This window comes from Streptomyces capitiformicae (assembly GCF_002214185.1).
GTDB classification, from domain to species: domain Bacteria; phylum Actinomycetota; class Actinomycetes; order Streptomycetales; family Streptomycetaceae; genus Streptomyces; species Streptomyces capitiformicae.
The window spans coordinates 10,075,491-10,190,833 of the sequence record NZ_CP022161.1 but is presented as its reverse complement, the minus strand read 5'-3'; the positions used below and the strand labels follow the sequence as shown (position 1 = coordinate 10,190,833).

The following is a 115,343-nucleotide window of genomic DNA, read 5'->3' as shown; positions in this document are numbered from 1 at the left end:
CGGCGCGAGGACGGCCAGTACGAGCGCCGGCACCGCGACGCGTCCGATACCGCCACTGCCCCGGCGGGCGCGCAGACGGGCACGTATACCGGCGCTCATGACACAACTCCCCTGGTGATCACGACGGAAGGAGAACGGACGGACGGAGAACAGGAGGTGGCGTGAGCGGTCAGGCACCGGTGGCGCCCACGGTGTCGGAGATCTGCTGCTGGCCGGACATGGCCCCGGCCCAGATCCGCACATCGGTGATCCTGCCGGCGAGGTAGTGCGCCCAGGCGGAGTTCACGAAGCCCTTGCCGACCGCGAAGTCGGCGGAGCCCGCCACGGCGGTGTAGGCGAGGTCGGAGCCGTTCTGGTTGATGCCGATGTACAGGCTGATGGTGTCGGTGTACGCGTCGAACACACCGGTCAGCTGCGTCACGCTGTTGGCGGAGACGATCGCGGCCTCGTCGGAGACCACCGCCGTCCAGCTGCCGTCGGCGTTCAGTCGGCCGAAGTACCACTTGCCGACGGGAAGCTCCGTCTCGGTCTCCGGGTCGAACTCGGTGCCGGTCTTCTCGAACCACAGGCCCCACGAGGCGCCGTCGGTGCCGCGCTGGCCGACGACCTGGGCGACGTAGCCGTCGGCCTTGGCGGCCATGGCTGAGCCCAGCTCCACCGCGGCGGTCGCCGTGAACGAGCCGGACTCGTCGATCACCGGCCCGGCCGCGGTGGCCGCGTCGTCCGTGCCATGGAGCACGATCGCCTCGCCGTCCAGCGTGGCCCCGCCGGTGAGCGTGAGGGTCCGCCCGTAGCCGGAGACGCTGTCGGCCACGCTGGTGCCGCTCGCTCCGGCCGGGTCCCAGGCGGCCATCAGCTCGACTTCCGCGTTGCCGTCCGTGTCCAGCAACCGGGCTTCGGTGGCGACCTCGTCGTCGGTCAGCAGCCGCTGCCAGACCGCCACTTCATCGACCCGGCCGCGCCAGTAGTTCTGGTAGGTGCCCGCGCTGTAAGCGACCCGGCCGACCTGCAGCGCTCCGTCCACGACCGTCGCGTCCGAGGTGGCGGGCAGGCTCACCGGCGAGCCCTGGAGCCGTCCGTTGACGTAGAGGCGGATGGTCCGGTTCTCGGCGTCGTACGAACCCGCCACGTGGGTCCACGCCTTGAGCGGCACGCCGGCGGCGTCCGCATCGGCGCCCTGGTACTTGCGTACGCCGTTCTCGTACCAGCTCCACAGGAACACCCAGCGCTGCGCACCGGACGAGTAGTAGAGGGAGAAGCTGGAGCTGTCGCTGCCGGTCTGCGACAGGACAGTGCGGTAGGCGGATGAGTCCGTGAGGTACGCCCACGCCCCGACGGTGAACGAGGACTGGGTGTTGACGACCGACTCGGTGGTGGCCGCGTACCCGGCCTGGCGCGTGGTGTCGGAGGTGTCGTTCAACCAGAGCGAACGGTCGCCATCGCCCCGGCGAGCCAGCGAGGACCAGCCCGCACCGGTGGTGTACAGCGTCGCCGGGTGCCGGGCGCCCTCGGTGGCGGTGTCGGCCGCCGTCGTCACGCCCGAACCCGCTGCGGCGTCGTCGAAGTGCCAGCGGCCGACCGCCGTCTGTCCCTCGGCGACCTTGAACTCCACGATCGCCTTGCCGCCCCAGCCGTTGACGTCCTTCGCCCGGACTTGGAGCTGCTGCAGGCCCGACAGCCGTGGCGTGATCCACGGCTTGACCGTCTCGCCGGCGATCGCCGCCGACCAGGCCTTGTCGGTGGAAAGCTTGTACTGGTAATGCGTGTTAGTGGTGTCACCGGTCGCCGGGGAGAACGTGAACTGCGCCTTGGTGCCGGGTCCGCCGGCCGCCGTGCAGGCGTCGTCGGTGCACTCGCTGTACGGGGTACCGAAGGTGATCTTCGGGGCCTTGGGGGCGGTGGTGTCGACCTTGAAGTAGCACCAGCCCTTCGTCGTCACCGTGCTGTACGACTCCAGGTAGCTCGCATCGTTGTTGTAAAGCGACCGCGTGTGCACCCTCAGCCGGTACAACGGCCCTTCGGAGAGGGTGATCGGCGACGGATAGGTCACCGCGACGTTGTCACCGACCGAGCCGCTGAGGGGACGCACCGGCTCAGTCGCCACGTCCCAACTGCCGTCGCTCTGCTTCTTCTGGATGACGAAGTGCGCCCGCAGATGTGCGCCGCTCTCACCGCCCGCCGCGGTCTGCGGCCGCGCGGTTCAACATCGGCGTCGGGTCCGCGATGATGTCCGGATCTCCGGAGTCAGTCTCGCAGCTGATGCCGCTGCTCTGCACGAGGCCGGCGCTGGTCGGCACAGCGGGCAGCCCGACGTACTTCACGGACAGCACGGCGTCGTCGTCGAACCGCTTCCAGCCGTTGGGGTCGGACTCGTCGTCCGCCTTCAGCATCAGCGTGAGCCGCGAGAAGTCACCGGCGGCAAACTTCTTGACCGTCGCGGTCAGGTTCTCGTAGCTCTGAGCCGGGTCGTCGTTGAACTCGATCGGTGCGTCCGGCTGGTCCGGGTCACACAGCGAGCCCCGCCCCGCGGCCACGGTGCGGTCACCCATGACGTCCCAGTTCGCCGTCGGGCCCGGCCAGCGGGTCGCGGAAGAGATGTTGCCGGTGCGGACCAGCTCCACGACCGTCTTCTCGCAGGACATCGACCAGCGCTCGGTCACCCGGAACGTGGCGTCCAGCACGCGCTTGCCCGCCAGCTTGGTCGGCGCGAACTCGAAGTACATGCGTTGCTTGTATCCGGAGCCGCAGTAGTAGGCGTAACCGCCGGTAACATACGTGCCGCAGTAGCCGACGCCTTCGCCGTCGTCACCGCCGGAAAAGTTGTAGAAGGCGTCGCCGTCCGAGGACAGCACGGTGCGCTCGGACTCCTCCAACGCCACATCGGGGTCGATATATAGCGGATAAACCGTGTTCTCGCCGGCCAGCAGCTCCGGGTCGGGCACGACCGCCACCGATTCCTCGGTCAGTTGCACGGGCAGCACGGCGGAGGCGTCACCCGCGCCCGGCCCGTCGGCGGGATGGTCGGGAGAGGCTTCGCCGTCGCCGTCCTGGACGGGCTCGTCGTCACTGGCGGAGGCGAGTGACATGGTGGTCGATCCGCCGGTGCCGGCGTCACCGGCCGAGTCCCACATCCGCGCGGCCGGTGAGCGGAACACCGTGTTGCCGTCCTCGTCCACGGCGGCCAGCCCACCGCCCGTACGGCTGCTCACCGCCAGGCCCTCGGTCTCCAGCGAGAACTCGATCCTCTCGAGATCCGGGTTGGCCGCGGCCTCGGCGGACTTGACGATCAACACCTGCTTCACGCCCTCCACCGTGGCCGTCAGCCGCAGGTCGACTCCCGGAAGCACCTCGGCGTAGGTGGCGGCAGCGCCATCCAGCGTGGGCCTCGGCAGGGTGCCGGGCCAGCCCAAACTCAAGGACTTGCCGTCCTCGGCGAGAGTCACCAAGCCGTCGCCGTCACCACCGGCGGAGAAGGAGATATCGGCCACCGCCGCCTTCGGCCCGATCGAGCCGTCAGCCCGGCGCTCCAGAGTGGCGTCCGGCGCGGTCCACGATCCGTCCTTGGTCGCCACCCGCACGGGGACGACGGACTGCTCCAGGGTGAACGAATATCCGTCCGGGTTGGCGTACGTCGTGGAATACTCCGCGCGCTCGCCGACAACCTCGACCTCCTCCCCCGAAGCCGCCGCCCGCTCCAGCGCCACCGAAGCCTCAGACGCCGAGGAGGACTCCTGCGTGTCCGCCGACGCGGTCGGCGCGGTGACGACAAGTGCGGGCAGGACAGCCAGCAACACCACCGCAGCAGTCGCCGCGGAGAGGAAACGCTCCAGACAACCCGAGCGACCGTTCTCCAGGCAGCGCGAGCGATCCCCGCCCATACCCCCACCCCCGCTCACACGATCTTTACAAGCGAGGGTGCAGCCTTGAACGAACCCGGTCAAATGAAATCCAGATGAACTAACCACGCACCTCAGGCAACTGACGCCACGTCAGCAACGAGGAGTCCGCCGTCCGAATTGGTCCGGATTCAAGACCGCGCCGAACCTTCAAGAACGCCGACCGCCATACCCTCCGGTCAAAGCTCACTTCGACTCACCCTCACACCTCCACGTCGGAGCGGCGCGAGGTTGGCGCTTCTCGACAAGAACAGAAGACCCCTGCGTTCGTGTTTTCCCTGTTCGCCCAGCCCGCTTTGGGCGCTCCCACAACCGCCCCGGCCGCACCATCACTGCACCGATGGCCTCCCCTCGGCCTCCCCTCTTCCCGAATCCCGGTCCGAAGCAGGCGATGATCCGCACAAACATGCAGGTCAACGGCCTACACGTCGCCAGAGTCACTGAGCGTGGAAACCCCACAACCTACGCACGGAATGCGTAGGTCACCAGGCGTTCCAAATCGACGTTCCCATGGTCAAGGAAAAGAAAAAACCGCAGGTCATAGGCTTGACCTGCGGTTCACCATGGAGCCGCCTTCGGGATTCGAACCCGAGACCTACGCATTACGAGACCATGAGGGTTCGTGTTGCCTGGTACCTCGTCGTGCCGCGTGGTGACGTTTTTCCTGATCAGAACACGTGCGACAGGTTGACCCGTGCCACCCCGTGATGCACCGTCCAAAGGCGTCTGTCCACCGGCTGTCCACCAGTGAGGCTCTCGCCGACCCGCCCATGAGACTACTGCTGCGCTGCCGACGAGACGTCGAGCGGCACCGAACAGACGAGTGGAGGTCACTATAGGAACTCCACAAGTCATCCATTGGTGGGTTGCTCAACAGAGGCCTTTCCGGTAGCGCTCATCCTGGCCGCCACCTGCCACGCCCTGAGACCAAGGGAAGAGCGAAAAGGAAGAACATCATGCGCTCCCTCGAGTAATTCGTCGCAGAATTCACCCGGTGAATCCAGTTCAATACCTCGGCACCGAGTCCACCGCAGGCATCAATCCATTCCACCCGTAAGCAACGAAGATCTATTCCCTCACCCGCAGGAAGATGCTTTCATGTAATCCACGCCTGGTCACGACCGACCTGCCACACAGACGTGACCAGAGCCCGGCACAGCCACGAGTACCCCCCCTGGCATACGAGAAGGGTGAAATGAACCTAATCAACCTGTCCGACAGCAGCAACAGCGTCCGGCTGCATCTTCTGGGCCGCCAAACACCCGGAATCCTACCGACGCACGATCTAATGGTAGCCGAAGTAATCGTCGGCACCAATTTTATCAGCGGCAGTTGCCGCGTCTACTTCTTCCTCTCCAATCTGGAGCAGTGGTCCTCGGCTCTGAACTCACTCGAAAACGGCCAGGACGCCGAATGGCTGGACACGGGAAACGGACCCACAATAAGAATCGAATGCGCGAGAAGCAACGATGACGACTCAATTATTGCCATCGAAGACACCTCGGACTCGAGTGCGAAAGCGTTTATTCCCATGGCCGTGCATCCCGGATGGGTTCAGGAGCAGCGAAGACTCCTCGAGAAAGTGGTGAGAACGTGGCCCATAGAGGTCATGGAGACGTCACCTGGATCTTACAAGTGGAAGAACCGAGATAATCAGGTGGAGGTGGGCAGACACGGCGGCCCCTCCCCACAACGTTCATCGGTTCGTTGTCACTGCTTGAATCCCAGGGGTCAAGTCACATGACCCAAGATTCAGCACCCGGGGCCTGCAAACGGGAGAGATAATGCACCCAAATGTCTACTACTCGGCGACCCCGCCGGAATCAATTTCCGACGGGGCCCCAGAGATACCTTCAGAATTCACCCTTCGACAGCCCCCGACGGGCCATCATTCCGCCTGCTGATTTCGCCGACCAAACGCTCTTCGAAATCTGCCTCATGACTCTCGTCCCAGTACTTGACCGGACGCCACCGCTCTTGGTCGTACTCATCATGCCACTGCCACGAAGAGGACAACGTCCACAATGCGTTCCATGACAGTCTGATTTTCCAGCGCACGATTTCCTGCGTACCACTGCCCACATGCGGAAACGAAAGAGAATGCTGAAGCGTCACGACCAGATGCAACTGGGCAGCCCTGATCGAGCGCGCCATCTGACGTTCTTCAGATCCGCGTTCTGCGCGCGCAGGACCTGCAGTGCGCTCCGTCAGGAACGAGTTCAAGCGTTCGACATCGTCTATAACAATGTCTCGGCCATAGCGCAGTATTGGTCTTTTAGGCCGCGATTCCTGCACTCCACGCCTCCCCGCTACCTCTGCCAGATCGGCTCATCGTAGTCGAAGTCAATCTCACCCCACTCATCTTTCTTCCAAACTCTAGTTACATACTCCCACGGGATTCCACCCTCAAATACCACTTCCGCCTCATGTGAATTCGGGTTCACTCCTGGACCAAGAGCCTTGTTCACATCAATCCCACCAGGCGCCCCCTGAATCTCATAGACGTATCCACGCAAGCGCTCAACCCCATTGGGAAATGTCTGAGCGGTGTCGGCAAGTTTGGACGTCCCGACAAAATTACTGGGAGTGTTATTGACGGCATAGTCGTAAAGACCCGTGCTCGCACCCGGAGCCTTGGGCATGAAACCTCCGGCAGCCATGATCTCGGCAGGATCTCGCGTGTCACCACGATAGACCGTGCCACAGTTGTGGACGAGGACAGAGATATCTCCGGCCAGCACATAGTACGTATGGGCGTCATCGACCGTCAGGTTGTGGACGGTGGCCGACCTGCTGGTCCGGTGTTCCACCGCTGTGATCTGAACCAGGGTGCCCGCGCTCGTGCGCAGCCACTGGCCCTTCTTCAGGTCAGTGGCGTCGACCCAGGCGTCGAGTTCGGGAACCCAGAAGGGATGCCCGTCGGTCGCGGTGATCGTGTCCGTCGCAGTGCCCTCGAAGCCGTCCGTGTCGACCGTGAGCTCAACCAGGTGCTTGAGGCCCTCGCCCTTGATCTCGGCGGTGACCCTCTCCGCAGTCGTCTCACCCGTCTCGGGGTCCGTGGCGAGGACCTTGTCGCCGGTCTCGATGTCCTCGATCGGCTTGGTGGAGCCGTCGGCCATCAGGACGAGCGTGCCGGGGACGAAGCTGTTGCTCGTCTTGCAGGAGCCGCCCGCAGCGGGTGCGTCGGTGTCCTTGCCGCCCCCTCCGGTGTCGGACTTCTTCTCCGCCCCGTCGCCCTTCTTGCCTCCGGAGTCGCCCTTCTTGGCCTCGGGTGCCTCCTTGGCCTTGGCCGGAGGTGCCGGGGCGGGCTTCTCCTTCGGCTTCGGGGTGACCGGCGGGGTGACCTTGTCGGCGGCGTCGACCGCGTCCTCGGTCTTCTTGGTCGCCTTGGTGGCGTCCGTCGCCGTGTCGACGGCGTCCACTGCCTTGTTGACGTAGCGCGCGCCCTTCGCCGCGCTCGCCGCGTATCCCGCGATCGGGATGGCCGAGGCGTAGGCCAGGCCCGCGTCGATGTAGTTGCCCTCGGCTGTGTACCAGAGGCCGTTGAGCAGGTCGGCGGGCTCGCCGAAGCCGGGGACCAGGCCCACGACATCGAGGGCACCGTGGCCGATCGGGCTGATCCAGGACTCGCCCCAGTACAGGCCCGTCGGGTCCGGGAAGGCCAACGGGTTGTTGCGACCGTAGGCATACGCGTTGAGGTGTTGCGGGTCCGCGACGTTCAGCACGGGGTCGACGGAGACGAAGCGGCCTGCCGCCGCGTCGTACGCGCGGGCGCCGAGCTGGATCAGCCCCGTCGTCGCGTCCGCCGTGCCGCCCACGAACGACTTGTCGCCCGGCCACGCGCCCGCCGCCGGTTTGGCGCCGCGCACCTCACCGAACGGCAACGTCCGACGCTGTGTGATTGCCGAGTCCGCGGCCTTGATCGCGATCTCAGCCGTGCCGTTCTGGCCACCCACCAGCCAGGTCACCCCGGCCGACGTCCGCACCGCGATCTTCCGACCGCCGTGGGAGTAGTAACGCGTACCGGACAGGGAGTTCTTGGCCGTGTCGAGGCGGATCTCCTGGCTGCCCAGGTACAGCGTGACCGCGCCCTTCTCCTTGCGGAGCAGGCGGCCGCCCGAGGCGTCGTACACGTACGAGGTCTTGTTCGCCTCGTCCAGGGTGTCGCCGGACAGGTACGGGGTCACCGCGCTCAGGCGACCCTGCTCGTCCCAGTCCAGCTTCTGGTCGACCGCCGGGGAGAGGTCCGTCGCCGCCTTGGTGCGGCGGACGGTGTTCCCTGTCTCGTCGTACTGGAAGCTCTGGGCCGCGGTCACTTCCTTGGCCGCCGTCGCGGTGCGCACCTCGGCCGACTTCAGGGCATGCGGGTGCGTGCCGCCCTTGGTGTCCGTGGCCTTCGGCACGTACGTCGTTGTCTGCGTGATCGCCGCGTCCCCGGTCGTGCCGGTCGCGTGGCGGACCTCGCTCGTGCGGTTGCCCGCCGCGTCGTAGGTGTAGGAGTGCCGGTACGGGGCCGGGCCACCGATGGTCGCCTCACCGGCGCTCGGCGCGCAGGCGGTGGCCGTCTGGGTCCACGCCTCGGTCAGGCGGCGCAGGTAGTCGTACGTGAAGCACTGGACGTCTGCCTGCTTGCCCTCGGGTGCGTCGGCGATTCCCAGGATGTTCCCTGCGGCGTCGTAGCCGTAGGTGATGTCGGAGTCGGGTGTCTTGACGATCTCCCGGTCGATGCGGGCGCGCTCCAGGCGTCGGGTGCCCTCCTCGTAGGTGTTGGTGAGCCAGGTGTACTTGTCGGCGCTGGCGGTGCCCAGGGTCAGCTGGAGCATTTCGCCGTAGTTGGAGTAGCGGGTCTCGCGGGCGTAGTCGGTCGTGTCGCCCAGGGTGAAGGACGGCAGGCCGGTCGCCGTGTAGCCCGTGGTGATCTTCTCCGCGGGAAGACCGCCGGCGGCTGGGAGACCGACGTCGTCGATCGAGCCGTCCGGCTTGTACGACGCCGTCGAGGTGTAGGTGCCGGCCAGCTTGCCCTCGGACGCGGGGATCGTCACCGACGTCTTCGTCGGGCGGCCCGCCACGTCGTACGCGTCGACCGACGAGGTGTAACCGTTGTCACCCACCCACTTGGTGGCCGAGGTCAGGCGCCCCTTGCCGTTCGGCACGGTCGCGCTGTCGTACTCCCAGGTCGTCAGCTTCTTGTCACCGTTGAAGAGAGAGCGCTGACGGCCCAGCTTGTCGTAGGTGAAGGTGAGGGTGGTCTCACGGTCGTTGCGGACCGTCTTGACCTGGTCGAGGTCGTTGTACGTCATCCACGTCGTGCCCGCGTCGGGGTCGACCGACTTGGTCTGCCGGCCGCGTACGTCGTACTCGGACGACCAGACGTTGCCCGACGTGTCCTTGACCTCGGTGAGGCGCCCCGCCGCGTCGTAGTCGTACGACGTCGTGTCCGCCGCGCCCGTGGGTGACGAGGCCTTGAACTCCAGGGCCTTGGTCGTCTGCCCCTGTGCGTTGGTGTACGTCGCGGTTGGTGTAGCACCGGCCGGTGGGTCGACCGTCGTGTGGTCGCCGTGGTACGTGGTCTTGGTGCGCCACTTCTCGGTGCCGGCCACGCGGAAGATCGAGTCGGTTGCCCGGCCTGCCGCGTCGTAGACCGTCTCCGTCTCCCGGGGCGTGCCCTCGGAGGCGTCCTTCACGTTCACGAAGGTCGTGCCGACGGCCGCCTTGTTGTAGAAGGGGCCGATCTCCTTCACGGCGAGACCGCGGGTGTCGTACTCGGTGGTGGTGATGACCCGTCCCGAGTTCGCGGCCGGGGTCTGCGTCTGGCGGGGTCTCAGCAGGCCGTCGGAGAGCTGGTGGCTGGTGGCCACCGAGCCGTTGGGCAGCAGGGACTTGGTGGTGGTGACCACCGGCGCGTTGTTGCGGATCAGGTAGGCGTACTCCAGGCTTGGGGTGTCCGTCGCCTTGGCGCGGCCCGGGAGCCAGACCTTCAGCAGGCGGCCGAGGGCGTCGTACTCCAGGTCGGTGCGCTGCTTGTTGGCGTCGACCGTGGCGGTGACCAGGCCCCAGCGGCGGTCGACCGTGGAGGTGGTCGTGTTGCCGAGCGGGTCCTCGACCTTCATGCCGGTCACCGGGCCGCCCGTGCTCGGCGTGTACGTGGTCTTCGTCGCGTTGCCCGCCTGGTCGGCGGACTCCACGACACGGCCGTGCACGTCGTACTTGGCCGTCGACGTCGTCACGTACTGCGGGGTGCCGTCGGCCGTGTAGCCCTTGACCTTCTCGCTGCGCACCACGTCGCCCTTGGTGGGCGTGGCGCCGTAGGTGTCGCGGTCGTCGTACCAGGTGCGGACGTCGGAGATCGCCTCGCCCTTGAAGGACGTGGGCGCTCCGTCGTCGCAGTTGACCGGGACCACCGTGACCCGCTTCAGCAGCGTCAGCAGGTTCGCGTCGGTGTTGCGGTTGTACTCGTTCGTGGTGCAGGTGTCGTCGTCCTTGACCGCCAGGTCACCGGAGTCGGAGGAGCGCACGAGCATGCCGTAGGAGTCGTAGAAGTGCTCGATGGCGGCGCGGCGGACCTTGCCGTCGTCCAACGCCGTACGGGTCTTCGTGGTCTTGACGGCCGCGTACGACGCCTCGTCCTTGCCTTCCGTCGCGGTGGGCTCGGACTTCCACGGGGTGCTGACGGACCCGGTGATCTCCGTGTCGCCGTTGAAGCTGCGCTGTTCGACGACGAAGCCCTGGTGGCGGGCGTCGTCGCGGATCTTGGTGCCGTCGGTGGCGGTGACGGTGACGGACTTGGTGCCGCCGGACTCCTTCTCCCGGTCGCCGTCCATGCCCTGGAGGTAGGTGGTCTCGGTGCGCAGCTGCTTGCTGCCCGCCTCACCCGTCTTCATGGTGACGGTGCGGTAGCCGCGCCACTGGTTCCAGGTCTTCTTCTTGGTCTTGACCAGCTCGCTGTCGTCGAAGGCCCAGGCCGCGCCCGAGTAGTCGTAGGAGGTGACCTTGTTGGGGCCGGTGATCGTGACCTCGTCCTCGATCACCGTGTCGACGACGAACTTGTGGAACCAGTCCTCCTTCTCCCCGATCGTGCCCTCCTTCGACCAGAAGGACGGCATACAGCGCTTGGTGTTCGTCTCGGGGGTGGGGAGGTTGGACGGGGTGCACTCGGTCGGCTTGTAGTTGACCGAGATCGTGCCGCCCGTCTCCGACTGGATGGCCCGGATACGCCACTTGTACATCGGCAGACGGTCGTGGGAGTCGGAGTGGACCCGGTTGGCGTCCTGGCGCTCGTAGAAGGTGACCTTCGGGAGCTTGTTGGCGCCGTCCTTGCCGGAGTGGGTGACCGACTCCAGCCACATGGCCGGGGCGTGGGTGGTGTCGGCGCTCTGGTACTTGTGCGCCAGGTCCCACTCGTCGACGTCCGCGTACGTCTTGCCGTCGGCGCCCAGGACCTGCGTGGTGACCTTCGCCAGCCGCTTGCGGGAGAAGAAGGTCGGGGACCACTGGTCCTTGCACTCGGTGTCGGAGGTGCAGATCTGCTCGAACGGCACGTCCGGCCAGCGCTTGGCGGTCGACTCCTTCAGATCGCCCGGCTGACAGTCCGCGGCGGCACCCGTGCAGCGCTCGGCGACGTCGAAGACGACCTGCGCGGGCGCGGCGGTGGTGTTCTCCTTGCCCTCGCGCTCGCCGTACTCGATCCGCTTGAGATAGCCGCCGCGGTCGTAGGAGACGACCTTGTCGCCGCGCACGCTGTCGTACTTGTTGGTCTCGGTGCCGTAGTAGTACGTCATCACGAGTCGGGACGACAGGATTTGAACCTGCGACCCCTTGACCCCCAGTCAAGTGCGCTACCAAGCTGCGCCACGTCCCGTTGCCCGTCTGACCTGGGGTTTCCCCTGGCTGAACACGCACGGAAACAATACCGCACTTGAGCCGGTGGTCGCGCACCCGTTTATCGGGGGCCGCCGGACTCACGCTTGACCTGAAGTTTGGTTGAGGTTGCACGATCGTCGGCATGACGACGACAGCGGAACGAAGCACGGAACGTACGTACGACTTCGCGGACCTGCCCTGGCTGATGGGACTGATGACGGGCGACGAGAAGCACGGGCCCGCCGCCACCTCCACCCTGGACGTGCTGTGGGTGCTCTACGACCGAGTGCTGCGGGTGGAGCCGGGGCAGATGGAGGACCCGACGCGTGATCGGTTCCTGTTGTCCAAGGGGCACGGGCCGATGGCGTACTACGCGGTGCTCGCGGCCAAGGGCTTCGTGCCGGTCGACTGGCTGCCGGGCTTCGGCTTGTACGACTCTCCGCTCGGTCATCACCCGGACCGGGTGCTGGTGCCGGGCGCCGAGATCGGCAGCGGGTCGCTCGGGCACGGGCTGCCGATCGCGGTCGGGACGGCGCTCGGCCTGCGGGCCCAGGGGCGGGTCGACCCGGCGGTGTGGGTGCTGATCGGGGACGCGGAGCTGGACGAGGGCAGCAATCACGAGGCGATCGCGTACGCCGGACCGGCCGGCCTCGACCGGCTGCACACCGTCGTGATCGACAACTCCTCCGCCAGCCATGCCCTGCCCGGCGGGATCGCCGCGCGGTTCGAGGCGGCGGGCTGGTCCGCCGAGACCGCCGACGGCCGGGACCACGAGGCGCTGTACGCCGCCTTCACTGCCCCGCACCCGGGCCGGCCCCGAGTCGTGGTGGCCCGAGTCGCGCCGAAGAACGCCTGAGCACTCCGTCTCCCCCTCCACTCCCTGAAAGGAAAGCGGACCCATGGACACCATGCGTGACCGTTTCGCCCCTGTCCTCACCCGGCTGCTCGACGAGGATCCCCGGGTCGCGGTGGTCCTCGCCGAGATCGGCAGGGACGGCTTCACCGAAGCGATGCTCAGGCACCCGGAACGGGTGATCAACGTCGGTATCCGTGAGCAGCTGCTGGTCGGCGCGGGTGCGGGGCTCGCGCTGACCGGGATGCGCCCCGTGGTGCACACGTTCGCCAGCTTCCTGGTCGAGCGGCCCTTCGAGCAGGTCAAGCTGGATCTCGGGCACCAGGACGTGGGCGCGGTGCTGGTGAGTGCCGCCGCCTCGTTCGACTGGCCCGCAGGCGGCTACACCCACATGGCACCCGGCGACGTGGCCCTGCTCGACACGCTCGACGGCTGGACCGTGCATGTGCCGGGTCATCCCGACGAGGCCGAGACCCTGCTCCGGCACGCGGTCGGCGCAGGTGAGAGCAAGGACGACAAGGTGTACGTACGGCTGTCCGTGCAGTCCAACGAGCGGGCGCTCGCGGTGGACGGGAAGCGGTTCCTCACGGTGCGTGAGGGGCGTCGTGGGGTCGTCGTCGCGGTCGGGCCGATGCTCGACGCCGTCGTCGCGGCCACGGAGGGGCTCGATGTGACCGTGCTGTACGCGACCACCGTCCGCCCCTTCGACTCGGCGGCGCTGCGCCGGGCGACCGAGGGGATGACGGGGAGCGACGGGGCGGGTGCGGACGTCGTGCTCGTCGAGCCCTGTCTGGCGGGCACCTCGACGGCTGCCGCGAACGACGCGCTCGTCGACGTACCGCACCGGGTCCTGGGGCTCGGGGTCGGCCGTCGGGAGCTGCGGCGGTACGGGCAGGTCGAGGAACACGTGGCCGCGCACGGACTGGACGCGGCCTCGCTGCGGGAGCGGATCGGTGGGTTCCTGGGGGCCGGGGCCGGCGCGTGAGGGAACCTGGCCCGGGTCATCGACGGTCAGGTCAGTCGGCGGCCGGAAGCCCCAACTCCGGGTAGGACTCCAGGAGTCGGGTCGGGGCCGCCTGGCGCCACGAGTCGGCGAGGATGTCGCGCAGCTCGGGCTCGTCCTCCAGGGCGGACAGCCGCACCCGTACCCAGGCGAAACCCGCCTCGTGGTCGGCGATCCAGAACTTGTCGGGCTCGGCCAGAACCAGTTCGTCCCGCTCCTCCTTGGGGCAGCGCACCGCCATGGACGTCTCGTCCTCGGGCAGAGTGGCGAACATCTTCCCCGCGACCCGGAACGTGGGCATGCTCCAGGCGACCTTCTCGGTGGTGTCGGGCAGGGAGAGGGCGACTCGTCGTACGTCTTCGGCATCCGGCATGAGACGCACCGTAGCGGTACCCACTGACAATCGCCTTGCGGCAGCCACAGCCCCCACCTGCTTACCCGGTGGCGCACGGTCCCGCCTGCTCCCAGCCGAAGATCCAGGAACCGATACACCACGCAACAAAGAACAGAATGCCGCTGGCAACAGCTCCCACGCCCCTGTCTCACCCCCTGCGCTACCGCCGACAACCGCTCCAAGACCGGCTGTGAGGGGCACGATCCAGAAGAACAAGGAGCGTCTCTCTTCCCGCGCGGGACCGGTCCCACGGGCCGGGGGCTAGGTTGCGCCTGTGATGGCTGATGACCCGTATTGTCGTGAGTACCGTTATTCGGGCGGCAGTTGGCTTTGGCTCGGCTTGGCCGCTCCCTTCCTGGCAGGCATCGGGCTGATCGCGGAGATGGCTCTGGACGACGAGGTGCCCGTCATCGTCCCCGCCGCCGTCGGCACGGCGCTCGCCGCCCTGCTCCTCTTCCTGCTGCGCCTGGTCAAGGTCACGGCGACGATCAGCGACACGACCCGTCTGACGGTCCGAGGACCGTTCCGCAGCCGCGCCACGGCCTGGCCGGACGTGCAGGGCATCGAGATCGAGGTGAACCCCGGGGCGCAGGCGCAGGGGGCGCCGAGCCGGATCGTCGTGCTGTACGACGCCTCGGGCCGGCGGCTCATCCTGCCGCATCTCAACGATCGCAACACCCCCGATCTGGCGCGCGAGGTGGCGGCCCTGTGTGAGGTGTGGATGCTGCGCAGGGGTGAGGACTGGGCGCCCGTTCCCAAGGCGGCGGACAAGATCGCGCGCATGCGCAGGCATCCGACACCGCTGGTGCACATCGCGGTCAAGACAATGTTCGGTGCATTCCTGCTGGGAGGGATCCTCTTCTTCATCGCGCTGGCCACGGGCATGTACGACGGCTCCGACCCCAGCGCATTCGCGGACACCGTGTTCCACCCCTTGGCGCTGTTCATGGTGCTTCCCCTCGGGCTGTACTTCGGCGCCTTCGTGGTCGGAGCGGTCCTCCGCCGCCGCTGAGGGCGGTCCGGAGCAGGGTCATGTTCCGCCAAATCCCCGAGGACCAGCCTTGTTCGGCCCGCAGCTCTGCCAGGCGGGCGGCCAGGCGGACGGCCAGGCGGGCGGCCAGGCGGGCGGCCAGGCGGGCGGCCAGGCGGACGTCGACGGATCCAGTACTTCCTCGCCTCACCAGCCGCCTTCCCCGCCTCACCCGGCTGCCTCCCCCGCCTCTCCGAGCGCCTCCAGCACCGGGCGGATCAGTGGGTGCCCCTCCGCGCCACGGCGCACGGCGGCGAAGACGCGGCGGGTGGGAGCCACGCCGTCGACGGGGCGTACGACGACTCCCGTCAGGTCCATGCCGCGCAGGGCGGAGCGGGGCACGAGGGCGACGCCCGCGTCGGCGGAGGCAAGGGCGACGACCGCGCGGAAGTCGTCCGAGGAGTGCTCGAGACAGGGCCGGAAACCGGCGTGCTCGCAGGCCAGGACCACCACGTCATGACAGGGGTTGCCGGGGTAGGGTCCGATCCACGCGTCCTTGGCCAGTTCGGCGAGCGGGACCTCGTCGGCGTCGGCCAGCCGGTGGGTGACGGGGACGACGGCGTCGAAGGGCTCGGCGTACAGCGGAACGTGGGTAAGGCGCGGATCGTCGGCTGCGGGGGCACCCCGGTACTCGACGGCGACGGCGATGTCGACCTGCCGGTCCAGCACCATCGGGAGGCTGGCGTCACCCTCGGCGTCCTGGACGCGGAGGCGGATGCCGGGTGCCGAAGCGGCGAGGCGGGCCAGGGCGGGCGCGACGACCAGAGCGATGCCGGTCGCGAAGGAGGCGACGGTGACCGTACCGGCGGCGCCCGAGCTGTACGCGGCCAACTCCGCCTCCGCCCGCTCCAGTTGGGCGAGGACCGCGTTGGTGTGGCCGAGCAGGATCTCGCCGGCCGGGGTCAGCCGTACGCCCTTCGCACCGCGCTCGACCAGACGGTGGCCCGTCTCCTGTTCCAGGGCGGTCAGCTGCTGGGAGACGGCGGACGGTGTGAGGTACAGCGCGGCGGCAGCCGCCGTCAGGGTGCGGTGGTCGGCCACCGCACGGAGGATGTGGAGCCGCCGCGCCTCGATCATGGGATCGATTCTCTCAAATGCCCGCTTTTCCCTGACCTGGCCAGGTCCCGGCTCAGGCCGTCAGCTCGGCCCGGGCCGCCACGAACGCGTCGACCGCCCGGTTCACGTCGTCGGTCGAGTGCGCGGCGGACAGCTGGACGCGGATACGGGCCTGGCCCTGCGGAACGACGGGGTAGGAGAAGCCGATCACGTACACGCCCCGCTCCAGGAGCAGCTCGGCGAGGCGGCCCGCCTTCGCCGCGTCACCGATCATCACCGGCGCGATGGGGTGGTCGCCGGGGAGGATGTCGAAGCCCTCCTCCGTCATACGGCTGCGGAACAGTGCGGTGTTCTCCGCGAGCCGGACCCGCAGGTCGTCGGCCGACTCCAACAGATCGAGAACCTTGAGCGAGGCCGCCGCGATCACGGGGGCGAGCGTGTTCGAGAAGAGGTACGGGCGGGAGCGCTGGCGCAGCAGGGCGACGATCTCGGCGCGGGCCGCGACGTAACCGCCGGAGGCGCCGCCGAGGGCCTTGCCGAGGGTGCCGGTGATGATGTCGACGCGGTCCATGACGCCGTGCAGCTCGGGTGTGCCGCGGCCGCCCGGACCGGTGAAGCCGACGGCGTGCGAGTCGTCGACCATGACCATGGCGTCGTACCGGTCGGCGAGGTCGCAGATGTCACCCAAGGGCGCCACATAGCCGTCCATGGAGAAGACACCGTCCGTGACGATCAGCTTCCGACGCGCGCCACCCTCGGTGGCCTCCTTCAACTGCCGTTCCAGGTCGGCCAGATCGCGGTTGGCGTACCGGAAGCGGCGGGCCTTCGAAAGGCGGATGCCGTCGATGATCGAGGCGTGGTTCAGGGCGTCGGAGATCACCGCGTCCTCGGGGCCGAGGAGGGTCTCGAAGACTCCGCCGTTGGCGTCGAAGCAGGAGGAGTACAGGATCGTGTCCTCCTGGCCGAGGAACGCCGACAGCCGGGCCTCCAGTTCCTTGTGCACCTCCTGTGTACCGCAGATGAAGCGGACCGAGGCCATGCCGTAGCCCCAGCGGTCGAGCGCCTCGTGGGCGGCGGCGATCACCTCGGGGTGGTCGGCGAGGCCGAGGTAGTTGTTCGCGCAGAAGTTGAGGACCTCGCCGGGGCGGCCGCCCGCGGTGACGTTCACCGCCCTGGACTGCGGGGTGCCGATGACCCGCTCGGGCTTGTGCAGGCCGGCGGCGCGGATCTCGTCGAGGGTGGCGCGCAGGTCGTCGCGCACGGAGTCGAACATGAGGGAACTCCTAAGAGATGCAGGGGACTTACGCGCCCCTGGGACATGCAGGTGCCTTACGCGGTCCAGTCGAGGATGACCTTGCCGCCGCGGCCGCTCGCCGCGTCGGCGAACGCCGCCTCGAAGTCGCGGTAGCCGTAGCGGCCGGTGATCACGGGGGCGAGGTCGAGGCCGCCCTCCAGGAGCACCGACATCGCGTACCAGGTCTCGAACATCTCGCGGCCGTAGATGCCCTTGATGGTGATCATGGAGGTGACGATCCGGGCCCAGTCGACCGGGAACTCCTGGGACGGCAGGCCGAGCATGGCGATACGGCCGCCGTGGGTCATGTTGGCGATCATGTCGCGCAGCGCCTCGGGGCGGCCGGACATCTCCAGGCCGATGTCGAAGCCCTCGCGCAGGCCCAACTTCCGCTGCTCGTCAGCGATTTCGGTGTCCGAGACGTTCAGCGCCAGGCTCACGCCGACCTTGCGGGCCAGTTCCAGCCGCTCCTCGCTGACATCGGTGATCACGACGTTGCGCGCACCCGCGTGCCGGGCGACAGCGGCGGCCATGAGGCCGATCGGGCCGGCACCGGTGATCAGGACGTCTTCGCCGACGAGCGGAAAGGACAGCGCGGTGTGCACGGCGTTGCCGAACGGGTCGAAGATCGCGGCGATGTCGAGGTCGACCGGAACGCGGTGCACCCAGACATTGGCGGCGGGCAGGGCCACGTACTCCGCGAAGGCGCCGTCGCGCCCGACCCCGAGGCCGACGGTGGCGCGGCACAGATGGCGCCGCCCGGCGAGGCAGTTGCGGCACTTGCCGCACACCAGGTGGCCCTCGCCGCTGACCCGGTCGCCGACCTTGATGTCGGCGACGTCACGTCCGGTCTCGACGACCTGGCCCACGAACTCGTGGCCGACCACCAGCGGCGTACGGATGGCCTGTCGGGCCCAGCCGTCCCAGGACCGGATGTGCAGGTCGGTCCCGCAGATGCCGGTCCGCAGGACCTTGATCAGTACGTCGCCGGGGCCGATCGCGGGCTCCGGGACGTCCACGAGCCACAGCCCGGGCTCCGCCTTCTCCTTGACCAGCGCCTTCAACGCTACGGCTCCTGTGGGTGAGGTCCCCGAGCAGGGCATGACGAACGGGCCCGTACCGGGGAGAGGGGTGGGAACGCAGAGAAATCTGCCGTACCCCGGTGCCCCGGGTCCATCGAGGTTTTCTTAACCTCCGCCGCAGCTTTCCTTCACGCCTTTCGGACGCACGCACCCCGGCTTACGGGAACGCCTCCCGCCCCTCGATCTGCCCGGACAGCTCCGTCGCCATCGCCTTGATGGTCTCCAGGCCCGTCCTGCCCCACGGCCTCGGCCGTACGTCGATGACACAGACGGTGCCGAGGGCGATGCCCGTGCGGTCGATCAGCGGGGCGCCCAGGTAGGAGCGGACGCCGTGGTCGTGGACGACGGGATTCCCGGCGAACTTCGGGTACTCGCGCACGTCGTCGAGGACCAGCGCCTTGCGGCGGACCACCACATAGGGGCAGAAGCCGTGGTCACGGGCCAGGTGACGATCGGCCCCGAGTACGGCGTCCGCGTCGCCCGTCGGGTCCCGGGGCGCGTGCAGACCCGCGAAGAACTGCCGCTTCCCGTCGATGAAGTTGACCATCGCGTACGGCACGGAGGCGACCTCGGCGAGCCGGTCCGCGAACGCGTCGAAGGCCGGTTCGGCGTACTCCCCGAGCCCGAGCAGCCGCAGCCGCCGTACACGCTCGGGGGCGTCGTGGTCCTCCGGGGTCAGCAGCAGGCGGCCGACCGGGCGCGGCTCGTAACTCATCGCCGGGCTCCGCGGATCGGGTCAGGGGTCATCGATGGGCTCCGCGGCTCGTGTCGTACGTCATGTGTGGGCCCCGTGGCTGGGCAGCTGCGCGGGGGTGTGGGCGAGGAGGTGGCGTACGAGGGTGAGCAGGGTCTGTACGCCCGAGCTGGAGATACGGGCGTCGCAGCAGACGACGGGGATCTCCGGGTCGAGGTCGAGGGCGGCGCGCACCTCGTCGGCCTCGTAGCGGAAGGAGCCGTCGAACTCGTTGACGGCGACGATGAAGCCGAGGCCGCGCTGTTCGAAGAAGTCGACGGCGGCGAAACAGTCCTCCAGGCGGCGGGTGTCGGCGAGGATGACCGCGCCGAGGGCGCCTTCGGAGAGCTCGTCCCACATGAACCAGAAACGCTGCTGCCCGGGCGTGCCGAACAGATAGAGCACATGCTGCGGGTCGAGGGTGATGCGGCCGAAGTCCATGGCCACGGTCGTCTCGACCTTGTTCTCGACGCCGTCGAGGCTGTCCGTCGCGACGCTCACGGTGGTGAGCAGTTCCTCCGTGCTCAGCGGCGCGATCTCGCTCACCGCGCCCACGAAGGTCGTCTTGCCTACCCCGAACCCTCCCGCCACCAAGATCTTCAGTGCGGTGGGGAAGGGGTCAGAGCTGTCGTCGTAGTCCATCGAGCACTGCCTCCAGAAGAGACCGGTCTGTCGGGTTGTGGTGGAAGGCCGGGGGCTTGGTGGTGAGTGCCCCGCAGTCGACCAGGTCGGACAGCAGCACCTTGGTGACCGCCGCCGGCAGCTTGAGGTGGGCGGCGACCTCGGCGACCGAGACAGGTGCCCGGCACAGGTCGAGTGCGGTCGTGTGCTCGGGGCCGAGATAGCCGAGGGGGGTCGCCCCGGTGGCCATCACCTGTGAGAGGAGATCGAGCGCGGTGGTCGGCCGGGTCCGGCCGTTGATGACGGTGTACGGGCGCACCAGCCGACCGGCGTCGTCGTCGTACAGGGGTCCGTCGCCGGACATGGCCACGCTCAAGGCCTCATCGCCGGGGGTTGGACGGCCTGGCGGGGCTGGGTGACCAGATACGGGCGGACGCTCTTGACCAGCATCGCCATCTCGTAGCCGAGGACCGCGGCGTCGGCCTCGCGGCCGGCGAGCACGGCGAGGCAGGTTCCGGCGCCCGCGGTGGAGACGAACAGCAGGTTCGAGTCGAGTTCGACGACGACCTGGCGTACGTCGCCGCCGTCGCCGAAACGGACACCCGCGCTGCGGCCAAGGGAGTACAGGCCGGACGCCAACGCGGCCATGTGGTCGGCGCTGTCCGGGTCGAGGCCGTGGACCGACTTCACGAGCCCGTCACAGGACAGCAGCACCGCGCTCGTCGTGTGCGGTACGCGCTGCACGAGACCGCTCATCAGCCAGTCGAGATCGGATACATGGCCGGTCGGCGCATCGCTCGCCATGGTGGATCGACTCCTTGGGGTACGAAGGTCGGGGGGAGCGGAGGAGGTGGGGACGGCGCTGGGGGTGGAGAGGGGGCTGATCATCCGGCTGGTGTGCTCCCGTCTTGCCGGGGGGGCGTGAGGTCGTGCGCGGCGTCGAGGTTGGACGGCGGTACGGCTATGGGGGTGGCGCCCCTGGTGGGTCCGCCCAGGGGTTGTGCCGCGTCCTTGTGCGGGGCGTCCATATGGGCCAGCTCCATGTGGACGGCGTCGGTGTGGAGGGCGTCCGCACGGCCCGTGTTGCCCAGGTCGATACGGGACGGCGTGTCCAGGTGGCCCAGGTCGATGCGGGACGAGGCGTCCGGGGGTGCCAGGTCGACGGGGGTCGTGTCGAGCGTGGCGGTGTCCCAGTCGGAGGTGTCCCAGTCGGAGGTCTCCGTCTGGCGGGCCTCGGCGAGTCCGATGCCGCGCTGGAACGCCGCCATGAGCCCGGGGTCGTGGCCGACGTAGTGGTCGGGGTCCTGGCGGGGCGTGGGCGGGGGGCCGCCGCGGAGCTGGGGCACGATGTGCTGCTGGGCGCGGCGGCGGGGCAGCTGGGGCTTGCCCATCGTGCCGCGTACCGTGCCGCCGACACGCTGGGTCGGCGGCGTCGCGGTATTGTCCGCGACGGTTCGCCGCTCGTCGGGGCGAATGCCGGGCACGGCCTCGGCCGGGTTGGGCCGCTCCTCACGGGCGCCGCGCACGGGCAGCGGGTCGAGGCCGCTGGTGCCCCGGCCCTGACCGTGTTTTCCGTTTCCTCTGTCGGGGCCCTGCTGCCGGGGCACGGAGGCGCGGATCGGGCTCGCGGCGGACGAACCGGTGTCTGGGCGCCCGTGACGTGCGGACCGCGCGGAGGTCGGCCGGGCGGCCTGCGCCGGGGCGGACCGGAACGGCTGCGCGGACGCCGGTCGCTCCGCGGGCCCGGGGGCGGATGTCCGCTGGGCGGTGGAGGGTTGCGCGTGGCGGGGGCCGGCGGACGGGTGCCGGGCGGCGGTGTTCTGCGGGGTCTGGGGCTGGGTCTGCGTCAGGTCGCCGGGGGCGACGCCCTGGTCGTCGCTGCCCAGCAGCCCCTGCGGGACGACGAAGGCGGCCTGGACGCCGCCGTAGATGTTGGTCTGGAGGCGGACCTGGATGCCGTGGCGGCGGGCGAGCTGGGATACCACGAAGAGGCCGATGCGGCCGTCCTGGAGCAGGCTGGCGACGCTGACCTGGTCGGGGTCGGCGAGCAGGGCGTTCATCTTGTTCTGCTCGGTGACGGGCATGCCGAGGCCTCGGTCCTCGACCTCGACGGCGAGGCCGGAGGTGACGATGTTGGCGCGGAGCAGGACCTGGGTGTGCGGGGCGGAGAACACCGTGGCGTTCTCGACGAGTTCGGCCAGCAGGTGGATGACGTCGGCGACGGCGTGCCCGCGCAGGGTGCCGTCGACCGGCGGCACCAGCTTGACCCGGGAGTACTGCTCGACCTCGGCGATCGCGGAGCGCAGCACCTCCGTCATGGAGACGGGGTTGCTCCACTGACGCCGGGAGACGGCGCCGCCGAGGACGGCGAGGTTCTCGGCGTGGCGGCGGATGCGGGTGGCGAGGTGGTCGACGTGGAAGAGCCCCTTGAGGAGATCGGGGTCCTCGATCTCGTTCTCCAGGTCGTCGAGGATGGAGATCTCGCGCTGCACCAGGGACTGCAGGCGGCGCGCCAGGTTCACGAAGACTTCGAGCTTCTGTTCGCTGCCCGCGTGGCTGGAGAGTTGCGAGGCCTGGACGACGGCGGTGACGGCGCTGTCGTGGGCGCGTGCCAGGTCGGCGGTGAGCAGCTCGAAGTCGTCGGCGTCGGCGGCGGACTTGGTGCGCGGGCCGCGCGCGGGCGGCTGGTCGCCGCGCCGGAGCGCGTCGACCAGCGCGCGCAGGTCGTCCTCGCCCTTGGTGCTGATCTGGCGCAGGGCGCCCAGGCGTTCGCGTACGGACTTGGCGGTGCGCCCGGCGGCGACAGCGGCGATCGCGATGCCGGCGAGGGCCACCGCGGCGGCTCCGGCGAGCACCGCCCACACGGTGGGGCTCGGGCGGGCGCCGCCGGCGCGGACGGTGAAGAGCACGGCGGCGCAGGCGCTGAGGGCCACGGCGGTGGGGGGCAGGACCGCCAGACGCAGCAACTGCGGCCGTATGTGGATCTCGGGCAGCGAGGGGACGGCGCGGGTGGCCGGTCGCCCGTGCCGCCCGCCCTCACGGCGGTCTGCGCGTGCGGCCGGTGCGCGAAGGTGAGACATCAGCGTCCTCGTACTGGTCCGTCTGGGGCGTGGGGGTGCCGCGTCTGGGCGACTTGGGCATGCGCCATCGCGTGCCGATCGGGAGAGCCGAAGAATTCAGCCCTGCGTCGTCCGACGGAAACTCACAGTAGTCACCAACGGGCCATGTGCGGTGCGCAGTTGACAAATGCCTCCGCAAAGCATCTCGCTCTGGTATGAGGCCTCATGGGAAAGACCGGCAATTATTCGGACGCGCGTTCTTGCCGCTTTCCTTTTACGACCGGAATCCGATCAGAGCCGGTCGGAACGGGTCGACAACAGGTCAACAACAGAGGGCGAGGGCCGGAGAAAAATTCACTCTCCGGCCCTCGCCGTCAATCCAAAAATCACCCCATCGGGAGAATTCTCGACGCGGATGTCAGCTCTCCGCCACCAGATCCAACCGCTCCCCCACCGGCGGCCACGCGTGCCAGCCGCCGACCGGCTGCTGGGCCACCGCCCGCCACCACGGATCCACCGGCGGTGTGCTCTCCGGCTCGAAAGGCTCACCCGGCCGCGCTGAGGCCAGCGTCATCCCCGCCCCGTGCGCGGCCCACATCGTGCGCTCCCCCGGCTCCGCCCAGGCGTGCGGCGCCAGATTGAACGTCGCCCAGTGGATCGGCAACAGCACACCACTCGACTGCCCGCCCTGAAGGTCGAGATGGGTCTGCAACCCCTCCTCGGGCGTCATGTGGATGTGGGGCCGGAACTGATCACCCACTCCATACCTATGCCGGGAGGGGCGAGCTGTCGGAGTTCTCCTCGCCCGTACGGGCCCGTGTCCCTGGTATCTGCTGAACGACGGATGATTCCGGGGGCTCTCACCCCGTGACTCGCGTCGGGTCACTGGTACGTGTAGAAGCCCCGCCCCGTTTTCCGGCCCAGCAGGCCGCCTTCCACCATCCTGCTCAGGAGCGGCGGGGGCGCGAACAGTGGTTCCTTGTACTCCTCGTACAGCGCGTCCGCGACGGACGCGACGATGTCGAGGCCGATCAGGTCTGCCAGCCGAAGTGGGCCCAGCGGGTGGGCGCAGCCCGCGACCATGCCGAGGTCGATCGCCTCGGCGGATGCGAACCCGGATTCGAGCATGCGGACGGCGCTCACGAGGTAGGGGATCAGCAGGGAGTTCACCACGAAACCGGTGCGGTCCGGGGAGACGATCGTCGACTTGCCGAGGACGTCCGCGGTGAACGCCCGGACTCGCGTCATGGTGCGCTCCTCCGTCAGGAGGGAGCCGACCAGTTCGACGAGCGGCAGGTCGGGCGCCGGGTTGAAGAAGTGCATGCCGATGACGTGACCGGCCCGGTCGGTGGTACGGGCCAGTCGCATGATGGGCAGGGAAGAGGTGTTCGAGGCGAGAATCGCCTCCGGGTCCTCGACGATCTTGTCGAGTTCGGCGAACAGGGACAGCTTCGCCGGTTCGTCCTCCACGATGCACTCGACCACCAGTTGACGGTCCGCCAGTTCGGTCCGGTCCGTGGTGAACTCCACGCATCCCAGGATCTGTTCACGCTGCCGCTCGGTGATCCGTTCCTTGCGGAGGGCGCGGTCGAGCGACGCGGTCAGCCGGCCCCGGGCCCGGGCGGCGGAGGCGGCGCCGGAGACGGCGACGCGTACGTCGAGCTCCGCCCTCGCACACACCTCGGCGACGCCGACACCCATGGTGCCGCCGCCCACCACTCCGACCCTGCTGATGTCGTTGTCTCCGTGCGGGGTCATCGCGCCCCTCCCCAACGCAGCAGTCCGGCGCCGATGGACATACCGCCGCCGAAGCCGGCCAGCAGGACCAGGTCGCCCTCGCCCAGTCGGCCGCGCAGGTTGGCGTCGTGCAGGGTGTACGCGACCGAGGCGCTGCCCATGTTGCCGTACTGCTCCACGGTGCGGTGGTTCTGGGCCTTCTCCAGGCCGGTGTGCTCGACCAGTTCGTCCAGCATCACGCCGTTGGGCTGGTGCGGCACGAAGTGCTGGACGTCTCCCAGGGTCAGGCCGTGTGCGTCGGTCAGCGTACGGACGGCCGGCGGAAGGTTCTCGTTCACGAAGTTCCGTACGTCGCGGCCCTCCATCCTGAGGAAGTGGCCGCCGTCCGCGACGGTTTCGGCGGACGGCGGGATACGGCTGCCGCCCGCCTCGACCCGGATCAGCCCGTGCGCGTCACCGCGCCCGACGAGTTCGAACCCCAGGAAGCCACGCCCCTCGGGCACCTGCCCCACGACGGCCGCGCCCGCCCCGTCACCCATGAGTACGGCTGTGCGGCGGTCGGTGAAGTCGACGAACCGCGAGTAGACCTCGGCGGCGACGACCAGGGCGTGGCTGCCCGGTCGCTGGGCCACCAGGCCCTGGGCCAGGGCCAGGGCGTACACGAAGCCGCTGCACACCACGTTGATGTCGAGGCAGGCCGCGCGGTACGCCTGGATCTCCTTCTGGACGAGGTGCGCGGTCGGCGGCTGCGGCGAGTCACCGGTCGACGTCGACACGATCAGGTAGTCCAGGTCGGTGGCGGCGAGCCCGGACCGCTCCAGTGCCTGCTCCGCCGCCCTCGCCGCCAGGTCCGACGTGGCCTCGCCCGGCGCCGCGTACCGGCGGGAGACGATCCGGGTCTTGCGGGTGATCCACTCGTCCGTCAGCCAGGAGTCGGTGACGGCCACCTTCTTCGCCACCTCCTCGCTGGAGATCGCGGCCTCCGGCACGTATCCGCCGGTTTCCAGTATTCCAATCGATGTTTCCGCCACCACAGCCCGCACCTCTCATGAATGACCCGGGTCGTCCACCAAAAAGACAGCCGGAACCTCAGACCAGCTTCAGCCGGTCCTCACCGATTTTCTCCCGCATTGCGGGATCCGTGACACCGAGCCCCTTTTCCGGAGCCATGCACAGGACACCGACTTTTCCGATGTGTTCGTTCTTCTGCACCAGCCGCGCCGCTTCCGCGACATTTTCCAGGGAATACGTCGTCGAGAGCATCGGGGCCAGATACCCGAGTTCGAAGAGCCGGTTGCACTCGGCCTTCTCCTGGAGATTGGCGATGTGACTGCCGACGATCCGCTTGAGGTTCATCCACAGATATCGGTTGTCGAACTGGTGCTGATATCCGGTGCTGGAACCGCAGGTGACCACCGTGCCGCCGCGGCGGACGACGAAGACGGATACGCCGAAGGTGGCGCGGCCGATGTAGTCGAACGCGACATGCGGATCCTCGCCGACCTCCTTGCGGATGCGGCGGCCGAGCCGTTTGCCGATCTCGATCGTCTCCTCGGGAGAGGCCGGCTCACCGCCGCCCATCCCGATCTCGTTGCGGTCGATGATCACCTCGCAGCCGAGTCTGCGCAGCACCTCGGCCTTCTCCGGGGAGCTGACGACGCCGACCGGGATACCACCGGCCCTGCGCACCAGCTGTACGGCGTATCCGCCGAGCCCGCCGGTCGCCCCCCAGATCAGCACGACGTCACCCACCTTGATGCGGGCGCCGCGCTCGCTGATGAGCATGCGGTACGCCGTACCGGCGCACAGCGTGTTGGACGCGGCCTCCTCCCAGGTGAGATGCGCCGGCTTGGGCAGCAACTGGCTGGCCCGTACCACGGTGTAGTGGGCCAGCCCGCCGAAGTTGGTCTCGAAGCCCCAGGCGAGCTGGTTGGAGCCCATCATGCCGTCGCCGTGGGTCGCGGGTTCCTGGTCGTCGACGTACGCCGGGCTGACCACCACGTGGTCGCCGGGCCGCCAGTGCCGCACCCCGCTGCCTGCCTGTACGACCACGCCGGCGCCGTCGGAACCGACGACGTGGTAGGGCAGGTCGTGGCGGGCCGCGTAGCCGCCCTGGCGGCCGAAGCGGCGCAGGAAGCCGAAAGTGGGAATCGGCTCGAACATCGCCGACCACACGGTGTTGTAGTTGATCGAACTCGCCATGACGGCGACCAGCACCTCGTCCGGCGCGAGTTCAGGCATGGGCACCCGGCCGACGTGCAGGGATTTCCGGACGTCCTTGTCCTGTACCCCGGCGAACATTTCGGTGTCCTCGGCCCGCAGATAAGCGGCGAGATATTCACTGGGCGGACTCAGCCGCGCCATTTCTTCGGAAGAGGCGCCATTGACGACCGCCTCGTACACATCATCCATTCACCACACCACCCAGGGAAAGGTACGTCCTAGAATTCATCATGTACGGCCGTCCGGCCCACAGAATTCACTAACACAGCGGCCCTAGCAGGTCTTCTAATCTTCGCCATCCGCCGGACCGGCGCCGAGCCGCGCGTCGAGCCAGTCGTTGACCGCCCGGGCCGTGGAATCTGCGTGTCCCTCCATCATCGTGAAATGGTCACCTGAGACATCCACGACCGTCCGCGCCCACTGCCAGGAGGTCCGCCAGAAGTCGACGCCCCGGTCCGGGGCGATCCCTGGCAGCGGGTCGGAGGCGCGGACCAGGAGCGTCGGCGCGGCGACCTCCTGCTGCTCCAGATCGAGCAGCAGGTCGCCGTACCAGGAGGACGCGCTCAGCCGGAGCCCGTCCATGGACACGTATCCCTGGTTCCGCTCCTCGTAGATGCCGGACATCAGGGAGTCTGTGATGTTCTGCAGCGCGGCGTCGTCCGGCGCATACGGGTCGATGAGTACGACGGCCGCCGGCGCGTCGCCCGTGGCCTCCATGTGCCGGGCCAGGGCATGGGCCAGATAACCGCCCGAGGACATGCCGAGCAGCACGAAGGGGGCACCCTCCGTCTGCCGCCGGATGCGCTCCGCCTGGGCTTCCAGCAGGATCTCGGCGCTCTCCGGAAGTGTCTGGCCGACCCGGTAGCCGGGCAGCCCCAGGGCGGTGACGTCCCGAACCCCCCGGAACGACGCCGCGAACCGCGCGAACTGGTGCGGTCCGGCCACCGGGACATGGGAGGGCAGGCAGAACAGTTGGGCCGTCGCCGCGCCCGTGGCCAGTCGGACCGGTTCCGTGTGGTCGGCGAGCAGGGCCGGTTCCGGGGACTTCGGGAGCAGCCGGGCCGCCTGCCGCAGCAGGTCGAACGCCTCCTCCGATCGGCCCTGTGCGTAACTGCTGGCGAAGATGGAGACGAGCAGATCCGGTGCCGCCGCCTCTTCGGCCGCCTGCGGCGACGGCTCCTGCGGCGCCGACAGCAACGCGAGTTCCGCGCCGAGGAAGTCGGCGAGCTTGGCGGGGGTCGCGTGGTCGAACACCAGCGAGGTGGGGAGTTTCAGTCCGCTGGCCGTGCCGAGCGCGTTACGCAACTGGATCGCGGTCAGTGAGTCGAAGCCCAACTCCAGGAACGGCCGGTCCGGTTCGACCGCCTCCGGCCCGGTGTGGCCGAGCACGGTGGCGACTTCGGCGCGTACGGCATCCAGTACGGCGTCGGCGCGGGCCTCCGCGGCCAGCCCTGCCAGCCTGGCCGACAGCGACTGCCCGGAGGTCGGCGCCGTCGGCTCGTCGCCTGCCAACGCCTTGCGGGCTTCGGGCAGTTCGTCCAGCAGTCGGGTGGCACGGGCCACCGCGAACGACGGGGCGAACCGCGTCCAGTTCATGTCGGAGACAGTGACGCAGGTGTCCCCGGCGGTCAGCGAGTCGCGCATCGCCGCGATGGCGAGGTGCGGCGGCATGGCGTGGATACCGCGCAGGCCGAGCTGTTCCGCCACGCCTTCCGTGGTCGCCATGCCCACCTCCGCCCAGGCTCCCCAGGCGACCGAGGTCGCGGCGAGCCCAGCGGCCCTGCGGTACTCCATCAGCGCGTCCACCTCCGCGTTGGCGGCGGCGTAGGCGCTCTGTCCGCCACTGCCCCAGACCGCGGAGATAGTGGAGAAGGTCACGAAGGCGTCCAGCGAGTCGCCCAGCAGCTCGTGCAGGTTGCGCGCACCCACCGTCTTGGCCCGGTAGACCTCGGCGAACTCCGCCATACCGATGTCCGTCAGGGCGGTGAGGTGGCTGATGCCCGCGGTGTGCACGACCCCACGCACCGGAGTGCCCTCGTCCGCCAACTCAGTGATCAGACGCGCCAGTTCGTCGCGGTCGGCCACATCGCATGCCACCACGCCGACTCGGCTTCCCAACTCCTCCAGTTCGCTGCGGAGTTCGGCCACTCCGTCGGCGTCGGGGCCGCGCCGGCTGATCAGCACCAGTCGCTCGGCGCCTGCCCCGGCCAGCCAACGCGCGGTCTCCCGGCCCAGTCCGCCGGTGCCACCGGTGACCAGCACGGTGCCGGACGACGGCTGCCAGCGTTCCCTCGCACTCTCCACCGCGGGAGCGTGGACCAGCCGGCGGGCGAAGATCCCGGCGGGTCGGATCGCGACCTGGTCCTCGGTCCGCCCCGCGGCTCCGGCCAGCAGACCCACCAGACGGGGGGCCACCGCGGCGTCGACCGCTTCGGGCAGGTCGACCAGACCGCCCCAGCGTCCCGGGTGCTCCAGGGCCACCACACGGCCGAGGCCCCACACGCCCGCCTGGGCCGTGTCCGTCACCTCGTCGGAGCCGCCCACGGAGACCGCGCCTCGGGTCACGCACCACAACGGGGCCTGTACGTCGGCATCGCCGAGGGCCTGCACCAGGGCCACGTTCGCGGCCACACCGGCCGGGACCGGGGCGGACAGTCCGGAGGTGTCCGGGTCCCCGCCGCTCAGCAGCGCGGCGAAGGACACCACCCCGTTGACGACGGCCGCCGTGCCTTCGGAAAGTTCGGAGAGTTCGGCGATGGCTCGGCCGAGGCTCTCCCGCGTGGCGTCGGCCGGTACGTCGATCCGTACGGCCTCCGCGCCGGCCCCGGTCAGGGCCTGGGTCACGGCGTTCACCCACTCGTCCGCGGCCCTCCCGGCCGGTACGGCGAGGAGCCAACGCCCCGTGAGCGCCGCCCCCGCCCCGAACTGCACCGGGCGCCAGGCCACGTGGTAGCGCCAGCCGTCCACCGTGGACCGTTCCCGCTGCTCGCGCCGCCAAGAGGCGAGCCTGGGCAGCGCCTCGCCCAGCGAGGTCTCGCCGGGCAGCTCCAACACCCGGGCCAGCGCGGCGAGATCTTCCTGCTCCACGGCCTCCCAGAACCCGTTCTCCGCGGAACCGTCCACCTCTGCCACGGCGTTGGCCTCCTGTGCCGGGCGCCGCCGTGGCCAGTAGTGACGGTGCTCAAAGGCGTAGGTGGGCAGGGGGATTTGGTGTGCCGTGTCGGCGGGGTAGGTGGTGGTCCAGTCGACGGGCAGGCCGTTGACGTGGGCGTGGGCGAGTGCGGTGGCGAGGCGGAAGGCGTCTCCGCTGTCGCGCCGCAGCGTCTCCAGCACCACACCCCCGCCCGGAGTGTCGTCCAGCGTGTCCTGCAACCCCGGTACCAGCACCGGATGCGGACTCACCTCGACGAACGCGCGATGCCCGTCGGCCAGCAGACCACGCACCGCGTCCTCGAACCGGACTGTGGCCCGCAGGTTGCGATACCAGTACCCGGCATCCATCTCGGACATGTCCAGCCAGTCGCCGGTCACCGTCGAATACAGCGGCACACGCCCCGCCACCGGCCGGATGCCCTCCAGCTCGGCCACCAGCTCCGCCTCCAGCACCTCCACCTGCGCCGAATGCGACGCGTAGTCCACCGGAACCATCCGCGCAATCACCACCGCGGACACACCGCTCTGAAAGGCCAACCACCCGCCAGCCGCGTCCCCAACCTCTCAGGGCAATACACCTAGGCGCGCGAGACGCCCAGGCGGCCCTCCAGTTGGATGAGCAACTCCTCCAGGAGGACGGCGAGTTCGCGGCGGTTGTCGGCTTCGACGCCGGAGAGGACGGCTGTCTCGTAGGACAGTTGTTCCGGCAGAACGCTGTCCACGAGGTCGCGGCCGGTGTCGGTGAGGCGGACGTGGGCGACGCGGCGGTCGCGGGTGTCGCCGCGTCGCTCGACCAGTCCGCGCTCGGTGAGCGCCTTGAGGCGTTTGGTGACGGCGGCCCCGGAGGCGAACGTCTCGCGGACGATCTCACTGGGGGTCAGCTCGTGGCCGGTGCGGCGCAGGGTGGCGAGGACGTCGAACTCGGGGCGGGTGAGCCCGGCGCGGCGCAGCGGGGCGTCCTCGGCCTGTTGGAGGAGGGCGGCGCAGCGGTTGACGCGGCCGATGATCTCCATCGGCGCGGTGTCGAGACCGGGGTGCACCGTCTGCCACTGCCGCACCACCTTGGCGACCGTGTCCCCGAGAGCCGCGCCGCTCCCCGTCGCCGTCCACCCGTTGCCTGCCGTCATGCCCGTGCGCCCTCCGAAGCCTGGAACCCGTGCCGTCGTACCGTCGCCGTGAGCGTACGGTGTCCGGCCTGCTCGGCGTGTGTCACCCGCTCCGAGGGCCACGCGCGTTGCCACCATTCACCGGCCGCGGCACCGGTGGTGGCTCGCAGTTCGAGGAGGGAGGCGGACAGGTGGCGGCGCGCGGCCGACAGTGCGGCGGGCGCGGCGTCGGGGGCGGCGAGCGCGGCCTCGGCGTGGGCCACGAGCCGGGCGAGGGCACGCCGGGCCTCGGTCCGGGTGCCGGAGGAGAGCAGGGTCTGCCACGCGGTGTGCACTGCCGTGGCGGCGGCCGTACGGGTACGCGTCCGGTCGGCACCCGGGGCCCCGATGTGCGCGGCCACCAGGTTCAGGACGTGGGCGGTGGCACGGCGTTCCGGCCCGTGTGGACGTACGAGCGCGGGGGCCATGCACACGAGTGCCCGTGAGGGCGGCCGCCGTGCGCACAGCGCCCCGGCCATCGTGTACAGCGCCAGGTCGAGGCGGCCGAGCGCCGGCAGTGTGAGGTTCGGCGGGTCGGAGGCGGCGGCGACGCTCAGCGCCGGCTCAACGTTGGCAAGTGTTTTACGTATGAAACATCCAGTGCACCCCGCGCGCTCCCCCGCGTACCCCTTTGCGCTCGTATGCGCGCCATCGCCCACGGGCATGCCCTGACCGACCGAGCGTGGAGGTGCGCGATGCACGGACCGGCTTCGTTCGGCTGGCTGCTGGTGGCGCTGTGCGCGCTGACCGGGGGCTACTGCCTGCTGCGGATGCGCAGCGCCGTCGAGGAGCAGCGCCGGTCCGCCGGCGACGAGGCGCTGATGGGCTTCGGCATGGCCGTGATGGCCGTCCCCGCCGCGGCCGTGGCGCCGCCGCGCTGGGCCTGGCTCGCGTACACCCTCGTGTTCGGTGTGGCCGCGGTGCGCGCGCTGTGGACGGCCCGCACGAGTCCGCGTCATCTGCATCACCTGGTGGGCGCGCTGGCGATGGTCTACATGGCCGCGGTGATGGTGGCCTCGCCCGGCGGCGGACATGGCGGCACGGGACCGCCCCTGCTCACGGGGGTTCTGCTGCTGTACTTCGCCGGCTATGTGCTGTGGGCGGGTGCCCGTCTCATCCCCGTGCCGGTCACGGCCGGCGTCCAGGTCCCGGCACCGCGGATCCTCGGCTGGGGTGACCGCCCCGAGCTGGCGCGGGCCTGTCGACTGTCCATGGGCATCGGGATGTTCGCGATGCTGCTCACGGTCTGACCGCCGCACGAAACCCTGGCCCGTGACGCTGTACGCGTCCGTGGTCTGCGTCACTTCGGCGTCGCGGCCCGTGTCGCCGTGCCCCGCCCCGCTCATAGGCTTGGCCCATGATGGTCCCCGCGGCGTTGTTGCTGCTCGGCGCCCTGACCGCCGTCGTCGCCCCGCGGCTGTTGGCCCGTGCCGACTGGGCGGACCGCGAACCGGTGGTCGCGCTGTGGGTGTGGCAGTGCTTCGTGGCGGCCGTACTGCTGTGTTGTGTGCTGTCGATGGCCCTGAGCGCCGCCGCGGCCTGGACGGAGGTACGCGTGCCGTTGTTCGCGCCCGCGCCGAGTGGGGTCGTGGAGGCGTACGCGCTGGGCACGGGCGGTTCGTGGGCCGCGAGCACAGCGGTGGCGCTGGCGTGCGGGGGGCTGTGGACGGGGACGATGCTGGTCCGTGAGATCGTCCGGGCCCGGCGGCGCCGCCATCGGCGCCGGGCCGAACTTCGGCTCCGCGCCCCGCTGTTGCCCGGCGAGGAGCAGGGGACCGACCAGCTCGTGGTGGTGGAGGGAGAGCGGCCGGACGCCTGGTGGCTGGCGGGGGCGGAGCCCCGACTGGTCATCACCACGGCCGCGTTGCGCCGACTGAAAGGACGGCAGGTGGACGCGGTGGTCGCGCATGAACAGGGGCACGCGCGGGCGCGGCACGACTGGCTGCTGCACTGCTCGGCGGCGCTGGCGGGCGGCTTTCCCCGGGTGCCGGTGTTCGCCGCGTTCCGCGACGATATGCACCGCCTGGTCGAACTCGCCGCCGACGACATGGCCTCGCGCCGCCACGGCCGCCTCACCACCGCCCTCGCGCTCGTCGGGCTCAACGAGGACCGCGGGGTGTTCGGGCCCTGCTCGACCCCGGAGGACCATGTGCCGCAGCGCGTCCACCGGCTGCTCGCTCCCCCGGAACGTCTCACTCCGGCGCAGCGGCTGCGGCTGACCGCGTGCGCCGCGCTTGTACCGGTGGCGCCCGTGTTGGTGGCTTTCGTACCGGGGTTGCGGGCACTCGCCATGGCGTGACACGGCAAAGAACGAACAAAGAACAGCCCAAGAACAACGTGCGGGACTCGGTCTTTGCTCCGGTCGCGGCGCGTGACAGTGATCTCACGCCCCGGCGTTGGCATGACACCCCAGGAGTCGGCCAGGATCGCAGTATGCACACCCCCACCGTCGACTCGCCGCCCCACCGCCCGTCGGCCGACCGCACCACGCGCGCCGCCGCGGCGTTCGCGGCGCCCTCCGTTCTGCTGCTCGTCCTGGTCGCCCTCTCCTGGGGGCCACTGATGTGGCTGGACAAGAGCATCGCGGACACCGCACACAGATGGGCCGTCGAAGAAACGGGGATCACGCACACGTTCCGCATCCTGACCGACTGGGTCTGGGACCCCGTGACGATGCGTCTCCTCTGCGCGGCCGTCGCGATCTGGCTGGTGTGGCGGCACAGAGAATGGTGGCTCGCCATCTGGTTGGCGGTCACCTGCGCGATGGGCACGGCGGTCCAGCAGGGACTGAAGGCCGCCGTCGGCCGGGAGCGGCCCGCGTGGCCCGATCCCGTCGACTCCGCCCACTACGCCGCGTTCCCCTCGGGCCACGCCATGACGACCACGGTGGTCTGCGGTCTGCTGCTCTATCTCCTCCACCTGTACGGCGCCGGACAGACCCTCGTGCGTACGGTGCTGACGGTGTCCGCGATCTCCGCCGTGGGCGTCGGCCTGACCCGGATCTGGCTGGGCGTGCACTGGGCGTCCGACGTGGTCGGCGGCTGGCTGCTGGGCCTGCTGACGGTCGCGCTCGCGGTGCTCGCATGCGAGAAGTGGCGCAGCCCGGCGCGTGCTTGACCGGGGGAGGCCGGGCGCGAAGGATCGCCGTCATGACGATCAAAGGCGTGCTGTTCGACTTCTCCGGAACCCTCTTCCGCGTCGAGTCCACCGAGTCCTGGCTGCGCGCGGTGCTCACGGACGCCCGTCTCGCCCTGCCCGAGCCGGAGCTGCTCCGGACCGCCGAGGCCCTGGAGCGGGCGGGCGCGCTTCCCGGCGGGGCGTTCCCGGTGGAGCCGCCGACCGGCGAGCCGGGTGAGCTGTGGGCGGTCCGGGACCGGAGCGCCGAGCACCACCGGGCCGCGTACACGGGCCTCTCGCGCCGGGTGACTCTTCCCGACCCGGCGCTCCACGACGCGCTGTACGACCGCCATATGACGCCGCCCGCGTGGAGCCCCTACCCGGACGCCGCCGAAGTCCTCGCCGCCCTGCGGGAACGCGGGGTGGCCATCGGCGTGGTGAGCAACATCGGCTGGGACCTGCGCCCGATCTTCCGCGCCCATGGCCTCGACCCGTACGTGGGCGCGTACGTCCTGTCGTACGAGCACGGCATCCAGAAGCCGGACCCCCGGCTGTTCGCCATCGCCTGCGAGGCGCTCGGCGTCGACGCGCGGGACACACTGATGGTCGGCGACGACCGGCGCGCCGACGGCGGCGCGGCGGCCCTGGGGTGCGGGGTGCACTTCGTGGACCATCTGCCGGCGGCGGAGCGGCCGGACGGGCTGCGGCCGGTGCTGGACCTGATCGGCTGAGGCACCGTCACCGCCGGCCGAGGTGCTGTCATCCACCGCTGGACGTCCGTCCCGGACCGTCCCCCGTGCGGCCCGGGACGGACAGCGGCCCGGGAGGGGCACGCTGAGTGGCCGCCCGGGAGCGCTGAGTATAGTTGGCTGGCAGCCAGTCAACGCAGGAGTTACAGGATGTCCCCGCGCAGCGCCTCGGTCAATGAAGAGTTGCGTCGCCGTTCCCGGGAGCGACTGCTGCAGGCCGCCGTCGAGTTGGTGGACGAGCGGGGCTACGAGGCCACGACGCTCGCGGACATCGCGGACCGCGCCGGATCCGCACGCGGGCTGGTGTCGTACTACTTCCCCGGCAAGCGCCAGCTCGTCCAGTCGGCGGTGCACCGGCTGATGCACCGGACGCTGGAGGAGGCGCTGGAGCGCGAGCCGCGCAGCGAGGACGGGCGGGAGCGGATGGCGCGGGCCGTCGACGCGATCCTGGAACTGGCCCGGGACCGGCCGGTGCTGATGCGCCAGCACATGGCGGGGATGCTGCAGAACCCGGCGGGGCTCGTGCGGTGCCCGGAGCAACAGCGGCTGGGCGCCCTGCTGCGGGACACGGTGAGCCGGCACGGCTCCATGGACCCGGAGGCCGACTACCCGCTGCTGCGCGCCCTGTTGATGGGCGCGGTGTACGCGATGGTGCTGCCGAACTCACCGCTGCCTGTCACCACGCTGCGGGGCGAGTTGTTCCGGCGCTACGGACTGGACTGGGAGTCGGGCGTCCCGCCGGCCCCCGAAGGGCCCGGCGGGACGTGCGACAGGGATCTGTCGCGGTTCTTCGCTACCTGACTCGCTGTCCCGGCCGCCTACCAGCCGAAGCCGAAGTAGTCGGGCTGAGTCTGCACGTTGAGCTCACGCATGTGGACCCACTTGGCCGGGTCCGTGCGCCGGTCACTGAGCTTCAGGACGTCGAAGCCCTTCGCCATGTCGTTCGAGTAGATGTAGCCGTTGTAGTAGTACGCCGACCAGGCACCGCCACCGACGAGGGTGTCGGTGGAGATCGGACCGCGCTCGAAGTAGGCGATCTCCTGGGGCTTCGAGGAGTTGGTGAAGTCCCAGACCGAGACACCGCCCTGGTACCAGGCCTGGACCATGATGTCCTTGCCCAGGACCGGGATCAGCGAGCCGTTGTGGGCGACGCAGTTCTCGGTGTTCGCCTGGTGGCGGGGGATCTTGAAGTAGCTCTTGAAGACGAGCTTGCGGTGGTCGCCCTTGCCGACGATCTCGTAGATGCCGTCGGCGCCGCGGTTCGGCCCGATCTCCGCGTTGCAGGTGGCCGCGCCGCCGCCGCCCAACTCGTCGGTGAAGACGACCTTGTTCGCCTTCTGGTTGAAGGTCGCGGAGTGCCAGAACGCGAAGTTCACGTTGTCCTGGACCTGGTCGATGATCTTCGGGTTCTCCGGGTCCTTGATGGAGAACAGGATGCCGTCACCCATGCAGGCACCGGCCGCCAGGTCCTTCGACGGCAGCACCGTGATGTCGTGGCAGCCCGTCGTCTTGGAGACACCGGGGTTGGTGGGCGAACCCGGGTTGCCGCCGCCGTCCGCACCCTCACCGGGGAAGAGGACGGGGAAGCCCACCACGGCCGCCTTCTCGGGGGACTTGCGCGGCACCTTGATGACCGAGATGCCGTCGTGCGGCGGCTGGCAGTCGGGGAACGAGGCGCTCGGCGAGTACGAGGAGACGTACACGTAGACGTTCTTGCGCTCGGGCACCAGCGTGTGGGTGTGCGAGCCGCAGGCGGTCTCGACGGCGGCGACGTACTTCGGGTTCCGCTTGTCGCTGATGTCGAAGATCTTCATGCCCTCCCACGACGACTTCTCGCTCGCGGGCTGCGTGGTGCTGTTGCAGGAGCTGTCGCTGCGCGAGGAGTCGGTGGACAGGAAGAGCAGATCACCGGAGACGGAGATGTCGTTCTGCGAGCCCGGGCACAGCACCTGGGCGACCGTCTTCGGGGCCTTGGGGTTGCTGATGTCGAAGATGCGGAAGCCGTCGTAGTTGCCGGCGAAGGCGTACCTGCCCTGGAAGGCGAGGTCCGAGTTGGTGCCGGGCAGCGCGTCCTTGGGGATGTTCGTGACGTGCTGGATGTTGTCGGAGTGGACGATCTCGTCCTGGCCGGGTATGTCGCCGGCGGCTATCGCCGCCCGCGTCTTGGCGGCGTCGCTCTTGGAGACCTCCTCCTGCGCGGCGGGCGAGTCCCCGGGGTCGGGGGTCGCGGCCGCCGGTGCGGCAGTGAGCAGGGCGGCCAGCAGTCCGGCCGCCGTCGCGGCGACTCCTAAACGTCTGCGTCGCGTCCGAAGGTTGTTCAACAGGGTCACTGTGTCCTCCCGTGTAGCCGTTCGCAGTTGAACGGTTCAGCCACCTCCGAAGTATCGTCTTCATCATGCACAGAACAACAGACGGCAATGCATTTGTAACGTACAAATTTGATCACGGACGTCTGAAAGCGTGTTAGGAACTTTCGTCAACACTCATGAGGTGTACGCCCGTTCCTGTATCTCAGGAGGTCACTGTGCTCGTCCGCCGCACGTTCCGCACACCGCTGGTCACGGCCTCGCTGGCGACCGCGCTTGTCCTGCTCACGGGGTGCGATTCGGAATCGGGATCGGACCCCGACGGCGATTCCACAAAAGCCGGCGGACCCGCGGTGATAGCCCCCGGGAAGCCCGGTGAGGCGGCCCGGACCCTCTCCCCCTCGGAGGCCGAGAAACAGCGCGCCGAGGACGATTCACCGAACTCGGCGGACTTCACTTACGCCCGCATGATGATCGAGCACCACACCCAGGCCCTGGACATGACCGAACTCGCCCCCGAACGGGCGGCGTCGACCGGGGTGAAGCGGATCGCCGAGCGGATCTCGGCCGCCCAGGAGCCCGAGATCAAGGCCATGGAGGGCTGGCTGAAGAACAACGACGGGGGGAAACAGGGCACTTCGCACGACCACGCGGAGATGCCCGGCATGGCGAGCGAGGCTCAGATGAAGGAACTCGGCACCCTCGAAGGGGAGTCTTTCGACCAGCTCTTCCTGAAGCTGATGATCACCCATCACGAGGGGGCGATCACCATGGCCACGGATGTGAAGGCACAGGGCAACAACATCCTGATCGAAGAGATGGCCGACGACGTGATCGCCCAGCAGACGACGGAGATCAGCCGGATGCGCGACCTCGTGGAGTAACCGCCGCCCCGTGTCCGCGCCCGGCCGTGGGGGCGTGGGCTCAGCGCCGGGCGTGGCGGGGCGTCAGCAGGCCCGCGTCCCGCGCCCCGGCGATCAGCCTGAGCGACCGGCGGCGGCTGTGCCCGGTCGCCCACATCACCGCGAGCACCGGGTCGCAGCCGGACCGCTGCGCCGCCAGATACTCCTCGGCCACCAGCCGCCGCCCCTCCACGCCGTGCGGCCACACGGGCCTGGCCCGGCGCGCGGGCCGGGCCCTCGACGGGTGTTCGTACGGCGACGCGTCGGCCGGCTCGGGCGCCGCGCCGCACGCCTCGAAGAGCGGACCCTCGATCCAGTCGGCGAGCTCCGCGAGGTCGTCGAGGGACAGCGGCGGCTGGGCCCGTACGTCCTCCAGGGACAGACGCCCCTCGGACACCACGGCGAGCATCTCGACCCTGGCCCCGTCCGGGAAGCTCAGCCGGGCGGTGAACCATGCCGTGGCACCGCCCGCTTCCCGCACCTTCCACGCGGGCCGCACGGACACCGCGCCATCCCGACAGTGGCGATCAGAAAGATTAAGAAAGAAAGCTTCCATCACATACGCAACGTAAGCGAATGATCACATTCGCTCCGCCCAGCCACGCGCCGAGGGCGCGCCCGGCACCCCGACGGCGCAGCGCCCCCCTCCGCGCCTGAAGCTCCCCTCCCCTCGCGCGCCTCGCGGTGCGATCCTTGAGACATCAGCGATCTCCTCGCGTAGGGAGTTCCGCCGTGCTGCGTGTCGCCGTCATCGGTTCGGGCCCGAGCGGGTGCTACACCGCCCAGACCCTCGTCCAGCAGGATCCCGACGTGCGCGTCGACGTCCTGGACCGGCTGCCGTGCCCCTACGGCCTGGTGCGTTACGGCGTGGCGCCGGACCACGAGAAGATCAAGTCGCTGCAGAACAATCTGCGCACCGTGCTGGAGCACGAACGCGTCCGCTTCCTCGGCGGCGTCCCGGTGGGCCCCGATGGCGTGCCGGTGGCGCGGCTGCGGGAGCTGTACCACGCGGTCGTGTACTGCGTGGGCGCCGCAACCGACCGCCGGCTGGGCATCCCGGGCGAGGAGCTGCGCGGCAGCTGGTCGGCGACCGAGTTCGTCTCCTGGTACAGCGCGCACCCGGACGCCGTGGGCTGTGCCTTCGAGGGGTCCGCCCTCAGCGCCCGGTCCGCGGTCGTGATCGGCGTCGGCAACGTCGCGGTGGACGTGACCCGCATGCTGGCGCGCGGCGCGCCCGAGCTGAGCCCCACCGACATGCCCCAGGCCGCCCTCACCTCGCTCGCCGCCAGCGAGGTCACCCACATCCACATGGTGGGCCGCCGCGGCCCCTCCCAGGCCCGCTTCACCACCAAGGAGCTCCGCGAGCTGAGCACCCTCCCGGACACCCGGGTCACCGTCAACCCGGCGGAGCTGGAGCTGGACCCGGCGTATGGGGACCCCTCCGCGCTCCCCGCCCCACAACGCCGCAACGTGGAGGTCCTGCGCGGCTGGGCCACCGCCCCGCCCGCCGAGGGCCGCCACCGCATCCGCCTGCGCTTCTTCCTCCGCCCCGTCGAACTCCTCGCCGACGGCGACCGCGTCTGCGGAGTCCGCCTGGAACGCACCGCACCGGACGGCCACGGCGGCGTCACCGGCACCGGCCGCTACGAGGAGATCGAGGCCCAGCTCGTCCTCCGCTCGGTCGGCTACCGCGGCGTACCACTCGAAGGCCTCCCCTTCGACAACGACCACGGCACGGTGCCGCACCTCGCCGGGCGTGTACTGCGCGACGGCACGGCAGCACCGGGCGAGTACGTGGCCGGCTGGATCAAGCGGGGCCCGACGGGAGTCATCGGCACCAACCGCCCGTGCGCGAAGGAAACGGTGACGTCACTGCTGGAGGACGCCTCCGAGCTCGTACGACGAGAGGTGCCGGACGATCCGCTGGCGGCGCTGAGTGCGGAGGGCTGCACACCGGTCGAGTGGTCGGGATGGCAGGCGATCGAGAGGGCAGAGGCAGCGCTGGGCGCGTCGCTGGGCAGGGGCGTGGTGAAACTCCCGGACTGGGAGTCACTGATGACCGCCGCCCGCGACTCCTAGCAACACCCCAGAAATCAACAGACTGTTCAATCCCCCTATGGTCTCGCCCGTGGAATCACCCACCCACCCCGTCGACGAAGTACCCCCCGTACGCCAACTGGCCGCCTTCGGTCTCCAACACGTCCTGGCCATGTACGCCGGCGCGGTCGCCGTCCCCCTGATCGTCGGCGGCGCGATGCGACTCCCACCCGCCGACCTCGCCTATCTGATCACCGCCGATCTCCTGATCTGCGGCATCGCGACGCTCATCCAGTGCGTCGGCGTATGGCGATTCGGCGTCCGGCTCCCGATCATGCAGGGCTGCACCTTCGCGGCCGTATCCCCGATGGTGCTGATCGGCACGGAGGGCGGCGGCCTCCCCGCGATCTACGGATCGGTGATCGTGGCCGGACTGGCGATCATGCTGCTGGCGCCGGTCTTCGGCAGACTGCTCCGCTTCTTCCCGCCCCTCGTCACCGGCACCGTCATCCTGATCATCGGCCTCTCCCTGCTGCCGGTGGCCGGAAACTGGGCGGCCGGCGGCGTGGGCGCCGAGGACTTCGGTGAGCCGAGGAATCTGGCACTCGCGGCCTTCGTCCTCCTGGTGGTGCTCGGAGTGCAGCGCTTCGCCCCGGTCTTCCTCAGCCGTATCGCGGTGCTGATCGGCATCGTCGTGGGGCTCGCGGTCGCGGTGCCGTTCGGTTTCACGGACTTCGGCGGGGTGAAGGAGGCCGACTGGCTGGGCATCAGCACGCCGTTCCACTTCGGGGCGCCCACGTTCGAGGTCTCGGCGATCGTGTCCATGCTCGTGGTAGCCCTGGTCACCATGACGGAGACGACCGGTGACCTGATCGCCGTCGGCGAGATGACCGACCGCGAGGTGAAGCCGCGCTCCCTCGCCGACGGGCTGCGCGCCGACGGGTTCTCCACGGTCCTCGGCGGTGTCTTCAACACCTTCCCGTACACGGCGTACGCGCAGAACGTGGGCCTGGTCGGCATGACCCGCGTCCGCAGCCGCTGGGTCGTCGCGGCGGCCGGCGGGATCCTCGTCCTGCTCGGGCTGCTGCCCAAGCTGGGCGCGGTGGTCGCGGCGATCCCGGCACCGGTGCTCGGCGGAGCAGGGCTGGTGATGTTCGGTACGGTCGCCGCGAGCGGACTGCGCACGCTGGCGCGGGTGGACTTCCAGGGCAACGGCAATCTGACGATCGTGGCCGTCTCGGTGGCCGTCGGCATGCTGCCGGTCGGGGTGCCGACGGCGTACGAGAAGTTCCCGGACTGGTTCCAGACGGTGATGAACAGCGGCATCAGCGCGGGCTGTCTGACGGCGATCGTGCTGAACCTGCTCTTCAACCACCTTCCGGCGAAGGCAGGTTCACTTCCGGCGCTCACGTCCGCCGAAGCAGGCGCAGGGGAACCGACTCGGCCAGCACCCGATAGCCCTCGGGGTTGAGGTGCAGCCAGTCGCCGTCGTGGAGGGCCGGAAGGAGGCGGCTCGGGTGGTCGGGGTCGCGGACCGCGCGGTCGAAGTCGATGACGGCGTCGAAGCGGCCGCTGGTGCGGATCCACGTGTTGACCGCCTGCCGTGCCGCCTCGCGATGCCCGGCCGTGTCGTCGTAGAGGGTGTTGCCGTCGAACGGCAGCAGGGTCGCGCCGTAGACGTCGATGCCCTGGGCGTGCGCGCGGACGACGATCTGCTCGTAGGCGGCGATGAGGTCGGCGGTGACGCGCTCTTGGGCGGCGGGGGTGGCCTCGGCCGTGCCGATGTCGTTGATGCCCTCGAAGACGATCAGTTGTTCGACGGCGCTGTGGGCGAGGATGTCGCGGTCCAGTCGGGCGAGGGCGTTCGGGCCCAGGCCGTCGTTGAGGACGCGGTTGCCGCCGGCCGCCTGGTTCACCACCGCGATGTTCCTGGTGCCGGGTTTCTCCTGGAGACGGCCGAAGAGCTGGTCGGGCCAGCGGTTGTTGCCGTTGGTGGTGGAGCCCCGGCCATCGGTGAGCGAGTCGCCGAGGACGGCGACCGCGGTCGTGGCGGGCCGGGAGAGCACCTCGACATCGCTGAGCAGATACCAGTGGTTGGTGGGGGTCGCGCCGGGGAGGTCCTCGGCCCGGGTGTGGTCGCCGTGCCGGAGGTAGGAGGTGGTGCGGGAGCCCGGGTGCGAGGTGAGGGCGAGGGAGGCCTGGCCCTCGGCGAGGTACGCCGTCACGGTCAGGGTGGAGCCTGGTGCCAGGGTGAAGTCCAGGGGGTCCGAGACCACTTGGGCGCCGACGGGCACAGTCGTGGACTGCCGCCCGCTGAACGTCACCGTCCGGGTGGTGCCGGGCTCGATCGCCCCGACCCCGGCCTGCCCGCCCAGCGGGAGCGCCACGGTCACCGCGGTCAGCGGCAGCGCGGTGCCGCCGAAGGCGTTGGAGAAGCGCAGCCGGACGCGGTCGCCACCGGTGGTGACATGCACGGTCTGCCGCAGCGTGGTGTCGACGAGTACGGCCCGGTCACCGGTGAACGGCGCGGGCGGCATGTTCCCGGGCTCGGTGAGCTGGGGCATCGCGGACCAGGTGTTCACCCAGTGCCGGGCGGCCGCCGCCGCGTCACCGGCCCCGGCGTCGCGCTGCGGGCTCCCGACGAGGGCCACCACCGCGGACGAGGCCACCACAAGGCTCAGAGCGAGGATACAGACGGCGATCAGGTGGGGGAGGGATGCCCTTCTCGACGCCTCGGACGGCTGGGGGCTACTGGACAACTCCACGGGCGAGAGCCTTTCTCGGTGCGTACGGAACATGAACGTGAGCCGGGGTCGCGGAACACGGACGGAGCCGGGCGCACGCCGGGTGGCGCGCGCCCGGAGGGACGGTCAGGACGCGTCAGGACGCGTCAAGCGGTCGTACAGGCGGTGCCGTTGAGGGCGTACGCCGTCGGTATGGCGCTGTTGCCGGTGTGGCTCGCCTGGTAGCCGACGCCGACGCTCGCGCCGGGAGCGATCGCGGCGTTGTACGAGACGTTGGTCGCGGTCACAGCGCCGCTGGTCGGGCTGTACGTTGCGCCCCAGCCGTTGGTGATGGTCTGTCCGGCGGGCAGGGTGAACGCCAACCGCCACCCGTTGATCGCCGTCGTACCGGTGTTCGTGATGGTCACCGAGGCGGTGAGGCCCGTGTTCCAGGCGCTGGGGGTGACGGTCACCTTGCAGGGGCCCGCCGGGGGTTGGGGCGCGGGACCGGAGCTGTTGAGGCCGAAGAAGGTGAGGACGCGCTCACCCATGCCCCAGGCGTACACGTTGTGTCCGGTGCCCTGGAGGCTGATGGCCTCGACGGGGGCGCGGTCACCGGTGCCGCCGTAGCGGGTACGGGTCCAGTTGGACTGGGGCGAGTCGGTGACGGCCGGTGTCTGGCTCAGACCGTGCACGTTGGTCCACTGCTTGATCTCTTCGCCGAAGTTGGGGTAGCGCAGGACGTCGTCCGCGGTGCCGTGCCACAGCTGCATGCGCGGCCGGGCTCCGGTGTAGCCGGGGTAGGCGCCCCGGACGAGGTCGCCCCAGGCCTGCGGGGTGCGGGTGATCGTGCCGTTCGCGCAGTCGCTGTTCCACTCGGAGCCGTTGGTGGTGGCGAAGCAGGCGAAGGGCACACCCGCGAACGCGGCGCCGGCGGCGAACACGTCGGGGTAGTCGCCGAGCAGGACGTTGGTCATCATCGCGCCGGAGGAGATACCGGTGACGAAGATCCGGTCGGTGTCGGCGGCGTAGGTGCGGACCGTCCAGTCGACCATGGACTTGATGCCCACCGGGTCGCTGCCGCCGCTGCGGCGCAGCGCCTGCGGAGAGGCGACGTCGAAGCACTTGCTGCTACGGGTGACGGAGGGGTACACGACGATGTAGCCGTACTTGTCGGCGAGTTGGGCGTACTCGGTGCCGTTGTACATGGCGGGCCCGGAGCCGGTGCAGTAGTGCACGGCCACGAGGATCGCCGGGTTCGCGGTGACGCTGTCCGGTACGTACAGGTACATCTGCAGATTGCTGGGGTTCTCGCCGAAGCCGGTGATCTGGGTGAGCGCCGCCCGGGGTGCGGCCTCGGCCCTCGCGGCGGGCGTGGCCCACGCGTCCGGCGCCGCCGCGGCCGTGGGCGCGGTGAGGAACGTGGCCACGAGGAGCGGCACCAGCGCTCCGAGGAGTGCGGCGAGTACGGTACGCAGCGGTCTCCGCGTGGTGGTGTGGGGGGTGACGGACACGTCGTCGTACCTTCCTGTGAGGGGTCAGCAGGAGGAACTGGTCTGGGTGAGCAGGCCCAGCCGGCACGGGTTGATCTTCTGGGTCTGGTCGACGCCGTCGCGGATCAGGTCACCGTGGCTGAAGTCCACGGTCCAGGCGGGTTGTCCGGCCTCGAAGGTCGCCTGGGTGAAGCGGATGAAGGGGTTGCCGGCTACTCGCCGAGGAGCGTGAACGAGGACGGTTTCATTCGACCGTGTGATCCGGGACGCCGGGTACGGCGCCGGCATGCGAGGCCCCCGCTCCACCGGAGTGATGGTTCGGGGCCTCCCCGTCGCCTCTGCCCTTAACCACATGGCCAGGTCGTAAGGGGGCAGCGTTCATCAGCGGCCTCCGGCCGCGGGGTGGGCCTCCCGGGCCCGGACCACGGACAGGATCCGTATCGCCGCCCCGGGGTCGAGTACGCCGGGGAGCAGTACGCCCAAGACCGTTCGGGGCGTGCGGCTGAGCGAGCTCACTTCTGCCCAGTCCACAGGAACGGTTGGCCTCGGTCTCCGCCAACGGCGTCCAGGAACCGCCGATGCCGTCGGCCGTCGCGCCCTCGGTGCCGGCTTGAGGAAGATCAGCGGGCCGGTCGAGGACCATCTGAACGAACCGGGCAGCGGGCCCGCGCCGCCGCTACGGGAGACGTCGGCGACCGCCCGGCCGGGGGCCGGCGCGGTCAGGCCGACGGTCGGTAACGCCAGGACCAGTCCGCTGATGAACGTACGCATACGTGGAGTCGCCATCGACTCACCCTCTCGGCAGGGAAGCGTCCGGCGAGCATCGTGGCATGCACATGGCCGCCCTGGAAGCGCTCCCACACGTCGAAAGAATTCGCTCACGCCGCCCATCGGGGGCGGCCGTCCTGACCCACCAGGGCTGACCACCCTCCCCACCGGTGGTACCTGAATGCATTTTGCGCAAAGCGTTGACTAGAAAGCGCTTGCCCTCTACGTTCCGTTCAGCAGTGTGAACCAGTTGCGCACCACTCCGCGTGTGGGCCGACACGCGACAGCACCCCATCCTCCTGGGGCTGCCCACCTTCTGGGACACCGAGGACCCCACCTCGGCGACTCCCGCCGCTTGCACAAATCAATATGGCGAACACTGTTCATGTACATGGCCCATCAGCCCTCCCCGAAGGGACGCACCCGCATGCGTACCGTTCCCCCCACGTACACAGGCGCAAAGATCAGTCAGGGTGGCCGCCGCGGCCGCCCTGGCGACGGCCGCCGTCCTCGCCCTGCCGCAGTCCGCGGGGGCCGCGGAGACCGCGCCGATCGGCTACGGCGCCGGGACGACCGGTGGCGGCAGCGCCACCCCGGTCACGGTCTCGACACTCGCCGCCTTCAAGACCGCCGTCACCGGTGACGCGGCCAAGGTCGTCCGCGTCAGCGGACTGATCTCGCTGAGCGGTCAGGTCGACATCGGTTCCAACACGACGGTGCTGGGCGTGGGTTCGTCATCCGGTTCACCGGCGGCGGCCTGCGGATCAAGGAGGAGACCAACCCCGTCCTCCGCAACCTGAACATCAGCAAGCCGGTCGCGCCCGCCGACGGCGTCACCGTCCAGGAGTCCACGAGGGTCTGGATCGACCACAACTCCTTCTCGGCGGACCGTGATCACGACAAGGACTCCTACGACGGGCTGCTGGACATCAACCACGGCTCCGACCACGTGACGGTGTCCTGGAACACCTTCAAGGACCACTTCAAGGGATCGCTCGTCGGCCACAGCGACAACAACGCCTCCGAGGACACCGGTCACCTGAAGGTGACGTACCACCACAGCCACTTCGGCAACGTGTACTCGCGGATCCCCAGTCTGCGCTTCGGCACAGGGCACTTCTTCAACAACTACGCGGACGGCGCCGACACCGCTTGCCACTCGCGCAGGGGCGCCCAGACGCTCGTGGAGAACAACGTCTTCCGCAACACGAAGATCGCGGTCACCACGAACCGCAGCAGTGACGTGGACGGCTACGCCAATCTGCGCGGCAACGACCTCGGCGGGGCCGCCACCGAGGTCTCCCAGGTGGGGTCGTTTCACCACCCCGCCGTACGGCTACACCGCGGAGTCCGCCTCTTCCGTCGTCGCCTCGGTGACGTCGGGCGCGGGCGCCGGGAAGCTCTGAGAACCCTCCCCCCATCCGCTCGGACAACAGAAGGAATCGGGACATGACTTCTGCAGCACGTCCACGCGCGCGTGCACGCGCGATGACCGGGACGGTGGCCACCTTCGGCCTCTCGTTTGGCATGATCATGACCACCGGCGCCACTCCGGCGAACGCCGCCACCTGGCCGACGCCCACCAACAGCCAGCCGGTGAGCTCCACCATCTCGGTGTCCGGCACCAGGGACGGCGGCATGGTGCGCTACTACGGCAGCGGCAATCTGGCCGGTGACGGCCAGGAGGAGGGCCAGGACCCGATCTTCAAGCTCGCGGCCGGCGCGACCCTGAAGAACGTCATCATCGGCGCGCCCGGCGCCGACGGCATCCACTGTGAGGGCAACTGCACCCTGCAGAACGTGTGGTGGGAGGACGTCGGCGAGGACGCGGCGACCTTCCGCGGCGGCTCCACCTACACGGTGACCGGCGGCGGCGCGAAGAAGGCGGCGGACAAGGTCTTCCAGCACAACGGGCCGGGCACCCTGAACATCTCCAACTTCGCCGTCAGCGAGTTCAAGACGCTGTACCGCTCGTGCGGCGACTGCTCCACGCAGTACACGCGCAAGGTGAACCTCAACAACATCGAGGTGACGGGGACCGGCTCCACCGCACGGCTCGTCGGCATCAACGTCAACCGGGGCGACGTGGCGACGCTGCGCAGGATCACGATCCTCAACGACAGCGGCCGCAAGGTCATCCCGTGCCAGAAGTACAACAACAACACGGCGGTCGGCACGGGCCCCGACAGCACCAACTGCCTGTACTCCACGTCGGACATCACCTACAGGTGAGACCGCTCATCACTCACTGGTGAGTCCACTGCGGCGGCCGGACGGAGCCTTCCCCCACGGGCCTCGTCCGGCCGTCGGACGTCAGCCGGTGCCGTGACCGACGGTCCTGCCGGTGGGCCGTTCACCAGGTCTTGCGCGCCCACAGCGGGCCGATCAGGGCCCACTCCTCGTCCCACTGGTCCATCCGCCGCCGCTCCAGGCGGCCGCGTACGAGTCTGCCGCCCACGTAGGGCACGGCCGCGACGCACATGCCCGCCAGACCGCCGACGAGCCCTGCGCGCAGCCGGGCCTGGGACTCACTGGCGGGCTTGGTGACCAGGCGGCCCTCGGTGTCCGTCCAGACGGTGACCTGGGTGCCCATCAGAGTGGCGGGCTCGACCCGGGCCTGGCCCTGGCGCTCGGAGCCGTCCGGTGCCGTCCAGCGCACCTTCGCCCACACCTTCTCGGCCCCCGGTCCGCTGGTGGCGGACGGCTCGGGCGCGTCCTGGGTGAGGAGCGCGGCGGTGGGGTGCCACTCCGCACGCTGCCGGGCGAGACCGGACTCGACGGACTCCGCCGACAGCAGTCCGGCGATCACCCCTCCGCACACGGTCAGCGCCCAGGCGGCCAGCACCACCCAGGACTCCAGCCGGTCGCTGCGCCGTTTGAGCGGGTTGCGCCGCCATCGCCACAACCACACCTTCGGACCACGGAATGCCACCATCGGGGGCACCCTCCCTCACGCACGCAGGACAGCCGAACCTCTCTCCCATACGGCGGCGCTCCCCGCACTGCTCATGCGACGTGGGTCACGCCGCCCGGACCCGACTCCCGCGCCGCCCGCCGCTTCCTCGCTCACATGGCCGCTGACCTGCGGTAAGAGCGTCTCGAGGGGTGACTGTCAGTGGTGGGGTGCAGACTGGCCCGTGACTGAGACGACGATGTCCGGGAGGTGGTCGGCATGACCGAGGTACTGCTCACCGTAGGCACGCGCAAAGGACTGTTCATCGGGCGGCGGCGAGGCGGCACCGGGGGTGTTTGGGAGTTCGACGACCACCCCTACTTCAACGCGCAGGCCGTCTACGCGGTCGCCATCGACACCCGCGCGGACACACCCCGGCTGCTGGTCGGCGGCGACAGCACGCATTGGGGCCCTTCCGTGTTCCACTCAGACGACCTGGGCCGCACCTGGACCGAACCGCCGCAGCCCGCCGTCAAGTTCCCCAAGGACACCGGCGCCTCCCTGGAGCGGGTGTGGCAGCTGCACCCCTCGGCCGCCGAGCCGGACGTGGTGTACGCGGGCACGGAGCCGGCCGCGCTGTACCGCTCCGAGGACCGCGGCGAGACCTTCGAGCTGGTACGGCCGCTGTGGGAGCACCCGACCCGCGACAAGTGGTCCCCGGGCGGTGGCGGCGAGGGGCTGCACACCATCCTCACCGACCGGCGGGACCCGCGCGCGCTGACGGTCGCCGTCTCCGCCGCCGGGGTGTTCCGCACCGAGGACGGCGGCGCGAGCTGGTCGCCCTCCAACTCCGGCGTCTCCGCGGTGTTCCTGCCGGACCCCGACCCGGAGTTCGGGCAGTGCGTGCACAAGGTCGCCCGGGACGCGGTGACCCCGGACCGGCTGTACCTCCAGAACCACTGGGGTGTCTACCGCAGCGACGACGCGGGCGCGCACTGGACCGACATCGGCGAGGGCCTGCCCTCCACCTTCGGGTTCGCCGCGGTCGCCCATCCCCGGCGCGGGGACACCGCGTACGTGTTCCCGATCAACGCGGACTCCGACCGCGTCCCGGCCGACCACCGCTGCCGCGTCTTCCGCACCGCGGACGCGGGCAAGAGCTGGGAGCCGCTCTCGGCGGGGCTGCCGACGGAGGACCACTACGGCACGGTGCTGCGCGACGCGATGTGCACGGACGGCGCGGATCCGGCGGGGGTGTACTTCGGCAACCGCAACGGCGAGGTGTACGCGTCGGCCGACGACGGCGACAGCTGGCGGCAGTTGGCGGCGCATCTGCCGGACGTGCTGTGCGTGCGTGCGGCGGTGATCGGCTGAGGCGGACGAGAACGAACAGGAAACGGGAACGGAAACGAGAAGCGGGAACGGGAACGGGAACGGGAACGGAAACGGAAACGAGAAAGCGTGGTCGCCAACGGGGGTTCTCGTCACGCGCGTCACTCGGTGAACCTCGGTACCGACCGTTCGTCGAACACGGCGCGAAGCTCGGGGTCGATGTCGAAGTCGTCGATAAGAACCCCGGAACTCGCGGATTCCACGTCCTGAAAAGGCGCTGGGTGGTGGAGCGGAGTATCGGCTGGATCATGATGCACCGGCGCCTTGCCCGTGGCTACGAGACCCTCTCCGTCAGCTCCGAAGCCATGATCCACATCGCATCGATCGACAACCTCGCCAAGCGCATAACGGACGAGACCACACCAACCCGGCGAGGAACTCACTAGGACATAAGCGGCAACTCGGCTAGATCAAACGCCCTCTTAGTGGGCGGTTCGTGAGTCTTTGAGTGGTTCTGCTGTCGCCTGATGGTGTGGCGGCGGGGCGGAATCTGCCGGTCCGCGAAGCTCGCACGTCCGGTTCGGAGGGAGGCCACGCGGAAAAGGATCAGCTCGCAGCTGGTACCTCGCCGCGTGGCCGACCCTACTCCCAAGCTGCACGACTTCCTTAAGACGTCGTCTCATTTGGTGAGTCTGCGATAGCAGATGAGGCTGCAGGCGATGGCTGTGAAGGCCAGGAAGTGTTCGGCCTTGTGTTCGTAGCGGCGGTGCAAACGGCGGCAGCCGCCCAGCCAGGACATCGTGCGCTCGATCGTCCAGCGGTGCCGGCCAAGCCGGGTGGAGGACTCGATGCCCTTGCGGGCGATGCGGTGCCGGATGCCTCGCTTGCGTAGCCAGCGACGCAGGTGGTCGCAGTCGTAGCCCTTGTCCGCGTGGAGCTTGGCGGGTCGTCGCCTGCGCGGGCCGCGGCGGGAGCGGATCGGCGGGATGCCGCGGACCAGTGGCTGGAGTGCCTGGCTGTCGTGGAGGTTCGCGCCGGAGATGCCGATGGACAGGGGTAAACCGGTCCGCTCAGTGGACGTCGACGACCGACACCCCGAGATCGCCGAGCTGGTCGGCTCGGGCAGCGCCCACGCAGCCGATGGCGAACGCAGCCTGTTCGCCCAGCGCAACAGCGGAAACCAGATCCGCGTCTACATCATCCAACGCCTTCCAGTCGACGGGATCAGCGCCAAGGGGCTGACCGCCGAGGACACCGATGGCATCCGCGCCGTGCTGCGCGACGAGTACGCGCACTGGTCGCCCTGCATGCGCCAGATGATCAGCGAAAACGACGGCCTCTACATCCACCGCCCGATCTTCGTGCTCCCTGTCCCGCACACCTGGGACCACAACCCGACGGTGACCCTGCTCGGCGACGCCGCCCACCTCATGCCCCCGCTCGGCACCGGCGTCAACCTCGCCATGCTTGACGCCAGCGAACTCGCCCTCGCCCTCGCGAACGCAGCCACTGTCGACGACGCCATCCGCGTCTACGAGAAGACCATGCTCCCCCGCTCCACCGAGACGGCCCAGGCCATCGAACATGGCGGTCGGCGTGGGCGCCGACCCGCAGGAGTATCTCGACCGTGAAGGCGGCCAGAAAGCCGCACTCGACCAGCTTCAGCTCGTCATGCCACCGGTGGACGACGCCGGTGTAGGTCTCCACGCCCAGGACGACCGCGTTGGCGACGACGAGAGCGAAGGCACCGACGGCGAACCAGCGGGCCTCGGTCACCGCGCGGCAGCGGCAGGCCACGAGCCGACGGACGGCGGTTAAGCGTGTGATCCCGTCGTGTGCCATCGGGCGTCCATCATCATCGGGGTCCGTGGCTCCCTCACCAGCAGGTCGTACGGCCTTCTGCCGGAAGTGGATCTTAGTGAGTCGGGGTTCCCGAGCGGTGGCCGCTGCGTGAACTCCGTTCCGACGCAGGTCCGTTGAACGCTCAGTGTGACTCGCCGCTCTGCCGGGCGCCCTTGTCCGTCCCTTCGGCGGTTGCCTGGTGGGGACGGACAAGGCGCCGTCGCCTCACGCCTGCGGGCTCACGCCTCCTGCGGGTGCAGAAGTCGGGCCAGCAGGTCGTCCAGCGTGACCATGCCGGTGAGCCGTCCGTTGTCGTCGCACACGACCGCGAGGGAGGCACGGCGCTGGCGGAGCTGCTCGATGGCGTGGCCGACGGTGTCCTCCGCGGCCAGCTCCGGCACCGGACGGGCGAGTTCCCGTGCGGTGGCGGTACGGCCGCGTCCGCGGGCGATCAGCGCGTCGCGCGCGTGGACCGAGCCGACGACCAGCGGGCCGTCGCGGACCAGCAGTCGGCTCCGGTCGTGTTCGGCCGCGGTGGCGAGGATGGTGTCGAGGTCGGCGTCGGCCGGTACCGAGGTGATCTCGGCGACCGGGATCTGGCGGTCACCCACCGGGTTCTGGGGCTCAGTGAGGGTGTTGGTGATCAGTTCGGAGTCGTCCTTGCTGATCAGGCCCAGCCGCTCGGACTCCTCGACGAGGTGAGTCAGCTGCTCGCGGTTGTGGACGGATGTCAGCTCGTCGCGCGGAGTGACCCGGCACAGCCGTACCAGGGCGTTGCTGATCTTGTTCAGTACCCAGATCAGCGGGCGCACGGCCGCCACCACGCCCCGGAAGGGCGGGGACAGCAGCATCGCGGAGCGCTCCGGGTGGGCGATGGCCCACGACTTGGGGGCCATCTCGCCCACCACCATGTGGAGGAACACGACCACGATCATCGCGACGGCGAACGCGACGCCGTAGCTCAGCGCGCTCGGCAGACCCAGGTCGTGCAGCAGGAAGTCGAGTTCGTGGGAAATCGCCGGCTTGGAGACCGAGCCCAGGCCCAGGGTGCAGACCGTGATGCCGAGCTGGGCCCCCGCCAGCATCAGCGACAGCTCGCGCATGCCCGCGAGGGCCGCCCCCGCGCCCCGCCGGCCCTCGGCCGCCGCCTTCTCCATGCGGTGCCGTTTGGCGGCGACCAGCGCGAACTCGGCCGCCACGAAGAAGCCGCTGCCGATCAGCAGCAGGACGGTGACGAAGAGTGCCATGGGGAAACTCATGCCGGTTCCTCCGTCTTCTCGGCCACCAGTCGCTCGATGCGCACCCGCTCCGGTACGTGCCGGTCGAGGGTGCGTACGTCGATGCGTACACAGCCTCCGTCGGGGAGTTCCACGGTGAGCCGGTCACCGATGGCGGGGAAGCGGCCCAGCCGGTCGACGATCAGGCCGGCCACGGTGTCGTAGTCCTCCTCCTCGGGCAGTTCGACGCCGGTCGCCTCGGCGACCTCGTCCAGGCGGCGCCCGGCGTTCACCAGCCACGCCTCGCCGTCCATGACGGCGATTTCGGTGACGGTGTCCAGCTCGTCGGCGATGTCACCGACCAGTTCCTCGGCGATGTCCTCGTAGGTGACGATGCCTGCCACGCCGCCGTGCTCGTCCAGGACCACGGCGAACTCGTCGTCCTGGTCCCGCATCTGCTCCACGGCGTCCGGCAGTGGCAGCGTGTCGGGCAGCAGCAGCGGTCGGCGGGCCACCGCTCCGGCCCTCGTCTCCGTGAACCGGTCGGCGGGCAGCGCCATCAGTTCCCGGACGCCGAGGACGCCCGCGATGTCGTCGGGGTGGTCGCCGAGGACGGGGTAGTTGGAGTGGCCGTGCTTGGCGATGAGGTCGATCGCCTCGGCGGCGGTGGCGTCCTTGCGGACGAAGAACGTGTCGGCGCGCGGCACCATCACCTCGTGCAGCGTCCGGTCGGAGAACTCCAGGGCGTGGTCGAGCAGGTCGGCCGTCTGGCGCGGCAGATGGCCCTGTTCATGGGACTCGCCGATCAGATGGCCGAGTTCCTCCAGGGTGGCGCCGTGGTGGAGTTCCTCGACCGGTTCGATGCCGACCCTGCGCAGCAGTTTGTTCGCCGCGCCGTCGAAGACGTGCACCACCGGGCCGACGACCTTCAGGTACGCCAGCGTGGAGGCGGCCAGCGCCTTGGCCAGCCGCTCCGGGACAGCGATGGCGAGGTTCTTCGGCGCCAGCTCGCCCAGCACCATCTGCACGACCGTGGCCAGCACGAAGGCGAGCACGACCGAAATGCCGGAGACGGCGCCGTCGGGGATGCCGATGCCGGAGAGGGCCGGCTTCAGCAGCGCCGACACCGACGGCTCTGCGATGAAACCGACGACCAGGCCGGTGACGGTGATGCCGAGCTGGGCTCCCGACAGCATGAACGACAGCCGCTCCAGCACCTTCAGGGCGCGAGCGGCCTTCTTGTCCCCCGCCTCCGCCTCACGGGCGAGCGCGAGCCGGTCGGCGGAGACGTACGCGAACTCCTGGGCGACGAAGTAGCCGGTGCCGGCGGTCAGCACGAACACGGCCAGCACGCCCAGCCACGCTTCCACGGCACTCATCGGCGCGTCGATCGCGAGGGGGCACCCCGCCGCGTGCCGTGCTCAGGAAGTACCTGGCGGGGTGGTCGGGGACTGTGCCCCGAGGGGTCCGTCGATCTGGCGGACACGTATGTACTCCTCATCTCGGTGTGTATCCGGACAACGTTTCCGGGCGAAACCCTGTCCCCGACCTGGGGTGGTACCACCCGGCGCGCACGCTCCTGACCTGCATTGGCGCGGTCCCCTTCCACTCGCGTCCTGCTCACGCGGAAGCCGGAGCCGCCGGTCCGACGAGTTCGGACAGGACGTCCTCCATCGTCACGAAGCCGATCACCTTGCCGCTCCCGCCGAGCACGGCGGCCAGATGGCTGCCGTCGGCTCGCAGGGCGGTGAGGGTGTCGTCCAGCGGGGTGTCGATGCGCACCCGGGTGACCGGGTGCAGGGCGGTGCCAGGGAAGGGCAGGTCGCGGTCGGTGACGCCGAGGGTGTCCTTGATGTGCAGATAGCCGAGGAGGGCTCCCTCGGGGCCCGTGACGGGGAAGCGGGAGTAGCCCGCCTCGGCGGCCTTGCGCTCCAGCCGGGCGGGGGTGATGGTGTGGTCGACGGTGTGCATGCGCTGTGCCGGGACGAGGATCTCGCCGACCGGGCGGGTGCCCAACTCCAGCGCGTCCCGCAGCCGCTCCCCGTCGGCCGGGGAGAGCAGCCCGGCCTCACTGGAGTCGAGGACCATGCGGGCCAGCTGGTCGTCGGTGAAGACGGACTCGACCTCGTCCTTCGGTTCGACACGCAGCAGCTTCAGCAGGGTGTTGGCGAAGGCGTTGATGCCGAACACCACCGGGCGCAGCGTACGGGTAAGTGCGACCAGCGGCGGGCCCAGCAGCAGTGCGGTCGGCACGGGGGCGGCGAGCGCGATGTTCTTCGGGACCATCTCGCCGATCAGCATGTGCGCGTAGGTCGCGAGCGTCAGCGCGATCACGAACGCGATCGGGTGCACGAGTCCGTGCGGGATGTGGGCCGCCTCGAAGGCGGGTTCCAGCAGGTGCGCGATGGCGGGTTCGGCGACCGCCCCGAGCACCAGCGAGGAGACGGTGATGCCGAGCTGGGCGGTGGCCATCATCGCGGAGAGGTGTTGCAGCCCCCACAGCGTCATACGGGCCCGGGTGTCGCCCTCCTGGGCGCGGGGTTCGATCTGGCTGCGGCGTACCGAGATCAGGGCGAACTCGGCGCCGACGAAGAACGCGTTGGTCAGCAGGGTCAGGGCGCCGATGGCGAGTTGCAGCACGGTCATCGGGCGTCCTCCGCCAGCTCACGCAGGATGGGTGCCGGTTCGGTGATGCGGACGCGGTCGGCGCGGTGGTGGTCCACGTCGACGACGTCCAGCTGCCAGCCGTCGAGGACGACACTGTCGCCCTGGGCCGGGATACGGGCAAGACGGGTCGCGATCAGGCCGGCGACCGTCTCGTACGGCCCGTCCGGCGCGGTCAGTCCTATCCGGGCGAGCTCGTCGAGGCGTACACCGCCGTCCGCCTCCCACACCGCGCGCCCGTCCTCGGTGCGCGGGGCGGGCAGCAGGTCGGGGGCCTCGACGGGGTCGTGCTCGTCACGGACCTCGCCGACGACCTCCTCGACGATGTCCTCGACCGTGGCCACGCCCGCCGTGCCGCCGTACTCGTCGATGACGACGGCCATGGTGCGGGCGGCGCGCAGCCGCTCCAGCAACTGGTCGGCGGCCAGACTGTCGGGAACCAGCAGAGGGTCGGTGGCCAGCGCGGTGACCTGGGTGAGCCGACGCTTCTCGGGGTCCAGGGCGAGGACGTCACGGATGTGGACGGTGCCGATGACCTCGTCGAGGGTGTCGCGGTAGACGGGGAAGCGGGACAGGCCGGTGGCGTGGGTGAGGTTGGCCGCGTCGGCGGCCGTGGCGTGCGCTTCGAGGGCTTGGACGTCGACGCGCGGGGTCATCACGTTCTCGGCGGTCAGTTCGCTCAGGTGCAGGGTGCGGACGAACAGCTCGGCGGAGTCCGCCTCCAGGGTTCCCTCGGCGGCCGAGTGCCGGGCGAGCGCGACCAGTTCGTCGGCCGTACGGGCGGAGGCCAGCTCCTCGGTGGGCTCCAGGCCGAAGCGGCGCACGAAACGGTTCGCCGTGTTGTTCAGATGGCGGATGAACGGCCCGAACGCCGCCGTGAAACCGCGCTGCGGACCCGCCACCACCTTCGCGACGGCCAGCGGACGGGAGATCGCCCAGTTCTTCGGCACCAGCTCACCGACCACCATCAGCACGACCGTCGAGACGGCCACACCCAGCACGGTCGCCACGGACGAGGCCGCGCCCCCGAGCCCGGCCGCCTCCAGCGGGCCCTTCAACAGCGCGGCGAGCGACGGCTCGGCGAGCATGCCGATCACCAGCGAGGTGACGGTGATGCCGAGTTGGGCCCCGGACAGCTGGAGCGTGAGCGACCGTACGGCCTTCAGCGCGCCGGGGGCGCCGCGCTCGTCTGCCTCGGCGGCGCGCTCCAGTTCACCGCGCTCGACGGTGGTCAGCGAGAACTCGGCCGCGACGAACAGCGCGCAGGCCAGGGTGAGGAGGAGGGCCAGCAGAAGCAGCAGGACCTCGGTCACCGTGCCACCTCCCGACCCTCACACGCAGACAGCGGACGGGGCGTGGCACGGCTGGTACTGGGAGGCTCACCCATCGCGGGACTGTCGCTCCTTCTCGAAAAGCGTAGGACAGCAGTGTTCGGAAGCAAGGTCACATGCTTCTACACCCACTGTAAAGGAGCCGCAAAGAAGCTCACCCGGCCAGGGTCTACGGCTTTCGGTCGGCCCAGGCGGCACGCCCGGCCAGCGCCTCACGCCGATGACCGAGCACAGCTCTCCGGCCAGCACAAGTATCCGTTTTCGGCCTTTCCCGCCGCGCCCACGCGGACCGCGCCTTTCCCCGCCCCTGGCGACCCTATGCTTCTACTCGTCTGTAGAAGGTCTGCGTACGGGCCGGGCCTCGCGCACTTTGGAGACGACACACATGGCTTCGATCAGCCTGGACGAGGTGCTGGACAAGTCGTGGGCGGACAAGTCCTTGCCCGAGATCCTGGCGGCCCCGGTCGGGGCGCTGAAAGGCGTCTCGGACCGCGACGGCGAACTGCTTCAGGAGGCGTTCGGGGTCAAGACCACAGCCGACCTGGCCGACCTGAAGTACGTCCGCTGGGCACAGGCGCTCGCCGCTCTCGACGCGGCCGAGTAACCGGCCCGCGAACCGCCGTGGCGCCGCGAAGCCCCTGGCCCGGCGGCGCCACCCCCAAGGAACACACGCACGTATAAGGAGTGGACGCCACGATGGTGTTCAAACGACTGCTCGGATCGCTCGGTGTGGGCGGACCCACGGTGGACACGGTCCTCGACCCGGGCGCGGCCCGGCCCGGCGGCCCGCTGACCGGACAGGTCCATCTCAAGGGCGGTGACGCCGACTTCGACATCGACCACATCACGCTGGAGCTGGTGGCGCGGGTCGAAGCCGAGCACGAGGAGGGCGAGAGCGAGGGTGTCGTCACCTTCGACCGGTTCACCGTCGGCGGCGGCTTCCGGCTCGCCGAGGGCGAGCTTCGCAGCGTTCCGTTCAGCGTGATGCTGCCGTGGGAGGCACCGATCACCGAGCTGTACGGGCAGGGCCTGGGCATCGTCCTCGGCGTCCGCACCGAACTGGCGGTGTCGGGCGCGAAGGACAAGGGTGACCTGGATCAGCTGACCATCGCCCCGCTGCCCGTGCAGGAGGCGATCCTCGAAGCGCTCGGCCAGCTCGGCTTCGGCTTCAAGTCCGCGGACCTGGAGTACGGTCGCATCGGCGGCACCGGCCAGCAGCTGCCCTTCTACCAGGAGATCGAGCTGACCCCGGCACCGCGGTACGCGCAGCAGGTCAACGAGATCGAGCTGACGTTCCTGGCCAACCCGGGCGGCATGGAGGTCGTCCTGGAGGCGGACAAGCGCGGCGGTCTGTTCTCCTCCGGCCACGACGCGCTGACCCGGTTCACCGTCTCCCACGAGGGCATCGAGTACCAGGACTGGAACACGATCGTCGACGGCTGGATCCGGCAGTTGGTGGAGCACCGGGCCTCGTACGGCTCGCACTCCGCCCACGGGCACGGCGACCCGTACGCGCACGGCCACGGCGGCCATCACGGCCATGACGATCACCACCACCATGACGGCCACCGTTCGGGCCCCGGTATGGGCACGGTCGTCGCCGCCGGCGCGGCCGGACTCGCGGTCGGAGTCGTCGGCGGGATGGTCGCGGCCGAAGTGGTCGACGAGGTCGGCGACTTCTTCGAGGGCGAGGACGAGGAAGAGGAAGAGGAGGGCTGACGGTCCGGGGCGAGCTCTCCAGTCAGGACATCGGCGAGAACCCGGCCGACGGGACAGCGTCCGGCCTTCCCGGTGAACCTCCCGTCGAACCTCACGCAAACAACTGGAACTCATCCGGTCGGCCATTAGTTTCTACATTACTGTAGAAACAGAAGGGTGCCGGGTCGCCACCGAGGCGGCCCGGGCTCTCGACCGACCGTATGGAGTTCTCATGGCCCTGTGGGACCGCATCAAAGAGTCCACGTCGACGCTGCAGACGCAGCTCATGGCGAAGAAGAACGACCTCAAGAGCGGCGCCTTCCGGGACGCCAGCATGGCGATGTGCGCCCTGGTCGCTGCCGCCGACGGCACGATCGACCCGTCCGAGCGGAGGCGCGTGGCCCAGCTCATCGCCACCAACGAAGTTCTGCAGAACTTCGACGCCATGGATCTGCAGCGGCGTTTCGAGGAAAACCTGAACAAGCTGACCGCGGACTTCGACTTCGGCAAGGTGAGTGTGCTGCAGGAGATCGCCAAGGCGAAGAAGAAGCCCGCCGAGGCCCGCGCGGTGATCCAGATCGGCATCGTCATCGGCGGCGCCGACGGCGACTTCGACAAGACCGAGCAGGCCGTCGTACGCGAGGCGTGCTTCACCCTCGACCTGCCGCCGCACGAGTTCGACCTCTGACCGACGTGCGGGGCGCAGGTGCCGGGTCGAACCGGCAGGTCACGGCCTGGCACACCGCCCCGTCGTGAGAACTGGGGACCCGACCATGCGCGCCGGGCCGCCCCGCACACGGAGCGCCTTGCGACACGTTCGCTCGGCCGCGGTCGGCGTTGCCCGTGCCGACGACGGGGCGGGGTCCACGCATGGACGCGCCCCTTCCGAGTCAGCCGCGCCGGATCACCGGAACCAAGATCGCCCCGGAAAGCGTCTCCAGGCGTGTCTGGGAGCGCAGAGCCGAGGAGGAACGACGTGAGCAGCGCCGACGGTGTGCGATCGGCAGCCGGGGAACCGGCGCGGTCGTGGGCCGGCCGGAACCGGGCGGCCAAAGTCAGCGCGTTCTTCGCGAGTGGCGGCGTCGCATTCCTCGGGAACTTCGCCACCGGCATCGCCTGGATCAACCCAGCCGTCTTCGTCGGGCTGGCCGCACTGTGCGCGCTGATCGCCATCCCCGCCGGGCACGCAGGCCGGTTCCAGGGCCGTCGGCTGTACGGCGAAGGGCGTGGCCTCGCCCTGGTGAGCATCCTGACCGGCTGGCTGACACTGATCGTCTGCCTGCTCGCGACCCTGGCCTTCCTGGGCCTCGCCGCCGGACTCGCCGTACTGCTGGACAGCGCCTGACCGACGCCGATGCCCGCTCAAAGAGGTGTGGCGGCGTACAGGATGAAGAACATGGTCACCGCGGAGTTCGCGGACGACATCGCGGAGACGGCCGTACCTGCGGCAGCGCCCCACGCGGCCAGACCCACGGTGGTGAACACCGAGGGCCAGTTGCGTACGGCGGGAGCCGGGCCGAGGAGGGCCGTCACCCGGCGCGGCACCGGTCCCGGCGCGGCGAACCCCGCCAGCGTCGGCACCGGGGTCCCACGGGAGACCAGGGCTGCCTTGCCGATCGCGCGCGCCACCGTCCGGCGGCTGCCCACCGTCTGAGCCGCCTCCTCGTCCGCCCACCGCTCCGCCGCGTACGACACTGCCGTTCGCAGCGGCCTGAGGAACGGGTTGGCGCGCGCCGCAAGTTGGACGGCGAGCAGAAACCGATGGTGTCGTGCGGCCAGGTGGGCGCGCTCATGGGCGAACAGGGCCCGGCGCTCGGCCGGTTCGAGGCAGGACAGCAGCGCGGTGGTCACCACCACACGGCCCCGACGCCCGCCGGGCAACGCGTACGCGTAAGGGGCGTCATCGGGCAGCACGACCACCTCGGTGCCCGGCAGCCCGCCAAGCGCCCGGTGAGCCCTGCGGCGCACGCTGCCATGCCGCCACAGCGTCTGGCCGCAGGCCACCAGCACGGCGAACAGCGCGGGGATGGCGGCCTTCCCGGCCACCTCGTCGTACGGCACCGCCTCGCGCACCTCGGGGTCGGACCAGCCGTCAGGCAGGGGGTTGCCGGGCAACTGGGCGGTGCCGACCACCATCACCAGCCCCAGGCACACCGTGCTGCACAACGCCATCACCGCGGCCACCCAGGTCAGCAGCCGGGTCGCGGCGCGCGGATGCAGATGCTGCTCGGCCAGGCGCGCTATCGGCCATGCCGTGAGCGGCAGGACCAGCGGCAGAAAGACGAAGACCCCCATGAGGCGTCAATCTTCCCCTTCGTTCCGGCTCCGACCCAGCAGTTCGCGCAACAACCGCTCGTCGTCCGGGCCGAGGCCGGTGACGAAGCTGGCCAGCACCGCCTCCCGGTCACTCTCCGCGTCCAGCACCCTGCGCATCTTGTGCGCGGCGAGGCCCGCCTGGTCCGAGGCGGGCGTCCAGGTAAAGGACCGGCCCGACCGCTCCCTCGTCACCGCGCCCTTGGCCAGTAGCCGCGTCAGGATCGTGATCACCGTCGTATAGGCGAGGTCACCGCCGAGCCGGTCCAGCACCCAGCCGACCGTCGCCGGCCCCTCCGCCTCCCGCAGCGCCGACAGGACCTGCGCCTCCAGCTCGCCCTGCCCCCGCCGCCGGGGACGCTCCCGGTGATCCGTCACGCCCTGTCTCCCTTCCGCCGCCGCCCGTTTCCCGACCGGACATCGTATAGACACCCGACGCCCGACCACCTCACTGTGCACCGCCACCCAGGATCTACAAAAGTGTAGAAGAATAGCCGCCCGGACAGGTAACTCCATGCCACACCGACGGCAATGGCAGCACAAGGAGAGTGGGAGACATGGGGGTCATCGCATGGCTGGTGCTGGGGCTTCTCGCGGGAGCGATCGCCAAGGCCATCCTGCCCGGCCGTGATCCGGGTGGTTGCATCGGCACGACGGCCATCGGCATCGCGGGCGCCTTCATCGGCGGCTGGCTGTCGTCGCAGCTCCTCGACCGACCGGTGGAGCGAGAGTTCTTCGACGCCGCCACATGGGGCTCGGCCGTCGCGGGAGCACTGGTCCTGCTGATCGGCTACCGCATCCTCTTCGGCCACTCCCGCGACTGACCCGAAACCAACAGCCCCACTTCTTCTACAGTGTTGTAGATTTCAGATCGGCCTCTCCGGGCTTCACCCGACGTATCAAGAAGGAGTACGCAGTGGGAGTTTCCCTGTCCAAGGGCGGCAACGTCTCGCTCAGCAAGGAGGCGCCGGGCCTGACCGCCGTCGTGGTCGGCCTGGGCTGGGACGTGCGCACCACGACCGGCACCGACTACGACCTCGACGCCTCCGCGCTGCTGCTCGACGCCTCCGGCAAGGTCCTGTCCGACGGCCACTTCGTCTTCTACAACAACCTCACCAGCCCGGACGGCTCGGTCGAGCACACCGGCGACAACCTCACCGGTGAGGGCGAGGGCGACGACGAGGCCATCAAGGTGAACCTCGCGGCCGTCCCCGCCGAGGTGGACAAGATCGTCTTCCCGGTCTCCATCCACGACGCCGAGAACCGCGGCCAAAGCTTCGGCCAGGTCCGCAACGCCTTCATCCGCATCGTCAACCAGGCCGGCGGCGCCGAGATCGCGCGCTACGACCTCTCCGAGGACGCCTCGACCGAGACGGCGATGGTCTTCGGCGAGTTGTACCGGCACGGCGCGGAGTGGAAGTTCCGTGCCGTGGGCCAGGGTTACGCGTCCGGACTGGCCGGGATCGCCGCCGACTTCGGCGTCAACGTCTGACCGGGGACCCTCCCGGCCGGGTCCGCTCCTGAAAAGGCGGCCAGGCTGGTCCTCCTCCAAGCCCCTGCCGAAGCACCCCTACCGTCCGGAGACCGTGTGGCCACCCCGTTCCGCCTTCGCCCCGAGGACCGGCCGGACTTCGAGGCCGTACTGCACCTGGCACTGAACACCCCGGACATCCGGAACACCCTGCGCTCCGACCCGACCGGCCGGACCGCCGCACGCCTGCGCGTCCGGGCCCTCGGGGACGCCGACGAAATCGTGGCCACGGCGCAGAGCGAGTACCGCTCGTTCCTCGCCCTGCACGCGTCCGCACAGGGGGATGCGGAGCGCCGCCCCGCCGACGGCAGCCTCTTGCCCGCCGTGGCCGTGCTCACGCCGCCCGTGGCCGCCTCGTCCTCCGCGGTCCTGCTCGTCCTCGGCTACGCACTCCAACTGGCCGACGTACAGGGACCTTTGCCGGACTCGCTCGTCACCGCCGGATGGACCCTGGCGCTCGTCGCCGCCGTAAGCGCGTACATGGCCATCGCCGCGCTCATGACCACGGCGATACGTCGGCGCGGCGGCTCCCCGCACCCCGCTCGACTCGAACAGGCGCGGCTGAACTGGCACCAGGCCCTGCTGACCCGCGGCATGCTGCCCCACCTGCGCGGATACCTGGGCGAGGAGCCGCACCTCCAGCCCGCAACGCCCGCGACACATCCACCGGCCAACTTCACCGCCGACTCCAACGGCGGTTCCCCGCCCACCGGTTTGCAGCCGCACGCACGCCCTGAGCATCAAGCGGGCGAATCCTGCAACGCCATGAATCCCGTACGACCCGAGAGCGAGAACCCCCCCGCATGTCGATCAACCTCAGCAAAGGTCAACAGATCAGCCTGAACAAGGCCGACGGCAACACCCTCACCGCCGTCCGCATGGGCCTCGGGTGGCAGGCCGTGCCCCGCAAGGGCTTCCTCGCCAAGCTCACCGGCGGCGGGGGCGACATCGACCTGGACGCCTCGGCTCTGCTCATCGCCGAGGGCCGGCCCGTGGACGTCGTCTTCTTCCGCCACCTGGTCAGCGACGACGGTTCCGTACGGCACACGGGCGACAACCTCACCGGTGGTGCCGGCGCGGGAGGTGACGACGAGGCCATCCTCGTCGACCTGGCGCGCGTACCCGCCCACATCGACCAGATCGTCTTCACCGTCAACTCCTTCACCGGACAGACCTTCGCCGAGGTGCAGAACGCGTTCTGCCGACTGGTCGACGAGACGAGCGGAGCCGAGCTGGCCCGCTACACCCTCACCGGCGGCGGGAACCACACCGCCCAGATCATGGCGAAGGTCCACCGCAACGGCGGCGGCTGGCAGATGAAGGCCATCGGCGAACCCGCGACCGGCCGCACCTTCCAGGACCTGCTGCCGTCGATCACGCCCCACCTGTAGGCACGGCTTCCACGGCCGTGCTCCGACCACCCGCGGCTGATCACCAACCGAGAGAAGGACAGTGTCCCCATGTTCGGACTGAGCGAACTCGCCATCATCCTCATCGTCGTCATACTCGTGTTCGGCGCCAAGAAGCTCCCCGAACTGGCCCGCTCCGCCGGCAAGTCGGCCCGCATCCTCAAGGCGGAGGCCCGCGCCATGAAGAACGAAGAGGCCAAGACCGAGGAAGCCACCACACCCGAGGTCATCGAGGGCAAGGTTGTCTCACCGGGAAGCGGCCCGGCTCCCGGCGCGGGTCAGCCGCCTTCCCAAGACCCCGGTCCGAGCCGCACGACCGAGGCACCGGGCGGTGGCAGCAGGCCGTAGAGGCATGAGCACGCAACCGGAGTCTCGTCGGCAACGCGCCGGTCGAGCGAGTCGAGAGCCACGAACGATCCGGGCACGCCGGCTCAGGCTGCTGCTCGCCTTGGAATGCCCTGATGCGGTTGCCCGTCGCCGTCCTGCGCAGTGACAACGAAGTTGACCGCGCCGGCGGCCGGATTGCGCCAGTTGTCTCCTGCGCCGAGGCGACAACTGCCTTACGTCTGGAAAGTCGCATCCTTGCAGTTCAACGGCGCCTGGCTGCTGTCAGGGCGTCAGATCGCTCAGTGCTTCAGGGCGTCCGAGATGGACTTGACGCCGCCGTGCGCAGTGAGTCCCCCGTCCACCGGAATCTCCGCACCGCTGATGAACGACGACTCGTCGGACAGCAAGAACACCACGAGCGGGGCGATGTCATCGACCGTCCCGCTCCTGCCCAGCGGTGTCTCTCCGATGGTCGCGTCACGAAAAGCCTTCGTGGCCTGGGCCGTCATCTCGGTCTCGATGTAACCGGGGAGCACCGTGTTGACCCGGATCCCTTTCGGCCCCAGTTCCGTGGCCGCGATTTTCGATACGGCACGCAGGGCCCATTTACTCGCGGTGTAGGCGACGGGGTAATAGCCGGTGAGCGCGGTGGCCGACCCGATGTTCACGATGGACGAGCCGGGTGGCATGAGCGGGGACAGGCGCTGGATACCCAGCAGTGGGCCGGTGGTGTTCACCGCCTGCACATGTGCCATGTCCTCGGGGCGTACGTCTTCGAGCCGCTTCCTCTCGATGATCCCCGCGTTATTGACCAGCCCGTGGACCTGGCCGTACCTATCCTTCAGTTCGGCGGCCAGTTCGTCCCAGTCGCTCTCACTGCTGATGTCGAGCCGTCGGCATCCTTCGCCTTCGGGACGCGCGTCGGTGGCCACCACGGTGGCACCGGCTCGGGCCAGCGCCCGAGCCTCGGCCGCCCCTTGCCCGCGGGCCGCTCCGGTGACGACGACGACTTTGCCCGCGAGACGCCGAGCGGGCTGCCCGTGTTCGGAGATCGAACTCATGACGGACAACCTACCGTGCCAACGTCACCCGTCCGGCATCGCCTATTGATGCGAAATGATGGAGACTCTGAGCTGAATATTTAATCGTCGCGTGAATGAACTGTGGAATTCTCCTTCTGTTCGCCCGTGACCCTTCAGGACCGGAAGATCGAGGTCCTGTCCGCGCGGACATCGGATTCGACGACGTCGGATTCGACGACGTCCGCGTCGCCCGACGGCCGGTTGGAGACCGGGGCCTTCGCCGGGCCGGCCGCACACGCGAGGAACCGGCCAAGGAGTCCGGACCAGCCGAACCCCACCCTGCTTCAGCTCCCACTGTAGGACGGCATCTTCGCGTGTGCTGGGTGGCACGATCGCGCGCGTGCACTGCCGGCTCTTGACCGAGGCTTGCCGCCACGCGCGGCCAGGAGCCGAAGTGGTTCGGCGAGGAGAAGCGTGATCGTCACGTACATCATCAATGCGAGCCACACGTAAGCCCGGCCAGGCGATCCAGCGGCCGACGTGCTGCGGCAGGTCTCTGGTGGTGACCATGGCGAGCGGCGGCAGCACGGCCAGGACGGCCAGGACTCGGGCACCGTGCCGGACGGTGCGTGCGCCGAGGGCGGTGTCGTGGATCAGCCGCCGCCACAGGTACCAGTGCACGAGGGCACTGGCACCCGTGTACAGCGCAAACGTCAGGAGCGCCGTGACCATCGCTCAGCCCCGCTTCGGCAACCGGAACGCGCCGGTGAGCGTGAGCAGGCCGATGACCGCCAGGGTGACGAACGCGGCCTGGTAGGAGCCACTGGCCGTTTGCGTTCCCGTGCGCTGGTCCGCGGCGATCAGCTGCACGGTGGCGATGAGGTTGATGCCGAGGGCCGCGCCGATGTTGCGGCACAGGGTGACGCCGGCCGTGTAGGCGCCGATCCACTGGGCCGGGGACGTGTTCTGTCGTCACCGCCCTGGCGGTGGTCACCGCAGTCGGCATCGTCGGCCACGTCGTCCAGGTGCGGCGCAAGCCGCAAGCGGCCGTGGTCCCGGTCGCCTTCGCGACCAGTGGCGAACAGCGCATCGCTGCCCTGCTCACCATCGGCGCGGCCGCGGTCCTCTATGCCCCCGTCACCCTCCTCCCGCTCGCGCTGGCCTCCCACGGCACGGTCGGCGACACGGCGAGCGGTCTCTTCGTCATGGCCGGTGCGCTGGGCTGGGTGGTGGGATCGGCGGTCTGTGCCGGCCTGCTCAAGCGCTTCGGAGCCCGCGGCACGGCACTGATCGGCGGTCTGTTGCTGACGGCCGGTCCGTTCGTCCTCGTACTCGGCGGCAGCGAATCGCTCGTCCTCGTCGTCATCGGCGAGGCACTGGCGGGTCTCGGCACCGGTTTCGTCGCCACCACGGGCCTGGTGCACATCCACGAAGGCGGGGAAGTCCAGGGCGGGGGCTTCGAGGAGCAGAGCGCGCCACCCAGGGCGAGGGCGAACGACAGCAGGGCCCAGGGGCTGATGGTGCGGGAGCTCTGGGCCTGTGCCGGCGGCACACGCCGTACCAGGAACGCGGCGAGCGCGGCGAGGGGCAGGTTGATCAGGAAGACCCGGCGCCAGCCGACGGTGGCCTCGGCGGCCGTGCCGAGTGCGGGCCCGGCCACCGCGGCGAGGCCCCATACGGCGGAGAGCATCGCCTGCATGCGGGCGCGCTCGTCGGGGCCGAACGCCTGGCCGATGACGACGTAGGTCAGCGCGGCCACCGCGCCCGCCCCGATGCCCTGCGCCGCGCGGGCGGCGATGAGCAGCGGCATCGTGGTGGCCGCAGCCACCGCCGCGGAGGTGACGGCGAAGGCGAGAAGCGCGGCAAGCATCGTGGTGCGGCCGCCGTAACGGTCGGCGGCGAACCCCGCCAGCGGCGTGACCAGCACGCTGGTGAGCAGGAACGCGGAGATCAGCCAGGGGTACAGGTCGGCCTGGCCCAGCTGATTCGCCATGGTGGGCAGCAGCGAGCCCACCACGGTGGAGTCAGCGGCGGCCAGGAACAGGGCGAGCAGCACGCCGGCGAGCAGGGAAGTGCGGTTGCTTCGGGCATCGGCCGAGTGGCTCTGGGCCGGTGTGTCGGTGGCGCCGATGCCGCTGGACAGCGAGGTCTCGGACATGAGCGGTCCTCTTTCGATCGTGAGGTCCGGTGGTGGAAGCCGTGTGGTGAAGGGCCGGCGGGGAGAGGGGTGGTGCCTCCGCCGGCCTCCGGGTCCTCCGGCGGCCCGGGGCGCCGCCGGTGGGAGACGAAGACCATCGGGCCGGCCAGGCGATGGGTGGGCCCCGGCGCCGTGCGGAACTGGTCGGTCCGCAATGGGTGGGCCCCAGCGCCGTGCGGAACTGGTCGGTCCGCAATGGGTGGGCCCCAGCGCCGTGCGGAACTGGTCGGTCCGCACGGCGGTGATGGTCTGCGCGGGCAGGACGGGAGTACTGCGTGGCCGTTGTGATCGCCGGGCGGGCGTGACGCATTGCCGCACCCGCCCGCCGGTCACCAGTCGACACGCATCTTCGAGTGGCTCAGCTTCAGCACGAGCCAGGGCGGCAAGGGGGATCTTCCCAGGTCAGCGACCTGGGGCTTCTGTTGCGCCACCAGCCCTCCAGCGCCTTTCGCTCCGCCACACAATCGAAGATTGGGCATGCGGTGGGCACGAGTGCTTGTTTGAGGCGAGCGGGGCACTGCTGGGACGACTCCGAAGCCTTTGGGTGGGCTACGCCGCCGCGCTGCCCAGATCACCACTTGCCGGCATCCGCAGCGTGTGATCACCGAAGTCGGCAACCAGGTCCAACCTGCCGCCGAGCGCCTCCACATAACGTGCGATGACATCGAGAGTGGCGACCTCACCGTGTTCGATCTGGGATACGCGAGCGATGCTCACACCCATGCGGGCAGGCATGGGCATGCGTGCCAAGACCTTCATGAAGAACCTCCCGCATCAGGTCGCGCCGAAGGCGGGGAAATGCTCTCCTGGAAGGAGCCGCAGGAGAACACGCCGATGCGTCACAGCCGGAGTTCCGCTCTCGTAGCGTTCCGGTCGGTCGCCCCGACCGGAACGGGTGGGGGTTTGCTCCCCACGCGGGATCTCGCGGCCGCCTGGTTCCTCGTGGTCCTGATCGCTGTCCCCGCCTGGGTGCTGACGATCGGCCAGGCCCGGGGCATGGGGGTCGAGCCCGGCACGATGGGGATGGCGCTGCCGCTGTTCCTGGTGCTGTGGGTGACGATGATGGCGGCGATGATGCTGCCGTCCATGGCGCCGGTGGCGATCACCTGGGTGCGGGGCATCGGCCGGCAGTCCTCCGGCTGGGCCCGGACCGCCCGTACCGTCGAGTTCGTCGCCGGATATCTGCTGGTGTGGACGGCGTTCGGGCTGCTCGTCTACGCGGCCCTGGCCCTCACCGGCAGCCTCGTGGACGATCACCCCACGGCCGGTCGCTGGATCGGCTCGGTCGCCTTCTTGCTCGCGGGCCTCTACCAGCTGGGCCCCCTGAAGTCCGTCTGCCTGCGGCACTGCCGCGACCCCCTGGGCCACCTGGTGCACTACTCCGGCTTCCGAGGGCCGGCCCGCGACCTGCGGGTGGGCCTCCACCATGGCGCCTACTGCGTCGGCTGCTGCGCCGGGCTGATGGTCGTCCTCGTGCCGTTGGGCGTGATGAACGTGGCGGCGATGGCCGGGCTGGCCGTGGTGATCTTCGTGGAGAAGCTGTGGTCCCGGGGCCCACTGCTCGCCCGTGCCGTGGGCGTCGTATTCGTGGTTCTGGCCGTGCTCGCGCCCTTCCAGGACTGGCTGCTGCCGGGGCTGCAGGACTCGATGCCGTCGATGAACATGTGATCCCCCGCCCCGGGGCGGGTTCCGCACCGGGGACGGGAGGTGCAAGCTGGGAGAGAGACCGTCTCCCGATCCCGGGGCCGGGCTCGGCACACGCGGTCTCCCCCTAGTGAGCTCCTTCCTGGGGCTCGGCAGGAGGGAAGCGAGATGACAGAACAGGCCACCACTGCGACGCGCTGGCATCTGGCCGGCGACTGGTTCGATGTGTGCAAGTGCGCCATCCCCTGCCCGTGCACCTTCGCGCAGCCCCCGACCTACGGCGACTGCGAAGGCGTCCTGGTCTGGCACATCCGGGAGGGCAACTACGGCGACGTCCGGCTCGACGGCCTCAACGTCCTGATGCTCGGCTCCTTCACGGGCAACGCCTGGGCCGGCGAGCACACCGACCCGTACGCCGCGCTCTTCCTCGACGAACGTGCCGATGACCAGCAGCGCAGTGCTCTCGGAACCGTCTTCGGCGGTGAGGCGGGCGGCTGGCCGGCGCAGTTCGGGGAGATGTTCCACCCCGAGATGCGCGGCATGGATGTCGCACCCATCCACGTCGAGCTGGACGAGGACCTCGCCACCTGGCGGGCCGAGATCCCCGGGCGGGTCTCGGCGGCCGCCGAGGCGCTCACCGGCCCGACCACCCCCGACGGCGCGCGCGTCCAAGTCCACAACGCCCCGGGCGCCGAGGTCGGGCCGGGCCAGGTCGCCACGTGGGGCCGGGCCACCGTTGACCGCGCGGACGCGTTCGGCTTCTCCTGGGACCGCTCCGGCAAGTCGAGCAAGCACTTCCCCTTCGACTGGAGCGGCCCCGACTGACTCACCCGCTCCCGAGGACCGGCTCAGACACGGCCCTGAGCGGCTCCCTCGGCCTCCTCGCCGCTGAAGACATACTCGGCCGCCTCTCCGTACGATGCCTCATACGTCAGCCCAAAGGCATCCGAGCGGCCAGTCGTCCGGCCGACCTCGAACTCGGGCGCGACCCCGAACATGGCGTTCTTGATCTTCGTCGCGCTGCCGTCGGAGCCATCAGCGGAGTGGGTCGGCGCACCCTACTCGTCTTCAGCCACCCCCTTTCTGCCAGGCCTTCTCATCTTCGGATGACTCCGGAAGAAAGCCAGGAGGTAGCGGAGGAGGTCAACAAGCGCATCCTGGCTCAGGCGTACTTCGTGGCTTTCGCGCACCCAGATGACCGGTGCCTCCTCGCAGGCCCTCTCCCCGATGCAGGCCCGCTCTGTCGCGTCGGCGGCGTCCACCCCGAGCAAACCCGCGTTGCAGGCGCCGCCCGCCCACAGAGAGGCCCCGTTCACCTGGGCTTTCCGAAACATGGGGTCACTTATGCTGACCCGGACAAAGACGATGTCGTCGCGGAGGCTTGGCGCCATGGGTGTGGATCTGAACCTGCTGGTGCCCTTGGACGCCCTGCTGCAGGAGCGCAGTCCCCACCGAACACCACCTCCCGCAGCGGGCGCGGCAGTTCGGTGTCGAGATGGGCACAGGCCGCGTCGAAGGCATCCGCGAAGACCGGGTACGTCTCGTACAACTCCCGTCCCATGCCGAGCCGTTGGGAGCCCTGACCCGCGAACAAGAACGCCGTCCGTACGTCACGCCGGGCCATACCGGTCGCGGCATTGCCCGCCTCCTCACCGGAAGCGACCGCCTCCAGGGCGCTCAGCAGCTCCGTACGATCCGCGCCCCACACCACGGCCCGGTGATCGAACACCGACCGCGACCGGACCAGAGCCCCACCGACACCAGCGATGTTCAACGCCTCGTCGCCGGTCATGAACTCCGCGAGTCGCGCGGCCTGGGCCCGCAGCGCGGCGGCCGTACGGCCCGACACCACCCACGGCACCACAGCATCGTCGGCCGACGTGTACGGACGCGGCGGGTCTTCCTGGACCGGCGCCTCCTCCAGCACCACATGCGCGTTGGTGCCGCTGATACCGAACGACGACACACCGGCCCGTCGCGTCCTGCCCTCGACGCGCGGCCAGTCGGCGCTGTCCTTCAGCAGTGCCACGGAGCCGGCCGTCCAGTCCACGTGGGAGGAAGGTTCGTCCGCGTGCAGGGTGCGCGGGAGCACGCCGTACTGAAGGGCGAGGACCATCTTGATGACACCGGCGGCCCCGGCGGCGGCCTGGGTGTGGCCGATGTTCGACTTCACGGCCCCCAGCCACAGGGGCTGTTCGCGGTCCTGGCCGTACGTGGCGAGCAGGGCCTGCGCCTCGATCGGGTCGCCCAGCGACGTGCCCGTGCCGTGCGCCTCGACCGCGTCGACATCGGTCGGCGACAGACCGGCTCCCGCGAGCGCCTGCCGGATCACTCGCTGCTGGGAGGGGCCGTTGGGGGCGGTCAGGCCGTTGCTCGCGCCGTCCTGGTTGACGGCGCTGCCGGCCACCACCGCCAGGACCGTACGTCCGGACGCCCGGGCGTCGGACAGCCGCTCGACCATGACCAGGCCCGCGCCCTCGGAGAACCCGGCGCCGTCCGCCGCGTCCGAGAACGCCTTGCAGCGGCCGTCGGCCGCCAGGCCGCGCTGTCGGCTGAAGTCGAGGAACAGGCCCGGTGTCGACATGACCGTCACGCCGCCGGCGAGCGCGAGGTCGCACTCCCCCGCTCGTACCGCCTGCACGGCCAGGTGCAGCGCCACCAGCGCCGACGAGCAGGCCGTGTCGACCGTCACCGCCGGGCCTTCGAGGCCCAGGGTGTACGACACGCGGCCGGACATGACGCTCGCGGAGTTGCCGGTGCCGAGGTGGCCGGCGGTCTCCTGGGCCATGGTGGGGTCGAGGGGGCGGGAGGCGTAGTCCTGGTAGTTGGTGCCGGCGAAGACGCCGGTGCGGGAGCCGCGCAGCGAGAGCGGGTCGATGCCGGCGCGTTCGAACGTCTCCCAGGCCAGTTCCAGCAGCAGCCGCTGCTGCGGGTCCATGGCGAGGGCCTCACGCGGCGAGATCCCGAAGAAGGCGGCGTCGAAGTCGGCCACGTTCCGCAGGAACCCGCCCTCACGGGTGCTGGCGCGGCCGGCCACGCCGGGCTCGGGGTCGTAGAGGCGGTCGAGGTCCCAGCCTCGGTCGTCGGGCCATGGGGTGATGGCGTCGGTGCCGTCGGCGAGGAGGCGCCAGTAGGCCTCGGGGGTGTCGGCCCCGCCGGGGAAGCGGCAGCTCATCGCGGTGATGACGATCGGGTCGTCGTCGGTGGCGCGGGGGACGGGGAGGAGGGCGGCGGGGGTACTGGGCTCGGCCGGGGCGAGGCCGGCGCGGAGGTGTTCGGCGAGGGCGGCGGGGGTGGGGTAGTCGAAGACGAGGGTGGCGGGGAGCGAGCGGCCGACGGCAGTGCCGAGGGCGTTGCGGAGTTCGACGGCGGTGAGGGAGTCGAAGCCGAGTTCGCGGAAGGAGCGGGTCGGTTCGACGTCCTGCGGGCCGGTGTGGTTGAGGACGACGGCGACATGGGCGCGGACGAGTTCTTCGAAGGCGGCCTGTTGTTCCGGGCCGTCGAGGGCGGCCAACTGCCGCATGAGGGCGCCCGTTTCGGAGCCGCCGTCCTCCGGGGCCTGCTGGGCGTCGGTGCCGCGGCGAGCGGCGGCGAGGGCCTGGCGGGCGTCGGGCAGGTCGTCGAGGAAGGGGCGTGGGCCGGCCGCCGCGGCGGCGTGGGCGAAGAGCTCCCAGTCGATCTCGGTGACGGCGAGGGTGGTGTCGTCGTGGTCGAGGGCCTGGCGCAGGGCGCCGAGGGCCAGGGCGGGGTTCATGGAGCGCACGCCGTGGCGTTGGAAGCGTTCGCCGATCGCACCCTCGGCCATGCCGCCGTCGGCCCAGGGTCCCCAGGCGATGGCGGTGGCGGGCAGGCCGCGGGCGCGGCGGTGCTGGGCGAAGGCGTCGAGGTAGGCGTTGCCGGGGGCGTAGTTGGCCTGGCCGGGGGCGCCGAACGTGCCGGAGGTGGAGGAGAAGAGGACGAACGCGGACAGGTCGAGGTCGGCGGTGAGGGCGTCGAGGTTGTGCGCGCCGCCGACCTTGACGCGCAGGACCTCGGCGAGCTGGTCGGGGGTGAGGGTGGTGATGACGCCGTCGCGCAGGACCGCGGCGGTGTGGAAGACGGCGGTGAGGGGGCGTTCGGCGGGGATCGTGGCGAGGAGGGCGGCGAGTTGGTCGCGGTCGGCGATGTCGCAGGCGGCGATCTCGACGTGTCCGGCGCCGAGTTCGGTCAGCTCGGTGCGGAGTTCGGCGGCGCCGGGGGCGTCGGCTCCGGTGCGGCTGACGAGCAGCAGGCCGGGGGCGCCCTGGCGGGCGAGGTCCCGGGCGACGTGGCGGCCGATGCCGCCGGTGGCGCCGGTGACGAGGACCGTCCCGGTGGGCGCCCAGTCGCGTCGGGTGTCGAGGCCGCCGGTCGCGGCGCGGTGGAGGCGGCGCCCGAAGAGGCCGGAGGCGCGGACGGCGACCTGGTCCTCGTGACCGACGCCGGCGAGGGCGGCGACGAGCCGTTCGGCAGTGGGCCGGTCGAGAGTGGCGGGCAGGTCGATCAGGCCGCCGTGGCGCTGGGGCTGTTCGACGGCGACGACCCGGCCGAAGCCCCAGACGAGAGCCTGGTGCGGCGCGTCGACGGTCTCGTGGCGGCCGGTGGCGACGGCGCCCCGGGTGACGAACCACAGGGGTGTGGCGAGGCCGAGGTCGTCGAGGGCCTGGACGAGGGCGACGGTGGCGGCGTAGCCGCGGGGCAGGCCGGAAAGTCCGTCCTGGTCCTCGTCGTCGAGGGCGAGGAGGGAGAGTACGGCCTGCGGCTGGTCCTCGCCGGTGGCGCGGAGGAGTTCGGCGATCCGGGCGCGGTCGTCCCGCGGTCCCACGGTGACGGTGACGGGGGTGGCCCCGGCGCGGGTGAGCGCGTCGACGACCGCCGTGGTGAGGTCGTCCTCCGTGGCCGGCTCGTCCTGCGTGGCCGGCTCGTCCTGCGTGGCCGGCCGGACGACGAGCCAGGTGCCGTTCAGCACCGGCGCCCCGGGCGCGGTCAGGGGCTTCCAGGCGACGCGGTAGCGCCAGCCGTCGATGGTGGCGTTCTGCCTGCTGCGCCTGCGGTAGTCGCTCAGGGCGGGCAGGACCGTGGAGAGGGTGTCCTCGTCGAGGTGGAGGGCGGCGGCCAGCGGGCCGGTCTCGCCGTTCTCGACGGACTCCCAGAAGCGGGCGTCGAGGTCCGTGCCGGAGTGGTTCGCGGCAGGAGTGTGCGCGGCGGGCGTAGGCCAGTAGGTACGGCGCTGGAAGGCGTAGGTCGGCAGGTCGACCCGTGAGCCGGCGCCGATGAGGGCGGGCCAGTCGACGTGTACGGCGCCGCGTACGTGCAGTTCGGCCAGGGAGGCCAGGAAGCGGCGCCGTCCGCCGTCGTCGCGCCGCAGTGTGCCGGTGACGACGGTGCCGGTGCGCCCCTGTTCGTCGAGGGTGTCGCGGACGGCCGCGGTGAGCACGGGGTGCGGGCTCGACTCGACGAAGGCCCGGAACTCCTGGGCGGCGAGGGCGCGTACGGCGTCGGCGAAGCGGACGGGCAGGCGCAGGTTCTCGTACCAGTAGGCGGCGTCGAGGCGTTCGGTGTCGAGCCAGTCGCAGGTGACGGTGGAGAAGAACGGCACGGTGCCCGCCTGCGGCCGTACGGGGGCCAGGTCGGTCAGGAGCCGGTCGCGGATCGCCTCGACATGAGCGGAGTGGGAGGCGTAGTCGACGGGTATGCGGCGCGCCTGTGCGCCCTCGGCGGTGAGGGCGGCGACCAGCTCCTCCAGGGCGTCGGGATCACCGGCGACGACCACCGAGGCGGGGCCGTTGACGGCGGCGACCGTGATCCGCCCGTCCCAGCGGGCCAGCCGCTCCTCGACCTCCGCCAAGGGCAGCAGGACGGACGCCAGGCCGCCGTGTCCGGCGAGTTCGAGGATGGCCCGGCCGCGCAGGACGACCACGCGGGCCGCGTCGTCCAGGGTGAGCCCGCCGGCCACACAGGCGGCGGCGATCTCGCCCTGGCTGTGCCCGACCACGGCGTCGGGCCGCACACCACGGGACTGCCAGAGCCGGGCCAGCGCCACCATCGTCACGAACAGCGCGGGCTGGACGACGTCGTCGCGGTCGAAGCCGGGGGCCCCTTCGGCGCCGCGCAGCACGGCCTCGACGGACCAGTCGACGTACCGCTCGACGGCGGCCGCGCAGGCGGTGAAGTGCTCCCTGAACTCCGGGTCGGTGTCGAGGAGTTCGACGGCCATGCCGGACCACTGGGCGCCCTGACCGGGGAAGACGAAGACGGTACGGCCGTCCACGTCGGCGACGCCCTGCACCAGGCCCGTCGCCGGTGCGCCCGCCGCCAGCGACCGCAGGCCGCGCAGCGCCTCCTCGCGGTCGTCAGGGTCATCGGGGTCGTCGGCGAGCAGCACGGCACGGTGTTCGAACGCGGAGCGCGTCGCGGCCAGCGACCACGCCACGTCGTGCGCGGCCGGCGCGTCGTCCTCGCGCAGCCGTGCGTGCAGCGCGGCGGCCTGGGCGCGCAGCGCGGCGGCGCCGCGCCCGGAGAGGACGTACGGCAGCGGGGCGTTCTTGAGCTGGGGCTCGGGCTCTGAGACGTCCTCGGGCTCGGGCTCGGGCTCTGAGACGTCCTCGGGCTCGGGCTGTTCGAGGATGACGTGGGCGTTGGTGCCGCTGACGCCGAAGGAGGAGACGCCCGCCGCGCGGGGGCGGTCGGTGGTGGGCCAGGGGCGGGGTGCGGTGAGGAGTTCGACGCGGCCCGCCGTCCAGTCGACGTGGGAGGTCGGGCGGTCGACGTGGAGGGTGCGGGGCAGCACGCCGTGCCGCATGGCCAGGACCATCTTCATGACGCCGGCGACCCCGGCGGCGGCCTGGGTGTGCCCGATGTTGGACTTGATCGAGCCGAGCCACAGCGGCTCTTCGCGATCCTGCCCGTATGTGGCGAGGAGGGCCTGCGCCTCGATGGGGTCGCCCAGGGTGGTGCCGGTGCCGTGGGCCTCGACCGCGTCGACGTCGGCCGTGGACAGCTGGGCGTCGGAGAGGGCCTGCCAGATGACGCGCTGCTGGGAGGGGCCGTTGGGCGCGGTCAGTCCGTTGGAGGCGCCATCCTGGTTGACCGCGCTGCCGCGGACCACGGCGAGCACCGGGTGCCCGAGGCGGCGGGCGTCGGACAGCCGCTCCACCAGCAGCATGCCCGCGCCCTCGCCCCAGCCGGTGCCGTCGGCGGCCTCGGCGAAGGCCTTGCAGCGGCCGTCGGGGGCGAGGCCCCGCTGGCGGCTGAACTCCAGGAAGATCCCCGGCGTCGACATGACGGTGACCCCGCCCGCGAGCGCCAGGTCGCACTCCCTCGCCCGCAGCGCCCGTACGGCCAGATGCAGGGCGACCAGGGAGGAGGAGCAGGCGGTGTCGACGGAGACCGCCGGGCCCTCCAGTCCGAGGGCGTAGGAGACGCGGCCGGAGACGACGCTCGCCGCGTTGCCGGTGCCCACGTGGCCCTCCAGGGACTCCTGCGAGCCGAACAACAGCACCGGGTAGTCCTGGCCGTTGGTGCCGGCGAAGACACCGGTGCGGGAGCCGCGCAGGGTGGCCGGGTCGATGCCGGCGCGTTCGAACGCCTCCCAGGAGATCTCCAGCAGCAGCCGCTGCTGCGGGTCCATCGCCATGGCCTCACGCGGCGAGATCCCGAAGAAGTCCGCGTCGAACGCGCCCGCCTCGTCGAGCGCGCCGCCCGCCGTGGTGTACGTCCGGCCGGGGCGGCCGGGTTCGGGGTCGTAGTGGTCGGCGAGGTTCCAGCCGCGGTCGGCCGGCCAGTCGACGATGGCGTCGTCGCCGGCGTTCAGCAACCGCCACAGCTCCTCGGGGGAGTTCGCGCCGCCGGGGAAGCGGCAGCTCATCGCGACGATGGCGACCGGTTCACGGCGGGCCGACTCCGCCTCGCGCAGCCGTCTGCGGGTCTCGTGCAGATCGCCGGTGACCTTCTTGAGGTAGCTGAGAAGTTTTTCCTGCTCGTTCACGCGTACTCCCCAACTCCGAAGGTCGTGTCGGTGGGACAGGTCAGGTGGATGGTGTGGGTCGGCGCGGCGCTGGTCATGAGATGCCGAGGTCGTTGTCGATCAGGGCGAAGATCTCGTCCGCGCCGGCGGAGTCGATCCGCTCCTTGAGGTCCGCGTCCGCTCCGCCGTCGCCGTCGCCGTCGCGTTTCGTCGGCTGCTCGCCGCGGCCGTCCCAGTGGGCGGCCAGCGCCACCAGTCGGGAGATGATCCGGCCGCGCTGGGTGTCGTCCTCGGACAACCCGTCGAGCACGGCTTCCAGTTGGGAGAGCACGTCGAGGGCGGGTGTGCCCGCCTGGCCGTCGGTGAGGATCCGCGACCGCAGGTGGCGGGCGAGGACGCGTGGTGTGGGCTGGTCGAACAGGAGCGTGGCGGGCAGGTGCAGTCCGGCCGCCACTCCGAGCCGGTTGCGCAGCTCCACCGCCATCAGCGAGTCGAAGCCGAGTTCGCTGAAGGCGCGGTCGGCCTCGATGGCGTCGGCGGAGGCGTGCCCGAGCACGGTGGCGACATGGCCGCGGATCAACTGAACCAGCAGCCGCTCCTGTTCTGCCTCGGCGAGCCCGGCGAGGCGGCCGCGCAGAGCACCGCCACCCGCATCGCCGTCGCCGTCCTGCTCCGGCGTCCGGCGCGACAGCGCCCGTGCCTCGGGGAGTTCGGCGAACAGCGGGGCGGACCGTACGGCGGTGAAGCCGGGCAGGAAACGCTCCCAGGCCAGTTCGGCGACCGTCACTTGCGTGTCGGGGCGGGCGACCGCCCGGTCGAGGGCGCGGAGCGCGGCGTCCGGGTCGAGGGGGACGACACCGCCGGCCCGCATCCTGGCCTCGGAGTCGGGCCCGTCTGCCGCCATGCCCCCGCCGGCCCACGGGCCCCAGGCCACCGCGGTGGCGGGCAGTCCCTCGGCCCGGCGGCGGGCGGCGAGCGCGTCGAGGTAGGCGTTGGCGGCGGCGTAGTTGCCCTGGCCCGCCGAGCCGATGGTGCCGGCGAAGGAGGAGAACAGGACGAACGCCGAGAGCGTGCGGTCGCGGGTGAGCCGGTCGAGGTGGTGGGCGGCGGCCAGTTTGGGGCGCAGCACCGTTTCCAGTCGCTCGGGCGTGAGCGATTCCAGAAGTCCGTCGTCCAGGACCCCGGCGGCGTGCACCACGGCGTCGACGGGATGGTCGGCGAGCAGTGCGGCCAGCGCGTCCGGGTCGGCGGTGTCGCAGGCGGCGAGGGTCACCTCGGCCCCGGCCGCGAGGAGTTCGGCGCGCAGGGCCTCGGCGCCGTCGGCGTCCGGGCCGCGACGGCCGGCCAGCACGAGGTGCCGGGCGCCGCGTTCGGCGAGCCGGCGGGCGACCCGGGCGCCGAGCGCGCCGGTGCCGCCGGTGATCAGCACGGTCTCGCCGGCGCAGTTCCACTCGGGCTGCTCGCCGCTCCCGGAGGGCCGGGCGCGCACGAGTCGGCGGGCGAGGACTCCGGCGGCCCGTACGGCGACCTGGTCCTCCCCCGTGGAGCCGGACAGCAGCCCGGCGAGCCGTTCGGCGGTACGGCCGTCGAGGTCGGCCGGGAGGTCGACGAGTCCGCCCCAGCGCTGCGGATGCTCCAGTGCGGCGACGCGGCAGAGCCCCCAGGCGGCGGCCTGCGTCGGCGAGGTCATCTGTTCCCGGTCACCGGTGGCGACGGCGCCGGAGGTGGCGCACCACAGCGGGGCGCCGATCTCCGCGTCGCCGAGAGCCTGGATGAGCGCGAGGAGCGCCGACAGGCCGGCGGGGGTGGCAGGGGTGGCGGACGTGTCGACGCCGGCGGGTTCCTCGTCCAGCGCCAGCAGCGACAGCACGCCCCGCAGGTCGTCCCGTTCGGGCAGCTTGCGCAGCTGCTCGGCGAGCGCGGTCCGGTCGGTGAGGGAGCAGTCGACGGGCAGCGGCACGATCCGCGCGCCGTGTGCGGTCAGGCCCTCGGTGAGCGTGTCCGTCCACGGGTCGTCGGCGAGGGAGGCGGGCACGGCCAGGAGCCAGCTGCCGGACAGCAGCGGCGGCGGGCCGTCCGGCACCGGCCGCCACACCACTGTGTACTCAAGGGAGTCCAGCGTGGACGCCTCGCGGCGGCGGTGCCGCCAGGAGGCCAGCGCGGGCAGCAGTTCACCGAGCGGGGTGTCGTCGCCGAGGTCGGGGCGGTCGGTCAGCCCGCCGAGGTCACCGCGCTCGACGGCGGCCCAGAACTCCGCGTCGATCTCGTCGGCCACCTGGGCGCGTTCGCCGAGCGCCTCGCCCGCTCCGGTCGGCCAGTAGTGGCCGCGCTGGAAGGCATACGTCGGCAACTCCACTGTGCGGGCCGGGCCGTTGAGCCCGGTCGGCGCGTCGGCGAGCCCGCGTACGTGCAGGGCGGCGGCGGCCAGCAGGGCGGCGACCGGCTCGGGGCGGCCCCGGCGCAGCACGGGGACCGCGACGGGCGACTCGGCGGACCGCGACGGGGCGTCCTGGTCGGGCTCGCCGAGGCTGTCGAGGGTCATCGCGGTGAGGGAGCCGTCCGGGCCGAGTTCGACGAAGGTGCCGACGCCGTCGTTCCGTAGCGCGCGAACTCCTTCGGTGAAGCGCACGGTCTGCCGGACGTGCCGTACCCAGTGCTCGGGGGCCGTGAGTTCGGCGTCCGAGGCCTGCTGCCCGGTCACGTTGGAGACGATCGGGATCGCGGGCGCGGCGTACCGCACGCCGCGCGCGACTTCTTCGAACTCGGTGAGCATCGCGTCCATATGCGCTGAGTGAAATGCATGGCTGACCGGCAAACGCCTAGTCTTTCGGCCCAGCGCGGCGAAATGCCCGGCGATGTCCGCGACGGCCGACTCGTCCCCGGAGACCACGACCGAGGCGGGCCCGTTGACGGCGGCGATTCCGACCTGGTCGCCCAGCAGGGGCGCCACCTCGTCCTCCGCGGCCTGCACCGCGACCATCGCCCCACCCTCGGGCAGTGCCCCCATCAGGCGGCCCCGGGCGGCAACCAGCGCGGCGGCGTCGTCCAGGGACAGCACACCGGAGACGTACGCGGCGGACAGCTCGCCGATGGAGTGCCCCATCAGCAGGTCCGGGGTCACGCCCCACGAGCGCACCAGCTCGAACAGGGCCACGTGCACGGCGAACAGCGCGGGCTGGGTGTAGGCGGTGCGGTCGAGGAGTACGGCCTCTTCGGTGCCCTCCGCGGCCAGGACCACGTCGGCCAGCGGCCGGTCGAGGTGGGGGGCGAAGGCGTCGCAGATCCGGTGGAAGGCGTCGGCGTACACCGGGAACCGGTCGAGGAGGTCCCGGCCCATGCCGGGCCGTTGCGAGCCCTGCCCGCTGAACAGGAAGGCGGTACGGCCGGTCGGCCCGGTCCGGCCGCGCACCACGCCGGCGGTGTCCTCGTCGTCGCCGAGGGCGGCGAGCCCGGCCAGCAGTTCCTCGCGGTCCGCACCGACCACCACGGCCCGGTGCTCGAACGCCGCGCGGCTCGTGGCCAGCGAGTGCGCCACCTCGGCCGGCGTCGGTTCGGGGCGGGAGGCCAGATGGGCCCGCAGCCGTTCGGCCTGTTCCCGCAGCGCGCCGGCCGACCGTCCGCTGAGCGGCCAGGCGACGGGTCCCCCGGCCGGTGTACACGCCACCGTGGGGTCGGGGTCCGCTTCCTCCAGTACGACATGCGCGTTGGTGCCGCTGATGCCGAACGACGACACTCCCGCGCGACGCGTCCTGCCCTCGGTACGGGGCCAGTCGGCGTGGTCCGTGAGGAGTTCCACCGCCCCGGCGGTCCAGTCGACGTGCGAGGACGGCTCGGTCACGTGGAGGGTGCGCGGCAGGACGCCGTACCGCATGGCGAGCACCATCTTGATGACGCCGGCGACGCCGGAGGCGGCCTGCGTGTGCCCGATGTTCGACTTGGCAGAGCCGAGCCGCAGCGGCCGGTCGCCGGGCCGGTCCTGCCCGTATGTGGCGAGCAGTGCCTGGGCCTCGATCGGGTCGCCCAGTCGGGTGCCGGTGCCGTGGGCCTCGACCGCGTCGACGTCGGCCGGCGTGAGCCCGCCCGCCGCGAGCGCGGCCCGGATGACCCGTTGCTGGGCGGGGCCGTTGGGCGCGGTGAGGCCGTTGCTGGCGCCGTCGGAGTTGACGGCGCTGCCGCGGACGACGGCGAGCACCGGGTGGCCGTTGCGGCGGGCGTCGGAGAGCCGTTCGAGGAGGAGGACGCCGCCGCCCTCGCCCCATACGGTGCCGTCGGCGTCGTCCGAGAAGGCCTTGCAGCGGTGGTCCCCGGCGAGCCCGCCGTGCCGGTCGAACTCGGCGAACCCGACCGGCGTCGCCATCACCGTCACACCGCCGGCCAGCGCCAGATCGCACTCCCCGTTGCGGAGGGCTTGTGCCGCCCAGTGCAGGGCCACCAGGGAGGACGAGCAGGCGGTGTCGAGGGTGACGGCCGGGCCTTCCAGGCCGAGGGTGTAGGCGATCCGGCCGGAGGCGACGCTGACCGCGTTGCCGGTGAGGATCTGGCCCTGCGAGTCGTCGGCGAGGGCGCGGGCGATCCCGCCGTAGCCCTGGTCGCCGGCGCCGACGAAGACGCCCGTGCGTGAGCCGTGGAGGGTGCGCGGGTCGATGGCCGCGCGTTCCAGGGCCTCCCAGGAGATCTCGAGGAGCAGCCGCTGCTGCGGGTCCATCGCCAGGGCCTCGCGGGGCGAGATCCCGAAGAAGTCGGCGTCGAACTCGGCCGCGTCGTACAGGAATCCGCCCTCGACGCCGTCCGCCTGCCAGCCGCGGTCCGCGGGCGGGGCGCCGATCGCGTCGACGCCGTCGGCGAGCAGCCGCCAGAACTCCTCCGGGCCGCGTACTCCGCCGGGGTACCGGCAGCCGATCGCCACGATCGCGATCCGCTCGTCGTCGCTCCCCACCAGCGCTGTGGTGGTCGCCGACGCGGCCTCGGTGCCGCCGAACAGCTGCTCGTCGATGTGCCCGGCGAGGGTCTGCGGCGACGGCTGGTCGAAGACCAGGGTGGCGGGCAGCGCGAGGCCGGTCTCGGCGGTGAGGCGGTTACGCAGTTCGACGGCGGTGAGGGAGTCGAAGCCGGAGTCGCGGAAGGCGCGCCGGGTGTCCAGCAGTCCGGCGTCGGCGTGGCCGAGGACGGCGGCGGAGTGGGTGCGGATCAGGTCCAGCAGGGCACGGGTGCGTTCGGCGGCGGGCAGCGGTGCGAGGCGGGCGCGCAGGGCCGACGCCGATGCGCCGTGGGCGTCGTCCGTCGTGGGCCGCTCGTCGCGCAGCGCGTCCTGTGCTTCGGGCAGTGCGGTGAGGAGAGGGCTGGGACGGGTGCTGGTGAAGCCGGGGGCGAACCGGGACCAGTCGACGTCGGCGACGACCTGCCCGGTGGCGTTCTCCGCCAGGAGCCGGTGGAGTGCGGCCAGCGCGAGGTCGGGGTCGAGGACGGTGAGTCCGCGCCGGCGCAGGTACTCCTCCGCCCCGTCCTCGGCGACCATGCCGCCCTGCCCCCAGGGTCCCCAGGCGAGGGAGGTGGCGGTGGCGCCACGGGCGCGTCGCTGTTCGGCCAGGCCGTCGAGGTGGGCGTTGGCGGCGGCGTAGGCGCTCTGGCCGCCGCTCCCCCACACGCCGGCGATGGAGGAGAACAGCACGAACGCGTCCAGCGGCCGGTCGCCCTGCTCGCGCAGTACGGCGTCGAGGTGGGCCGCGCCGTGCGCCTTGACGGCGAACACCCACCGGAAGCGGTCGGCGTCCAGGTCGGTCAGCGGCAGTGTGTCGGCGACGCCCGCCGCGTGGACGACGGCGTCGACGGTGTGCCGGGACAGCAGCCGTTCGACGGCGGCCCGGTCGGCCACGTCGCACGCCTCGACGGTCACCCGGGCGCCCAGGGCGGTGAGTTGCTCTGCCAGTTCGGCCGCACCGGGGGCGTCGGGTCCCCGGCGGCCGGTCAGGACCAGGTGCTCGGCGCCCTGTTCGGCGGCCCAGCGGGCGACCCGGGCGCCGAGCGCGCCGGTGCCGCCGGTGATCAGGACGGTGCCGCGGGGGCGCCAGCCGGTGCCGTCGGTCCGGGCGGCGCCCGCTTCCTGGATGGGCGTGTCCTGGACGCGCGTCAGGCGGCGGGCGAAGACACCTGACGCGCGTACCGCCGTCTGGTCCTCCGTGCCGGTCTGGGCCAGCACCTCGGCGAGCCGCTGTGCCGCCCGGCGGTCGAGCACCGCCGGCAGGTCGACGAGTCCGCCCCAGCGGTCGGGCAGTTCCAGCGCGGCCACCCGGCCCAGCCCCCACAGCGCGGCCCGCACGGGGTCCGGCGCGGCGTCGGAACGGGCGGCCGCCACCGCGCCCTTGGTGGCCAGCCACACCGGGGCGGTGACCTGCGCGTCGCCGAGCGCCTGCAGGAGCCGTACGGTGCGGAACAGGACGTCGGCCGGGTCCGTGTTCCCCGAGTCGTCCGCTGCCTGAGACCCGGGCAGGACGAGGACGCCTGCGAGGTCGTCGAGGTCGCCGGGTATCCGGGCGGCCAGGTCGGCGCGTTCCGCGTCCGGCGTGTACTCCCACGGCACTGGCTCGGCGCCGCGTGCCGCCAGGGCCTCGGTGATCGTGGGCAGGTCGGGGTGGCCGGTGTCGGGGACGGCGAGCAGCCAGCGGCCGGTGAGCGGGGTGCCGGTGGCGGGGTCGAAGGGCTGCCAGCCGACCCGGTAGCGCAGCCGGTCCACCCGGGCGCTCTCGCGGCGCCCGCGCCACCACGAGGACAGCGGGGACAGCAGCGGGCGGACGAGTCCTTCGTCCACGTCGAGGGTGTCGGCGAGGGCGGCGATGTCCTCTTCCTCGACGGCCGACCAGAAGGCCGCGTCCGTGCCGGGGGCCTGGTCCGGGGTGCTCGGGGCGGCCGGGGTCGGCTCCAGCCAGTACCGCTCGCGGCGGAAGCCGTACGTCGGCAGCTCCACCGGCCGGGCGCCGGTGCCCGCGAAGACCGCCGGCCAGTCGACCGGCGCGCCGTGGGCGAAGACGGCGGCGAGCGCGGCCGTCAGCGCGGCGGGCTCGGGCCGGTCCTTGCGCAGGGCGGGAACAAGCAGTCGGCCGTCGCCGCTGCCTTCGCCGTCCAGGCAGCCCTGCGCGAGCGCGGTGAGGGTGCCGTCGGGGCCCAGCTCGACGAACCGTACGACCCGGCGCTTGTCCAACAGCCGTATGCCGTCGGCGAACCGGACGGGCTCGCGCACGTGCCGGACCCAGTAGTCGGGCGAGCACAGCTCGGCCGGGGTGGCGGTGGTGCCGGTCACGTCGGAGACGATCGTCAGCCGGGGCGGGTGGTAGGTGACGGCCTCGGCGACGGCCCGGAAGTCGGCCAGCATCGGCTCCATCAGCGGGGAGTGGAAGGCGTGGCTGACCCGCAGGGCGGTGGTCCTGCGGCCCTGGGCACGGAAGTACGCGGCCGTCTCCTCGACGGCCTCGGCGACGCCGGAGATCACCACCGCGCGGGGGCCGTTGACGGCGGCGATACCGACCCGGTCGTTCAGCAGGGGCAGCACCTCCTCCTCGGTGGCCTGCACGGCGGCCATCGCCCCGCCGGACGGCAGCGCCTGCATCAGCCGGCCGCGCGCCACGACGAGCCGGCAGGCGTCGGCCAGCGACCACACACCGGCGACATGGGCGGCGGCCAGTTCGCCGACGGAGTGGCCCAGCAGGTACTTGGGGGTGATCCCCCACGCCTCCAGCAGCCGGAACAGGGCGACTTCGAGGGCGAAGAGGGCGGGCTGCGCGTACTCGGTGCGGTTCAGCAGGTCCGCGTCGTCACCGAAGACCACCTCGCGCAACGGGCGCGGAAGTTCGGTGTCGAACTGGGCACACGCCGCGTCGAAGGCCTCGGCGAACACCGGGTACGCCTCGTGCAACTCCCGTCCCATGCCGAGCCGTTGGGCTCCCTGCCCGGCGAACAGGAACGCGGTGGCGCCGCGTGTGGCACGGCCGAGGACGGTGGCGGCGCCCGGGGTGCCCTCGGCGAGGGCGGTCAGTTCGGTCAGCGCGCCGTCGTGGTCGGAGGCGACGACGACGGCCCGGTGCTCCAGCGCGGCGCGGGTGGTGGCGAGCGCGAGACCGACGTCCACCGGGCGCGGCGGCTCGGGCTGCTGCCGAAGTCTTTCGAGGAGCCGGGCGGCCTGGGTCGCGAGGACGTCCTCGCTGCGGGCGGAGAGCGGCCACGGTATGACGGGTGGCGTCCTGAGGGCGGCGACGTCGGTGTCGGTGTCGGCGGCCTCGGGCTCGGGCTCGGGGGCCTGTTCGATGACGGCGTGCGCGTTGGTGCCGCTGATGCCGAACGACGACACGCCCGCGCGGCGCGGGCGGCCCATGTCGGGCCAGTCGACGGGGTCGGTGAGCAGCCGTACCGCGCCGGCCGCCCAGTCGATGTGCCGGGACGGCTCGGAGATGTGGAGGGTGCGGGGCAGTACGCCGTGCCGCATCGCCTCGACCATCTTGATGATGCTGCCGACACCGGCGGCCGACTGGGTGTGGCCGATGTTGGACTTCAACGAGCCGAGCCACAGCGGGTGTGCGCGCTCCTGGCCGTATGTCGCGATGAGGGCCTGCGCCTCGATCGGGTCGCCCAGCGAGGTACCCGTACCGTGCGCGTCGACGGCGTCCACGTCGTCGTGGTTCAGGCCGGCGCCCGCGAGGGCGGCGCGGATGACGCGCTGTTGGGCGGGCCCGTTGGGGGCGGTGAGGCCGTTGGAGGCGCCGTCGGAGTTGATGGCGGTGCCGCGGACCACGGCGAGTACGGGGTGGCCGTGGCGGCGGGCGTCGGAGAGCCGCTCGACCAGCAGCAGACCGGCGCCCTCGGCCCAGCCGGTGCCGTCGGCGTCGTCGGAGAACGCCTTGCAGCGGCCGTCGGCGGCCAGGCCACGCTGGCGGCTGAACTCGTGGAACATCGCCGGGGTGGCCATGACGGCGACCCCGCCCGCGAGCGCCATGTCGCACTCGCCGCGACGCAGCGCCTGGCACGCCCAGTGCAGGGCGACCAGCGACGAGGAGCACGCCGTGTCGACGGTGACGGTGGGCCCTTCCAGACCGAGGGTGTAGGCGATGCGGCCGGAGGCGACGGAGGTGGCGTTGCCCGCGAGCAGCAGCCCGTGCACACCCTCGGGGAACTCGGTCACGCCGGAGCCGTAGCCGGAGGTCGCGGCGCCGACGAAGACGCCGGTGCTGCTGCCGCGCACCGACCCGGGGTCGATCCCGGCCCGTTCGAAGGCCTCCCAGGCGATCTCCAGCAGCAGCCGCTGCTGCGGGTCCATGGCCAGCGCTTCGCGCGGGGAGATCCCGAAGAAGTCGGCGTCGAAGCGGGACGCCTCGTGCAGGAAGCCGCCGGCCCGGGCGAAGAAGGTGCCCGCCTTGTCGGGGCCCGGGTCGGAGTCGTGGTCGCCCCAGGTGTCCCAGCCGCGGTCGACGGGGAAGTCCGAGACGGCGTCCCCGCTCGCGGCGACGAGGTCCCACAGCTCCTCGGGGCTGCTCACTCCGCCGGGGTAGCGGCAGCTCATCGCCACGATCGCGATGGGTTCCCGGTCCCTGGACTCCGCCTCGTGCAGCTGTCGACGCGTCTGTCGCAGCTCGGCGGTCAGCCGCTTGAGGTACTCGACGTACTTCTCGTCCATCTTCTCGTCCGAAGTCCTGCCGTTTTCAGCCACCAACGCCACATCCTTGAGCCGGTGCCAACGGTTTCCCGTGGCTGATCACGACATCCCGAGTTCTTTGTCGATGAGGTCGAACAGTTCGTCCGCCGTCTCGACGGAGGCGAGTTCCCCGTCGTCGACGTCGGTGACTGCCGCTCCGGTGCCGCCGGAGCCGGTGCCGTTGTCGTGTCCGGCACCGCCGTCCTTCGTTGCGAGTTCCTGCCACTGGGCGGTGAGCCGCCGCAGCCGTGCGGCGATCGTCGCGTGGTCGTCGCCGCCGACGGCGGCCGTGGCGAACGCGGCCTCCAGTCGGTCGAGTTCGGCCAGGAGGGGCCCCGCGGGCACAGCCACGCCGCCCGGGCGCTCGCCGCCTGGCGGCGGCTCCGGCAGGGTGATCTCGTCCAGCAGATGACCGGCCAGCGCGGTCGGTGTCGGATGGTCGAACACCAGCGTCGCGGTGAGCCGCAACTTGGTGACGGCGCCGAGCCGGTTGCGCAGTTCGACCGCGGTGAGCGAGTCGAAGCCCAACTCCTTGAACGCCTGGTCCGGTTCGATCTCGTCCGCCGAGCCATGGCCGAGCGTGGCCGCGGCCTGCGCGCAGACGAGGTCGACGAGGTACTGCTCCCGGTCGGCCGGAGCGAGCGCCGCCAACCGGTCGCCGAGGTCCTGCCGTTCGGCGCCCGCCCCCGCCGCCGTTTCCGCCGCCCGCCGCACCGGTGCCCGTACCAGTCCGCGCAGCAGCGGCGGTACGGCCTCGGCGTGGGCCCGCAGCGTCTGGAGGTCCAGGTTCACGGGCAGCAGCAGCGCCCGGTGCGCGGGGGTGGCGTCGGCCAGGAGGCCGGCGGTGTCGAGGAGGTGGAGGCCCTGTTCGGCGGTGAGCGGGCGCATGCCGCCGCGCGCCATGCGCCGCAGGTCCGCCTCGGTGAGCTCGGCCGTCATACCGGCGCCGGGTGCCCAGGCGCCCCAGGCGAGGGACACGGCAGGCAGGCCGGACGAGCGGCGTACGGCGGCGAAGGCGTCCAGGAAGGCGTTGGCCGCCGCGTAGTTGGCCTGGCCCGCGCTGCCGAACGTACCGGCGACGGAGGAGAAGACCACGAAGGCGGACAGGTCCGCGTCCCGGGTCAGCTCATGCAGGTGGACCGCCGCGTCGGCCTTCGGCCGCAGGACAGCCCCCAGCCGCTCCGGGGTGAGCGAGGAGACCACCCCGTCGTCGACGATGCCGGCGGTGTGGACGACAGCGGTCAACGGGTGCTCGGCGGGTACGGCGGCCAGGACCCCGGCCAGCGCGTCACGATCGCCGACGTCCACCGCCGCGACCTCCACCCGGGCGCCCAACTCAGCCAGTTCCGCGACGAGTTCACCTGCGCCGGGCGCGTCGAGCCCACGGCGGCTGAGCAGGAGCAGCCGCTCGACGCGGTGCTCGCTGACGAGGTGCCGGGCCACCAGCGCGCCCAGACCGCCCGTACCGCCGGTCACCACCACGGTCCCGTCGGGGTCGAGCGGGGCCGGGACGGTCAGGACGACCTTGCCCACGTGCCGCGCCTGCGACAGGAACCGGAACGCCTCGGCCGCACGCCGGACATCCCAGCAGGTCACCGGCAGCGGTTCGAGAACTCCGGCCTCGAACAGCGCGACCAGTTCCGCGAGCATCGCGCCGATCCGCTCCGGCCCGGCCTCCCACAGGTCGAACGCCCGGTAGGTCACCCCCGGATGCGCTGCGGCCACGGTGTCCGCCTCGCGCACATCGGTCTTGCCCATCTCCAGGAACCGGCCGCCCCTCGGCAGCAGCCGCAGCGACGCGTCCACGAACTCACCGGCCAGCGAGTCCAGTACGACGTCCACACCGCGGCCTCCGGTCTCGGCCATGAAGGCCGTCTCGAAGTCCGTGTCCCGGGAGGAGGCGATCCGCCGCTCGGCCAGGCCGAGTTGGCGCAGTGTGTCCCACTTCCCGGCGCTCGCCGTACCGAACACCTCGGCACCCAGATGGCGCGCCAGCTGCACCGCCGCCATGCCGACACCACCGGCCGCCGCGTGCACCAGCACCGACTCGCCGGCCTGGAGTCCGCCCAGGTCCGTGAGCGCGTAGTACGCCGTCAGGAACACGATCGGCACCGACGCCGCCTGCGCGAACGACCAGCCCGCGGGAATCCGCGCGAGTATCCGCGCGTCGGCGACGGCGACCGGCCCGAACGAGCCGGGGAACATGCCCATCACCCGGTCCCCGACGGCCAGCCCGGTCACTCCCGGCCCGACCTCGGTCACCACCCCGGCGCCCTCGCCGCCGAGCGGGCCCGCCTCGCCCGGATACATGCCGAGTGCGTTGAGTACGTCGCGGAAGTTGAGGCCGGCGGCCCGTACGGCGATCCGGACCTGGCCTTCGGCGAGTTCGGCGGTGGCCTCCGGGAAGGGGGCCAGCGTGAGGTTGTCCAGGGTGCCCTTCTCGGTGGTGTCGAGCCGCCAGGCCGACTCGCCTGTGGGGAGGGCGAGTTGACCGCCCGCCGGAACGCGGCCGAGGCGCGGGGCGAGGGCGGTGCCGTCGCGCAGGACGAGCTCCGGCTCGCCGGTGGCCAGGGCGCGGGTGAGCGCGGCCCGGGACGCGTCCGTACCGTCCGTGTCGACGAGGGCGAACCGCTCCGGCGCCTCGGCGCGCGCGGCCCGCACCAGGCCCCACACGGCGGCCAGTGCGGGATCGGCCGCCGTCGTCTCGTCGAGGGCGACCGCCTGTTCGGTGACGACCACCAGGCGGGACTCCTCGAACCGCTCGTCGTCGAGCCAGGTCCGTACGGCGTCCAGGACGCGCGCGGTGGCGGCGCGGGCCGCGGCCGGTGCGCCCGCCGTCTCCTCGTTCACGTCGTTCACGTCGTTCACGCCGGGACCGGCGGCGAACAGCACGGTCGCCGGGACGGGGGCGGGCAGGTCGGCCAGGTCGGAGAAGACCCGCACATCAGCGGCGTCCCCCTCGGGGAGCGTCACCTTCGTCCAGTCCACCTGGAAGAGGCTTTCGCGGTGGCCGTCGGCGTCGGCGCGGGCGGCGAGGTCGCCGGAGACCTGGCGCAGGAGCAGCGACTCGACGGAGGCGACGGGAGCGCCCGTGGGGTCGGCCAGGTCGAGTGCGACGGCCTCCGGGCCGGCCTGGACCATACGGACGCGCAGGGCCCGCGCGCCGGACGCCCGCAGGGAAACCCCGCTCCAGGAGAACGGCAGCCGTCCCTGCCCGGCGTCGGCCAGCGACACGAACATCATCGCGTGCAGGGCGGAGTCCAGGAGCGCCGGGTGGACGCCGAAGCCGCCCGCCAGCCGCTCGTGCTCATCCGGCAGCCCGACCTCGGCGAAGACCTCGTCGCCGCGCCGCCAGACCGCGCGCAGCCCCTGGAACACCGGCCCGTACGCGAATCCGGCCTCGGCGAAACGGTCGTAGAAGCCCTCCATGGGGACGGCCTCGGCGTTCGGCGGCGGCCAGGCGGTCAGGTCCGCGGCCGTGGTGCCGGCCGACGACAGGCCGGTGACGTCGGAGTCCCCGGTGAGCAGCGAACCGCTGGCGTTGAGCGTCCAGGGGTCGCCGTCGAGGGCGTCCTCCGCCCGGGAGTACACCTCCAGTGTGCGCGTGCCCGACTCGTCGGGGGCACCCGCCCGTACCTGCACCAGGCGTCCGGTGCGCTCGGGCACGATCAGCGGGGCCGCGATGGTCAGTTCCTCGACGCGGTCGCAGCCGAGCTGTCCGGCGGCGCACATCGCCAGTTCGAGGAACCCGGTGCCCGGGAAGAGAACCGTGCCGGTCACCGCGTGGTCGCGCAGCCAAGGATGCGTGCGGAGCGAGAGCCGCCCGGTGAACAGCACCTCCTCACCGCCGGCCACCCGCACGGCCGCCCCGAGCAGCGGGTGCCCGGCCGATCCGACGCCCGCCGAACCGAGGTCGCCCAACGTGACACCGGTGAGGTTCGGCCAGTAACGGCGCCGCTGGAAGGCGTACGTCGGCAGGTGCACGGCACTCCCGGTCCGGTCACCGCCGGTGAGGGCGGGCCAGTCGACGTCGGCGCCGTGTGTGAACAGTGCGGCAAGTGCGGCCGTCAGGGAGGCAGGCTCGGGCCGGTCCTTGCGCAGGGCCGGTACGAACACCGCGCCCTCGGAGTCGTCCACGGCAGCCTGGGCGAGGGCGGTGAGGGTGCCGTCGGGGCCGAGTTCGAGGTAGCGGCCAACACCCTGCTCGGCGAGGACGCCCACGGCGTCGGCGTAACGGAGGGTTTTCTCTTTCTGACTCAGGCCGTGGAACGGCCGTTTGTGGTGATGAAGTCGATCGGCTGGGAGGTGCGGCCCTCCAGGGCCAGGTCCGCGGCGATGTCGCCCATGGCGGGCGAGATCTTGAAGCCCTGGCCGGAGAAGCCGGCCAGCAGGACGATGTCGTCGCAGCCCGGCAGGGGGCCGACCAGCGGGCGGGTGCTGTCGGTGTAGCCCTCCATGAAGACGGACAGCCGCACCGGGTCGGGGTTCAGGCCGGGCAGGTGGCGGCGCACCGCCGTGGTGAAGGTCTCCAGTTCCTCCGGTGCGACGGTCCGGTTCAGCCGGTTGGGGTCGTCCACGGGCTTGTGGTGGGGCTGGGGCAGGCCGAGCTTGACGGTCAGGCCGTCCGGGGACGGGATGCCGTAGAAGGGGATGTCGCCGCAGCGGATGAAGGCGGGCCGCTCGGCGTCTGCCGGCTGGTCCTCGTTGGGCAGGAACCACGCGCTGATCGCGCGGTAGACGCTCACCTCCCACGGCAGGTCGGGCAGCAGGTCACCCACCCACGGGCCGGGAGTGACGACCGCGGTGTCGAAGCGCTCCGTGTCGGTGTCGGTGCGGATCTCCACGCCTCCCCCGGCGACGGGAGTGACCTCCCGCACCGGGGTGTAGCGGCGGATCCGGGCACCCAGCTCCTCGGCACGCCGGGCCGCGGTCTGGACCGTCAGCTCGGGGCGGACGAAGCCCGCGTGGGAGTCGAGGACCACCAGGTCGCCGTCGCCGACCCGGAACTGCGGGAAACGCTTGGCCATCGCCTCGGTGTCGATCACCTCGTGGTCGAGGCCGTGCTCGGCGATGCCGTCCATGACGGTACGCATCTCGGGGTCGTCGGCCGGCCCCATGACCAGGGCTCCGGTCAGGCGGCGCAGTTCCCGCCCGGTCTCCGCCTGCAACTGCTTCCAGAGGGCGTCGGCGTGCCGGACGAGCGGCACATAGCGGCCGTCGTGGGTCTGCACGCTGCGGAAGACGCGGGTCTCGCCTCCTGCGGCGCTGCGGTCGTGGCCGGGGGCGAAGCGGTCGTAGGCAACGACTTCGGCGCCCCGTGCCGCCAGCCGCCAGGCGGCCTGGCTGCCCATCGTGCCCGTACCGACGACGGCGACACGTTTCCTCGCAGCTGACACAGGACTTTCCTTTCGTAACGCGGGGCGCTTACTGGCCCCCGACGTGAAGTGGTCCGATTCAAGAAGGTGGACGGGGCCGCGGCTGCGGAAGCACCGCATCGCAGCCTTTGTATCTCGGATCCCGGACCCATGCCACATTGTGGAATGCCATGCTGGAATTCGGCACAAACGTTGGCAGTGGCCGGGAGTGGAGTCAAGAGGCCGCCGTACTGAAGAGCGAATCGTAATGACGACAGTGCAGATCGGCATGATGACGAACAAGGTCGCGGCGTTCCACAAGCGCAGCTACGGGCTGATGTTCGCCTCCGACGTGCTCCGGGACAACGACCGGGACCACTGACCACTTCCGCACGCACGGGGCGCTCCGCGCCGCCTTCCTTCCGGGGTCCCGGGACGGCGATCGCTACAGACCCACCACCGGGGCCAGTTGGGATCGGAGGGTGCCGGCGTGGGGCTGCAGGGAGCCGTCGAAAGCGGCGGATCCGATGGTGAGCTTGGAATATCACTGTTCGAGCGACAGACACGCGCCCTGCGCCCGACCCCGCAGGCCCGCCAGCTGGCGGCCGTCGTCCGGGACGCGCTCGATCAGATCGATGCGGCAGCCCGGCAGATCTCACACCGCACACCCGCAGGGCCGCTCACCCTCTCCTGTGAGCCCACACTCCTGATGCGATGGCTCATTCCCCGGCTCCCCGATCTGGCCGCGAACGTGCCGGACGTCGCCGTCCACCTGTCCGCAGGCGGCGGCCCCGTCTTCTTCGAGCGGGACAACATCGACCTCGCGATCCGCCGAGACGACTTCCCGTTCCCTGAAGAGGCGAGCCGGACCCGCTTGTTCGCAGAGCGGATCGGCCCCGTCTGCCGGCCCGATCTCGCGACCCGCCTGACCTGCGCCGCCGGCGTATCGCAGGTAGTCCTTCTGCACACCGGCACACGGCCGCGCGTGGGACGACTGGCGACGTATCACCGGCATGAAAGCAGAGCCCGCCTCCCAGCAGACCCTGGAGCACTTCTACCTGACCCTCCAGGCCGCCGCGGCCGGCGTGGGGGTCGCCATCGCCCCGTATACCGTCGCCCGCGACGACCTGGAGCGAGGGCAACTCGTCGCACCCTTCGGTTTCGTCCCCGACGGCACCAGCTACCACCTCCTCAGCCGTCAATCACCCGAGCAAGACGGCCGCGTCCGCCGGCTGACGGCATGGCTGCGGACCAAGACGAGCCAGCTCGAAAGCGATTCCGAACCGGTGTGGCCGCTGGGCTTGTCGGACCTTCATTGCGTGACGATCGAACCAGTGACCACCACATCAGTGAAGTGGTCCCATGACCGCCTTCCGTGCCGAGCACGACTCTCTGGGCAGTGGCGCGACCTGCCGGAGCGGTTCGGACCATGGAAGACGGGTTACTGGGGAGCACCTGGCCTGCAGGCCGCCCAGTCAGTGGGCTCGGTGACTGTCCTGACCCGCACATCGGCTACGCGGCCGCCGCCCTGGTTGTGAAAGAGGCCCTCGCGACGGGACGGACGTGGTGGACCTCGTGGTCCAGGGCTGGCTGCTCCACCGGGAGCAGGCCACGTGCGCTGCTCACCCCGGTGCCGTAGAACTCCGCTCTCCTCGCGGGCGGTTGACGACGCTGGACAGGGTGAGCGCGGTGACCGTGTCCCGCACGCCGGGCATCTGGGCGATGTCCTCCCAGATGACTCGTACGCGTTCCAGTGAGGCCGCTTCCAGGCGCACCATGATGTCGAAGTCGCCGCTGAGGATCTCGCAGATGACGACCTCGGGGATGCGTTTGAGCGCGGCCAGGACGTCGCCGCCGCGCATGCGGTCCTGGCGGTAGACGAGTACGAGCGCTGAGACGACATCGCCGGTGGCGTCGCCCGCGCGGACGATGGTGTAGCCGGCGATGTGTCCCTCGCGCTCAAGCCGTTCGATGCGCTGGCGCACCGCATTGCGGGACAGCAGCACCTTGCTGGCCAGTTCGGAGTGCGAGATGCGGGCATTGCGGGTCAGCTCGGCAATGATCTTCTCATCGATGGCGTCCACAGCGGACCGTCTCCTTCGCGAATCGGTCGAGGTTGCAAGCCCCACGGCAAGCGGGGTGCCGCAGACCGTGAGGCGGCGCGGCGGCGACTCCCGCCCCCCGAACTGCGTGCCACAAAGTGGAATGCCGTTCCGCATTATGGAACAGACAATGGCAGTGGCGCGGTGCTGAGTCAAGAGGGTCTCGGGCACTCCGCTGGAGCCGATGCCAGCGGGCCGAGGCCGCGTCGATCCGGCCGGCGTAGGACTTCGTGGTCTCGAGCGCGCGGCTCCGCCCGAAGCCCTACACGGTTGGTTGGTGAGGCATTCAGCTGAGGCGCAACAGCAGCGTTGGCGGCCGAGTCAACCATGCGGGTGGAGCATCAGCCGATTCATCCCCGAGGCTGCCTCCACCGGCCCGTGTGAGGGCGCGGGCCTGGTCTGCATGTCGGAAGAGTCAGGCACCGGACCCGAAGAGCGGCCCGACCGGGTCGAGGACCCGTTCGATCTGAAGCGCGCACCGTTCTCGCTGATCAGGCAGTGCCTCGCCGGCCCTGTGACGAGGTGCTGTTCACCCTCTTCACGGACGAGCTACGCCGTCAAGGTAATGCCGGGGTGGGCGCCGTACTGCTGCCACGGCGCCGAGCGTGGGGCGCCGCCAGACACACGGACTCGTCATGTGTGTATCCCATGTACCCCAACAGCCCCATTACAGCTTGTGGTTAACACCTTAATCACTCAGCGTACCCGGCGATGGCGGCCGGGACGGCCGCCGGGTGAGGAGTTGTCAGATGCCAGATGTTCTCGACTGCACCTCCGCGGCACGCGCGGACGGCCCGCTGCAGCGGCGGACGTTCCTGGCCGCGGCGGGGGCGGGCGCCCTCGCGGTGGCCGGTGCCGGTACGGCCGCCCGGGCCGCGACGGGCACGCCCCCGGTGCGGGTGGCCACCGTGGTGCTGAACGGGCGGGTGTTCACCGCGACCAAGGGCAGCACGCGGGCGCAGGCGGTGGCCGTCGGCACGAATGGAAAGGTGCTCGCGGTCGGCAGCAACGCGGACATACGCCGTCGCATCGGCCCCCGTACCGTCGTCATCGACGCCCACGGCGGTACGGTCATGCCGGGCCTCCAGGACGGGCACATGCACCCGCTCGGGGCGGCCGCGCAGTCCCTGAACCCGTCGCTGGGCAATGCCAGCATGACGGTTCCGCAGTTCCGCGCGAGGATCCAGGAGATGCTGGACGCCTCGGCGGCGCAGGAACCGGACGGCTGGCTCCAGGTGGTCGACTGGAACCCCGTCGGCCTGCTGCCCGCGGGCACCGTGGCCGACAAGTCGCTGCTCGACTCGCTGAACACCAGGCGCCCGATCTACCTGCAGGGTTCCGACTTCCACAACAGCCTCGCCAACAGCAGGGCACTCGCCCTCGCGGGCGTCGACCGCACCACCCCGGACCCCACGGGCGGAAAGATCGTCCGCGGCGCCGACGGGGAACCGACCGGTCTGCTGGTGGACGACGCCCAATGGCTCGTCTCCCAGGTGATCCCTCCGCCGAGTCCGGACTTGATCCTCGCCGCCCAGAAGAAGATGGCCGGCGCCCTCCTGGCCGCGGGCATCACGTCCTTCCTCGACGCCTCCAGCGGCGAGGACTTCGTCGAGACCTACGCCGAGCTCATGGCCAAGGGCGTGCTGCCGCAGCGCATCACCCCCGCCCTGGTGATCGACGCGGAACTCGCCAAGAAGCCCAAGGAGGCGGCCGAGTTCCTGCGCGGCGTGCGTGAGCGGTTCGCCGGACCGGCCAGGCTGCGGCTGACCACGGTCAAGGTGTTCCTCGACGGCGTGATGGAGTTCCCCGCGCAGAGCGCCGCCCTGCTGGACCCGTACCTGGACGCCCAGGGCAGGCCGACCGACAACCGTGGTCCCCTCCACGTCAGCGACCGGGACTACCGGGCCCTCGTCCGGGCCCTGGACGCGGACGGCTGGCAGATGCACGCCCACGCCATCGGCGACCGCGCCGTACGCACGGCCCTGAACGCCTACGAGGCCGTCGCCCGCCCCGGTCGCCGTAGCCGACGGCACACCATCACCCACCTCCAACTGGTGCACCCCGACGACTACCGGCGCTTCGCCCGCGCCCAAGTGGTGGCCAACATGTCGTTGCAGTGGGCACGGCCCTCCTCGTTCACGACCGCCGCGCTGAAGCCCTACGTCGGGCCGGAGCGGTACGCGCGCCTGTTCCCGGCTCGCAGCCTGGCCAAGGCAGGCGCCCTGCTGGCCGGTGGCTCGGACTGGCCGGTCGACCCGCTGCTTCCCTTCACCCAGATCGCCACCGCGATCGACCGCAGCAGCCCTGAGGAGAACCAGCCGCCGCTCAACGCCCGCGAAGGGCTGACCCGCACCCAGTCGCTGGCCATGCACACCGCGGGCGCGGCGCACCAACTGCATGACGGGAACTCGGGAACCGTCCGGCCCGGCAAACGGGCCGATCTGATCGTCCTCGACCGGGACATCACCAAGGTGCCCGTGAACGAGATCCGCGCCACCAAGGTCCAATACACCCTGATCTCCGGGCGAGTGGTCCACGACGCGGAGTCCAAGGCGGGACAGGATCGAGCCGAGGCGGCGCAGCGCATGGGCGTGCAGGGCACTGACCGGGCCTCGGGCGGCTCCTGCTGCCAGGGGCACTGACCCGCCCGTCCGGCAGTCCTCGATGTGCCGATCGCGGAACAACAACAGTTGAGGCCAACCAGGGCCGACTTCTCGCCATTTCCGTGTTCTTGCCCCGCCCAGGGGCCGTATCAGATCGGGCCGCCCGGTCCCCACGACCTCGCGGGGACCGGGCGGCAGTACGCCCTGCTGTGGATCCTCCTCACCCACGCCGTGCTGGTGGTGCTGCGCGGCGCTCGTCGTCGTGGTCGCCGCGGTCTCCGCCCGACAGGTGAGGAGGCGGCTGCGGTACGAGACCTGGCACGGTGTGCACCGTCATGCCGCTGTGGCGCAACGCCTATCACCGGTTCGAGGTCGCGGCGGTGGTGCCGGAGTCGGACGACGTGGTGTCGGTGCACGTCACCGGCCGCCACCTCCCCCGTTCTCGCTGTCGGCAGCACCCGACGGCCGCACGCTGCGCCTGACCGCCAAGGATCCGTCACCGTCCTCGTCACCCTCTGGTCCCGCTTCTTCCAGCGGGGGCCGCTCGAACGGCTGATGGGCAGGGCGACGGAGGTGGCCCGACGCGTCAAGTGAGGGGAATCCGCGCCCGGATCCCGAGCCGATGAGCGGCGCCCCGTACGGCCGTACCCGTACGGGGCGCCCCTCGTCGGTCTCAGAACTGGCAGGTGTCCATCCAGCGCGTGACCAGGGACGTGTTGTTCTTGTCGGCGTCACGTGCGGGTCCGCACAGGAACGGACCGAAGCGGGTGTCGGCCCGCAGCCAGAGGCTGAGGAACGACACGATCCACTTGCCCTGCTTGGCCTTGTTTCCGGAGCCCGTCATCGGGCACAGATGGTCGCCCGGGACCTCGATGTAGAGCTTCTCGGCCTGGGACATGGAGTTGTACCAGGGCACCGCGTAGCTGTTGCCGTGGGCGACGGGGTCGCTCTGGCAGGTGAGGAAAAACGTGGGGTCGGTGACCCCGGAGAAGTTCATGCTCGGGTAGTAGGGGGCCGTGGGTACGCCCGCCCGGAACCGCGAGTCGTCCCGGAGGGCCGCCATGACGCCACCGCCGCCCATCGAGTGTCCGACCGCGCCCAGCGTGCCGTTGACCTTCCCCGATATCGGGTTGCCGGTGGTGTTGCCGAGCGCGAGCAACTGGGTGCCGGCGGCGGTGATCTGGCGGCCACGGGATGCGGGATCGTCGTTGAGGGTGTTGGTTCCGACATTGATGACGACGAAGCCCCAGGACGCGAGGCGGGGTGCGAGCCACCGCAGGTTCTGCTGGGTTCCCTGATAGCCGGGCATCAGTACGACGCCCGGGTACGAGCCATTGGTCGTCGGGTACGTGACCGTGCCGGAGCCGTATCCGCTCGGGCTGGGAACGGTGTAGGTGGCGGTGGTCAGCGGCCCGTCGCCGGCTTCGAGGGACGCGGTCGTCGGGTCGGGGATCCCCTCGCCCGGAGGGGTGCCGGCGCCGGAGCCGTACACCTGGAACTCCCACAGGGAGTAGCCGTAGGCGGTGCCGCGCTGGGTGCCGTGGACGCGGACGTACCGGCCGCTGCCGTTCACGTCGAGGGTCTGTACGCCGCCGGTGCTCGTCGTGGTCGAGTACAGGGTGGTCCAGGCGGTGCCGTTGTCGGAGGTCTGGATCTGGAACGCACGGGCGTACGCGGCCTCCCAGCGCAGTACGACCTGGCTGAGGGTGGCGGTGGCGCCCAGGTCGACGGTCAGCCACTGCGGATCGCCGAAGGTGCTCGACCAGCGCGTCCCGGTGTCGCCGTCCACGGCCGCCGAGGCGGGGGTGGACGCGTTCTCGGTGGACGAGGAGGTCGCCGGCCTGCCCTGGGACAGCAGGTCGGCGGCGGCCGCCGGCGGGGCGGCAACCGTCAGCAGGGTCAGCGCCAGGCCGATGCTGGTCGCGAGGGCGATCAGTGCCGTCATGACACGGGGTCGGGTCCGTAACGGCGTGGTTGTGTGGTTCGAACGAGTCGTGGGACGCATTGCTTTACCTCCGGATAGCGGTGAGAGCGCGGTAACCGGACAGCGAGGTTGCTCGCCGCGTGCGGGCGGCTAGCGGGACTGTGCGAAGAGCCAGTCGATGACCACGTCGTTCTCGTAGGTCTGGGCCCACGAGAGGTGGGGGTTAACCGGTGTCGTTCCGGGGGTGTAGCTCGTGAAGAGCACATGGCTGCGCGTGGCTCGGGCCTGCCGCAGGAGCGCCCGGGACCGGGCCTCGAACTGTTCCTTCGGCAGATCGTTGGCCCATTCCCCACGGCTGACCCGTGCGCCGGCGGTCTCCAGCGTGTTCATCAGTGTCCAGGTGCCCGGCTTGCCGAACCGGCCCTCCCGGTAGGGGACGATCGGGTCGTCGACGGAGTGGTCGGCCCAGATCGGGATGTGCGTGATGCCTTCCATGGCGGCCGTCTCACCCCAGCCGGCCGTGGGCAGGGCGGCTGCGAACGTGTCGGGTCGCTTGGCCAGCAGGCTGTAGATGCCGCGTGCGCCGGAGGACAGGCCGACGAGATAGAGCCGGGCCGTGTCCAGGTTCCGGGAGTGCTCGCTCACGAAGGTGTCGATGAGTTCGATCAGCGCGGCCTGAACCCTGGCGTCGGTCCAGTCCGTGCCGTCGGGTCCGTCCATGGGACGGGGCAGGGGGATCTGCGGGGAGAGGACGAACGCGGGGTTGCGGCGCTGTCGTCGCGCTGTGGCGAAGGTGACGGCGATCCGGTTGGAAGTGAGCTGGGTCATGTTGTTGTCCGCGACTTCGCCGCCGCCGTGCAGGGTGACGACGAGCGGGTATCGCGTGCTGGTCCGCGGGTCGCGTACGAAGCCCGCGGGCCGGTACAGCCGGAAGTCCAGTTCGAAACCCGCGGAGTCGGTGAAGGATCCTGCGGCGAAGTCGTCGACGACGGGAGTGATGACGTCGTCGTTCCGGCTTGCGAACGGACCGGCCCTGAGCACCGGTTCGCCTTCCGGGGTGTGCAGGTCCGCCATCTGTCTGACGGAGTAGGCGCGGTCGAGTGGAAGGGGGTCGGTGCCGGCGGCCCGCGCGTTGGGGTCGTTCGGGTCGAGTTCGATGATCAGGCGGTCCCCCGGCCGTCCGGGGTGAGTTCGGTCGTCCACTGCCGCGGTGGAGTTGGTGTAGACACGGGTGACCTTGCGAGCCGCTGCTTGTCCGCCCACCGTTGCCTTCACCTGGAAGGCCGAGGGCGGGATCACCCCGCCGCGTAAGTCGATGCTGTGCGCGTACTGGATGGCCACGGCTGTCACCAGCCAGTTGTTCCTCGGTGTCACACGCGTGACAAGGTCCGTTCGCAGGACCGGATTTCGTCCGGGAGCCGCTTGTCGTCCTTGGGACGTGGCTGTCGTGGTGTCGGCTGCCGCGGCGGGTGCCGTGCTCACGGCAGGCGCCGCGACCGCACCGGCGGTGGCGGCGAGTACCGTACGTCTGCTGATCCGTGTCATGGGGCCTCGTCTCCTTCGGGGGCACCCGGACCAGGTGCCTGGTGGGTGGGGATCCGGTCGCCCGGCTCCGGGCTCTCGGCGGTCACAGGGAGAAGGCGCCGGTCAGTAGGGCGCCGGCGGTCATGACAAGGGTGGTGGCGAAGGCCCAGCGGAAGATGAAGCGCTGGTGCTCACCGAGCGACACACCGCTCATGCCGACCAGGATGAACGTGGACGCGGTGAGCGGACTGAGGGGGAACCCCGTGGTCATCTGACCGAGGATGGCGGCCCGGGCGACCTCGGCCGGTTCCGTGCCGAAGCCGTTCGCGGTCTCGGCGAGTACGGGCAGTACCCCGAAGTAGTAGGCGTCCGGGGTGAAGACCAGGCTCAGTGGCATGCCGGTGACGGCCACCGCGACGGGCAGGTGTGATCCGACGGAGTCGGGGACGACGGCGACGAACGCCTCGGCCATCTCGTCGATCATCTTGGTGCCGCTGAGGATTCCGGTGAGCACTCCGGCCGCGAAGATCATCGTGGTGACCAGGACCACGTTCTTGGCGTGCTTGTCGAGCAGCGCCTGTTGCTGTTCCCAGGTCGGGTGGTTGACCAGCAGCGCGATCGCGAATCCGAGGACGAACAGCACCGGAAGCGGCATCACTTCCTGGATCAGGCAGACCACGAGGGCGAGGGTGAGCAGGAGGTTGAAGACGTTCAGCCAGGTCTGTGGCAGAGGCGCGACCCGTACGGTGCCGGGCCCGTCCCCGGGGGACCGGAAGGCCTCGGGCTCCGGCGCGTCGGCCGTCGTGGGCGTGGCCTGTCGACTCGACTCGGCTGCCACGGCGGCCGTGGACGTGCTCGGGGACAGCGCGGCGAGACGGTCGCGTTCGCGGCGCCCGAGCAGGTAGGAGGCCACCAGCACCCAGGCGATGCCGAAGCCCATCGCCGGCAGCACGGGGTTGAAGACCTCGGAACTGTCCAGCTTCAGGGCCGCCATGGCTCGTACGGTGGGGCCGCCCCAGGGGACCATGTTCATCACGCCCGCGCCCAGGCAGACCACTCCGGACAGCACCAGGGGGTTCATGCCGAGTCTCTTGTAGACCGGCAGCAGTGCGGAGACGGTGATGAGGAAGGTGGAGGCGCCGTCGCCGTCCAGGGCCACGCACAGTGTGAGGACGGCTGTGGCGACGGTGATCCGCAACGGGTCGCCACGCGCCACCCGCAACAGACCGCGGATCAGCGGGTCGAAGAGTCCGGCGTCCACCATCAGGCTGAAGTACAGGACCGCGAAAGCGATCATGATGCCGGTGGGGGCCACCTTGGACAGCCCGCCGAGAATCAGCTCGCCCAGATCGCCCGCGAAGCCGCCGATGAGCGCCGCCAGCACCGGAAGCAGGATCAGAGCGACCAGCACCGAGGCGCGCCTGGTCATGGTGAGCAGCAGGAGGACGGCGATCGTGGCGAAGCCCAGGGCTGCCAGCATGGCGGCGCTCGCTTTCTCGGGGACGGCCTCGGCGGCGGTCGGCTGGAGCTGGGCGGGGGCAGGCCGAGGTGTTACGCGAGAGTTTCGGAGCACTGGTGGATCGATGTCCAGCATCAAACCGAGATCTGTCCATGCGATACGCGCATCAATTCGGGCGTGGGCGCCCTATGCTCGTCGGCCATGGAGGCCACCACCCTGCGTCAACTGGCGGCGTACACGGCCGTCGCCCGTGCCGCGAGCTTCACCGCGGCCGCCGCGGAGATGCATGTGTCCCAGTCCTCGCTCAGCCGCGCGGTCGCGGATCTGGAGCGACAGCTCGGCGTCCAGCTCCTCGAACGGGACACCCGTAACGTGCAGTTGACCGCGGCGGGCGTCGAGGCCCTGCGTGTCGCCGAGCAGATCGTCACCGCTCACCGGGCGGGCATGCAGGAGCTCAGGCGGTACCTGCTCGGCGAGTCGGGAACGGTCGCCGTGGCCACCCTTCCGTCGGTCGCCGCGGTGCTTCTGCCGCAGGTGATCTCCGACTTCCGCCATCGACGGCCGCAGGTGGCGGTACGCCTCCTCGACGGCCTGGAGCGGCTGGTACTGGACCGGGTCCTGTCCGGTGAAGCCGACTTCGCGATCACCACCGTCGGGGACCCTCCAAAGCAGTTGGAGCACCGCCCCCTGGTCAGGGACCGCTTCGTCGCCGTGCTGCCGGAGGGCCACCCGCTCGCCGACCGCGACGAGATCACCTGGGACGACCTCGCTCGCCGCCCGTTCCTGGCCGTGGGACGCGATTCGAGCGTACGGCGGCTCACCGACGCGGCGTTCGCCCAGATCGACGCGCGTACGGTACCGGCGGCCGAGGCGGGCAGTATCGCGACCGTGGGCGGACTGGTGACGGCCGGTCTCGGGGTGTCGGCGATGCCCGCCCTCGTGCTGCCGCTCATGGGTGCCGGGCCCGTCGTCTGCCGCCCTCTGGTGGACCCCGTGGTCGACCGGCGCCTCGACATCGCGGTGCGGGTGCGGCGAACGCTTCCGACGGTGACGGAGCGGTTCCTGGAGACGCTCGAAGAGTTCCGCCGCCACAAGCACGCCCTTCCACCTGGGGTTTCGTGGGCATGAGGCCGCGTGAGACCTCCCGGTTCTTCGTGGGCATGAGGCCGCGTACGCCCTCTCCGATTCATGCGTTTTCCGCATTGATTGATGGCCTTCTGTTGCTCGACAGGCATTTCTCCGCTCCGGCAGTCTGAGGTTCGGGACCGCAACGACCGTGAGGGAGCGCATCGGTGTCGGACGACGAGCGGAACAGCGGCGGACGGGGGCAGTTGCAGGGGCTGCGAGTGGTCGAGTTCGCCCATGTGGTGGCCGGGCCGCTGGCGGGCTCGATGCTCGCCGACCAGGGGGCCGACGTCGTCCATGTGGAACCCCCCGGAGCCGGCGACGCGGCCCGTGCCATGGGCCCCCGACGTGACGGTGTCCCCCTGTGGTTCAAGGTCGCCGGCCGCAACAAGCGCTCCGTCACGCTCGATCTGCACCACGAGGCCGGCCGGAGTGTGGCTCGCCGGCTCGTCGCCTGGGCGGACGTCGTCATCGTCACCCTGCGCGCCGGACGCCTGCGCGACTGGGGACTCGACTGGGACTCCGTGCACCGGCTCAACCCCCGGGCCGTGCTGCTGCAGATCTCCGGCTTCGGTGCCACCTCGTCGCAGGCGGACGCCCCCGGCTTCGGCAAGATGGGCGAGGCACGCAGCGGTGTCGTCCACCTGACCGGTTTTCGCGACGGCCCGCCCGTCCACACCGGCTTCTCGCACGGTGACGCCGTGACCGGTCTGATGGGCGCCTACGCCGTCCTCGCCGCCCTCCACCGCCGCGACCACGACCCCGGGTTCGACGGCGAGTGGATCGACCTCGCCCTTTTCGAGTCCCTGTTCCGTCTGGTCGAGTGGCAGGTCATCGTCCACGACCAGTTGGGACGCGTGCCCGAACGCTCCGGCAACCAACTGGCGGTCGCTCCCGGCGCCGTGATCAACACCTATCGCACCCGCGACGGTGAGTGGATCACCGTGACCTCCGCGACGCTGCGCTCGGTCCGCAACGTGGCCCGCCTGCTGGGGCTCCCCGAGAAGGAGTTCGCCACGGCGGAACAACAGTACGACAGGCGCGGGGAGTTGGACGAAGGTCTGCGGAACTGGGTGGCGGAGCGCGGCACCGGCGCGTGCCTCGACGCGTTCGCCCGTGCCGAGGTCGTGGCCTCACGGGTGTTCGACGCGGCGGACATCGCCGCCGACCCCGTGTACGCCGAACGGGAAGACATCGTCACGGTCGATGACCCCGACCTCGGTCCGGTGCGTATGCAGGCGGTGATCCCGCATTTCCGCCGGCGGCCCGGCCGGATCTGGCGGACGGGGCCCGCCCTCGGGCAGGACAACCATCTGGTCTACGGGCAGTGGCTCGGACTCAGTGCGGACGAACTGGCCGACCTGGAGCAGAGCGATGTCATCTGAGGCGTCTGCGCAGAGCTCTCCCGGGGGCGACGCGGGAGCGCGCGACCGGCCCCCGCTGCGCTCCCTGCTCTTCGTCCCGGGCACCAGAACCGACTGGTTGCCCAAGGCGCGGGCGGCAGGCGCCGATGCGGCCGTCCTCGACCTGGAGGACGCGGTGCCCGCCTCGGGCAAGCGCGCCGCCCGTGCACAGGTGGCCGACGCCATCGCGCGGGCCGATCACGTGGGACGGATGGCACTGTTCGTCCGTGTCAACCCGCTGGACGGCTGGGCGGGGGCCGAGGAACTGCGCGCGGTCGTACGGCCCGGGCTCGCCGGCATCGTGCTCCCCAAGGTCCGCTCCGCCCAGGACGTGAAGCTCGCCGACCGGCTGCTGACCTGGTGCGAACAGGAGCAAGGCCTGTCGCCGGGACGGGTCGCCCTGGTGCCCCTGCTGGAGACGGCCCGTGGCCTGCGCGAGGCCTACGACATCGCGCGAGCCGCCTCGCGCATCGCCTACCTGGGCGCTCTCACCGCCCCCGGTGGCGATGTGGAACGTGCCGTCGGCTACCGCTGGTCCCCTGAGGGAACCGAAACGGTGGCACTGCGCTCCCGGGTTCTGCTGGACGTCAGGGCAGCCGGAGTGCCGTGCCCGGTCGGCGGACTGTGGACGCGTATCGGCGACCTGGCGGGGCTGCGCGCCTTCGCCGAGCAGAACCGCTCCCTCGGCTACGAGGGGATGATGGCGATCCATCCCTCCCACGTCCCCGTGATCAACGAGGTGTTCGCTCCCAGCCCCGCCGAACTCGCCCGCTGCGCGGACCTGATCGCGGCGGTCGAGACGGCCCAGCGGGACGGGACGGGCGCTGTGACGTTCCGAGGGGAGATGGTCGACGAGGCCATGGCCCGTACGGCTCGCCTTGTCCTCGACCGGCACGGGGCGCACCCGTCGCCCCCGCGATCAGACGCTGACCGTTCCTGTGAAGATCGCGTGAAGCACGGCAACCTCCGGCCCATCGACGGCCACTGAGGGAGACGCCGGCTCGATCTTCCGGAACGGACGAGCAATGACGGCACGACAGCAGGCCGCCCGGCACCGCAGGCGCGGGCTCGGCTTGGTGGTGGGGCTCCGCTGGCACTGATCGCCGCGGGCGTTCTCGCCTGCGGCACCGCCTTCGGCACGTTCGGCGACGGCGCCAAGTCCGAGGCGGCCGCGGACTGTGTCATGACCATCGGCCTGGGAAACGGGAGAGCCGGCGAGTATCGGCTGACGCCTGGGACGGCCCTGCCGACCGGCGGGTGATACCCCGCCGTGTGGCTGGAGCCGCGACCTGTCGGGGCAGGGTGGCTCTCCGGGACCTTAAGGTCGAGCCAAGGGCGTGAAGGCATGGACGAAGGTGAGGCGGAACGCACGTGATCCGGGTAGTGGTGGTGGACGACGAGGCCCTGGTCCGGTCAGGATTCGGACTCATCCTCGGCGCGTCCGAGGACATCGAGGTCGTCGCGACCGCGAGCGGCGGCGACGCCGTCGAGACCGTCCGCCGGGAGCGGCCCGACGTGGTGCTGCTGGACATACGGATGCCGGACGTCGACGGGCTGACCGTCCTGCGCGAGCTGCGGACGATGCCGGACGCGCCGGTCGTGGCGATGCTGACCACGTTCGACGCCGACGAGTACGTCCTGACCGCGCTGCACTCGGGGGCGGCGGGCTTCCTGCTCAAGGACACCGAGCCGGAGCAGTTGGCCCAGCTGGTGCGCACGCTCGCCGCGGGCGGCGTGGTGCTGTCCCCCAAGGCGTCGCGGACGCTGCTGCACAGTCATCCCGGCACCGAGGCCGCCGTCGACGAGGAGGCGGTCCGGGTGCGGCTGTTGACCGCCCGCGAGCGTGACGTCCTCGTCCTGGTGGCGGAGGGGATGTCGAACGCCGACATCGGGGCCCGCATCCACCTGGGTGCCGGCACGGTCAAGGACCACGTCAGCGCCATCCTCACCAAGCTTCGGGTGACGAGCCGGGTGCAGGCCGCGCTGCTCGCGCAGCGGGCCGGGCTGCTCGACGCGCGCCCGGACCACGAGGCCGCAGAATGAATCGCGAACGCGCACTGTGGCAGCGTGTGCCCGCACCGGTCGTCGACGTCGTCCTGGTGGCGGTGGCAGCCGTGGACCTGTCACTGAATTTGTGGGACGACACACCTCTCGGCATCGCGGTGGCCGCGCTCGGCTGCGCGGCGCTCGCCTTCCGGCGCAGATTCCCGCTCGGCGTCTTCCTGCTCACCCTGCCGGCCGCGCTGACGCAGCCTGTCGCCGTCGCTCCGCTCGTGGCCCTGTTCACTCTGGCCGAACGCTCCCGCAACCGCCCTCTCCTCGCGGGGTGCGTCGCCCTGTCCGCCTTCGCGAGCAGCATTCCGTGGCCCTTGGTCAGCGTCGCCGAGGTCGGTCGGACCATGACGCTGGTCGCCCTGGTGTACAGCCTGGCGACCTCTTCCGCCCCGGTCCTGTTCGGTCAACTCCTCCAGGCGCATCGGGACTTGGCGCGACGCCTGGAGGAGATCGAGGAGGCCAGGGAACACGAGCGGACCCTGCACGCCCAGGCCGTGCTCGCCCGCGAACGCGCCCAGCTGGCCCGCGAGATGCACGACGTGGTCTCCCACCAGGTCAGCCTGATCGCCGTACAGGCCGGAGCCCTGCAGGTCGCCACCAAGGATGCGAACGCCAAAGAGGCCGCCCGCACGATCCGTTCGCTGAGCGTCACCACACTCGACGAACTGCGCACCATGGTCACCCTGCTGCGCGCCTCCGGCGGCAACGCCACCGAGCTGACTCCTCAGCCCACCCTGGCCGACCTGCGCAAACTCGTGGAAACAAGCGGCACTCACGCACAGCTCACGGGTGAGCTTCCGCCCACGGTGAGCACACCCGCCCAGCGGGCCGTCTACCGTACGGTCCAGGAAGCGCTGACCAATGTCCGCAAGCATGCTCCCGGCGCCTCGGCCCGCGCCGAGCTGTGGCAGGACGGCGACACCGTGGGAGTGACCGTCACCAACACCGCGCCCACGCGTCCCTCCCTTGCCCTGCCCGGTTCACAGCAGGGCCTGGTCGGTCTGCGGGAACGGGCCGACATCCTGCGCGGCGTCCTGGAGGCGGGCCCGACCGCGGAGGGCGGCTACCGGGTACGGCTGCGCATTCCCCTCGACACGGACTGACCCCGCTCGAGAGGTGCCACTGCCCCACACCCACCCTGGCAGGCGGTGAAAGCGCTGGAACGCCAGATCAGGGGCGGCGGCCCAGATGCCCCGGGCCGTCGTCCACGAGGTTGGCGGCCATCCGTTCAGGACGAGGGCGTCCAGGGCCACGCCCCCGGTAGCCGACAAGCGCTTACCCCCGACGCCACCACGGGCTGCACGAGCAGGAGCACGCGGGCGATGACGATGTCCGGGTCGTACACGGTGACGCCCAGTGCTCGGAGCAGTTCCGCCGACGCGCGGGCCCAAGACCCAGCTTCGCCCCCTGGGGCTCCCAGGCGGCGCAGGCGTGTCGAGGCGGGCGCCGATCAAGTGCCGGCCGCCCCGGCGGGATTGGATCTTGCGGTTCAGGCTTCCCAGGGAGCCTCCGAGTTTCCCGTCGGCGCGGTGCTGCCGGGCGTGCGTGCGGTGGTCGCCCGATCATGAGGCGCCGTCTACGCCTTGCGGGCGAGCAGGTGCACCTCCTGGAACTGCCGCGGGTCGGTCGGCTGAGGCTCGCGAACCATCCGGGCCACCTCCTCCAACCCGCACTCGCGCAGCATCGCGGCGAGGTGATCGGGCCACCACCGATAAGCGGGCGCGACGGTGTGATCGAAGCCCTGTGTCGGGTGGGACGGGCCCTCGCTCGCCGAGAAGCCGATCAGGAGACTGCCTTCGGGCGCCAGCACACGGTGGAACTCCGTCAGTATGGCGGGGAGTTCCCGCGGCGGAGTGTGGATGATGGACCAGCGCGAGAGGACGCCGCCCAGCACGCCGTCGGCGATGTCCAAAGCGGCCATGGAGCCCACGTCGAACCGCAGGTCCGGATAGGCCTGCCGAGCCAGCTCTATCATCGCGGGAGAGGCGTCGAGACCGAATGCCGCCAGGCCCAGCTCGTGCAGATGAGCGGTGACATAACCGGGTCCGCACCCCACGTCCGCGACCCGCCCGTTCCCGTTCTCGCGTACGACCTCGGCGAAGGCAGCCAGGATCGCGCGGTCCAGGGGCCTGTCGCGCAACGTGTCGCGGAACATCTGCGCGTACGTGGGGGCAACATCGTCGTAGGCGTCGCGGGTGGCACTGAGGGCATCGTGTTCGACCATGCTCGCAACAGTAGTTGCCGGCGTTGCGGCGAGTCGGGAGGATCACGATCTTCCCTCGAGGCGTCCTCGGCCCGCCCGCTCAGCCCTGTGCGGCGGACGCCTGTGCCCTCTCCGCCGCGAGCAGTGCCGCGAACCGCGCCAACCGGGCTCCCTGGAAGCGGGCGCAGTCCAGTGTGACCTCGTCCGGGGGTGTCGAGGGGAAGCCGGCGGGCCATGACGTCCCGTACGGGTTGCCACCTGCCGCGTAGACGATGTCGTCGGTGTAGCCGAGGGGGACGATGACCGCGCCCCAGTGGTAGAAGACATTGTTCAGGGACAGGATCGTCGACTCCTGGCCGCCGTGCTGCTCCGCCGAGGAGACGAACGTCGTCACCGGTTTGTCCGACAGCTTCCCTTCGTGCCAGAGGCTCCCGGCGGAGTCGATGAACTGCTTCAGCTGCGCCGCCGGCGCGCCGTAACGCGTCGGTGTGCCGAAGGCGTATCCGTCGGCCCACTCCAGGTCGGCGAGTTCGACCACCTCGACGGTCGATTCCGTCTCCTGGTGATGCCTGGCCCAGTCCGGATTAGAGGCTATCGCCTCGGCGGGGGCGAGTTCGGCGGCCCTGCGCAGCCGTACCTCGGCGCCTGCCGATTCCGCTCCTTCGGTCACCGCCTGCGCGAGCCGGTGCACGGACCCGGTGGCGCTGTAGTAGACGACCAACACATGTGCTGACACGGAAAACCCCTTCCAAAGCCCTGATGTTCGATCATGACGACGGCGCCCAGGGGCGCCTGTTCACTTGGCCGGTGTGTACGAGAGGACGGCGGTGACCGTCTTCTCCTCGGTGTTCGCCTCGATACCGGCCCAGCCCAGTTCCCGTCCCTGGCCGCTGAGCCTGGAACCGCCCCACGGCAGGCGGGGGTCGAGCGGCGCCCAGCCGTTGATCGCGACCGCTCCGGCCTTCACCCGGCGAGCGGCCTCGTGTGCCCTGCTGACATCGGAGGTCCACAAGGTGGCGGCCAGCGCGTAGTCGCTGTCGTTGGCCGTCGCTATCGCGTCGGACTCCGCGTCGAAGGGGATGATGGCGCCCACGGGACCGAAGATCTCCCGCCGGGCGATCGTCATGGTGTTGTCGACCTCGGCGAACAGCGTCGGTTCGATGAAGAAACCCTTACCCTCCGGTCGGCCGCCCCCGGTGACCAGGCGGGCGCCCTCGTCGACTCCAGCCGCGATGTAACCGGAAACGCGCTCCAACTGCCGTGCGTTGATCAGCGCGCCCATCGTGGTGCCTTCGTCGAACGGATCGCCGACCTTGATGTCGCGCGCCCGCGCCACCAGCCGTTCGACGAACTCGTCGTACACGGAACGGGCGACGAGGATCCGGCTGCCCGCGGCACACACCTCGCCCTGGTTGGCGAAGATACCGACCGCCACTCCCTGCGCCGCTTCGTCCAGGTCCGCGTCCCCGAAGACGATCTGGGGGCTCTTGCCGCCGAGTTCCAGCGTCGTACGGCGGAATCCCTTCGCGGCCGCCACGGCCACCTTGTATCCCGTCTCGGGGCTTCCGGTGAACGAGATCTTGTCCACCCCGGCGTGATCGATGAGCGCCTGGCCCGTCACGGCTCCGAGCCCGGGCAGCACACTGAACGCCCCGGCCGGGAACCCGGCTTCCTCGGCCAGCGACGCGAGGAGAAGGGAGGTGAGGGGTGCGTCCTCCGGAGGCTTCAGGACGACGGCACAGCCCGCGGCGAGCGCGGGCGCGATCTTCCACGCCCCGATCATGGTCGGGGAGTTCCAGGGGGTGATGGCCGCGACGACTCCGACCGGTTCGCGCACGGTGTAGCTGTGCGTGGGGCGGCCCATGTACGCGGACGTGGGGACGGAGCGGCCCTCCAGCTTGTCGGCCCAGCCGGCGAAGTAGCGGAAGGTCTGGATCGCCTGGGGCAGGTCGATGGCTCGCGGCTCGAAGCCGGGCTTGCCGATGTCCAGCGACTCCAGGATCGCGAACTCCTCGCTCCGCGCCTCGATCAGATCGGCCAGGCGGTGCAGAAGTCGCGCCCTGTCGCTTCCGTCCGTCCTCCCCCACACCCCCTCGTCCAGGGCGGACCGGGCGTGGGAAACGGCCTTGTCCACCTCCCGGGCCCCTGCCGCGGCCACGGACGTGAGCCGCCGCTCGGTCACCGGGTCGATCACGTCGAAGGTGTCGATGCTCTGACTGCTGTCCCATCGTCCGGCGAAGTAGGGCTCCGTCGGAACCGTGCTGACCAGCCGTTCGGCCTCTGCGCGTGCTAGCATGAGTACGATTACCGTTCTATGTGGACGATATTTGAAACCATAGGGATAAGGGTGACGCCGGGTCAAGGGGGCGGCGGCATACGAGCGTTCTGACCGCCGTGACATGATGTGCGGCACGGAAAGGCAGGAGGCGAGAGACGAACGTGGCGGCGACCGGCGGGGAAACGTCCCTGACTCTTGACCGCGGGCTGACGGTGTTGTCACTGCTCGCCCGAAACGCCGACGGCCTCACGGCGGCGGAGCTCGCCGAGCAGCTGAGCATCGCCCGAGCGGCCGTCTACCGTCTTCTGCGCACCCTGGAGGCGCACAGTCTCGTCGCCCGTATCGGCACGAGATACATCCTCGGATTCGGCGTGGCCGAACTCGCCGGGCAGCTCAAACCACGACTGCAGGCCACCGTGCTGCCGATTCTGCGACGGCTCAGCGAGCGGACCAACAGCACGGCGCTGCTGAGCGTGGCCGACGGCGACCAGGCCCTGATCCTGCTCACGGCGGAACCACCGAACTCGACCATGCACCTGGCCATGCGGGAAGGCGCCCGGCACGACCTGACCATCGGCGCGGACGGAATCGCCATCCTCGCCGGCAGGCCGGACAGCGCCGAGGACACCGACGCCGTCCGCGAGGCACGCCGTCAGGGCTACGCCGTCAGCCTGGGCTCGATCCAGGAGGGCGCGATCGGCATCGCCGCCCCCATCCGGGTCTCGGACTGGTCCACCGCGAGCCTGGGAGTGGTGCAACTCGGCCTGAAACTCGTCGACGAACAGGTGCCCCACCTGGTGACGGAGGCCGCCAGAACAGCCGCAACGCAGCTGGTCGGGGCGGCCGGCCCAGCAGCGGTCACGCGCTAGCTGTTCTGTCCCGGGAGGTTGTGGACGGGTGAGCCAGGTCTCGGCTGAGGGATCTTGAACAGGTGAGGGCCTTCCGGTTCCACACCGGCCGAGACCAGACAGCGGCACCAACACGCCCTCGCGGCATAACGAACGAGTGTCCAAGATCACGGGGAAACTTCAACGGGAGCTGTTGGCGCGGGCGAACACGTAGTAGAAGCGCGGAAGGACATCAGCCTGGTCCGTGGGCTGACATCCCCTTGGAAGCCGCTATTCCTTCCCGCCCGTTGGCGGAACGCGGGAGAGCGTGGCGTATGCGGCGTCCTCCGCAACCGGGGCGCCGACTGAAGCGGTGCCGCGGACAGGCCCAACGCGCTACCCGCGCAAGACGACGGCGGGCGGGAGGGGGTGGACTTGGGCGGCGTGGTCCGCCAACTGCAGTAGGCTTCCAGGCCGTCCGCTGTCCACAGGCGGCCCCGGGCAGGCTCCTGAAGTCATGAACATCAGCGCGCCGGGCATCGCCCGGAACAGCAGGAAGGCGCCGCGCTGCGAGCGCCACGACGCCTTCTTCCACCCGGAGGAGCAGGCCGAGTCCGCCGCGCGGTTCCCGGCCGGCCACCAGGCCCAGATGGCATTCCTCCTGGCCGCCTACGCCGGCAACGCCTCCGTGGTCGCTGCACTCTTGGGCACCCGCACGCGTACGGTGCACCGTCACTGCCGTGGGTGGCCGCTGCCTCCCGGGCCCCGGCTGCGCCGGGCCCTGCGCCGCCGTGTCCTGGACCTCGTGTGCCCGCGGTGCCTGTCCGATCGGGCGGTTGAAGAGGCCCGCCAGGCGAGGCGGGACGCCCGGCGCGCGGCCCGCCGGATTCCGCGTGAGTAAAGCGGTCCTCATCGCTGACCTGTCGGCCCGGGTGAGAGACCGCCATAGCGAGGGCCCTCGGCTCCGAGCAGGTGAAGCCTCTATGCATCGCTGATAGCAATTAACTATTCATGATGCGAAAGTTGCATCGAATCGGGTACACTGGGGGTATGGGATTGGCCTTGGAGGAGTCGTTGCGGCTGACGGTGGCCGCGTTGATGCAGGTGACGGGTGACTCGCAGCGGTCGGTTGCGGGGGTGCTGGGACTGACGCAGACACAGGTGTCGCGCAGACAGTCGGGTGCCGTCTCGTGGAGCCTGCGTGACGTCGATGTCCTGGCCGAGCACTACGGCATCGGCGCGCTGGACCTGCTGGCGGGTCCGACCAGAGCGTGTGAGGTGCTGCCCGCCGACAGGCGCCGTTCCGCCCGGGCCGAGGCGAAGAGGACGAGCCGGTGAGTGACTTCGACGCGATCGACTCGCTGCTCGACGCCGTCGGGCCGCAGGCCCAACTTCCGCCCTGCCAGGTGCGCCGCGAGCTGCGGGAGCGGGCCCGGCTGTCCAAGGCGCAGGTGGCCCGCGCGCTCGGCGTGAGCCCGTCCACCCTCAGTGGATGGGAGAGCGGCCGGGACCCTGCCGGCGAGGCCCGGGCCAAGTATGCATATCTGCTGGACGGGCTGAACGCCAAGCTCGCCACCGATACGGAGAACAGGGCGGAGCTGGCCGAGCAGCCCATGGCGTCAGACGCTGCTGCGGCGGCCGTCACCTCTGCGTCTTCGCCGGAAGCCGGCCAGGACGAGGACGAGGTGGAGCTGCTCGCCGTGCCCGAGCCGTGTGTGCTGTGCGGCCGTCCCGCCGAACAACGCGTGGCGGGGTTCGCTCAGCACCTGGACCCCTCCGACTGCCAGGCGACCCCTGTCGAAACCCCGAAACGCGAGCCCGCCGCGCCGTCTGCCCAGGCCCACGAGCCGCGTAGAGTACGCCCGCCCCGCCCGGTCGGCGGGAAAGGTGCGCCCCTGCGCGGGCGGGCGTTCCAGGAGCCGTCCGGGCCGGGCGACTTGATCCAGGAAGCGGTTCGCGCTGCGCTCGCCGAGCACCAGGGTGACGTCGAAGCCGCGAGCGCCGCATTGCTGAAGCGGGCCATCCCGGAGGCGATGCGTCTGCTGGACGAGACCCGCAAGGGCGCCCGCTACGACGTGATCGCTCACCCCTGGATCCCCGACATCCTCAAGAAGCCGACGTCCAAGGGCGCCGATCAGATCTGGGAAGCCCGCCCCAAGTGGACGCGGCCCGGACTGCCGCCCGGGAAGCACGACGTCACCGCGCTCGACATCAACGGCGCCTATTTGAGCGCCCTCAAGACCCACCTTCCGCTCGGCCAGCTGGAACACTCCACGGGCTTCGCGCATGACCGGCGTCGCGCCGGTGTCCACCTGATCACCCCGCCCGTCTGGGAGCACGACGCGGTGCTGCCCAACCCGATCGGCCAGCGCGACGAACCAGGCCCTCTGTGGGTCACCGAACCGACCCTGCGCGTGCTGCTGCGCCTGTCCGGCCCGAAGCACCGTCTGTGTGAGCCGCCCGAGATCCACGAGTCGTACACCTCGGGCGCCACCGAGAACCTCCTGGAGAAGTTCCGGATCGCCCTCAAGGACGCCCGCGACACCGCGATCGCAGGCGGCGACGAGCTGACGCTGGAGTACGTGAAGGCGATGTACTCCAAGTTCGTGTCCACGATGGGGGAGTCGAACTACAACCGGGAGCTCTACCGCCCGGACTGGATGCACATCATCCGCTCCCAGGCCTTCGCCAACCTCTGGATGAAGGCGCTCAAGGCCCACGACGGGGGGCTGACGGTCGTACGGGCGATGGGAACCGACGAGCTCCACGTCATCGGAGACTGGCGCCGTGTCTTTCCCGAAGGCCGCTCGGTTACCGAGGTCAAGGTCAAGGACACGTACACCGCCGGGACCGGCACCGAAGCCGGCACGGGGCAGGAGCAGTAGATGCCGGAGAAGAACATCGACTTCGGGAAGTTCGGTGCGAGCGGGATCAAGGGCAGCGAAGCCGTCGCCCGCCAGCTCGACCGGCTCGCCGCTCATATCGCCACCCCGGTGACCGCCAGGCGTGGCCTGATGGCACGCCTGCACTACCTGACGACGTCGGACAGGGCCTGGCAGGCCGCCAAGGACGCCGGACTGACCGTGAGCGACCGCACGCTGAAGGCATGGCTGCAGGGCACACGCCGTCCCTCGAAGGCCAATCTGGAACGCATCGACGCCGCCTACCGGGCGGTGCGGCGCCGCAACGTCGCCCGCCACCTCACCGCTCGCCTCAACCGCGAGGGCCGCGGCACTCGCGTGGAGATCCACCCCCTCGACCAGTCCGGCGTGGCGCGCCAGCTCCAGCGGGTGGTGGCACACCGGACGATGAACGTGCGCCGTTGGGACAAGATCGTCGGATCCTGGGCGGCCGGCGACCACCAAGGCCTGGACGACGCCTGGACCGCCGATGTCCTGCCCGACCTGGGCTCCCAGTGGGGCCAGTACGAGTACGTCAAAAACATCGGCTTCGCCGCGTAGCAGCCGGCGACTGGTTCTGTAAGTTGGAGCGGGCAACGTTTGTCGACGATTTCGGGCAGCACTCAGCGATCACAGGGCCCGAAAATGTCGATGAGAATCAGCAACGCTGGTGCTCCAGATGCCCTGCGAGGTTGGTCTTGGACCCGCGTCGCTGGTTCGAAGTGCGATGTTTGCGTGGCTCATTCGGGGGTTCGGTGGATGCCTGGCCGCTCATCTCACGCGGTCATTCCTCCGCGGCTATGTCGCCGTAGCGTCGCGCGACCTCGTGGAACGACTCCTTGGGTCTGCACGCACCGTCGCCGGTCACCGCCACGACCCCGAAGCCGGCCTTGTCGAGGTCGAGACGAGAATCGTCGTGATGCGGGAAGTCAGGCATGGCGAAGGTGAACACGAAGCAGCCGTGCAGGCCCTCCGCGTTGTACTGGTCGATGAGTTCGCCGAGGTAGCCAGCCTGGACGGCCTCGTCGCGGGGGTGGTCGCCGCGGATGCGAGGGGGTACGGCGAACCAGTTGACGATCCAGAAGGAACCGGCTCCCCGCTGGTCGGCTCCGGTGAAGGCACCGCACCCGAACTCGGTGATGACGACGGGCTTGTCGTGCTCGCGCACCATGCTGCGCAGGCGGTCGGCGTAGGTCGGGTGGTTGCGGCCGGAACGGTAGAAGCTGACGCCGACCAGGTCGAACAGCGACCAGTCGATGTGTTCCCACCCGG

At 70.6% G+C, this 115,343-nt stretch carries 85 protein-coding genes, 1 tRNA gene and 11 pseudogenes (2 of these 97 cut by a window edge); 43 read left to right on the top strand and 54 right to left on the bottom strand.

Annotation, left to right across the window (positions count from 1 at the left end):
• From CES90_RS45720 to CES90_RS51790, 3 genes are all read right to left on the bottom strand, one after another.
• Positions 1–99, bottom strand: partial view of an RHS repeat-associated core domain-containing protein gene (locus CES90_RS45720; protein WP_189787037.1) — the beginning only. It extends 6,498 nt beyond the left edge of the window; only the first 99 of its 6,597 coding nucleotides appear in the window; it begins with the start codon at positions 97–99; its stop codon lies off the left edge, out of view.
• 70 nt (positions 100–169) lie between these two features.
• The gene (locus tag CES90_RS51795) at positions 170–2,104 is read right to left on the bottom strand and encodes a LamG domain-containing protein (protein WP_308437920.1); all 1,935 of its coding nucleotides are present in this window, start codon (positions 2,102–2,104) and stop codon (positions 170–172) included.
• Positions 2,105–2,168: 64 nt separating this feature from the next.
• A complete protein-coding gene (locus CES90_RS51790) occupies positions 2,169–3,878 on the bottom strand; it encodes a hypothetical protein (protein WP_308437921.1) in 1,710 nt (569 codons plus the stop codon).
• Positions 3,879–4,986: 1,108 nt separating this feature from the next.
• Between CES90_RS51790 and CES90_RS52300 the strand changes: the two genes are divergently transcribed.
• Positions 4,987–5,640: a DUF5959 family protein gene (locus tag CES90_RS52300; RefSeq protein ID WP_408646643.1), complete on the top strand. Its 654-nt coding sequence runs from the start codon at positions 4,987–4,989 to the stop codon at positions 5,638–5,640.
• A gap of 116 nt (positions 5,641–5,756) precedes the next feature.
• Here CES90_RS52300 and CES90_RS45710 read toward each other — a convergent pair whose 3' ends face one another.
• From CES90_RS45710 to CES90_RS45700, 3 genes are all read right to left on the bottom strand, one after another.
• A complete protein-coding gene (locus CES90_RS45710) occupies positions 5,757–6,191 on the bottom strand; it encodes a hypothetical protein (protein WP_189787038.1) in 435 nt (144 codons plus the stop codon).
• Positions 6,192–6,205: 14 nt separating this feature from the next.
• Positions 6,206–11,674 carry a polymorphic toxin-type HINT domain-containing protein gene (locus CES90_RS45705; RefSeq protein ID WP_208921634.1) on the bottom strand — a complete coding sequence of 1,823 codons (5,469 nt, stop codon included), beginning with the start codon at positions 11,672–11,674 and terminating at the stop codon, positions 6,206–6,208.
• A gap of 6 nt (positions 11,675–11,680) precedes the next feature.
• Positions 11,681–11,754: transfer RNA gene (locus CES90_RS45700), tRNA-Pro, on the bottom strand.
• A 144-nt stretch (positions 11,755–11,898) separates the two neighbouring features.
• Between CES90_RS45700 and CES90_RS45695 the strand changes: the two genes are divergently transcribed.
• On the top strand, positions 11,899–12,612 hold the full coding sequence (locus CES90_RS45695; RefSeq protein ID WP_189788676.1) for a thiamine pyrophosphate-dependent enzyme: 714 nt from the start codon (positions 11,899–11,901) through the stop codon (positions 12,610–12,612).
• Between the two features lie 43 nt (positions 12,613–12,655).
• Positions 12,656–13,594 (top strand): transketolase family protein, encoded by a 939-nt coding sequence (locus tag CES90_RS45690; protein WP_189788677.1) that lies wholly within the window; start codon positions 12,656–12,658, stop codon positions 13,592–13,594.
• Positions 13,595–13,625: 31 nt separating this feature from the next.
• On the opposite strand, the gene CES90_RS45685 is transcribed toward CES90_RS45690, so the two are convergent.
• Positions 13,626–13,985 carry an MmcQ/YjbR family DNA-binding protein gene (locus CES90_RS45685; protein WP_189788678.1) on the bottom strand — a complete coding sequence of 120 codons (360 nt, stop codon included), beginning with the start codon at positions 13,983–13,985 and terminating at the stop codon, positions 13,626–13,628.
• A gap of 298 nt (positions 13,986–14,283) precedes the next feature.
• Between CES90_RS45685 and CES90_RS45680 the strand changes: the two genes are divergently transcribed.
• Positions 14,284–15,018, top strand: coding sequence for a PH domain-containing protein (locus CES90_RS45680; protein ID WP_232791435.1), 735 nt, complete (start codon positions 14,284–14,286; stop codon positions 15,016–15,018).
• Between the two features lie 186 nt (positions 15,019–15,204).
• Here CES90_RS45680 and CES90_RS45675 read toward each other — a convergent pair whose 3' ends face one another.
• The 15 genes and pseudogenes from CES90_RS45675 to CES90_RS52295 all read right to left on the bottom strand — a co-directional run bounded on the left by CES90_RS45675 (position 15,205) and on the right by CES90_RS52295 (position 31,804).
• The gene (locus CES90_RS45675; protein WP_189788680.1) at positions 15,205–16,113 is read right to left on the bottom strand and encodes a LysR family transcriptional regulator; all 909 of its coding nucleotides are present in this window, start codon (positions 16,111–16,113) and stop codon (positions 15,205–15,207) included.
• Positions 16,114–16,165: 52 nt separating this feature from the next.
• Positions 16,166–17,365, bottom strand: coding sequence for a glycine C-acetyltransferase (locus CES90_RS45670; RefSeq protein WP_189788681.1), 1,200 nt, complete (start codon positions 17,363–17,365; stop codon positions 16,166–16,168).
• Positions 17,366–17,421: 56 nt separating this feature from the next.
• Positions 17,422–18,450, bottom strand: coding sequence for an L-threonine 3-dehydrogenase (gene tdh, locus CES90_RS45665; protein WP_189788682.1), 1,029 nt, complete (start codon positions 18,448–18,450; stop codon positions 17,422–17,424).
• A gap of 175 nt (positions 18,451–18,625) precedes the next feature.
• On the bottom strand, positions 18,626–19,183 hold the full coding sequence (locus tag CES90_RS45660) for a GAF domain-containing protein (protein WP_189788683.1): 558 nt from the start codon (positions 19,181–19,183) through the stop codon (positions 18,626–18,628).
• Between the two features lie 60 nt (positions 19,184–19,243).
• Positions 19,244–19,843, bottom strand: coding sequence for a GTP-binding protein (locus CES90_RS45655; RefSeq protein ID WP_189788684.1), 600 nt, complete (start codon positions 19,841–19,843; stop codon positions 19,244–19,246).
• Complete coding sequence (locus tag CES90_RS45650) at positions 19,821–20,192, bottom strand: DUF742 domain-containing protein (RefSeq protein WP_189788685.1); 372 nt, start codon at positions 20,190–20,192, stop codon at positions 19,821–19,823. The genes CES90_RS45655 and CES90_RS45650 overlap by 23 nt, the downstream gene beginning before the upstream one ends.
• Before the next feature lie 2 nt (positions 20,193–20,194).
• Positions 20,195–20,626: a roadblock/LC7 domain-containing protein gene (locus CES90_RS45645; RefSeq protein WP_189788686.1), complete on the bottom strand. Its 432-nt coding sequence runs from the start codon at positions 20,624–20,626 to the stop codon at positions 20,195–20,197.
• Positions 20,627–20,706: 80 nt separating this feature from the next.
• Positions 20,707–22,902, bottom strand: coding sequence for a sensor histidine kinase (locus tag CES90_RS45640; RefSeq protein WP_189788687.1), 2,196 nt, complete (start codon positions 22,900–22,902; stop codon positions 20,707–20,709).
• 397 nt (positions 22,903–23,299) lie between these two features.
• Positions 23,300–23,629 (bottom strand): annotated as a pseudogene (locus tag CES90_RS45635) (MBL fold metallo-hydrolase); the annotation flags it as partial.
• A gap of 134 nt (positions 23,630–23,763) precedes the next feature.
• A complete protein-coding gene (locus CES90_RS45630) occupies positions 23,764–24,639 on the bottom strand; it encodes a 3-hydroxybutyryl-CoA dehydrogenase (RefSeq protein WP_189788688.1) in 876 nt (291 codons plus the stop codon).
• Entirely contained in the window at positions 24,636–25,649 is a 1,014-nt protein-coding gene (locus CES90_RS45625) for a 3-oxoacyl-ACP synthase III family protein (protein ID WP_189788689.1), read from the bottom strand. Before CES90_RS45625 ends, CES90_RS45630 begins: the two co-directional genes overlap by 4 nt.
• A gap of 58 nt (positions 25,650–25,707) precedes the next feature.
• Entirely contained in the window at positions 25,708–27,030 is a 1,323-nt protein-coding gene (gene ccrA, locus CES90_RS45620) for a crotonyl-CoA carboxylase/reductase (protein WP_189788690.1), read from the bottom strand.
• A 96-nt stretch (positions 27,031–27,126) separates the two neighbouring features.
• Positions 27,127–30,480 (bottom strand): SDR family NAD(P)-dependent oxidoreductase, encoded by a 3,354-nt coding sequence (locus tag CES90_RS45615; RefSeq protein ID WP_408646642.1) that lies wholly within the window; start codon positions 30,478–30,480, stop codon positions 27,127–27,129.
• Positions 30,481–30,572: 92 nt separating this feature from the next.
• Positions 30,573–31,121: a MarR family winged helix-turn-helix transcriptional regulator gene (locus CES90_RS45610; RefSeq protein ID WP_189788659.1), complete on the bottom strand. Its 549-nt coding sequence runs from the start codon at positions 31,119–31,121 to the stop codon at positions 30,573–30,575.
• Positions 31,118–31,804 carry a hypothetical protein gene (locus tag CES90_RS52295; RefSeq protein ID WP_189788660.1) on the bottom strand — a complete coding sequence of 229 codons (687 nt, stop codon included), beginning with the start codon at positions 31,802–31,804 and terminating at the stop codon, positions 31,118–31,120. Before CES90_RS52295 ends, CES90_RS45610 begins: the two co-directional genes overlap by 4 nt.
• A 30-nt stretch (positions 31,805–31,834) precedes the next feature.
• Here CES90_RS52295 and CES90_RS45600 point away from each other — a divergent pair, with 30 nt between their 5' ends.
• The 5 genes from CES90_RS45600 to CES90_RS45580 all read left to right on the top strand — a co-directional run bounded on the left by CES90_RS45600 (position 31,835) and on the right by CES90_RS45580 (position 35,806).
• Complete coding sequence (locus tag CES90_RS45600; RefSeq protein ID WP_189788661.1) at positions 31,835–32,389, top strand: DUF5134 domain-containing protein; 555 nt, start codon at positions 31,835–31,837, stop codon at positions 32,387–32,389.
• 107 nt (positions 32,390–32,496) lie between these two features.
• Positions 32,497–33,438, top strand: coding sequence for a M56 family metallopeptidase (locus CES90_RS45595; protein ID WP_189788662.1), 942 nt, complete (start codon positions 32,497–32,499; stop codon positions 33,436–33,438).
• Positions 33,439–33,572: 134 nt separating this feature from the next.
• Entirely contained in the window at positions 33,573–34,256 is a 684-nt protein-coding gene (locus tag CES90_RS45590; RefSeq protein WP_189788663.1) for a phosphatase PAP2 family protein, read from the top strand.
• Positions 34,257–34,288: 32 nt separating this feature from the next.
• Positions 34,289–34,987, top strand: coding sequence for an HAD family hydrolase (locus tag CES90_RS45585; protein ID WP_189788664.1), 699 nt, complete (start codon positions 34,289–34,291; stop codon positions 34,985–34,987).
• 168 nt (positions 34,988–35,155) lie between these two features.
• Positions 35,156–35,806 carry a TetR/AcrR family transcriptional regulator gene (locus tag CES90_RS45580; protein ID WP_189788665.1) on the top strand — a complete coding sequence of 217 codons (651 nt, stop codon included), beginning with the start codon at positions 35,156–35,158 and terminating at the stop codon, positions 35,804–35,806.
• 17 nt (positions 35,807–35,823) lie between these two features.
• Here the strand turns inward: CES90_RS45580 and CES90_RS45575 are convergent, their stop codons facing one another.
• The gene (locus CES90_RS45575) at positions 35,824–37,335 is read right to left on the bottom strand and encodes an LVIVD repeat-containing protein (RefSeq protein WP_189788666.1); all 1,512 of its coding nucleotides are present in this window, start codon (positions 37,333–37,335) and stop codon (positions 35,824–35,826) included.
• A 194-nt stretch (positions 37,336–37,529) separates the two neighbouring features.
• Here CES90_RS45575 and CES90_RS45570 point away from each other — a divergent pair, with 194 nt between their 5' ends.
• Complete coding sequence (locus CES90_RS45570) at positions 37,530–38,195, top strand: DUF305 domain-containing protein (RefSeq protein ID WP_229914540.1); 666 nt, start codon at positions 37,530–37,532, stop codon at positions 38,193–38,195.
• Between the two features lie 40 nt (positions 38,196–38,235).
• Here CES90_RS45570 and CES90_RS45565 read toward each other — a convergent pair whose 3' ends face one another.
• The gene (locus CES90_RS45565) at positions 38,236–38,718 is read right to left on the bottom strand and encodes a DUF6214 family protein (protein ID WP_189788668.1); all 483 of its coding nucleotides are present in this window, start codon (positions 38,716–38,718) and stop codon (positions 38,236–38,238) included.
• Between the two features lie 227 nt (positions 38,719–38,945).
• Here CES90_RS45565 and CES90_RS45560 point away from each other — a divergent pair, with 227 nt between their 5' ends.
• Entirely contained in the window at positions 38,946–40,292 is a 1,347-nt protein-coding gene (locus CES90_RS45560; protein ID WP_189788669.1) for an FAD-dependent oxidoreductase, read from the top strand.
• A gap of 37 nt (positions 40,293–40,329) precedes the next feature.
• Positions 40,330–41,721 carry a nucleobase:cation symporter-2 family protein gene (locus CES90_RS45555; RefSeq protein ID WP_229914541.1) on the top strand — a complete coding sequence of 464 codons (1,392 nt, stop codon included), beginning with the start codon at positions 40,330–40,332 and terminating at the stop codon, positions 41,719–41,721.
• Here the strand turns inward: CES90_RS45555 and CES90_RS45550 are convergent.
• The 4 genes from CES90_RS45550 to CES90_RS50860 all read right to left on the bottom strand — a co-directional run bounded on the left by CES90_RS45550 (position 41,657) and on the right by CES90_RS50860 (position 45,252).
• Positions 41,657–42,955: an SGNH/GDSL hydrolase family protein gene (locus CES90_RS45550; RefSeq protein WP_229914542.1), complete on the bottom strand. Its 1,299-nt coding sequence runs from the start codon at positions 42,953–42,955 to the stop codon at positions 41,657–41,659. The two genes, CES90_RS45555 and CES90_RS45550, sit on opposite strands and share 65 nt — an antisense overlap.
• Positions 42,956–43,140: 185 nt before the next feature.
• A complete protein-coding gene (locus CES90_RS45545) occupies positions 43,141–44,487 on the bottom strand; it encodes an extracellular catalytic domain type 1 short-chain-length polyhydroxyalkanoate depolymerase (RefSeq protein ID WP_189788671.1) in 1,347 nt (448 codons plus the stop codon).
• Positions 44,488–44,511: 24 nt separating this feature from the next.
• Positions 44,512–44,754 (bottom strand): non-reducing end alpha-L-arabinofuranosidase family hydrolase, encoded by a 243-nt coding sequence (locus CES90_RS45540; protein ID WP_208921628.1) that lies wholly within the window; start codon positions 44,752–44,754, stop codon positions 44,512–44,514.
• 93 nt (positions 44,755–44,847) lie between these two features.
• Positions 44,848–45,252: a hypothetical protein gene (locus CES90_RS50860; RefSeq protein ID WP_232791385.1), complete on the bottom strand. Its 405-nt coding sequence runs from the start codon at positions 45,250–45,252 to the stop codon at positions 44,848–44,850.
• Between the two features lie 455 nt (positions 45,253–45,707).
• On the opposite strand from CES90_RS50860, the pseudogene CES90_RS45535 reads away from it, so the two are divergent.
• Together CES90_RS45535 and CES90_RS45530 are read left to right on the top strand one after the other, a co-directional pair.
• Positions 45,708–46,640: pseudogene (locus CES90_RS45535) on the top strand (pectate lyase family protein).
• Between the two features lie 43 nt (positions 46,641–46,683).
• On the top strand, positions 46,684–47,466 hold the full coding sequence (locus tag CES90_RS45530) for a pectate lyase (RefSeq protein WP_189788672.1): 783 nt from the start codon (positions 46,684–46,686) through the stop codon (positions 47,464–47,466).
• 121 nt (positions 47,467–47,587) lie between these two features.
• Here the strand turns inward: CES90_RS45530 and CES90_RS45525 are convergent, their stop codons facing one another.
• Positions 47,588–48,169, bottom strand: a complete 582-nt coding sequence (locus CES90_RS45525) for an Rv1733c family protein (protein ID WP_189788673.1) — start codon at positions 48,167–48,169, stop codon at positions 47,588–47,590.
• 237 nt (positions 48,170–48,406) lie between these two features.
• On the opposite strand from CES90_RS45525, the gene CES90_RS45520 reads away from it, so the two are divergent.
• Complete coding sequence (locus tag CES90_RS45520; protein ID WP_189788674.1) at positions 48,407–49,501, top strand: WD40/YVTN/BNR-like repeat-containing protein; 1,095 nt, start codon at positions 48,407–48,409, stop codon at positions 49,499–49,501.
• A gap of 149 nt (positions 49,502–49,650) precedes the next feature.
• Positions 49,651–49,905, top strand: a pseudogene (locus CES90_RS45515) (transposase); the annotation flags it as partial.
• Positions 49,906–50,138: 233 nt separating this feature from the next.
• On the opposite strand, the pseudogene CES90_RS45510 reads toward CES90_RS45515, so the two are convergent.
• Positions 50,139–50,528: pseudogene (locus CES90_RS45510) on the bottom strand (IS5 family transposase); the annotation flags it as partial.
• 7 nt (positions 50,529–50,535) lie between these two features.
• On the opposite strand from CES90_RS45510, the pseudogene CES90_RS45505 reads away from it, so the two are divergent.
• A pseudogene (locus tag CES90_RS45505) lies at positions 50,536–51,090 on the top strand (FAD-dependent oxidoreductase); the annotation flags it as partial.
• Positions 51,044–51,277: a hypothetical protein gene (locus CES90_RS45500; protein WP_189788578.1), complete on the top strand. Its 234-nt coding sequence runs from the start codon at positions 51,044–51,046 to the stop codon at positions 51,275–51,277. The pseudogene CES90_RS45505 and the gene CES90_RS45500, both read left to right, overlap by 47 nt.
• Positions 51,278–51,540: 263 nt before the next feature.
• On the opposite strand, the gene CES90_RS45495 is transcribed toward CES90_RS45500, so the two are convergent.
• The 4 genes from CES90_RS45495 to CES90_RS45480 all read right to left on the bottom strand — a co-directional run bounded on the left by CES90_RS45495 (position 51,541) and on the right by CES90_RS45480 (position 56,495).
• On the bottom strand, positions 51,541–52,560 hold the full coding sequence (locus tag CES90_RS45495) for a hemolysin family protein (RefSeq protein WP_189788579.1): 1,020 nt from the start codon (positions 52,558–52,560) through the stop codon (positions 51,541–51,543).
• On the bottom strand, positions 52,557–53,897 hold the full coding sequence (locus CES90_RS45490; RefSeq protein WP_189788580.1) for a hemolysin family protein: 1,341 nt from the start codon (positions 53,895–53,897) through the stop codon (positions 52,557–52,559). Before CES90_RS45490 ends, CES90_RS45495 begins: the two co-directional genes overlap by 4 nt.
• A 241-nt stretch (positions 53,898–54,138) precedes the next feature.
• Entirely contained in the window at positions 54,139–55,164 is a 1,026-nt protein-coding gene (locus CES90_RS45485) for a hemolysin family protein (RefSeq protein WP_189788581.1), read from the bottom strand.
• Positions 55,161–56,495, bottom strand: a complete 1,335-nt coding sequence (locus CES90_RS45480) for a hemolysin family protein (RefSeq protein ID WP_189788582.1) — start codon at positions 56,493–56,495, stop codon at positions 55,161–55,163. Before CES90_RS45480 ends, CES90_RS45485 begins: the two co-directional genes overlap by 4 nt.
• A gap of 403 nt (positions 56,496–56,898) precedes the next feature.
• Here CES90_RS45480 and CES90_RS45475 point away from each other — a divergent pair, with 403 nt between their 5' ends.
• The 4 genes from CES90_RS45475 (at position 56,899) to CES90_RS45460 (ending at position 59,556) form a co-directional block, all read left to right on the top strand.
• Positions 56,899–57,117 (top strand): hypothetical protein, encoded by a 219-nt coding sequence (locus tag CES90_RS45475; protein WP_189788583.1) that lies wholly within the window; start codon positions 56,899–56,901, stop codon positions 57,115–57,117.
• Positions 57,118–57,209: 92 nt separating this feature from the next.
• Positions 57,210–58,232: a sporulation protein gene (locus CES90_RS45470; protein WP_189788584.1), complete on the top strand. Its 1,023-nt coding sequence runs from the start codon at positions 57,210–57,212 to the stop codon at positions 58,230–58,232.
• A 211-nt stretch (positions 58,233–58,443) separates the two neighbouring features.
• Positions 58,444–58,899 carry a tellurite resistance TerB family protein gene (locus CES90_RS45465; protein ID WP_189788585.1) on the top strand — a complete coding sequence of 152 codons (456 nt, stop codon included), beginning with the start codon at positions 58,444–58,446 and terminating at the stop codon, positions 58,897–58,899.
• 288 nt (positions 58,900–59,187) lie between these two features.
• Positions 59,188–59,556, top strand: coding sequence for a DUF4190 domain-containing protein (locus tag CES90_RS45460; protein ID WP_189788586.1), 369 nt, complete (start codon positions 59,188–59,190; stop codon positions 59,554–59,556).
• 17 nt (positions 59,557–59,573) lie between these two features.
• Here the strand turns inward: CES90_RS45460 and CES90_RS45455 are convergent, their stop codons facing one another.
• Positions 59,574–60,506, bottom strand: a complete 933-nt coding sequence (locus CES90_RS45455) for a M56 family metallopeptidase (protein WP_189788587.1) — start codon at positions 60,504–60,506, stop codon at positions 59,574–59,576.
• 6 nt (positions 60,507–60,512) lie between these two features.
• Positions 60,513–60,902, bottom strand: coding sequence for a BlaI/MecI/CopY family transcriptional regulator (locus tag CES90_RS45450; protein ID WP_189788588.1), 390 nt, complete (start codon positions 60,900–60,902; stop codon positions 60,513–60,515).
• A gap of 179 nt (positions 60,903–61,081) precedes the next feature.
• Here CES90_RS45450 and CES90_RS45445 point away from each other — a divergent pair, with 179 nt between their 5' ends.
• From CES90_RS45445 to tatA, 5 genes are all read left to right on the top strand, one after another.
• Positions 61,082–61,348, top strand: coding sequence for a GlsB/YeaQ/YmgE family stress response membrane protein (locus tag CES90_RS45445; protein ID WP_189788589.1), 267 nt, complete (start codon positions 61,082–61,084; stop codon positions 61,346–61,348).
• Between the two features lie 92 nt (positions 61,349–61,440).
• A complete protein-coding gene (locus CES90_RS45440; protein ID WP_189788590.1) occupies positions 61,441–62,016 on the top strand; it encodes a TerD family protein in 576 nt (191 codons plus the stop codon).
• A gap of 96 nt (positions 62,017–62,112) precedes the next feature.
• A complete protein-coding gene (locus CES90_RS45435) occupies positions 62,113–62,898 on the top strand; it encodes a hypothetical protein (protein ID WP_189788591.1) in 786 nt (261 codons plus the stop codon).
• A complete protein-coding gene (locus CES90_RS45430) occupies positions 62,859–63,446 on the top strand; it encodes a TerD family protein (protein WP_189788592.1) in 588 nt (195 codons plus the stop codon). The genes CES90_RS45435 and CES90_RS45430 overlap by 40 nt, the downstream gene beginning before the upstream one ends.
• A gap of 69 nt (positions 63,447–63,515) precedes the next feature.
• On the top strand, positions 63,516–63,812 hold the full coding sequence (gene tatA / locus CES90_RS45425; RefSeq protein WP_189788593.1) for a Sec-independent protein translocase subunit TatA: 297 nt from the start codon (positions 63,516–63,518) through the stop codon (positions 63,810–63,812).
• Positions 63,813–64,090: 278 nt separating this feature from the next.
• On the opposite strand, the gene CES90_RS45420 is transcribed toward tatA, so the two are convergent.
• The 5 genes and pseudogenes from CES90_RS45420 to CES90_RS45405 all read right to left on the bottom strand — a co-directional run.
• A complete protein-coding gene (locus CES90_RS45420; protein ID WP_189788594.1) occupies positions 64,091–64,852 on the bottom strand; it encodes an SDR family NAD(P)-dependent oxidoreductase in 762 nt (253 codons plus the stop codon).
• Between the two features lie 134 nt (positions 64,853–64,986).
• A complete protein-coding gene (locus tag CES90_RS45415; protein ID WP_189788595.1) occupies positions 64,987–65,151 on the bottom strand; it encodes a hypothetical protein in 165 nt (54 codons plus the stop codon).
• A 397-nt stretch (positions 65,152–65,548) separates the two neighbouring features.
• Complete coding sequence (locus CES90_RS51505; RefSeq protein ID WP_268257090.1) at positions 65,549–65,683, bottom strand: hypothetical protein; 135 nt, start codon at positions 65,681–65,683, stop codon at positions 65,549–65,551.
• Positions 65,684–65,939: 256 nt separating this feature from the next.
• Complete coding sequence (locus tag CES90_RS45410) at positions 65,940–66,971, bottom strand: MFS transporter (RefSeq protein WP_189788596.1); 1,032 nt, start codon at positions 66,969–66,971, stop codon at positions 65,940–65,942.
• 588 nt (positions 66,972–67,559) lie between these two features.
• A pseudogene (locus CES90_RS45405) lies at positions 67,560–67,739 on the bottom strand (helix-turn-helix domain-containing protein); the annotation flags it as partial.
• Positions 67,740–67,808: 69 nt separating this feature from the next.
• Between CES90_RS45405 and CES90_RS45400 the strand changes: the two are divergent.
• Positions 67,809–68,678, top strand: coding sequence for a DUF2182 domain-containing protein (locus CES90_RS45400; protein WP_232791384.1), 870 nt, complete (start codon positions 67,809–67,811; stop codon positions 68,676–68,678).
• A 144-nt stretch (positions 68,679–68,822) separates the two neighbouring features.
• The gene (locus CES90_RS45395) at positions 68,823–69,479 is read left to right on the top strand and encodes a DUF1326 domain-containing protein (protein WP_189788597.1); all 657 of its coding nucleotides are present in this window, start codon (positions 68,823–68,825) and stop codon (positions 69,477–69,479) included.
• Positions 69,480–69,712: 233 nt separating this feature from the next.
• Here the strand turns inward: CES90_RS45395 and CES90_RS45390 are convergent, their stop codons facing one another.
• The 5 genes and pseudogenes from CES90_RS45390 to solA all read right to left on the bottom strand — a co-directional run bounded on the left by CES90_RS45390 (position 69,713) and on the right by solA (position 91,710).
• Entirely contained in the window at positions 69,713–70,045 is a 333-nt protein-coding gene (locus CES90_RS45390) for a hypothetical protein (protein WP_189788598.1), read from the bottom strand.
• A 35-nt stretch (positions 70,046–70,080) separates the two neighbouring features.
• A pseudogene (locus CES90_RS45385) lies at positions 70,081–76,659 on the bottom strand (type I polyketide synthase); the annotation flags it as partial.
• Between the two features lie 73 nt (positions 76,660–76,732).
• The gene (locus tag CES90_RS45380) at positions 76,733–86,329 is read right to left on the bottom strand and encodes a type I polyketide synthase (protein WP_229914537.1); all 9,597 of its coding nucleotides are present in this window, start codon (positions 86,327–86,329) and stop codon (positions 76,733–76,735) included.
• A 45-nt stretch (positions 86,330–86,374) separates the two neighbouring features.
• Positions 86,375–90,376: pseudogene (locus tag CES90_RS45375) on the bottom strand (SDR family NAD(P)-dependent oxidoreductase); the annotation flags it as partial.
• Between the two features lie 194 nt (positions 90,377–90,570).
• A complete protein-coding gene (solA, locus tag CES90_RS45370) occupies positions 90,571–91,710 on the bottom strand; it encodes an N-methyl-L-tryptophan oxidase (RefSeq protein WP_208921624.1) in 1,140 nt (379 codons plus the stop codon).
• Positions 91,711–92,158: 448 nt separating this feature from the next.
• Here solA and CES90_RS52290 point away from each other — a divergent pair.
• A pseudogene (locus CES90_RS52290) lies at positions 92,159–92,587 on the top strand (LysR substrate-binding domain-containing protein); the annotation flags it as partial.
• Between the two features lie 70 nt (positions 92,588–92,657).
• Positions 92,658–93,206: pseudogene (locus tag CES90_RS50855) on the top strand (LysR substrate-binding domain-containing protein); the annotation flags it as partial.
• 84 nt (positions 93,207–93,290) lie between these two features.
• Here CES90_RS50855 and CES90_RS45355 read toward each other — a convergent pair.
• Positions 93,291–93,752, bottom strand: coding sequence for an Lrp/AsnC family transcriptional regulator (locus CES90_RS45355; RefSeq protein ID WP_232791382.1), 462 nt, complete (start codon positions 93,750–93,752; stop codon positions 93,291–93,293).
• 767 nt (positions 93,753–94,519) lie between these two features.
• Here CES90_RS45355 and CES90_RS45350 point away from each other — a divergent pair.
• Together CES90_RS45350 and CES90_RS45345 are read left to right on the top strand one after the other, a co-directional pair.
• Positions 94,520–96,412 (top strand): amidohydrolase, encoded by a 1,893-nt coding sequence (locus CES90_RS45350; protein ID WP_208921620.1) that lies wholly within the window; start codon positions 94,520–94,522, stop codon positions 96,410–96,412.
• Positions 96,413–96,623: 211 nt separating this feature from the next.
• A pseudogene (locus tag CES90_RS45345) lies at positions 96,624–96,884 on the top strand (oxidoreductase); the annotation flags it as partial.
• A gap of 162 nt (positions 96,885–97,046) precedes the next feature.
• Here the strand turns inward: CES90_RS45345 and CES90_RS45340 are convergent.
• The 3 genes from CES90_RS45340 to CES90_RS45330 all read right to left on the bottom strand — a co-directional run bounded on the left by CES90_RS45340 (position 97,047) and on the right by CES90_RS45330 (position 101,301).
• A complete protein-coding gene (locus CES90_RS45340; RefSeq protein ID WP_208921618.1) occupies positions 97,047–98,318 on the bottom strand; it encodes a poly(ethylene terephthalate) hydrolase family protein in 1,272 nt (423 codons plus the stop codon).
• Positions 98,319–98,447: 129 nt separating this feature from the next.
• Complete coding sequence (locus CES90_RS45335) at positions 98,448–99,842, bottom strand: phospholipase (RefSeq protein ID WP_208921616.1); 1,395 nt, start codon at positions 99,840–99,842, stop codon at positions 98,448–98,450.
• An 82-nt stretch (positions 99,843–99,924) separates the two neighbouring features.
• Positions 99,925–101,301: a CitMHS family transporter gene (locus CES90_RS45330; protein ID WP_208921938.1), complete on the bottom strand. Its 1,377-nt coding sequence runs from the start codon at positions 101,299–101,301 to the stop codon at positions 99,925–99,927.
• Between the two features lie 180 nt (positions 101,302–101,481).
• Here CES90_RS45330 and CES90_RS45325 point away from each other — a divergent pair, with 180 nt between their 5' ends.
• The 5 genes from CES90_RS45325 to CES90_RS45305 all read left to right on the top strand — a co-directional run bounded on the left by CES90_RS45325 (position 101,482) and on the right by CES90_RS45305 (position 106,966).
• Complete coding sequence (locus CES90_RS45325; protein WP_208921614.1) at positions 101,482–102,408, top strand: LysR family transcriptional regulator; 927 nt, start codon at positions 101,482–101,484, stop codon at positions 102,406–102,408.
• A 164-nt stretch (positions 102,409–102,572) separates the two neighbouring features.
• Positions 102,573–103,790: a CaiB/BaiF CoA transferase family protein gene (locus CES90_RS45320; RefSeq protein WP_208921612.1), complete on the top strand. Its 1,218-nt coding sequence runs from the start codon at positions 102,573–102,575 to the stop codon at positions 103,788–103,790.
• The gene (locus CES90_RS45315; RefSeq protein WP_208921609.1) at positions 103,780–104,796 is read left to right on the top strand and encodes an HpcH/HpaI aldolase/citrate lyase family protein; all 1,017 of its coding nucleotides are present in this window, start codon (positions 103,780–103,782) and stop codon (positions 104,794–104,796) included. Before CES90_RS45320 ends, CES90_RS45315 begins: the two co-directional genes overlap by 11 nt.
• 383 nt (positions 104,797–105,179) lie before the next feature.
• Entirely contained in the window at positions 105,180–105,851 is a 672-nt protein-coding gene (locus tag CES90_RS45310) for a response regulator (RefSeq protein ID WP_208921607.1), read from the top strand.
• The gene (locus tag CES90_RS45305) at positions 105,848–106,966 is read left to right on the top strand and encodes a sensor histidine kinase (RefSeq protein ID WP_208921605.1); all 1,119 of its coding nucleotides are present in this window, start codon (positions 105,848–105,850) and stop codon (positions 106,964–106,966) included. Before CES90_RS45310 ends, CES90_RS45305 begins: the two co-directional genes overlap by 4 nt.
• Positions 106,967–107,439: 473 nt before the next feature.
• Here the strand turns inward: CES90_RS45305 and CES90_RS45300 are convergent, their stop codons facing one another.
• From CES90_RS45300 to CES90_RS45290, 3 genes are all read right to left on the bottom strand, one after another.
• On the bottom strand, positions 107,440–108,087 hold the full coding sequence (locus tag CES90_RS45300; RefSeq protein WP_208921603.1) for a class I SAM-dependent methyltransferase: 648 nt from the start codon (positions 108,085–108,087) through the stop codon (positions 107,440–107,442).
• Positions 108,088–108,166: 79 nt separating this feature from the next.
• A complete protein-coding gene (gene wrbA, locus CES90_RS45295; protein WP_208921601.1) occupies positions 108,167–108,802 on the bottom strand; it encodes an NAD(P)H:quinone oxidoreductase in 636 nt (211 codons plus the stop codon).
• Between the two features lie 60 nt (positions 108,803–108,862).
• Positions 108,863–110,362 carry an aldehyde dehydrogenase family protein gene (locus CES90_RS45290; protein WP_208921599.1) on the bottom strand — a complete coding sequence of 500 codons (1,500 nt, stop codon included), beginning with the start codon at positions 110,360–110,362 and terminating at the stop codon, positions 108,863–108,865.
• A 143-nt stretch (positions 110,363–110,505) separates the two neighbouring features.
• Between CES90_RS45290 and CES90_RS45285 the strand changes: the two genes are divergently transcribed.
• The 5 genes from CES90_RS45285 (at position 110,506) to CES90_RS45265 (ending at position 114,632) form a co-directional block, all read left to right on the top strand.
• Positions 110,506–111,213, top strand: a complete 708-nt coding sequence (locus CES90_RS45285) for an IclR family transcriptional regulator (RefSeq protein WP_208921597.1) — start codon at positions 110,506–110,508, stop codon at positions 111,211–111,213.
• 475 nt (positions 111,214–111,688) lie between these two features.
• The gene (locus CES90_RS45280) at positions 111,689–112,072 is read left to right on the top strand and encodes a hypothetical protein (protein ID WP_189788625.1); all 384 of its coding nucleotides are present in this window, start codon (positions 111,689–111,691) and stop codon (positions 112,070–112,072) included.
• Between the two features lie 149 nt (positions 112,073–112,221).
• Positions 112,222–112,509: a helix-turn-helix domain-containing protein gene (locus CES90_RS45275; RefSeq protein WP_189788626.1), complete on the top strand. Its 288-nt coding sequence runs from the start codon at positions 112,222–112,224 to the stop codon at positions 112,507–112,509.
• Positions 112,506–114,056, top strand: a complete 1,551-nt coding sequence (locus CES90_RS45270) for a helix-turn-helix domain-containing protein (RefSeq protein ID WP_189788627.1) — start codon at positions 112,506–112,508, stop codon at positions 114,054–114,056. The genes CES90_RS45275 and CES90_RS45270 overlap by 4 nt, the downstream gene beginning before the upstream one ends.
• Complete coding sequence (locus CES90_RS45265) at positions 114,057–114,632, top strand: transcriptional regulator (RefSeq protein ID WP_189788628.1); 576 nt, start codon at positions 114,057–114,059, stop codon at positions 114,630–114,632.
• A gap of 223 nt (positions 114,633–114,855) precedes the next feature.
• Here CES90_RS45265 and CES90_RS45260 read toward each other — a convergent pair whose 3' ends face one another.
• Positions 114,856–115,343 carry the 3' portion of a glycoside hydrolase family 113 gene (locus tag CES90_RS45260; protein ID WP_189788629.1) on the bottom strand. The gene runs 481 nt beyond the window's last position, so 488 of the gene's 969 nt are visible here — the last part of the coding sequence; its start codon lies off the right edge, out of view; it ends in the stop codon at positions 114,856–114,858.

Excerpts from the sequence above, each read along its gene's own strand:
- CES90_RS51790 (WP_308437921.1), bottom strand. The coding sequence starts at position 3,878 with ATGGGCGGGGATCGCTCGCGCTGCCTGGAGAACGGTCGCTCGGGTTGT.
- CES90_RS52300 (WP_408646643.1), top strand. The coding sequence starts at position 4,987 with ATGCTTTCATGTAATCCACGCCTGGTCACGACCGACCTGCCACACAGA.
- CES90_RS45705 (WP_208921634.1), bottom strand. The coding sequence starts at position 11,674 with ATGACGTACTACTACGGCACCGAGACCAACAAGTACGACAGCGTGCGC.
- CES90_RS45695 (WP_189788676.1), top strand. The coding sequence starts at position 11,899 with ATGACGACGACAGCGGAACGAAGCACGGAACGTACGTACGACTTCGCG.
- CES90_RS45690 (WP_189788677.1), top strand. The coding sequence starts at position 12,656 with ATGGACACCATGCGTGACCGTTTCGCCCCTGTCCTCACCCGGCTGCTC.
- CES90_RS45685 (WP_189788678.1), bottom strand. The coding sequence starts at position 13,985 with ATGCCGGATGCCGAAGACGTACGACGAGTCGCCCTCTCCCTGCCCGAC.
- CES90_RS45680 (WP_232791435.1), top strand. The coding sequence starts at position 14,284 with ATGGCTGATGACCCGTATTGTCGTGAGTACCGTTATTCGGGCGGCAGT.
- CES90_RS45675 (WP_189788680.1), bottom strand. The coding sequence starts at position 16,113 with ATGATCGAGGCGCGGCGGCTCCACATCCTCCGTGCGGTGGCCGACCAC.
- CES90_RS45670 (WP_189788681.1), bottom strand. The coding sequence starts at position 17,365 with ATGTTCGACTCCGTGCGCGACGACCTGCGCGCCACCCTCGACGAGATC.
- CES90_RS45660 (WP_189788683.1), bottom strand. The coding sequence starts at position 19,183 with ATGAGTTACGAGCCGCGCCCGGTCGGCCGCCTGCTGCTGACCCCGGAG.
- CES90_RS45655 (WP_189788684.1), bottom strand. The coding sequence starts at position 19,843 with ATGGACTACGACGACAGCTCTGACCCCTTCCCCACCGCACTGAAGATC.
- CES90_RS45645 (WP_189788686.1), bottom strand. The coding sequence starts at position 20,626 with ATGGCGAGCGATGCGCCGACCGGCCATGTATCCGATCTCGACTGGCTG.
- CES90_RS45640 (WP_189788687.1), bottom strand. The coding sequence starts at position 22,902 with ATGTCTCACCTTCGCGCACCGGCCGCACGCGCAGACCGCCGTGAGGGC.
- CES90_RS45630 (WP_189788688.1), bottom strand. The coding sequence starts at position 24,639 with ATGACCCCGCACGGAGACAACGACATCAGCAGGGTCGGAGTGGTGGGC.
- ccrA (WP_189788690.1), bottom strand. The coding sequence starts at position 27,030 with ATGGATGATGTGTACGAGGCGGTCGTCAATGGCGCCTCTTCCGAAGAA.
- CES90_RS45610 (WP_189788659.1), bottom strand. The coding sequence starts at position 31,121 with ATGACGGCAGGCAACGGGTGGACGGCGACGGGGAGCGGCGCGGCTCTC.
- CES90_RS52295 (WP_189788660.1), bottom strand. The coding sequence starts at position 31,804 with ATGCCCGTGGGCGATGGCGCGCATACGAGCGCAAAGGGGTACGCGGGG.
- CES90_RS45600 (WP_189788661.1), top strand. The coding sequence starts at position 31,835 with ATGCACGGACCGGCTTCGTTCGGCTGGCTGCTGGTGGCGCTGTGCGCG.
- CES90_RS45595 (WP_189788662.1), top strand. The coding sequence starts at position 32,497 with ATGATGGTCCCCGCGGCGTTGTTGCTGCTCGGCGCCCTGACCGCCGTC.
- CES90_RS45590 (WP_189788663.1), top strand. The coding sequence starts at position 33,573 with ATGCACACCCCCACCGTCGACTCGCCGCCCCACCGCCCGTCGGCCGAC.
- CES90_RS45585 (WP_189788664.1), top strand. The coding sequence starts at position 34,289 with ATGACGATCAAAGGCGTGCTGTTCGACTTCTCCGGAACCCTCTTCCGC.
- CES90_RS45580 (WP_189788665.1), top strand. The coding sequence starts at position 35,156 with ATGTCCCCGCGCAGCGCCTCGGTCAATGAAGAGTTGCGTCGCCGTTCC.
- CES90_RS45555 (WP_229914541.1), top strand. The coding sequence starts at position 40,330 with ATGGTCTCGCCCGTGGAATCACCCACCCACCCCGTCGACGAAGTACCC.
- CES90_RS45540 (WP_208921628.1), bottom strand. The coding sequence starts at position 44,754 with ATGCCGGCGCCGTACCCGGCGTCCCGGATCACACGGTCGAATGAAACC.
- CES90_RS50860 (WP_232791385.1), bottom strand. The coding sequence starts at position 45,252 with ATGGCGACTCCACGTATGCGTACGTTCATCAGCGGACTGGTCCTGGCG.
- CES90_RS45530 (WP_189788672.1), top strand. The coding sequence starts at position 46,684 with ATGACTTCTGCAGCACGTCCACGCGCGCGTGCACGCGCGATGACCGGG.
- CES90_RS45525 (WP_189788673.1), bottom strand. The coding sequence starts at position 48,169 with ATGGTGGCATTCCGTGGTCCGAAGGTGTGGTTGTGGCGATGGCGGCGC.
- CES90_RS45520 (WP_189788674.1), top strand. The coding sequence starts at position 48,407 with ATGACCGAGGTACTGCTCACCGTAGGCACGCGCAAAGGACTGTTCATC.
- CES90_RS45500 (WP_189788578.1), top strand. The coding sequence starts at position 51,044 with ATGGCGGTCGGCGTGGGCGCCGACCCGCAGGAGTATCTCGACCGTGAA.
- CES90_RS45495 (WP_189788579.1), bottom strand. The coding sequence starts at position 52,560 with ATGAGTTTCCCCATGGCACTCTTCGTCACCGTCCTGCTGCTGATCGGC.
- CES90_RS45490 (WP_189788580.1), bottom strand. The coding sequence starts at position 53,897 with ATGAGTGCCGTGGAAGCGTGGCTGGGCGTGCTGGCCGTGTTCGTGCTG.
- CES90_RS45485 (WP_189788581.1), bottom strand. The coding sequence starts at position 55,164 with ATGACCGTGCTGCAACTCGCCATCGGCGCCCTGACCCTGCTGACCAAC.
- CES90_RS45475 (WP_189788583.1), top strand. The coding sequence starts at position 56,899 with ATGGCTTCGATCAGCCTGGACGAGGTGCTGGACAAGTCGTGGGCGGAC.
- CES90_RS45470 (WP_189788584.1), top strand. The coding sequence starts at position 57,210 with ATGGTGTTCAAACGACTGCTCGGATCGCTCGGTGTGGGCGGACCCACG.
- CES90_RS45465 (WP_189788585.1), top strand. The coding sequence starts at position 58,444 with ATGGCCCTGTGGGACCGCATCAAAGAGTCCACGTCGACGCTGCAGACG.
- CES90_RS45455 (WP_189788587.1), bottom strand. The coding sequence starts at position 60,506 with ATGGGGGTCTTCGTCTTTCTGCCGCTGGTCCTGCCGCTCACGGCATGG.
- CES90_RS45445 (WP_189788589.1), top strand. The coding sequence starts at position 61,082 with ATGGGGGTCATCGCATGGCTGGTGCTGGGGCTTCTCGCGGGAGCGATC.
- CES90_RS45430 (WP_189788592.1), top strand. The coding sequence starts at position 62,859 with ATGTCGATCAACCTCAGCAAAGGTCAACAGATCAGCCTGAACAAGGCC.
- tatA (WP_189788593.1), top strand. The coding sequence starts at position 63,516 with ATGTTCGGACTGAGCGAACTCGCCATCATCCTCATCGTCGTCATACTC.
- CES90_RS45420 (WP_189788594.1), bottom strand. The coding sequence starts at position 64,852 with ATGAGTTCGATCTCCGAACACGGGCAGCCCGCTCGGCGTCTCGCGGGC.
- CES90_RS45410 (WP_189788596.1), bottom strand. The coding sequence starts at position 66,971 with ATGTCCGAGACCTCGCTGTCCAGCGGCATCGGCGCCACCGACACACCG.
- CES90_RS45400 (WP_232791384.1), top strand. The coding sequence starts at position 67,809 with ATGCTCTCCTGGAAGGAGCCGCAGGAGAACACGCCGATGCGTCACAGC.
- CES90_RS45395 (WP_189788597.1), top strand. The coding sequence starts at position 68,823 with ATGACAGAACAGGCCACCACTGCGACGCGCTGGCATCTGGCCGGCGAC.
- CES90_RS45390 (WP_189788598.1), bottom strand. The coding sequence starts at position 70,045 with ATGGCGCCAAGCCTCCGCGACGACATCGTCTTTGTCCGGGTCAGCATA.
- CES90_RS45350 (WP_208921620.1), top strand. The coding sequence starts at position 94,520 with ATGCCAGATGTTCTCGACTGCACCTCCGCGGCACGCGCGGACGGCCCG.
- CES90_RS45340 (WP_208921618.1), bottom strand. The coding sequence starts at position 98,318 with ATGACGGCACTGATCGCCCTCGCGACCAGCATCGGCCTGGCGCTGACC.
- CES90_RS45335 (WP_208921616.1), bottom strand. The coding sequence starts at position 99,842 with ATGACACGGATCAGCAGACGTACGGTACTCGCCGCCACCGCCGGTGCG.
- CES90_RS45330 (WP_208921938.1), bottom strand. The coding sequence starts at position 101,301 with ATGCTGGCAGCCCTGGGCTTCGCCACGATCGCCGTCCTCCTGCTGCTC.
- CES90_RS45325 (WP_208921614.1), top strand. The coding sequence starts at position 101,482 with ATGGAGGCCACCACCCTGCGTCAACTGGCGGCGTACACGGCCGTCGCC.
- CES90_RS45315 (WP_208921609.1), top strand. The coding sequence starts at position 103,780 with ATGTCATCTGAGGCGTCTGCGCAGAGCTCTCCCGGGGGCGACGCGGGA.
- CES90_RS45305 (WP_208921605.1), top strand. The coding sequence starts at position 105,848 with ATGAATCGCGAACGCGCACTGTGGCAGCGTGTGCCCGCACCGGTCGTC.
- CES90_RS45300 (WP_208921603.1), bottom strand. The coding sequence starts at position 108,087 with ATGGTCGAACACGATGCCCTCAGTGCCACCCGCGACGCCTACGACGAT.
- CES90_RS45290 (WP_208921599.1), bottom strand. The coding sequence starts at position 110,362 with ATGCTAGCACGCGCAGAGGCCGAACGGCTGGTCAGCACGGTTCCGACG.
- CES90_RS45280 (WP_189788625.1), top strand. The coding sequence starts at position 111,689 with ATGAACATCAGCGCGCCGGGCATCGCCCGGAACAGCAGGAAGGCGCCG.
- CES90_RS45275 (WP_189788626.1), top strand. The coding sequence starts at position 112,222 with ATGGGATTGGCCTTGGAGGAGTCGTTGCGGCTGACGGTGGCCGCGTTG.
- CES90_RS45265 (WP_189788628.1), top strand. The coding sequence starts at position 114,057 with ATGCCGGAGAAGAACATCGACTTCGGGAAGTTCGGTGCGAGCGGGATC.